Genomic DNA, 92,368 nt, shown 5'->3' with positions numbered 1-92,368 from the left:
AGATCGCCGGGGGTCCGGACGTCCCCCCCTCGCCTTGCTGAGGAAATGGGGGGGGAAAGGTTTCTGGGTCCTGCCTTTTTGCAACCGGGAGGGGAAGGGGGGGGGGGGGGGGGGGGCCCCCCCCCCCCCCCCACCCCGGTCAGGGGATCATCTGCTCCGGGAGGTCAGGACCGGCTCTGGAAACGGGTCCGCAGCCGCGGCGAGAAGCGCACCGCCGCGACGCCCAGGGCGGCGAGCAGAGCGGCCACGCCCGCGATCAGGCCGATACCGCCCGCACCGGTGCTGGCCAGACCGCCGCCGCCGGTGGTCTGCGTCGAGTTGTCGTTGCCGGAACCCGCGGTCGAGCCGTCGTCGTCACCGGTGCCGCCCGTGACGCCGTCGGCGGAGCCGGACGGGCTGGGCGACGGTGAGGCCGACGCCGACGGGTCGCTCTCGACCTTCTCGACGACCTCGACGGTGAAGGTCGCGGACGCGCCGCCGGTGCCGACCGTCGCGACGACCGTGTACGTGCCGAGTTCCGTGCCGGCGACCAGCTCGCGCGACGTGGCCTTGCCCTCGGCGTCGGCCGTCGCCTGGACGCCGTCGGCCTTGCCCTCGAACTTGGGGCGGTTCGAACTGGTGCTCTGGACGAGGTAGTTCACCTTCGCGCCGGCGGCCGGCTTGCCCTCGTCGGTCACCAGGACCTGGAGCGCCTCGGCGAAGGGCTCGCCGGGCTCGGCCTGCTGCTTGTCACCGCCGGCGACCTTCACCTCGTTCGCCAGGTTCTTGACGTGCACGGTGAACGTCGTGGAGAGGCCACCCGGCGCCGTCGCCCGGACGGTGAAGTCGCCCTTCTTGCTGCTGCTGATGTAGATGACCGGCGTCTCCACGCGGCCCTGGGCGTCGCTCGCCAGCACGACGGACGTGGTGTTCTCACGCTCGCCGAAGTTCAGGCCCAGCTTCTGCGGGTCGTCGATCGCGAGCTTCACCGAGACGCCCTCGACCGGCTTGCCGTCCTTGTCCCGGACCACCGCGGCCATCGGCGGGACCTCGTAACCCGGCTCGACGGACTGCTCCGGGGCGGAGGCCGGGCTCAGCTCGGCGGGCGCGACGGCACCCTTCCACTGGATCACCACGCGGCCGTTGCCGCCGATGAGGTTGGCGCCGCCCTCGGCGATCCCCTCGGTCTCCGGCTCCCACCCCTTCGACCAGAACGGGTCGTCCTTCGCGGGCGCCGTGTAGCGGTCGCCGCCCAACACCCGCGCGTCGGTCACCCGGTCCGGGTTCGCGTAGCTGGTGCCGCCTCCGCCGCTGCCGCTGCCCTTGCCGGTCGGGTCGTCCGTGCCCGCGCCACCGCCGCCGCCCGCGTAACCGGCACCGCCGCCGCCACCGCCGGAGCTGCCCTTGCCGCCGGCACCGCCGCGGCCGCCCGCGGTCGCGTCGGCCCCCGCCGCGCCGTTGCCGGTCGCCGCGCCACCGGTGTTCTTGTCGGCGCCCTTGCCGCCGAAGGTCGACTCGGAGCCGTCCTGGCCCTTCTCGCCGCCCGCGGCACCGCCGGAACCGTGGCCCATCGAGATGCCGCCGGCGCCGCCTCCGCCGCCGGCGATCACCAGCGCGTCGCCGCCGCTGGTGCGGATGGCGCTGCTGTTGCCGCCGGGCTCGGCCCAGCCGCCCCCGCCGGCGCCGCCCCGCGCGTCGCCGAACGCCTTGCCGACGTAGTACCCGCCGACCGCGACGGACAGCGTCTCGCCGGGCGTGACCTTCAGCGAGCCCGCGGCGTATCCGCCCGCGCCGCCGGTCGCCATGCTGCTGCCCCAGCCGCCCTGCCCCCAGGCCCGCACGTCCAGCGAGTTCACGCCGGACGGGACCTGGAAGCTCTCCTTGTCACCGGTGAAGTCGTACAGTCGGCAGCCCGTGAAGCCCGCCGTCGGCACGCACGCCGAGCCGGCCACCGCTGAGGCGGCGGTCGCGGTGGGCGCCGAGGCCCAGCCGCCCGCGCCCAGTGTGACTAAGGCCAGGGCAGCGGCGCCGCGTCTGAGTCGGACACGGCGCAGGCCGGCGAAATCGCGAATCATCAACCACTCCATAGCTCGAAACCAGCTCCCCCCATGGGAGTTCCACAGATATGACGGTTCGGTGGAGGAAAGGTTGTACGCGTGAGGCGGAAGTGACCTGCCGTGCCCATTGCCCGGACATACCTCTATGACTAGCCTGTGTTCGTCATGCCGATCGTCTGTTGAAATTTCGAACACAGACACTGAGACCACAAGGGAGGGGGCCGGTCGTGGGACGCCTGGTACCTGCGGTGACCCGAGCTCTCGACATTCTCGAGCTCTTTCTCGACGGGGACGGGACACTCTCCGCCCCCGACATAGTGCGCAGGCTGCAGCTGCCGCGCACCACCGTCCACGAGCTGGTCACCACGCTCGCCGCCCGGTCTTACATCGTCCAGGTGCCAGGACAGCCCGGACGCTACCGGCTCGGCGTACGGCCGTACCAGCTGGGCAGCCGGTACGCCGAGCAGCTCGACCTCGCCGCCGAGGGCCAGCAGGTGGCCCGCACGGTCGCCGAGACCTGCGACGAGACCGTGCACGTGGCCATCCTGGAGGGCACGGACGTCATCTACATCGCCAAGGTGGACTCCACGCACGCCGTGCGCATGGTCTCCGCGGCGGGCCGGCGACTGCCCGCCCACTGCACCTCCGTCGGGAAGATGCTGCTGGCCTCCCTCCCCGAGCACGAGCTGGCGGCGCGTGTCCCGGAAGACGCCGATCTGGTCGCGATGACGCCCAACAGCATCACCCGGCCGGACGCCCTGCGCGAGGCCCTTGCCGAGATCCGGCAGCGCGGGGTCGCCGTGGAGCGCCGCGAGTCCAACCCGGACGTCTCCTGTGTGGCCGCGCCGGTGCAGGACCGCACCGGCCGGGTCGTCGCCGCGCTGTCCATCTCGGTGCCGATGATCCGCTGGAGCGACGACCGCCGTGTCGAGCTGGAGCAGCTCGCCGCGAAGGGCGCCGCCGAACTGTCCGAGCGGCTCGGCCACCGGAGGATGCCGTGACCTCCGCGTACGAGGTGGCGGTCCGGGCGGAGGCGACCCTCGGCGAGGGCCCGACGTGGGACGCGGCGGCCGGCCGGCTCCTGTGGATCGACATCCTGGGCTCGCGGGTCAACACCTACGACCCGGTCTCCGGCCGGCGTACCTCCCGCACCACCGACCAGCACGTGGGCGCGGCCAAGCCGCGCGCGGGCGGCGGCCTCGTCCTCAACCTCCGGGACGGCGTCGGCCTCCTGGACCCCGACGACACGTTCCGCTGGCTGCACCACGAGCCCGTCGCCGGGCGCCGCGCCAACGACGCCGCCGTCGCCGCCGACGGCTCCCTGTGGGCCGGCACCATGCGCTACGACGAGGCACCCGGCGGCGGCACGCTGTCCCGGATCACCGGCGACGGCACGGCTGACGTCGTCCTCGACGACGTGGCGGTGAGCAACGGCACGGGCTGGAGCCCCGACGGCCGGCTGATGTACTACATCGACTCGCCGACCCGCCGCGTCGACGTCTTCGACTTCGCCGACGGACGCCCCCTGAACAGGCGCCCGCTGGTGCAGATCGAGGAGGACGCGGGCTTCCCCGACGGCCTGACGGTCGACGCCGACGGCTGTGTGTGGGTCGCCCTGTGGGACGGCGGGGCGGTACGCCGCTACTCGCCGGCCGGCGAACTGGAGCGCGTCGTCGACCTGCCCACGCCCCGCGTGACGGCCTGCGCGTTCGGCGGCGCCGACCTGACCGACCTGTACATCACGACAGCCCGCGTCGGGCTGTCCGCACCACACCCGGTGGCGGGCTCGCTGCTGGTGGTGCCGGGAGCGGGCAAGGGCCTGGCGCAACCGGCGTTCGCTGGCTGAGCGCTGCTCGGCGCGCGGCTTGCTGGTTCCGGCCGTCCGCGGCTCCGCAGGAAGACGGCCTGCGGCTTGACGGGCGTCACACAAGCCGACCGCCGCGGACCTGCGGGGAGCCTTCAGTGGCCGAGCCGCGCGCGGCTTGGCGGCGTTGGTCGTGCGTCGCCTCGGTGGCGGACGGCCCGTGGTGGCGGGGGCTGGTTCGTGCGGCCGGGTGCCGGGTCTCTCCGGTGCGGGTGTTGGCCGGGTGGCTGAGCCGTGCGGGGTCAGAGAGTGTCGCGGGAGCCCGGCAGCGGTGCCGGGTCTCTCCGGTGCGCCCCGGCGGCCGAGCCGCGCGCGGCTCGGACTGCGTCCCGCGAGCCCGGCCGCCGCGGGATGCCGTGTCTGTCCGTGCGGGAGCCGGTTCGGCGGGCGCACCCCGTGCGGCTCGGCGGCAGCGGCCGTCCGCGGTCTTGGTGGCGGACGGCCCGTGGCTCGGCGGGTGTCACGCCAGGCCGGCGGCCTTTCGCTCCATTTCTGTCAGCGGGGGTCCGTTCAGCGGGGGCTTGAGCGGACCCACTGCCGCCGCCAGCAGCACCGACGGGGACAGCAGCACCGCCGCCCCCCGCTCGAGCGACGTCACGTCGGTCACCCGGCGGGCGATCCGGCCGTTGCCCGTGGCCGTGTACATGAGCCGGTCGACGTACCCGGCCAGGAGCCGGTCCCTGAGCGTGGGGCCGTTCTCCGTGGCGCCCGGGTAGAACACGTCCTGGCCTATGGCGAGGTCCCAGGCCGCGCCGACCGGCCGGACCACCGCCTTCTGGACCCGCCGGGCCAGCCGGGGCGCGCCCCATCCCTGACGCCGTAGCACCTTCCGCAGGATCAGCGCGCTCTGGGCGCCGACCGAAAGGCCGTGACCGTAGAGGGGGTTGAACGCGGCCAGGGCGTCGCCGAGGACGGTGAAGTTCTCGGGCCAGACCGGCATCCGTTCGAAGAAGTGGCGGCGGTTGAGGGTCGTGCGGGTGACCGACACGTCGGTCAGCGGCTCGGCCTGCTCCAGCAGTTCGCCGATCACCGGGTGCCGCAGCTCCTCGCGGGCGAACCGCACGAAGTCGTCGCCGGCGGCGGAGGGTTCGCCGCCCTGGGTGCCGTTCAGGGTGACGATCCACCGGCCGTTCTCGATGGGCAGCAGGAAGCCCGCCCGGCCCGGGACCCCTTCCCGGAGGTCGGGCTGCACGTTGATGACCGGGTAGCCGTCCCGGGCCGATTCCGGTGCGAGGTAGAGACGGCTGGCGTACACCAGCCCGGAGTCGACCTCGCGCCGCTCCGCCTCGGGCAGTCCGAGGGCCGTGAGCCACCGGGAGGCCCCGGAGCCGCGGCCCGTGGCGTCGACGACCAGGCCGGCCTCGATGACCCGCTCGCCCTCGTCGCGCCCGCGCACCCGCACGCCGGTGACCGCGGCCGCCGTACCTTCGAGCCCCACCACCTCGGTCCCGCCGAGCAGGTGGATCCGCTCGTCCGCGAGGACCTGGGCGCGGATCGTCGCGTCCAGCAGGTCCCGGCCGGCCAGGATCACGTGGTGGGACTCGGGCCAGCGCCGGAACCAGCCCCGCGTGCCGAGGACGACCATGTCGGTGGTGACCGGCGCCCGGCGCGCCCCGGCCGCCCGGAGCGCGCCGGTGGCCCCCGGCAGCAGTTCCTCCACCGCCCGCACGCCGCCCGACCACAGCATGTGGGCGTGCCGCGCCTGCGGCAGTCCCCTGCGGGGCTCGGGACCTTCGGGCAGTACGTCGCGTTCGACGACGACGACCCGGTCGGCGAACTCCGCCAGTGCGCGTGCCGCGAGCATGCCCGTGTGGGAGCCCCCCAGCACGACGGCGGTTCTGGCGGGGGTGGGTGGTTCAGTCATGCGCGGACACGCTCTCTGCCGGGGCGGCGGCGCGGGTGCGCACCGCCAAGATGTCGTCGGGGCTGCGGAGGGCTTCGGAGACGGCCTGGATCTCCCGCAGCAGATACGTGGTGTCCGGCTCGGAGGGCTGCCCTTCGCCGTCGGCTTCCGGCGCCCCCTCCGGGGGCCGCTCACCCGAGGCGGCGTCCACGATCGTCACGGCGGCGGCGAGGGCCTGTGCCCGGCCGCGCTCGAAGCCGAGGGCGACGGCGGCCTCGTAGGACCGGGCGCGCAGGTCCTCGTCGAGGTGCCGGGCCAGGTGGAGCAGCCCGTCGCGGATGAACGTCTCGCGGCGGATCAGGCGCAGTTCGGCGGTGGCGCGCAGCGTGAAGGGCTCGCGGCCGCCCGTCGCGGTCCGCATCAGCAGGTAGAGGGGCCGCAGGCGCCGGTGGCGTTCCCGCAGCCGCCAGCGCTCCTGGAGGTACTGGCCGGCGTGCGGGACGATGAAGCCGACCGCGACGAGGGTGGCGGCGACGCAGGCGGCCGACGGTGCCACGTTGGTGGACAGCCAGTCCAGGTCGTGACCGGTCCAGCGGGCGATCACGGCGGTGAGCTTGGCCGCGGCGAAGAACAGGTTCGTGGTGAAGCCGACACCCAGCAGTCGCAGCCCCCAGCGCAGCCAGGCGTCGAGGCCGTCGGTGCGGATCCAGTTCCAGACGAGCCGGGCCGTGACCGTGGAGGCGACCGTGTGCGCGGTCAGGTAGAGCACGATCTGCTCGCGCATGAACGGCGTGTTGGCGTAGTAGGTGTCCAGGTCCCGCAGCCGTTCCACGGGCGTGTCCGCGAGCGCGAAGAGCACCCACAGGGTGACGATCACCCCCGCGTAGACGGAGACGACCCACCGGGTGGCGCGGCGGGTGCGGTGCGCACGGTCGGTGAGGCCGTTGCGCCAGGCGATGATCAGCAGCAGCCAGGACGCGCAGAGCGTGGTGAGCAGGGAGTACACCCAGGGCGACGAGATGTTCGGGACGCCGGTGACCCGGTTGGTCCAGGCGATGGTGCCCGGGGCGGCGAACACGAACACCGCGCAGGCGAACAGCAGCAGACCGCCGACGGCACGCAGCAGCGGGTCCCGCCACATCTTGACGATGCTGGGCAGCTTGATCGCCAGGGCGGCGGTCAGGACCGCGGTCGGGAGCCAGAAGGAGATGTGCACCCCGCCGAGGAGACGGGAGGGGTCCAGCGCGAGGGCCGCCGGGCCCGCCACCGCGTGCGGGGACACCGGTGCGAAGGCGGTGATCACCGCGCCGTACCTCCGCGTCCGCGGTAGCCCATGGACCGCTGCACCGGGTCGAGGGGCGGGTTCGGGGACCCTTCGAAGGAGAGCAGGGGCCGGAAGACGGCGGCGAGGCGGTGGCCGAAGTCGTCGGCCTCGGACTCGTCGCGCTGCCGGGAGCCGTCGCGGGCGGCCACGGTCAACGCCACGTCCTTCCAGCCGGGCTGCTCGGCGAGAGCGTGCGCCGCCGCCGTACCGGCCACGTGGTGGTGGGTGTGTTCGGCGGTCATGTGCCACAACTCGTGTCCGAGGATGACCAGTTGCTGCATGGCCTCGGCCCGTTCCTCGACGATGACGAGGTCGAAGTCCGCGAACTCCACCCACAGGCCGGTGACTTCGATCTCGTCGGGGAACCGCTCGAAGCGCAGCTCGACGGGCCGTCCGCCGCGGCGGACGCTCATCTCCTCGCACAGTGCGGCGCACAACTCGCGGACGTCGGACGGGGGACGGGGTCTGGTACGCAGGGCGGTGGCGAGATCGGCCGCCAGAGCCCGCATCGTGGCGCCGCGCCGCGAACGCCGCAGCGCCGCGGCGATCCGGGACGCAGTCCTCCGCGCGCCCGCGATGTCCATCGTGCCCCCTTCTCACCGCCGTTCGGCGGCCCGTCCGAGATTACGCGTCCGGAACTGTCCGCGTCATGCGATCCCGCGACCGTTGTTCAACAAGGAACGATCACTTTCCGAAAGCCTTACCCGCCACTTTTCGATACCGCTCATTTCCGTCCGACCCATTGACGCGCAAGCGCTTCGAACTTACGGTCCCGTTCGAAGTTACGGGCATCATTCGGTATACCGAACACAATGAGGGCGGGGAATGGGACAACCTGGCCTGAATCGCAGGCAACTTCTGGCCGCTGCCGGCGGCCTGACGGTCGCGGGCAGCCTCGGCTTCGCGGCCCTCGGCACCGGCGCGGACGCGCTCGCGTCCAGCGCCCGCACCCGCGTGCGCTACTGGAACCTCTTCAGCGGCGGCGACGGCGCCAACCAGGTCACCATGGTCGACGCCTTCCGCAAGGCGAACCCGGAGACCGCCGTCAAGGCCTCCACACTCACCTGGGGCGGCCCCTACTACACCAAGCTCGCCATGGCCGCCGCCGGCAACCGCGCACCGGAACTCGCCGTCATGCACCAGGGCCGCGTGCCCGGCTTCGCACCCGGTCGCCTCCTGGACCCCTGGGACCTGGACCTGCTCGCCAAGTACGGCGTCCGCCAGGCCGACTTCAACCCGGTGCTGTGGCAACGCGGCGTCATCGACGGCAAGTTGTACGCCCTGCCCCTCGACATCCACGTCCAGCTGAACTTCTACCGCAAGGACGTGTGCGAGAAGGCCGGCCTCCTCGACGCCGACGGCCGGCTGCCCGCCGCCGGCTCCACCGACGAGTGGTTCGACATCCTCAAGGCGGCCAAAGCACGGCTGCGGAACGGACAGCAGACCCTCGGCCTGCACGCCTACGACCAGAACTTCGCCTGGTGGTTCTTCGTCGCCTTCTACCAGCAGCTCGCCGGAACCTACTTCGACGACGACCGCACCGACGTCACCTTCGACACCGACAAGGCCACCGAGGTCCTGGAGTTCCTCCGCAAGCACGTCACCGACGGCTACGTGAACCCCGGTGAGACGGACGCCGAAGCCTTCCTCGGAGGATCCCCGTTCGTGTGGGAGGGCAACTGGTCGGTGCCGTACTTCAACGGCGAGAAGCTGCAGTACGGCGCCCAGCCGCTCCCCCCGGTCTTCGGCGCACCGGCCACGCACGCCGAGTCGCACTCCTTCGTGCTGCCCCACCAGTCCGACCGCGGTGGCGCCGCCAACGAGGCCGCGCACCTGCTCGCCGCCTACATGGTCACCCACGCCACCGCCTGGGCGGCCGGCGGTCACGTCCCCGCCCACCTACCCACCTTCAAGGACCGGGCATACCTCGAACTCGCCCCGCAGGACGAGTACTCCAGGCCCGCCATGGACCACCCGGCCACCGAGCCCCGCGTCTGGTTCGCCGGCTCCACCGGCATCCTCGCCCAGCGCGTCGGCCCGATCATCGCCGCCTCCAGCCTCGGCTCCGCCAGACCGGACACCGCGGCCCGCCGGATGAAGTCGGCCCTGGAGCAGCTGCTCGCGATGAAGAACCCGATGGACGGCCGCACCGCCGCCGAGGAGCTCACGGTCACGGGAGGCGCCGCATGAGCAGCACCACGACCACCCTCGCGCCCGCCCTGCGCCCCCGCACGGCCACCGCCGCCGAGTCCGCCCGGGTGCGCTGGGGCCGCCGCTTCCAGCACGGCGGCTGGTTCGTCGCCCCGTTCCTGATCCTGTACGGCCTCTTCGTCATCGTGCCGGTCGCCCGCGGCCTCTACCTCAGCCTGACCGACGCCAACATCTCCGGCGACCACACCAGCTTCATCGGCCTCGACAACTACCGGGAGGCACTGAAGGACGACCTCGTCTGGTCGTCGCTGTGGCACAGCGTCCAGTTCACCCTGTACGTCGTCCCGGCGATCGTCGTCGTGGCCCTCCTGATGGCGTTGATCGCCCACCACACCGTGCACTTCAGGTGGCTGTGGCGGCTCTGTTTCTTCGCGCCGTTCCTGCTGCCGTCGGCCGTCATCGGCAATCTGTGGTGGTGGCTGTTCCAGCCCGTCAACGGCATGGTCAACCACGTCCTAGGCCTGGAAACCCCCTGGCTCACCCAGAAGTCCACCGCCATGCTCGCCGTGGTCATCGCCACCCTGTGGTGGACGGTCGGCTTCTCGTTCCTCCTCTACCTGGCGGCCCTCCAGGCCATCCCCCACCACCTCTACGAGGCCGCCGAGCTGGACGGGGCGGACGCCTTCCAGCGGCTGGCCCACATCACCGTGCCCAACCTGCGCAACATCACCGGCCTGGTCCTGGCCCTGCAGATCCTCGCCTCACTCCAGGTCTTCGACCAGGCCGTCGTGATGTACCAGTTCGGCCCGGGCCCCGAGGAGTCGACGCGCACCTTCGTCCAGTACACCCTCGAACAGGGCTTCACCAGCTACCGCGTGGGCTACGCCTCCGCGATCTCCTTCATCCTGTTCCTCATCATCGCCGTGGTCGCCCTCGGCCGGATGTGGCTGCTGCGCAACCGCGAGGAGGGCACCTCCCGATGACGACGCCGACGCCTGTCGTACGCAAGCCCAAAAGCACCTGGACACCGGCACAGATCGCCCTGACGATCGTCGCCCTGGTCCTGTCCGCGATCTGGGTCGCCCCGCTCGTGTGGGCCCTGTCGACGTCGCTGAAGACCCCCACCGAGTCGGTGACGTCCCCGCACTGGATCCCGGACGACCTCACGTTCGAGGCCTGGAAGGGCGTCCTCGACGCGGGCAACATCCCCAACTGGTTCGTGAACTCCGTCGTGGTCTCCGTCTGCGTCACGTTCATCGTGCTGCTCACCGCCTCGCTGGCGGCCTACGGCTTCGCCCGCACCGAGTTCCGCGGCAAGCCGGCGTTGATGGCGGTCACGATGGCGGGCCTGATGTTCTCGCCGGCGATCCTCGGCGTGCCGCTCTTCACCACCGTGCAGGCGCTCGGGATGGTCGACACCTACTGGGGCATGATCCTCCCGCAGTGCGCGCCGGCCGCGATGGTCTACATCCTCTACAAGTTCTTCCAGTCGCTGCCCCGCGAACTGGAGGAGGCCGCCTTCATCGACGGCGCGGGCCGCTGGCGGATCTTCTTCACGATCGTCCTCCCCCTGTCGAAGCCCTCCCTCTCGGCGGTGGGGATCTTCACCTTCATCGCCTCGTGGAACAACTTCATCTGGCCCTACATGGTGACCAACAACCCCGACCTGATGACCATGCCGAACGGCATCGCCACCGTGCAGAACGCCTTCGGGATCGTGTGGCCGCAGCTCATGGCCGGCGGCCTGCTCGCGGGCCTGCCGCTGATCGTCGTGTTCGTCTTCTTCCAGAGCCAGATCGTGCGGGGCGTGGCCCACACGGGTCTGGCGGGCCAGTAAGGAGCCCTGGTGCCCAAGCGCTTCAGACTCGCTGCCCTGCTCGCCGCGGCCGTGGTCGCCCTGCTGCCGAACACGGCCCGCGCCGACGTCACGTACCCCGACCCCCAGCGCGTCACGGGGCAGCAGATCATCCACGACCCCACGGTGATCCGCCTCAGGTCCGGCGGCTACGTCGCCTACTCGACCGGCGGTGTGATCGGCGCCCGCGTCTCCGCGGACCGGGTCCACTGGGCCGACGCGGGCAACGCCTTCGCCGAACCGCCGAGCTGGTGGTACGAGTACAACGACACCGGCGACCCGTGGGCCCCCGACATCTCCTACCGGGCGGGCCGGTACTGGCTCTACTACGCGGTCTCCTCCTGGGGCACCAACCACTCCGCGATCGGCGTCGCCACCTCCCCGACCGGCCTCCCCGGGACCTGGACCGACCACGGCAAGGCCTTCATCTCCGAGGCGACCGACACCTGGAACGCCATCGACCCGGCGATCGTCCGGGCGGACGGCCGGTGGTGGATGTCGTTCGGCTCGTACTGGACCGGCATCCGGATGGTCGAGCTGAACCCGAGGACGGGCAAGGCGGTACCGGACACCACGGTTCACCACCTGGCGACGCGCCCGGACGCGCCGTACGCGGTGGAGGGCCCGTACATCGTGAAACACGGCCGCCACTACTACCTCTTCGCTTCCTACGACGCCTGTTGCTCCGGCGTGAACTCGACGTACAAGATCAGGGTGGCCAGATCGACGAAGGTGACGGGCCCGTACGTCGACAGCGCGGGCAAGCCCATGCTGGAGGGCGGCGGCGACCTGCTCCTCGCCGGCCACGGCAGGTACGTGGGCACGGGCGGCCAGTCGGTCTTCCGCGACCGTGGCCAGGACTGGCTGGCGTACCACTACTACGACGCGGAGGACCAGGGCACGCCAAAGCTAGGGCTCAACAAGCTGAACTGGAAAAAGAGCGGCTGGCCAGAGGTCTTTTAGGGGCGCGGGGAACTGCGCGACCAGCCACACACGACCCGCACCCGGCGACGAAACAGAACCACCCCGAAAGGACCCCATGAGCACGACCGCCCGCTTCACCCTCGACCCCGCCTTCACCATCGGCGAAGTGAACCCCCGCCTCTTCGGCTCCTTCGTCGAACACCTCGGCCGCTGCGTCTACACCGGCATCTTCGAACCCGGCCACCCCGCCGCCGACGAGGACGGCATCCGCACCGACGTCCTGGACCTGGTCCGCGAACTCGGCGCGACCGCCATCCGCTACCCCGGCGGCAACTTCGTCTCCGGCTACAAATGGGAGGACTCCGTCGGCCCGGCGGAGGACCGCCCCCGCCGCCTCGACCTGGCCTGGCACTCCACCGAGACGAACCGCTTCGGCCTGTCCGAGTACATCGCCTTCCTCCGCAAGCTCGGCCCGCAGGCGGAGCCCATGATGGCGGTCAACCTCGGCACCCGTGGCGTCGCCGAGGCACTGGAACTCCAGGAGTACGCCAACCACACCTCCGGCACCGCCCTCGCCGAGCAGCGCATCGCCCACGGCGACAAGGACCCCTTCGGCATCAAACTGTGGTGCCTGGGCAACGAGATGGACGGCCCCTGGCAGACCGGCCACAAGACGGCCGAGGAGTACGGCCGGATCGCCGCCGAGACGGCCCGCGCGATGCGCCAGATCGACCCGGGCGTGGAACTGGTCGCCTGCGGCTCCTCCAGCCAGAGCATGCCGACCTTCGCCGAGTGGGAGGCGACGGTCCTCAAGGAGGCGTACGACCTCGTCGACTACATCTCCCTGCACGCCTACTACTGGCCGGAGAACGGCGACGTCGGCTCCTTCCTCGCCTCCGCCGTCGACATGGAGTCCTTCATCGACAACGTGGTCGCGACCGCCGACCACGTGGGCGCGAAGCTCAAGTCGAAGAAGAAGATCAACCTCTCCTTCGACGAGTGGAACGTCTGGTACCTGCCCGAGTGGGAGGAGCACGCGAAGACGTTCCAGCAGGACGACTGGCCCGAGGCCCCGCGCCTGCTGGAGGACAACTACAGCGTGATGGACGCGGTCGTCTTCGGCTCGCTGCTCATCGCCCTCCTCCGGCACGCGGACCGCGTCACCGTCGCCTGCCTCGCCCAGCTCGTCAACGTCATCGCGCCGATCATGACCGAGCCGGGCGGCCCGGCCTGGCGGCAGACGACGTTCTTCCCGTTCGCGCAGGCCGCGAAGTACGGCCGCGGCGAGGTCCTCGACGTCCGCGTCGACTCACCGACGTACGAGACGGAGAAGTACGGCGAGGCCGACCTGCTGCACGCCACCGCCGTCCGCGCGGAGGACGGCACGGTCACCGTCTTCGCGGTCAACCGCAGCCAGTCCGACGCGCTGCCGCTCGAGGTCGCCCTGAGCGGCCTCGACCTGTCCTCGGTCGTGGAGCACAGCGCCCTCGCGGACGCGGACCCGGACGCCCGCAACACCCTCGACGACCCCGAGCGGGTCGCCCCGCACCCGGTGGAGGGCACCGCCCTGACGGACGGCACCCTGACGGCCGTCCTGGAGCCGCTGTCCTGGAACGTGATCCGGCTGGCGTAGCAGCGGCGCAGCAGTCAGGGATCAGCGGCCGGGGGAGTCCACCGGTGCCACCGGCACTCCTCCGGCCGCCACCCCCAACAGGGTCAGCCGCACGTCCCGCAGGCCCGACGGTGTGGTCCCGTCGGACAGGACCGCCAGCGCCAGTGTGTTGGTGCCACGTGTGCGCAAAATCCCGTTCGGCAGGACGAAGGTGTGCTGCGGGCCCACGTCGTTGATGTACTGGCCCATGTTCCAGCCGTTCAGGAAGATCTGGACGCGGTAGGCGCGGGTCGGGTCGTCGTCGAGGGTGAGCCCGATCGAGGCATCGGTCCCGGGGTCGACGGCCAGCCGGAAGGTCTTCCGGTACCAGGTGACGCCCTGTCCGTGGTCGGCGTGCGGCAGGTCCACCGTCCGCCACTCGCCGTCCGCGAACCCGGGCAGGTGCCAGCCCTCCCGCTCCCCGAACAGCCCGCCGGTGTTCATCGGCCCGCGCACGGGGTCGGGTCCGGCCGTGCCCTGCAGCCGCCAGCTCACCTTCGGCTGCGGCGAGGCCCCCTTGAAGGTGACCTCGGTGAGGCCGCGTGCCACCTTGTGCGCGTCGTCCGCCGCGCCGTCCTGGTCGTGCTGCATGCGGCGGACGAGGACGGACAGGACGTGCGTGTCACCGCCACCGCCTCCGTAGCGGAGTTTCCCGGGCAGGGCGAAGGTGGCCGTCTCCGCCCAGCTGCCCTTCCCCACCGTGTCCTCGTCGGGCACCGGCATGCGGTGCGTGCCCAGCGGCGTCCCGTCGAGCCACGCCATCAGCAGGCCCTGGGTGCCCGTGCTGTAGGAGAGGGAGACCGACTCGGCGCCGGATGCGCCGGTGAAGCGCCCCCGGTACCAGACGTCGCCGTAGTGGAAGCCGTAGTCGTCCGCGAAGAGGACGGGCTGCCCCTCGGGCACGGGCGTGATGCTGAACGACGTCTTCTTGTCGGCGACGGGCCAGGCGGAGTCGTCGAAGTCCGGGTCGGATTCCGGGTCCTCCGTCCGCCGTCGCCAGCCCGAGGCCAGCGCGGGCAGCGTCACGGGGCCCACGGCGGGCAGCAGCGGCTCGGCCAGCAGACTGCCGGTGGCGCTGATCCTGGTGCGCAGCGGCCGCTGGTTCCAGGTGACGTGACCGACACCCCGCGGGGCCCACACCTCGAGGCCGGTCGCGCCGTGGGTGTCGCCGGTCAGGTGCACCGTGTCGCCGCGCACGGTCACCTCGCGCACCAGCGGCGGACCGTACACCAGCACCGTGCCCGACGGGGTGTCGAACGGCCACATCCGCCGGGCGTTCGCGTCGTCGGCGAAGAGCAGCAGCATCGGCCGCTCGGACCCGGCGGCCTCGATCCTGACCCGGGTCAGCCCGCCGACGCCGAGCGGCGCGGTCACGCGCAGCAGACCGCGGTCGTAGATCCACGCGCCCTCGGGGTCCAGCCGGGTCGCCTCCACGTCCTGTGGGCTCTCCAGCGCGATCTGCGCCATGTCGCCGTGCCGCCCCGCGAAGAGGGCGATGTCCAGCCGCCCCGCGGTGAGACAGAACATGGGCGGCACGGTGGCGTACTTCAACTTCCGCCGCCCCAGGGCCAGATCGGCGGTCAGCAGCAGCGCGTCCCGGGCCGGGACGGTGAACGGCACCGCGAACCCGGCGTCCGGCATGGTCGAGGAGATGTCCTCGTCGGTGTCGTTGCGCACGACGTAGACATGGGAACCGGTGTCGGGATTGGTGAGGTGGTACACCTTCAGCCGGTCGTCCGTCGCCCTCACCTGCGCCGCCCGGTCCAGCTTCGCGAAATCCGGCACGCGTTGCAGCAGATGCCCCAGCTGGTGCATCGGGGCCAGCTTGGCGGTGGCCCTGCGCCCCTCGTCGATGGCCGCCCCGTAGTCGTACGACGTGTAGACGGCCGGCGCGGGCAGCCAGCCCCAGGAGGTGCCGCCGAAGGTCATGTAGACGTTGGTCAGCGTGATGCCGCCCGCGAGGTCGGTGAGGTGGAAGCGCCGCTCGTAGGCCGCGTCCCGGGTGCGCCGCGCCTCGGCGTACCCCTTGCCCTGGAAGGTGACACCGCCCCACGCGTCGGACCCACCCCCGCCGGACTCGGAAAGGAAGCCGGGCGTCCCGAGGCCGGCCGTGGCCCCGCCCTTGCCGCCGCCGGCGCCGAAATGCCCCTGGTCCGGCGGCACCTGGGCGGGATCGGGATGCTCGTCGAAGCCGTACAGCCAGCGCCCTCTCTCGCCTCCGGTGTCGAACGACCCCGGCAGCCAACGGCCGTTCCTGCCCTTGTCGTTGTGGAACAGGGGGACGTCGATCCCGTCGGCCCGCACCTTCTTGTACAGGTGGGACATGTACTCCCGGCCGATGGGGTCGCCGGCGAAGGAGTCGTACTCGTTCTCGATCTGGTAGAGCAGGACCGTGCCCGTGCCCCGGGTGAACTGGTGCCGGGCGGCGATCGCGTTCACCTCGGTCAGCCACTCGTCGGCGTGCTTCAGGTAGGCCGGGTCGGAGGTGCGGGCCCGGCCCTCGGTCGCCGTGAGCCAGCCGGGGAAGCCGCCGGCGTCGACCTCCGCGCCGATGTACGGGCCCGGGCGCAGGATGACGTACAGGCCGGCCTCGGCGGCCGTGCGCAGGAACAGGCCGAGGTCGCGGACGCCCGTGAAGTCGTACTCGCCGGGCGCGGGGGAGTGGTAGTTCCAGGCGACGTACGCGCTGACCGCGTTGTGGCCGTGCGCGCGCATCTTCTGCAGGACGTCCCGCCACAGCGACGGGCTCGGCAGCCGGAACGGGTGCATCTCGCCCGACCACAACACCAGCCGCCTGCCGTCGACGAGCAGTGAGTACCGGTCGAAGCCGACCGAGTGGCGGCGGCGGTCGGCGGCGGGCGGGCCCGGCGCGGGCCCCGTGGGAACGCTGCGGGACACGCGGGCGTTCGACGTGAAGCCGCCGCTGCCGCTCAGCGCGAGGCCGAGCGCCGTGGTGCCGGCGAGGGCGCTGAAAGTACGTCTGCTGAGCCCCAAGGGAGCGCCTCCTGTAGTGCCTGTGCCGTCCGCGACCGAGGGTGCTGGGTCATTCTGTACGGTCGGACGCCGCACAATTGTCGTATGAGGATCTCTGCGCGGGCGGACTACGCGGTACGGGCGGTGCTGGAGGTCGCCGTACGGCAGGACGGCGGACCGGTGAAGGCGGAGACCGTCGCGGCCGTCCAGGGCATCCCGCACAAGTTCCTGGAGGGCATTCTCGGCGACCTGAGACGCGGCGGCATCGTCGACAGCCGGCGCGGCGGGGGCGGCGGCTACCGGCTGGCCCGCGAGGCCGGGGCGATCACGGTCGCCGACGTCATCCGCGCAGTCGACGGGCCCATCGTGTCGGTGCGCGGCGAACGGCCCACCGGCCTCGCGTACACCGGATCGGCCCAGCCCCTGCTGCCGTTGTGGATCGCGCTGCGGGCCAACGTCCGCAAGATCCTGGAAGGCGTCACCATCGCCGACATCGCGGCGGACGCCCTGCCGGAGCCGGTACAGCGGCTGGCGGCGGAACCGGCCGCCTGGGAGAACCCCTGAGCCTGTGAGGGCTCCTCCTCCGGGTCCCGGGTTCCACCCGGAATGACGACTCCCGGTCACGTCCCGTTCACCGCGGAGCCGGCCGGGGTCCGGTCGGCGTGCCCGCCCGTGGCGGTGTGAACGGGTCGGGGTGAATGGCCGGAGTTCGACCTGTCCATGACATGTCAGGTCTCCCTACGATGCGATCGCCCCGCGTCTCCACAGCAACTGCACAGAGTCTCCACAGCGTTGGAACCCGGAGCCGGGGCCCATCCACCCCCCACCGATCCCATCGAAAGGGAGGGACAGTGACCACTGGCCTGCTCCTGGGTGGCGCGGTCGCCGCGCTCCTCACCGCCGCACTGCCCGCGCAAAGCCCGTCCTCCGGGTTCGAGGACCCGCCCCCGGACAAGATCGTCATCAAGGTCGCCACGGTGAACGGCTCCGGCTGTCCGCAGGGCACGGCCGCGGTGGCCGTCTCCGAGGACAACACCGCCTTCACCGTGACGTACAGCGACTACCTCGCCCAGGCCGGCGGCAACTCGGACCCCACGGCCTTCCGCAAGAACTGCCAGCTCAACCTGCTCGTCCACGTCCCGCAGGGCTTCACGTACGCCGTCGCCAGCGCGGACTACCGCGGCTTCGCCGCACTCCAGTCCGGCGCGAGTGCCGTCCAGAGAGCCTCGTACTACTTCCAGGGGTCCTCGAGCACGGTGTTCAAGAGCCACCCCTTCGCCGGCCCCTACAACGACAACTGGCAGGCCACCGACACCACGGACTGGGCCCAACTGGTCTGGGCGCCCTGCGGAGTCCAGCGCAACTTCAACATCAACACCGAGCTCCGCGTGACGGCCGGCAGCCAGGCGCCGGGCAAGGTCAGCTTCATGACGATGGACTCGACGGACGGGGACATCAGCACGGTCTACCACCTGGCGTGGAAGGAATGCCCGGAGTCCTGACGAGGCACCGCGGTGGCCTCGCGAGCGGCGGGGCCACCGCCGGTCCGTCCATGGCGTGCGGGTGAGTGATTGTCATGAAAATTGTCATGACCACGACATCATCGAGCGAGTCGGTTCTGCCGGACTCCCGCCGGTCGGGTAAAGCGACAATCCGTCAAGTCCTTGCGAGAGCCCGTCCTGCGAGGCGGGGCGAGGTAGCGTGGCGACCTAAAGGGACAAAACGGGTCGAAAGCTTCGAAGGGTTTCGCATGGGAGTACGAATGAGGCTGACCGGACGCGTCGAACAGCGCATCGCCAAGGACTTCCCCGGCCGCGACGGCCGGGTCGTGGAGGAACTCCTCGCCGAACTCGTTCACCACCTCACCGAGCGGGGCGACAGCGAGGACAAGGAACGCATCGCCGCCGCGACCCTCCTGTGCAGCCGGGGCCGCATGGACCGCCTCCTCGACGCCCTGCAGCTGGCCAAGGAGGACTGGCGCGACGTGCTGGTGGGGGCGGGACTGGCGGACGCGGGCTGGCGGGAACGGCTGGAGGCGGACTTCGGGCCGGGGGTGTGAGGAAAGGCCTGCCGCGGCCGTGACCGAGGAGGTGTCGTACCAGGGGAAGCGACGACTGGGGCTGCGCGGACCATTGACGCGCAAGGGGTTCGATTCTACGGTCCGTCCGAGGTTCTGATCGGTGATCGAAATATCGAACGGACCGTATCCCCGCACAAGGAGGCCCCGCGTGAGCCGCACCTCCCGTACCCCCCGCCGAACCGCCCTCCTCGCCGTCCCCGCCGCCGTCCTGCTCGCCCTGATACCGAGCAGCGCGTCCGCCTACCCCGACCCCGGCCGGGTCACCGGCGACATCGTCGTCCACGACCCGACGATGATCCGCACCTCCTCCGGCCGCTACCTGCTCTACGGCACCGGCGGCGGCCTCGACCACAAGAGCTCCACCGACCGGACCGCCTTCGCCGCCGGCGCCGACGCCTTCCTGGCCAAGCCGGGTTGGTGGTCGTCGTACGCCACCGAGGCCTGGGCGCCCGACATCTCGTACCACGGCGGCAAGTACCTGATGTACTACGCCGTCTCGACCTTCGGGTCGAACAGGTCCGCCATCGGACTGGCGACCTCGGCGACCGGGCTGCCCGGCTCCTGGACCGACCAGGGCACCGTCTACACCTCCACCACCTCCAGCGACTACAACGCCATCGACCCGAACCTCTTCGTGGACACCGACGGCACGTGGTGGCTGTCCTTCGGCAGTTGGTGGACCGGCCTGAAGATGATCCAGATCGACCCCGCGACCGGCAAGCAGCTCGCCGGGAACACCACGCGCCACTCGATCGCCTCCCGCCCCACCGGGACCAAGGCCGTCGAGGCCCCGTCCGTCGTCAAGCGGGGGAGCCACTACTACCTCTTCGCCTCGTACGACACGTGCTGCGCCGGCACCGGCTCGACGTACAAGGTCAAGGTCGGCCGCGCCACGAGCGTCACCGGGCCGTACCACGACAAGAACGGCGTCCCGATGACGAACAACGGCGGGACGCCGGTGCTGGAGACCCACGGGAGCGTGATCGGCCCCGGCGGGCAGTCGATCATGAACGACTCCGACGGGGACCTGATCGTCTACCACTACTACGACGGCAACGACAACGGCACGCCCAAGCTGGGCGTCAACCTGCTGAACTGGAGCTCCGGATGGCCCGTCGCATACTGACCCTGCTGGCAGCGCTGCTGCTGGCTCTCTCGCTCGGGCAGTCGTCCGCGAGCGCGGCCTCGTTCACCAACGCGATCAAGACGCAGAAGGGCGCCGACCCCTGGATCTCGTTCCACCAGGGCAACTACTACATGGTGACGACCAGTTGGACCGACGTCATCACCGTGCGCAAGTCCGCCACCCTCGCCGGCCTGGCCACCGCGCCCAGTGTCCAGGTGTGGAAGGGCGACGCCGCCTCCCCGGGCTTCAACACCTGGGCGCCCGAGATGCACTTCCTCAACGGCCGCTGGTACCTGTACTACGTGGCCGGACAGAACGTGTCGGACTACAACCCGACCCAGCGCACGCATGTGCTGGAGAGCGCGGGCTCCGATCCCATGGGTCCGTACACCTACAAGAACCAGCTCAACTCCGCCTGGATGCTGGACCCGACGGTCGCCACCGTCAACGGGCAGCTGTACCTGTTCGGCAGCGCGAGCGGAGGAGGCACCCAGAACCTCGTCGCGGCGCGGATGTCCAACCCGTACACCCTCGCCACCGGCTTCTCCACCATCTCCACGCCGACCAACTCCTGGGAGAGGTCCGGCGCCGCGGTGAACGAGGGGCCGGAGATCCTCCAACGCGGCGGCAGCACCTTCCTCATCTACTCGGCGAGCGGCTGCTGGACCCCCGACTACAAGCTCGGCCAGCTCACCCTCACCGGCTCCGATCCGCTGTCCGCGTCCTCGTGGACGAAGAAGTCCACGCCGGTGTTCCAGCGCAACGACGCGAACGGCGTCTACGGTCCCGGTCACCACGGCCACTTCAAGTCCCCTGACGGCACCGAGGACTGGATCGTCTACCACGCCAACGACGCCGCCTCCGAGGGCTGCGACAACGGGCGTACGGCGCGGGCCCAGAAGCTCACCTGGAACTCCGACGGCACGCCGAACCTCGGTACGCCGGTCAGGCTCGGGGCGAGCCTGACCGGCCCGTCCGGTGAGCCGTCCGCCGCCTCGACGACGTACACCATCAGCAACCGCAACAGCGGCAAGTGCCTCGACGTCGCGGCAAGTTCGTCGGCCGACGGCGCCAACGTCCAGCAGTACACGTGCGGCGGCGGGAACAACCAGAGGTGGCGGATCGAGGACCAGGGCGACGACACCAGCCGGCTCGTCAACGTGGCCACCGGCAAGGTCCTCGACACCGCCGACTGCTCGTCCGCCGACGGTGCCGACCTGCGGCAGTGGTCCTGGCTCGACAACACCTGCCAGCGGTTCCGGTTCCTGGCCACCGACAGCGGCTACGTCCGCATCGTGAACCAGGCCACCGGCAAGGTCGCCGACGTCGCGAACTGCTCCACCGCGGACGCCGCCGACGTACGTCAGTGGTCGTGGCTGAACAACGCCTGCCAGCAGTGGAGGCTGAACCCGGTTTGAGGCAGCCCCCAGAGACGGTTTCTCGCCCCCGCCGCCCCTTCCCTTTCCCGTCCTTCCGGGGCTCCGCCCCGGACCCCGCTCCTCAAACGCCGGAGGGGCTGAATTTCAGCCCCTCCGGCGTTTGAGGACGAGGCCCTTCGGGCCGAAGCGGGGGTCTGGGGGCGCAGCCCCCAGGGACGGGACGGGAAGGGAAGGGGCGGCGGGGGCGAGACCAGTCACGAACCTGCGGCGTCCAGGCGTCTCAGCCGGCCTGGCCCATGCCCGCCGCGTTCGGCCAGCGCTGGGCACCCGGCCAGCCGGTCGCCGGAGCCGTCGACAGGTCCTGCACGCCGGCCGGGGCGGTCATGCCGCGGACCTGGGCCGCGGTGAGGCCGCCGCGGGCGGGGACACCCGGCGGGGTCTGGCCGGTCATCGCGGCGACGGCGGGCATCGGAGCGGCCATGGGGGCCGGAGCCGGCGCCTGCATCGGGTTCGGGGGCTGCATCGGGTTCGGGGCCTGCGACGGCACCGGAGCCGGGGCCGGGTAGCCGACCGGCTGTGGGGCCGCCTGGGCCACCGCCGGCATCGGCATCCCGGTCCCGAACGGCTGGGCCGGCTGGGCCGGCTGTGGGGTCTGGGCCGCGGCGGGCATCGGCATGCCGGCGCCGATGGACGGGGCGGCCTGGGGCCCCGGGGCGGCGGCCATGGCCTGAGCGGCGAGGCCCTGCATGCCGGAGCCGTTGGTGGCGCCGACCAACCGGTCGACTGCCGCCGTACCCGAGCTGTAGCTGGTCCCTGTAGCCAGCTCGGGCACGGCGGCTCCCCTCCTGGTCCCGTAGAGCACCTGTTCCAGGCCGGACACCAGGCGACGCACGTCCACCTGGGGGCGCACCACGAGTCGCAGGAAGCGACTTGAGGAGCCGATCTTGTTGCCGCACTCGCGGACGAGGATCCGGTGCTCGGTGAGCATCCGGTCCCGGACCACGGTGCCTTCGGCGCCCACGGGCAGGCGTACGAAGAGGAAGTTGCCCTGTGACGGGTAGACCGTCAGTCCGGGCAGGGACGCGAGCTGGCCGGCCATGTCCAGGCGGTCGCGGCGGACCTGCTGGAGGCTCTGCGCGTACTCGGCACCGTGCTGCTTGAGGATGAACACCACGTGCTCGGCGAAGGAGTTGAGGTTCCACTTGGGCAGCATCGAGCGGACGCGGCCGGCGAGGGACGGGTTGGCGACCAGGTAGCCGAACCGTATGCCGTGCAGGCCGAAGTTCTTGCCGAGGCTGCGCAGCACGATCACGTTGGGCCGCAGCATCGCCTCCTGGACGACGCTCGGCTCGACCTCCGCGTCCGCGAACTCCAGGAACGACTCGTCGATGATGACCAGGTCCAGGTCCGCCATCGCGTCCATGAACTGCACGATGGCGTGCTTGTGCAGGAAGCCGCCGTCGGGGTTGTTCGGGTTGCAGATCACGGCCACCCGGGTGCCGCGCGCCCGGATGAACTCGGCGTACTGCGCGAGGTCCAGGGCGAAGCCGCTGGACTCCTGGAGCGGGAACATGTCGACCCGCTTGCCGGTCTCCATCGGCTGGTCGGTCCAGCGGCCGAAGGTGGGGACGGGGATGGCGAGGGACTCCCGCACCAGCAGGTGGTCGATCCAGGTGATGAGTTCGGTCGAGCCGTTGCCCATCGCCACGCACTGCGGGGGGAGCTGGAGCAGGCTGCACAGCTCGGCCGTGATGGTGTCGGCGCTGCTCGGGTAGTACGTGATGATGTCCCGCAGCCGCCCTGCCATCTCCTCGAACATGGCAGGCGTGGGGAAGTACGGGTTGCAGGGGATGCAGAAGTCGACCGGACCGGCTCCTTCGCCGCCCTCCCGCGTGAGCGCCGCCATCGACGGGCTGTGCGCCGCGGTGCTGCGGAACAGCGAGGTGACGTTGTCAGCCAAAGGGAGCCTCCGTATGGGGCGGGCCCGGTGGGGACGACTGGGCCCGTCGTCATTGGGTGGCCCGCGCGGGGGAGCGCGGGCCGCCCTTACATACGGAGGCTCGGGTGGTGCTGTTCAACCGCTGAGAAACGGGTAGGAACTTGTGCGCCACCTGTGCGGAACGGTTACGCGTGGAACGAGTGCACCGTCGTCGACCGGTACGTCTGCCCAGGTCGGAGCACCGTCGAGGGGAACGACGGCTGGTTCGGCGAGTTGGGGAAGTGCTGCGTCTCCAGGCAGAGGGCGTCCCCCTGGCGGTAGATGCCGCCGCCCGTGCCGACGAGGGTGCCGTCGAGGAAGTTGCCCGAGTAGAACTGCAGTCCCGGCTCGGTCGTCGCGATCTTCATGGTCCGTCCGGAGGACGGGTCCCTCAACGTCGCGACGTGCTCCGGCTCGCCCGTGATCCCCTTGTCGAGGACGTAGTTGTGGTCGATGCCCTTGGCGTACAGCAGCTGTTGGTGGGCGGCCCGGAGGTCCTGGCCGACCGTCTTGGTGCGGCGAAAGTCGAAGGGGGTGCCGGCGACGTCCGCCGGCTCGCCGGTGGGGATCAGCCCCGGGTCGACCGGCGTGTAGCGGGAGGCCGCGATCTCCAGCTCGTGGTCGTGGGCGGTGCCGCTGTTCTCGCCGGCCAGGTTCCAGTAGACGTGGCTGGTGAGGTTCACGACGGTGGCCCTGTCGGTGGTGGCCTCGTAGTCGATGCGCCAGTCGCCCTGCCCGGTGAGGGTGTACGTCACCTTCGTCGTGAGCGTGCCGGGGTGGCCCATCTCGCCGTCGGCGCTCGTGCGGTACAGGTACAGGCCGACGTCGGAGCCCTCGGTGAACGGCTCGACGTCCCACACCTGCTTGTCGAAGCCCTGGGCGCCGCCGTGCAGGCTGTTGACGCCGTCGTTGACGTCCACCTGGTGGCTCGTGCCGTCCAGGGTGAACCGGCCCTCGGCGATGCGGTTGCCGTAACGGCCGATCAGCGCGCCGAAGTACGGGCTCTGGGCGACGTAGTCCTCGAGGGTGCGAAAGCCGAGGGAGACGTTGGCGTACCGGCCCTCGCGGTCCGGGATCTCCAGGGACTGGACGACGCCACCCCAGGACAGGACCTTCAGGAGGGTGCCGCCGTTCTCCAGTGCCCAGCTGTGGACCTCGGTGCCGTCGGCGAGCGTGCCGAAGTGCGATTTCACAGGCTTCCTCCTGCCTCCCGTGGAAAGGGGCCCCGCCTTCCGGCGGGGCCCCTTCACGTGCCGACGCGGTGGGTTACGAACCGACCTTGCGCTTGTTCCACACGTCGAAGCCGACCGCCGCCAGCAGGACCAGGCCCTTGATGACCTGCTGCCAGTCGGTGCCGATGCCGACCAGGTTCATGCCGTTGTTCAGCACGCCCAGGACCACACCGCCGATGATCGCGCCGAGGACGGTACCGACACCGCCGCTCATCGACGCGCCGCCGATGTACGCGGCCGCGATCGCCTCGAGCTCGAAGTTGAGGCCGGCCTTGGGCGAGGCCGCGTTGAAGCGGGCGGCGAAGACCAGACCCGCCAGGGCCGCGAGCATGCCCATGTTCAGGAAGAGCAGGAAGGTGACCTTCTTGTCCTTCACGCCCGACAGCTTGGCCGCGGGCAGGTTGCCGCCGATCGCGTAGATGTGGCGGCCGATGATCGCGTTGCGCATGACGTAGCCGAAGCCGACGACCAGCACACCGAGGATCAGCAGCACGATCGGGGCGCCCTTGTAGCTGGCGAGCAGCATCGTGACGGTGAGCACGGCGGCCACCAGCGCGACGAGCTTGAGCGCGAAGAGCTTGGCGGGCGGCACCTCGAGGGCGAACTCCTGCTGCCGCTTGCGGTCGCGGAGCTCCTGGAGCACCACGAACACGATCACGGCGAGGCCGAGCAGCAGGGTGAGGTTGTGGTAGTTGGTGTCCGGGCCGACCTCGGGCAGGAAGCTGTTGGCGACCTTCTGCAGGCCCTCCGGGAACGGGCCGATCGTCTGGCCCTCGAGGAAGATCTCCGTGAGCCCGCGGAAGGTCAGCATGCCCGCCAGCGTCACGATGAACGACGGGATGCCGAGATACGCGATGAAGAACCCTTGTGCGGCGCCGGCCGCACCTCCGATGGCCAGGCACATCACCAGGGCGATGGGCCAGGAGATGTCGTGGTTGACCATCAGCACGGCTCCCACCGCGCCCACGAACGCCGTCAGCGAGCCGACCGACAGGTCGATGTGTCCGGCGATGATGATGAGCATCATGCCGATCGCGAGGATCAGGATGTAGCTGTTCTGCAGCACCAGGTTGGATACGTTGCGCGGCAGCAGCAGGTCACCGTTGGTCCACACGGCGAACAGCACCACGATCAGACCGAGGGCGAACAGCATGCCGTACTGCCGCATGTTGCGGCGCATGCCGTCCAGCATCATCTGCAGCAGGCTGTCACCGGTCGCCGAACCGCCCTTGCCGGGCGGCGCGGGGGCCGGCGTCTTGGCGGTCACGTCCGTGCTCATCGGGTTACCTCTTTGTCCTTTGTCATCTGGCGCATCAGTGCTTCCTGCGAGGCCTCGGCCCGCGAGAACTCACCGGTCAGCCGCCCCGCGGCCATCGTGTAGATGCGGTCACACATGCCCAGCAGCTCCGGCAGCTCGGAGGAGATGAAGACGACCGCCTTGCCCTGGGCCGCCAGCTGGTCGATGACCGTGTAGATCTCGTACTTGGCACCGACGTCGATGCCGCGCGTCGGCTCGTCCAGGATCAGCACCTCCGGACCCGCGAAGATCCACTTGCTGAGGACGACCTTCTGCTGGTTGCCGCCGGACAGCTTGCCCACCGGCTCGAAGACGGTCGGCGCCTTGATGTTCATGGACTTGCGGAAGCCCTCGGCGACCTGCCGTTCCTCGTGCTCGTCGACGACACCGCGCTTGGCGACCTTCCCCAGGGCGCTGAGCGAGATGTTCCGGTTGATGTTGTCGATGAGGTTGAGGCCGTAGTGCTTGCGGTCCTCGGTGACGTACGCGATGCCGTGCTTGACCGCCTCGGAGACGGTCTTCGTACGGATCTCCTTGCCGTCCCTGAGGACCGTGCCGCCCGCGTACCGGCCGTAGGCGCGGCCGAAGACGCTCATCGCGAGTTCGGTGCGGCCGGCGCCCATCAGGCCCGCGATACCGACGATCTCACCCCGCCGCACGGACAGGGACACGTCGTCGACCACCTTGCGCTGCTGGTCGATCGGGTGGTGCACGGTCCAGTCCCGGATCTCCAGGGCGGGCGAGGCGCCCTCCTCCGGCTCGTGCGGCGTCCGCTCCGGGAAGCGGTTCTCCAGGTCGCGGCCGACCATCCCGCTGATGATCCGGTCCTCGGTCGTCTCCGCGGCCTTCACGTCGAGCGTCTCGATGGTGCGCCCGTCCCGCAGGATGGTCACCGAGTCGGCGACCTTGCGGATCTCGTTCAGCTTGTGGGAGATGATGATCGAGGTGATGCCCTGCTTCTTCAACTCCAGGATGAGATCCAGGAGTTTGCCGCTGTCCTCGTCGTTCAGAGCCGCGGTCGGCTCGTCGAGGATGAGCAGCTTCACCTTCTTCGACAGCGCCTTGGCGATCTCCACGAGCTGCTGCTTGCCCACGCCGATGTCGGCGACGCGGGTCTCCGGGTGGTCGCCGAGACCGACCCGGCGCAGCAGTTCGCTGGCGTGCCTGAGGGTGTCGTTCCAGTTGATGAACCCGCGCGAGGCGTGCTCATTGCCGAGGAAGATGTTCTCCGCGAGGGAGAGGTAGGGCACCAGGGCCAGCTCCTGGTGAATGATCACGATGCCGTGATGCTCACTGGCCCGGATGTCCTTGAACTCGCAGACGTCACCCTCGAAGAGGATCTCGCCCTCGTACGTGCCGTGCGGGTGGACGCCGGAGAGGACCTTCATCAAGGTCGACTTGCCGGCGCCGTTCTCCCCGCAGATGGCGTGGACCTCGCCCTGCTGGACGGTCAGTGTGACGTCCGACAGCGCTTTTACGCCGGGAAAGGTCTTGACGATCGAGCGCATTTCCAGGACGGGTCCCGCCATGGTCGTGCCTTCCAATCACTAGGGGGTGGCGGTTACTTCAGGTCGCTTTCCTTGATGTAGCCGGAGTCGACGACGACCGTCTGGTAGTTGGCCTTGTCGACGGCGACCGGCTCCAGCAGGTAGGCCGGGACGACCTTCGAGCCGTTGTCGTACGTCTTGGTGTCGTTGGTCTCGGGCTTCTTGTCGTTCAGCAGCGCGTCGACCATGTTCGAGGACACCTTGGCGAGCTCGCGGGTGTCCTTGTACACGGTCATCGACTGCTGGTCGGCGATGATCGACTTCACCGAGGCGACCTCGGCGTCCTGGCCGGTGACGACCGGCAGCGGCTTGCTCTTGGAGCCGTAGTCGTCCGACTTCAGCGCGGAGAGGATGCCGATGGAGATGCCGTCGTAGGGCGAGAGGACCGCGTCGACCCGCTCGCTCTTGTAGGCCGAGGTCAGGATGTCGTCCATGCGCTTCTGGGCGACTCCGCCGTCCCAGCGCAGGGTGCTGACCTGGGTCAGCTTGGTCTGGCCGGAGCGGACGACGAGCTGCTTCTTGTCGATGTAGGGCTGCAGGACGTTCATCGCGCCCTGGAAGAAGTACCGGGTGTTGTTGTCGTCGTTCGAGCCGGCGAAGAGCTCGATGTTGAACGGGCCCTTCTTGCTGCCGTCCTTCAGGCCGAGCTTCTCCACGATGTAGTTGCCCTGGAGCTCGCCGACCTTCTCGTTGTCGAAGGAGGCGTAGTAGTCGACGTTCTCGGTGCCGAGGATCAGGCGGTCGTAGGAGACGACCGGGATGTCGGCGTCCTTGGCCTGCTGGAGCACGTTGTTCATCGACTTGTTGTCGATCGCCGCGATGATCAGCGCCTTGACGCCCTGCGTGATCAGGTTCTCGACCTGAGAGACCTGCTGGTCCGGGTCGTCCTCGCCGTAGACCAGCTTGGTCTTGTAGCCCTTGGACTCCAGGTCGGCGACGACGTTCTTGCCGTCGGCGATCCAGCGCTCGGAGGACTTGGTGGGCATGGCGATACCGATGGTGGCGCCCTTGGAGCTGTCCGAGGCCTCCTCGCTGCCGCCCTCGCTGCTCTGGCCGCAGGCGGACAGGGTGAGGGCGAGGGAGGCGGCTCCGGCTACGGCGGCCAGTGCGGCTCGACGAGTACGCATGATCATCATCCTTGATGTGTGGGGCTGGCTCGGTCTGGCGTTGCGGGGCCGCTGCGTGGCACGAGTGCGAGGTGAGACCGAGAAGAGGGTGTGTGGGATTGTGTGCGGCTGCGTCGTCTTTTGTGAAGGGGCGTTGTCCGGAACGTTATGAGGGAGTTTCGAACCGACGCAGATCACCGGGCAGACGCGTACCGAGCGGAGCCATGTCGTCACCCACTCCGTGCCGCGCCAGGAGGTCCAGGGCGAGCCGGCCGCGGCGCACTCTCTCCCGGGCGGTGTTCAGGGTCAGATCACGCATGTGGTGCCCGTACGGGTAGATCCCCGGGGCCTTGGACAGGCCGAACTTCAGGTACAGCGGCGCGCCGCGCCGGATCAGCTCGGCGACCTCGTACATCCGCACATAGCCGCCGAGATCGTCGGGGGCCTCGATGTACATGTCCATGGGGGCGGCCGAGATCCGCCGGATCTCGGTGAGGTGGTCCAGCGTCAGGTCGCTGGGCACGTTGATCGAGTCACCGCCCAGGTTCTCGTACACGGCGTACGCGGCCGGGTTCACGGGCCCGATCAGCGCGGACACCTTGAGCGTGGTGTCGGCCGGGATGATCCCGGCGCGGCGCGCCCGGTGCAGCGTCCACAGCACGCCCTCGTCGGCGACGAGGAGGCACTTGACGCCCAGCTCCGTCGCGCGGACGGCGTCCTCGACGCACCCGGCGACCGCGTCGTGGCCGCGGGCCCGCAGGCCGCCGCCGCGCGAGTCGGTACGGGTCGAGCCGCCGATGTCCCAGGTGCCGCGCGGGCCCGTGAACAGGCAGAGCTCGATGTCGTTCTCGCCCGTCGCGTCGACCATCTCGGTGATCTCGTCGTCGGTCAGCATCCACACGCCACTGCCCTGGCTGATCCGGTGGATCGGCACGTCGAGGCGCGAGGCTTCCTTCAGGACGACGGCCAGCGCTTCGGGACCCTCGCACGAGGGGATCTCGGTGCGCCAGCGGCCGCCACCGGGGAAGGTGTGCGGTGATGCGTCGGCGGGGTCGAGGGCGGGCGCGCCCAGGCCGAGAGCGGTGAGCGCCTGCTCACCGGGCCTGCGGGCTGCCGTGGCGGAAGCGTCGGTCGTCACAAGCTGTCCTTTGTGTTCGATATGTCGGACGAGGTTCGCGGCTCAAGTCGTGGGGGGCAATTGGTGTACGCCGGTACGAGGGCCGTCAGGTCGCCTCCGTACCGGCGTACGTCTCAGGGGCGGAGCAGCACCTTGCCCACCTTCGGGTCGCCGGACCCCACCAGCTCGATGGCCTCCTGGAACCCGTCGAGCGGCAGCTCGTGCGTGACCAGCGGCAGCGGATCGAGCAGCCCGGCCCCGAACACCCGCACCGTGTGCGCCCAGGCGTCCGGCGGTGCCCCGAAGACGGTGTGCACCTCCAGCTGCCGTACGACCAGGTCGGTCGGGTCCAGGCCCTCGGCGCCCGGCGCCGGGATGCCCGTCAGGACCAGCCGCCCGCCCCGCCTGAGCAGGGAGGCGGCGGTGCCCGCGGCGGACGCGGACCCGGCGGTCTCGATGACGACGTCGAAGTCGTCGGGGAGCTCCTGGTCCTTCGTACGGAAGTCGGTGGCCCCGAACCGCCGGGACAGCGTCTCGCGGTCGTTCCGCGTGCCGACGACCAGCAGCTCCGCCGGGGAGCCCGCCTTCAGGAACTGAACGGCGAACATGCCGAGGGTGCCGGTGCCGACGACGGCGACCCGCTCCCCGGGCAGCGCGTTCGCCTTGATCGCGGCGGCCGCGATGCACGCGGCCGGCTCCAGCAGGGCCGCCGCCGTCAGGTCGGCGTCGTCCGGCAGGACGTGCAGCAACCGGGCGGGCAGGGTGAGGGTGGTGGCCATCGCCCCGGGCTGGGTGAACCCGGTCTCCTCGTACCCCGCCGTGCACAGCGTGGTCTCGCCCGCGTGACAGCGGTCGCAGACCTGGCAGTTGCGGAAGCCCTCCCCCACGACCTTGCGGCCGACGAGGGACTCGGGCACGCCCGCGCCCACCCGCTCGACCGTCCCGGACCACTCGTGGCCGGGCGTCAGCGGGTAGCGGACGTACCCCTCGGGCCGGTTGCCCTGGTACACCTCACGGTCGCTGCCGCAGATGCCGACGGCGTGCACGCGCACCAGCGCCTCACCGGCGCCGGGCTCGCGGGGCGTGTGCCCGGCGAGCCGGTGCTCGCCCGGTGCCTCGACGACGACGGCCGTGCTCACTTGGCGCCCTTCGGCTTGCGCTGCTCCCAGCCCTCGGCCCACAGGTCGAACCGAGCCTGCTGCTGCGGGAACTCGGCGGCGGCGTCGACGTCCAGCTCGACACCCAGACCGGGAGCGTCGGAGAGGTGGAAGTACCCGTCGATCACCTCGGGCGCGCCCTTCACGACCTTCTTGATCTCCGCGTCCGCGAAGTCGTTGAAGTGCTCGAGGATCTTGAAGTTCGGGGAGGTGAAGCCGACCTGGAGGGAGGCGGCGGTGAGGACCGGGCCGCCCACGTTGTGCGGGGCGACCAGCACGTAGTGCGTCTCGGCGGTCGCGGCCAGCTTCCGGGTCTCCCAGATGCCGCCGATGTGACCGACGTCCGGCTGGATGATGTCGACGGCCTGGCTCTCGAAGAGCTCCCGGAACTCGATGCGATCGTGAATCCGCTCACCCGTGGCGACCGGGATGTCCACCTTGGCCGCGACCTTCTCCAGCGCCTTGAGGTTCTCCGGCGGTACGGGCTCCTCCAGCCACGCGGGCTTGAAGGGCGCGAGGTCCTTCGCCAGCCGGATGGCGGTGGCGGGGGAGAAGCGGCCGTGCATCTCCAGCATCAGCTCGGCGTCCGGCCCGATGGCGTCGCGCACGGCCTCGATGAGGGAGACGGCGTACAGGCTCTGCTGGTGGTCGAGCTCGAAGTGCCCGGTGCCGAAGGGGTCGATCTTGAGCGCCTTGTAGCCGCGCTCCATGACTCCCTTGGCGGCCTTGTGGTAGGCCTCGGGCGTCCGCTCGGTGGTGTACCAGCCGTTGGCGTACGCCTTGACCTTGTCGGTCACCTTGCCGCCCAGCAGCTGCCACACCGGCACGCCGAGGGCCTTGCCCTTGATGTCCCAGCAGGCCATCTCGATGACGGCGATGCCGGACATCACGATCTCGCCGGCCCGACCGTAGTCGCCGTACTTCATACGGCGGGTCAGGTCTTCCGTGGCGAACGGGTCGGAGCCCAGAATGTGATTGGCCTCGGCCTCTCGCAGATAGCCGATCAGCGCGTCGGTGTGCCCCAGCATCCGGGTCTCGCCGACTCCCGTGATGCCCTCGTCGGTGTGGACCAGGACGTATGTCAGGTTGCGCCACGGCGTCCCGACCACGTGTGTGCTGATTCCGGTGATGCGCACGGCAGTAGCCCCTTGCTGCGTCTTGTGTCTGTCTGCTTCGTCGGCTCACTTGGCGTGTGTTCGAAATTTCGTCACACGTTCGAAATGCTGGCGTGACAGTAAGGATGGTGCGAGGGCAGTGTCAATGGGTCGAGCGGGTAACGGTTTCGACACTGCTTTCGACAGGGCTGTCGGCGGCGGTTTCGACGCGATGGGGCGGGAAGGCGCCGCGTTGCCCGGAAGCCGCAGGTTGACTGGAAAAAGATGGGTCCTGGCGCGAATTTCTCTCCGGAACGAATAGTTCCCTACACAACTTTCACAGCTGTGACTATGAACGTCAGCTGAGAGGAACTTAACCTTCCCGCGACATGGACTACTGCCTCCCGTGCCGACGGCACCTCAACGGCGCCCTCGCCTGCCCTGGATGCGGCACCCCGGCCGAACCCCACCCCGCGCACGCGCCACAGCCACCTGCGCCGGCCCAGGCCGGCCTGGCACCGGGCGGGTCGTACCAGGGCTACGCGACGGGCGGAACGTACGGCGGAGGCTACACGGACGAGACCGCGGCGTACGGGGACGGACAGGCCCCCGCGGCGGCGTACGGGGACGGACAGGCCCCCGCCGTGTACGGAGGCGGACAGGCGCCTTCGGCGTACGGGGACAGCCGCGGGGCCGCTTCGTACGGGGGCGCACCCGAGCCCGTCTCGTACGGAGACGGCCACGGAAGCGCCTCCTACGGCGCCGACGAGCGTGCGAGCGGCGACGACGCCGAGCGGGACGGCAGCGACGGCGACGGCGACGACGGTGACACCGGCGCCACGGCGGCGGAGCCGTCCGGCGGCCGGGCGGCCCGTCGGCGCGCGCGGGGGCGTGGCCGTGGCCGGGGTGCCGAGGCGCCCGACGACACCGAGGACCACGGCGACCATCATGATCCCGAGGACCCCGAAGGCGTCGAGGACGATGACGAGGCGGACGGCGGTCCCGCGGGCGGTGCGAGTCGCCGCGACCGCAAAGCCGCCGCGCACCGGCGTCGCCGGCGCCGGACCCTGCTGATCGCCGCGGGCTTCGTCCTGGCGGCAGCCGGACTGAGCCTGGCGGAACTGGGCATGGACGCGCCGGGCTCCGGCCCCAAGCCCGCGGTGGCCGGCGGCGAGTCTCCGGAGGGCGGGGCGTCGCCGGAGGCCGACGGGACGGGGCGGCCGTCGGCCGGCGCGGCGGATGCGGGAGCGGACGCGTCGGACTCGGCCTCGCCGGACGCGTCGGCCTCTCCCTCGGCCTCGAAGTCCGCGAAGGACGACAAGGCGAAGCAGGACGAGGACGACAAGGAGGCCCAGTCCGCGGCGACGGGCTCGGGCCCGGACCCGTCCCCCACCGCGGACCCCACGCCCCCGGCGCAGTCTCCGACCCCGACGGCCGACCCGACGACGTCGGAGCCGGCCGCGGAACCGTCGCCGTCGGAGACGTGCGACCGGTTCCTGTGGTGGTGCAGCTGAGCAACCGGCGAACACCGCGCCGGGAGCCTTCAGCCGCCCTCTAGCAATCCTGCTCCAACATCTGCTGGAGCAAATTCCGCAAAGCCAGCCGCTGCTCGTCCGACAGCCCTGCCAGCGGCTCCCGGGCGAAGCGCAGCCCCTCCCGCAGCTCCCGGGCCACCCGGCGCCCCTCCTCCGTCGTGGCGGCCACCTTCACCCTGCGGTCCGCGGGATCAGGCCGGCGTTCCACCAGGCCCCGTGACTCCAGCCGGTCGACGATCCCGGTGACGTTCGACGGCTCACACTTCAGTTTCTGGGCCAGTTTCCGCATGGGCAGCGGCCCCAGGGACAGCAGACTCAGCAGTCGGGCCTGCGCGCCGGTCAGGGCGTGTCCGGCGGCCGCGTCCTCGAAGTCCGCGTAGAAGCGCGCCACGACGTCACCGATGAGTTCGACGACTTCCAGGGTGAGGGCGTCGGGTCGGCGGGTCTTCTCGGGTGTGGCCATGGGATCCAGGGTACCCGGTTACTTGACATCCTGAAATATTCAGGAGCATGGTTGTTTCAGGTACTGAAGTATTTTGAGGAAGGCCCGGTTTCCATGTCCGACACCCGCACTCCGCCCGCCACCAGCCGCGAATGGCGTCTGCTCAGCCGCCCCGTCGGCTGGCCCGAGCCCGAGGACTTCGAGCTGGCCGAGGCGGAGATCCGGCAGCCCGGCCCCGGCCAGGTACTCGTGCGCAACGCGTACCTCTCGGTCGACCCGTACATGCGCGGCCGGATGAGTGCCGCCAAGTCCTACGTGGCCCCCTTCGAGCTGGGCAAGGCCATGCAGGGCGGCGCGGTCGGCGAGGTCGTCGCCTCGCAGGCCGAGGGCATCGCCGTCGGCGACCACGTGCTGCACTTCGGCGGCTGGCGCGAGTACGCCACCTTCGACGCCCAGCAGGCGGTCAAGGTGGACCCCGAGGCCGCCCCGCTCTCCACGTACCTCGGCGTCCTCGGCATGACCGGCCTCACCGCCTACGCCGGCCTGCTGCGCACCGCCGCCTTCAAGGAGGGCGACGCGGTCTTCGTGTCCGGCGCGGCCGGCGCGGTCGGCAGCCAGGTCGGCCAGATCGCCAAGCTCAAGGGCGCCTCCCGGGTCATCGGCTCGGCCGGCTCCGACGAGAAGGTCAAACTCCTCGTCGAGGAGTACGGCTTCGACGCGGCCTTCAACTACAAGAGCGGCCCGGTCGCCCAGCAGCTGCGCGAGGCGGCCCCGGACGGGATCGACGTCTACTTCGACAACGTCGGCGGCGACCACCTGGAGGCGGCCATCGGCTCCCTCAACCGCGACGGCCGGATCGCCGTCTGCGGAATGATCTCGGTGTACAACAACACCGAGCCCGCTCCCGGCCCGAAGAACCTGGCCCGCCTCATCCAGACCCGAGGCCGCATCGAGGGCTTCCTGGTCGGCGACCACTACGACCTCCAGCCGCAGTTCGTCCAGGAGGTCGGCCCCTGGGTCGCCTCGGGCGCGCTCAAGTACCGCGAGACGGTCGTCGAGGGCATCGAGAACAACCTGGAGGCCTTCCTCGGCGTCCTGCGGGGCGACAACACCGGGAAGATGATCGTCAAGCTCTGACCTGGCAGGGCACGTCTTCGGGACGTTCGTCCACGGGTCCACCTGCCACGGTGGAACTGTGGGGCGACTTCACGCCTGCGGCTCGTGCCCCTGCTCGCAGGCGGCGAACGGCGCCATCACCGTGACGCTCGCCCAGCCTGTTCGTCACTCACGACGACGGAGGCCGCACCCCTGGACGTGGGGTGCGGCCTCCGTCTTTACCTGCTGTCCGCGGCGAGCGCCGCGTTGTGCACCGCCCGCACCAACCGCTCGTTCTCCGGCGCCGCCCCGCCGGGGAACGCCATCCGGCGACGGGTGTAACCGTAGGCGAGCCCGCCGCGCGGGTCCGCGAAGGCCTGCGAACCGCCCGCGCCGCTGTGCCCGAAGGACCCGGCGCCCAGGAACGGGTGCCAGACGTCCGCCGTCGCCTGGAAGCCGAGCCCGTACGACTTGTGCGCCCGGGCCACCAGGTCGTACCCGGTCGAGTGGATCTGCCCCACCTCGGCGACGGTGTCCGGCTTCAGCAGCGGCGGCCGCCCGGCCACCTCGCTGATCGCCGCCGCGTACATCCCGGCGAGCCCGCGAGCGGAGGCCACCCCGCCCGCCGACGCCGGTCCCTTCGCGCGTACAACACGGGAGTTGGCGTAGTCCACCAGGTCACCCGAGTCCGGGACGTGCTGGTTGAACGCGATCGAGGAGAGCGTGTGCGGGCCGGTCGCCACCGAGTCCAGCAGCGCCTGTTGCGTCGCCGTCGGGCCCATCGGCCGCACGGACCGGTAGCGGGGCTCCAGCGCCTCGGGCAGCCCCAGGAAGAAGTCGAGGCCGTACGGGGCGCGGATCCGCTCCTCGTACACGTCCTGGAGCGTACGGCCGGTGGCGCGGCGGACGACCTCGCCGGTGAGCGCGCCGATGACGAGGGCGTGGTAGCCGAAGGCCGTGCCCGGCCGCCAGAACGGCCGCTGGTCCGCGAGCCGTTCGGCGAGCGCCCGGTCGTCGGCCAGCTCCTGCGGGCTGAATCCGGCGTCGAGGCCGACCAGGCCCGCCCGGTGGGCGATCAGATCGCGCAGGGTGAGCCCGCCCTTGCCCTCGGCGCCGAACTCCGGCCAGTAGTACGTCACCTTGCGGTCCAGTTCGAGCGTGCCGTCCTGCACGAGGAGCGCGACCACGAGGTGCGCGGCGCCCTTGGTCGACGAGAACACGCCGTAGAGGGATCCGGCGTCGGCGCCGTCCCCCGCCCACAGGTCGACGACTTGGCGGCCCTGCACGTACGCGCACAACTGCCCTTCGTAGTCCGGCAGTTCGCCCGCCACGAAGGCGGCGAACTCCTCGCGTACCGCCTCGAATCCGTCCGCGACCGTGCCGTGGATCTCCTGTGTCATCCGCTCTCCTCACCTGTACCGCCACGCGCGTGCGCCGCTGTGAACAGCGCCCGTGCGACCTGCGCGAATTCCCCCTTCGGATGGTCCCGGAAGAGGGGTTCGGTGCCGAACAGAACGGCCCCCGAGCTGCTGACGACCGAGGCCTGTCCGGCCGCCTGTGCGGGACCGCCGGAGCCGTCCTCCAGCGCCCGCCAGTGTCCGGAGACGAGCGGGTTCCCGGTCCCGTACGTCTGCTCCACCCGGACCTCCGGCCCGAGGTCGGTGAACCAGACGGGCGCGTACACGAACCCGTGGTCCGGCGCACCGGCGGTCACCTGCCCCGAATTCACCACCCGAACCACGCCGTTGGCGTCCCCGTTGCCGTCGCCGTCCCCGTCGACCGGCTCGGGTGGGTGTGCGGGCTGAGCAGAAGTGAGCCCGCCGTGGTGACGGCGAGGGCCGTGATCAGAACAGGTCTCGCAGGAACGGTTCTCGTGGTGCGCACGCGTACCTCCTGAGGGGCTTCCTGAGATCGGTACGGCGTGGTGTACCTGTTCGACTCAACCGCAACAAGGGGCAGTTCGCGGCGCGGGTGCCCGGGATGGCGCGGCACCGGGTGAGGTGGGCCGGCGAGTGAGCCGGCGACCGCCCGATAGAGTTCGCCCATGCGCGATCTCGGGGCGGGATTCAAGTACCTCCTGGAGGGCCAACGTTGGGTGGCCCGGCACGGCAGGCAGTTCGGCTTCGGCCTCCTCCCGGGCCTGATCACCCTCGTCCTCTACGCGGCGGTCCTCGTCGCCCTCGCGCTGTGGGGGGAGGACTTCGTCGCGTGGGCGACCCCGTTCGCCGACGACTGGACGAGCCCCTGGGCGGGCCTCTTCCGCGGCTTCCTCACCGCGGTGCTGTTCGCCCTCGCCCTTCTCCTCTCCGTCGTCACCTTCACCGCGGTCACCCTCCTGATCGGCCAGCCCTTCTACGAGAACCTCTCCGAGAAGGTCGACCGGGACGTCTCGCCCGACGGCACCGCCCCCGAGTCCGGCCTCCCGCTCTGGACCGAGCTGTGGATCTCGGCCCGCGACAGCCTCCGCATCCTCGTGCGCGCCCTGCTCTGGGGGATCCTGCTCTTCGCGCTCGGCTTCGTCCCGGTCGTCGGCCAGACGGTCGTCCCGGTGATCGGCTTCCTCGTCACCGGTTTCTTCCTCACCCAGGAACTCACCTCCGTCGCCCTGCAGCGCCGCCGCGTCGAACTCCGCGACCGCCTCGCCCTCCTCCGCTCCCGCAGGACGCTGATCTGGGGCTTCGGCACCCCGCTGGCCGTGTCCTTCCTCATCCCCTTCGTCGCGGTCTTCCTGATGCCGGGCGCGGTGGCGGGCGCGACGCTCATGGCCAGGGCGCTCCTGGGCGAGGAGACGAACGACCCAGCCCGTCCGGCGCTGACGGACAAGGCCCTCCGGGCCGACTAGCGGGGGCCGAACACACCCCTCCCCGGCCCGCCTACGAACCCGACGCCCCCTCCACCGCCACCCGCACGATCCCCGTCACCTGCGCGATGATGTCCACCCGGTTCCGCACGAACTCCGCATCCGTCACCACCCCGCTCGCCGGATCCGTGTTCCCCGCGCCGAACTGCAGCACAGGCGTGTGCACATGCCCGCCCGGCAGCACCTCGCGCAACCCCAGCCGGTCCCGCAACAGCGTGGCCCGGTACGCGATCTCGTTGGACAGGTAGTTCCCGCCGCCCCCGGCCCGCGCGGTCGACCCGGACGTCGGCCCGTCCGCCCGCACGACGGCCTCGGTGCCACCCGCCGGGATCTCGGTCACGCTCGTGTTGTCGTACACGGGGAACCGCCCGGTCTGCGCGGCCACGATCTTCCCGTACGGCAGGGTCGTCGTCGTCCACTGCGGTTGCGAGGCCGGATCGGCGACCGGGACGGTCTCGGTGCGGCCGATGGTGTCGTTGTCCGGGAAGCCGCCCCGCCAGGCCCCGTTGGTCCGCTCGATGTCGAACCGGCCCACCCGCCCCTGGCTCACGGTGGCGAAGAGATCCACCCGCCTCAGATACGGCCGCAGCGTCCGCTCCACCGTCCCCGCCGTGAAGTCCTGCCAGCGCACCGGGAAGACGACGGTCTCGACCCGCGCCGGCCCGTCCGCGGTCTCGATGACCGTGCCGTCGAGCGCGAGCGCGGTCGCCCCCGACGGGTTGGAGATCCGGATGTCCCGGTCCAGCGTGAACGGGTCGAAGCCGGTGACGAGAACCCGCTTGATCCCCTTGCCCTGCGGATACCGCACGGCGGTCTGACCGCGCGAGGTCCGCTCCAGCTCACCCAGCAGAGCCGCGCGCCGGCCGTCCGCCAACCCGAACCCCGGCTCCCAGGTGCGCACCTCCCGCGTCATCGCCAGCCGGGCCCAGTACAACGGCCGGTCGTCGTCCCGGCTGAGGTCCCCGCCCGCCGGCCCCCGCCCCTGCGCCCGCCGGACGGCCCGCCGCCACAGCGCGGACCCCTCCCGGACGACGATCCGCCGCGCCTCGGCATAGGAGCGGGCCGCACCGAGTTCCCGGGCGAACTGTCCGGTCAGGGCGTCGAATCCGGACCGCCGGAGGATCTCCTGCGGCACCGCCCGGTCGAGCCGCTGCTCCTCGACGGTGGGCGTGAGGACCGCCTCGGCGGCGGACGCCTGCGTGGGGGCCGCCAGGCCGGCCACCAGGGCCAGTCCGAGCACGCCGATCCGAACACGTATGGAGTTCACGGGAGTTCAGTTCCTTCCGTCGCGGTGGGGCGCGTGGGGTGCGAACGGCCGCAGTATCGCGTGACGGAAGTGGTCTACGCCATGGGGCGTGACTCAGGAGGGCGCCATCATGAGGGCGCCATCAGCAGGGTGAGCACGAGCAGCGGAACCACCTGGAACACCGCGGCCCCACGCAGCCGGGCCAGCCACAGCACCACACCGACGACCGCCACCACCCCGCAGACCGTGCCCAGTTCGGCCGACGGCGGTTCGTACGGCTCGTCGTTGACGCCCGCCGCCCACCCGGTCATGCCGACCGCCAGCCACCCGTAGCCCACGGCGGCGATGTTGACGGGCAGCAGAGCGAGTACCGCGATGATGTTTCTCCCCCTCATAGGGCTCATCGTCGTCCGGGAGAGGGGGTGAGCGCCTGAGTACGCGTACCTAGGAGGCCTCGCCGAGCATCGCGAGGAAGTCCCGGAACGCCCCCGGCATGTCGACCGACTCCGGGTCCAGCAGCCACTGGTACTGCAGGCCGTCCATCACCGCGACCAGCAGCGGGGCCGTGCGCTCCGGTGTGAGTCCGTTCGGCAGCCGGTCGCCGTACTCGGCGCGCAGGATCTGCGCCATGCTCGCCCGCACCTGCGCGTAGCGCTCGGTGAAGTAGCCGCGCGCCGGATGCCCTTCGGTCACGCTCTCGCCGAGCAGCGCCGAGAAGGTCTGGACGATGCCGGGCCGCATCGCGTTGTACTCGACGAGCGAGGCCAGCAGGTCCAGCCGCAACCGCCGGGCCGGCACGGCGTCCCAGCGGTCCCGCTCCTCCAGCACGGCGACCAGCAGCGCGTCCTTCGTCGGGAAGTAGTGCAGCAGCCCCTGCTGGGTCAGCCCCACCCGCTCGGCCACCGCCGCGAGGCTCGCGCCCCGGTAGCCGCGCTCGGCGATCACCTCCAGCGCGGCCGTGACGATGGCGGCCCGCCGCTCCTCGCTCCTGACTCTGGCGCCCATGCCGTCACCGTACGACACCCGACCCAGGCATATATAACGGCAGAATAACGAAACCTACCACTCTACAGGTGGGCGAGGCAGGATGAGAGGACCGCACGGACTTCAACGAGGAGGCACCGCCATGGCGGGAACCCCGACATCCCCGGACCTGGAGGCGGCCGTGGAGGCGGCCCTGAGCCGGCTCGACCTGGACGCCAAGGCCCGGCTGCTGGCCGGCCAGGACGCATGGTCCCTGCCCGCCCTGCCGGAGATCGGCCTGCAGTCCCTCGTCATGTCGGACGGCCCCATCGGCGTCCGCGGCGTGCGCTGGACCGCCGACGACCCGTCCATCGCGCTGCCCTCCCCGACCGCGCTGGCCGCCACCTGGGACCCGGAGCTCGCCCGCCGCGCCGGCGTCCTGCTCGCCCAGGAGGCCCGCCGCAAGGGCGTCCACGTCCTGCTCGCCCCCACGGTCAACCTGCACCGCTCCCCGCTCGGCGGCCGCCACTTCGAGGCGTACAGCGAGGACCCGTACCTCACGGGCCTGATCGGCTCCGGCTACGTGGCCGGGGTCCAGTCCGGCGGCGTCGGCACCACCGTCAAGCACTTCGTCGCCAACGACGCCGAGACCGACCGCTTCACGGTGAACAACCTGCTCAGCGAGCGCACCCTGCGCGAGCTGTACCTCGCCCCCTTCGAGGCGATCGTCGCGAACGCCCACCCCTGGGGCATCATGACCGCCTACAACTCGGTCAACGGCACGACGATGACCGAGCACCACCACCTAGTGAACGAGATCCTGCGCGGCGAATGGGGCTTCGACGGCTTCAACGTCTCCGACTGGACCGCCGCCCGCTCCACCACCGCCGCCATCAGCGGCGGCCTGGACGTGGCCATGCCGGGCCCGCACACCGTCTACGGCGACGCGCTCGCCCAGGCCGTACGCGACGGCGAGGTGGACGAGGCCAAGGTCGACGGCGCCATCCGCAACGTCCTGCGGCTCGCCGCCCGCGTCGGCATCCTGGAGGGCGCCGAGCCGGCCGTCACCGAACTGCCCGGCACCGTCGACGGCGAGGCCCTGGCCCGCGAGATCGCCCACCGCTCCTTCGTCCTGGTGCGCAACGAGAACCAGGCACTTCCGCTGAAGCCGGGGACGGTCGCCCTCATCGGTGCCGCCGCCCGCGACGCCCGCGTCCTCGGCGGCGGCTCCGCCACCGTCTTCCCGGCACGGATCGTCTCCCCGCTCGACGGCCTCACCGCCGCCCTTTCCGAAGGCGCCCTCACCTACGCCGTCGGCGCCGACCCGAACACCGAACTCGCCGTCGCGGAGAAGGGCTTCGAGCTGCGGGCCGTCTGCCGCGACGCCGACGGCCAGGTCATCGGCACCGCCTCCGCGCCGAACGGCCAGCTCCAGTGGATGGGCGATGACCTTCCCGAGGGCGTCACGCACGACCGTCTCCACACCGTCAAGCTGACCGGCATCTTCACCCCGCGCGACAGCGGCGCCCACACCTTCGGCATCAAGGGCCTCGGCGCCTTCACCCTGCGCGTCGACGGCACCACCTACTACGACGACGTCCAACGCCCCGCCAATGACGACCCGTTCCTCACCTTCTTCGGCGCCCCCGAGCCCCGCGCGCGGGTCGAACTCACCGCGGGCCGCCCGGTCGAGGTCTCCCTCACCCACGTCGTCCAGCTGCCCGACGGCCTCCCGATGAAGGTCCTCTCCTTCGCCCTCGCCCACCAGGAACCGCAGCGCGACCCCGACGAGCTGATCGCCGAGGCGGTCGAGGCCGCCCGCGCCGCCGACACCGCCGTCGTCGTGGTCGCCACCACCGAACGCGTCGAGTCCGAGGGCTTCGACCGCACCGACCTCACCCTCCCCGGCCGCCAGGACGACCTGGTCCGCGCGGTCGCCGCCGCCAACCCGAACACGGTCGTGGTCGTCAACGCCGGTTCCCCGGTCGAACTGCCCTGGCGCGACGAGGTGGCCGCCGTCCTGCTGAGCTGGTTCCCCGGCCAGGAGGGCGGCGACGCCCTCGCCGACGTGCTGACCGGCGTCCACGAACCCGGCGGGCGCCTCCCCAGCACCTGGGGCAGCCTCGCCGACGCCCCGGTCACCCAGGTCGTCCCGGACCACGGCGAGATCCCGTACAGCGAGGGCGTCTTCATCGGCTACCCGGCCTGGGAGAAGCAGGGCCGCACCCCCGCGTACCCCTTCGGCCACGGCCTCGGCTACACCGACTGGACCTACGAGTCGGTCGAGGTGCGGGGCACCACCGTCCGGGTCCGCCTGCGCAACTCGGGCACCCGCCCCGGCCGCGAGGTCGTCCAGGTCTACCTGGCCCCCGGCGATCCCGACGCCGGGCGCCCGGCCCGCAGGCTGGCCGGCTTCGCCGGGGTGGCCGCCGCCGCGGGCGAGACCGTCGAGGCCACCGTGGAGATCCCGCGCCGCGCCTTCGAGGTCTGGGACGACGAGGAGGGGTCCTGGTCGTTTGTGAAGGGTTCGTACGAGATCCAGGTGAGCCGCTCGATCTCGGACCGCCGGCTCACCGCGACGATTAACGTCTGATCCGGGACAGGTTTCCCCACGACCAGCCCCGGCCCGGGTCCTGACCCCTGGGCCGGGGCTCATGACGTCCAACGCGCGAAGAGAACGTCCGACGGCGGAACGTCTAACGGACCGAGAACCCGTACACCGTCTCCGACCGGTACACCTCGCCCGGCCGCAGCACCGTGCCCGGGAACTCCGGGCGGTTGGGGGAGTCCGGGAAGTGCTGGGTCTCCAGCGCGATGCCGTCGCCGGGGGCGAAGGGCTCGCCGAGGTGGTCCGCGGTGTACAGCTGGAGGCCGGGCTCGGTGGTCGCCACGGTGAGGACCCGGCCGGACGCGAGCTCGTGCAGCTCGGCGACCTCGACAGGCGTCCGCGTCAGGCCCTTGTCGAGCACGAAGTTGTGGTCGTACCCGGATCCGACCTTCCGCGCCTCCCGGAAGTCGAAGCGCGTGTCCGCCACCTCCTCCAGGACCCCGGTCGGGATCAGGTCCGCGTCCACCGGGGTGAACCGGGAGGCGGCGATCCGCAGTTCGTGCCCGCCCGCGTTCCCCGACCCGCCGAGGTTGAAGTAGCTGTGGTTGGTCAGGTTCACGATGGTCGGCGCGTCGGTGACCGCCTCGTACGCGATCAGCAGCGCACCGGACTCCTCCAGCGTGTACGTCGCCGAGACCTCCACGCGCCCCGGGAAGCCCTCCTCGCCGTGAGCGGCGACCCGGCTCAGCCGCACGCCGTGCTCGACCGGCGCCACGTCCCACACCCGCTTGTCGAAGCCGCGCTCGCCGCCGTGCAGGGAGTTGGGCGGGTTGTTGCGCGCGAGCGCGTACGTCCGGCCGTCCAGCGGGAAGCGGCCGCCCGCGATCCGGTTCGCGTACCGCCCGACCAGGGCGCCCAAGTAGGGGTCCGGGTGGGTGACATAGCCGTCGAGATCCCCGAACCCCAGCACCACGTTCCCGGCGCGCCCCTCCCGGTCCGGGACCTCCACCGACTGCACGATCCCGCCGTACGACAGGACCCGCACGCGCACCCCCGCCCGCTCCAGGGTCCAGCGCTGAACAGGAGTGCCGTCGGAAAGTGTTCCGAAGAGTTCGTTCATGTTCGGAACCCTAAGTCACGAACCGGGCGTCACGCCTTCTTGCCCGTCACCGTGCGAAAGGCGATTTCCGCGAGCCGCGCCTGGCCGTTCACGCTCGGGTGGAACCAGTCCCACTGGCTCAGCTGGGCGGTGCCGAAGCGGAAGGCGTAGACCGCGCCCCCGTCGAAGCGACAGTGGCGGTCCTCCGCGCAGACCTCCTCCAGCACCTCGTTGTAGTCCTCCACCCGCTGCTGCACGGTGTTGCGCCGCTCGGTCGCCGTCGCGTCCAGGGCGTCCGGATCGGCCAGCATCGACGGGCACAGGCCCAGCTTCCACACCTGCTTGCCCGTCGGGCTGGTACGGCCCTCGGACCACAACCGCTTCAGGTTCGGCACGCTCGCCACGTACACCTGCGCCTTGGGGGAAGCCTTGCGCAGCGTGTTCATCGCGTCCTCGAAGTCGGCGCGGAAGCCGGCCACGGACGTCATCGCCGAGGTGCTGGACCGGCAGGCGTCGTTCGCCCCCACCATCACCGCCACCAGCCCGGGCTTCCTCGTCGCCGCCTGAGCCATCTGACCGGGCAGGTCCGCCATCCGCGCTCCGGTCACGGCGTAGTTCCAACTCCGCTCGGCCGCCTTCGCCTTCCCCAGCAGCCGTACGGCGAGACTGTCGACCTTGGCGCTGCTGCCCGTCGCCCACGACACCTCGGGGCAGTCCGACAGCACCGAGCACGCGTCGAAACCGCGGGTGATGGAGTCCCCGACGGCGGCGACCGACGCCGGGCTGCTGTCCCAGGCCGGCGTCGGCTTCGGGGACGGCTTCGCCTTCTGCGCCCCGGTGCCGCTCGGCCCCGGCGAGTTGCCACCGACGGCGTCACAGCCGGTGACGCCCAGGACGGCCGCGGCCAGGACGGCGAGAACGGCGCGCGAGCGTTGTCCCTGCTTCCGCATCCGGTGGTGATCCCCTCGATCGTCGGGTGCTGCGTGGTCGGGTGATGACATGAAACGTGGAAAAGGTCGTCCGTCCATAACAACGCGCGGGAGTTCCCGGCGGCCGCCACGCAACGCTTCGCACCCGAACCAGCGTCCTGCCGGGTGAATGGCGGGGGTTTCACGGCACTGGGACCGACGGTACGTCACACTCCTTGCGCCGCCGCACGGTAGCCTCGCCATCAACGTGGCTGCCCGGCCACTGCCGTCCGCCAGTTCGCAAGATGTCCCGCTCTGCCCGGAGGTCCCGGTGACGACACGTGGAGTTCTGTACGTGCACTCCGCGCCGCGCGCGCTGTGCCCGCACGTCGAGTGGGCCGTCGCCGGGGTGCTCGGCACACGCGTCAACCTCGACTGGATCCGGCAGCCCGCCGCGCCCGGCACCTGGCGCTCGGAGTTCTCCTGGCAGGCCCAGGCCGGCACCGCCTCCAAGCTGGCCTCCGCGCTGAGAGGCTGGCACCTCCTGCGCTTCGAGGTCACCGCCGAGCCCTGCGCCACCGCCGAGGGCGAGCGCTACAGCTGCACCCCCGGCCTCGGCATCTTCCACGCCGTGACCGGCATCCACGGCGACATCCTCATCCCCGAGGACCGGCTGAGGGCTGCTCTCGTCCGTTCCCAGCGGGGAGAGACGGACTTGGAGGCGGAACTGTCCAAGCTCCTGGGCAAGCCGTGGGACGACGAGCTGGAGCCGTTCAGGTACGCGGGCGAGGGCGCGCCGGTCCGCTGGCTCCACCAGGTGGTGTGAGGCTTCCAGGGGCGCACACCAAAACGGCGAGTGGCCCGACCCCGACCGGGGTTCGGGCCACTCGCCGTTCACGGCAGAGATCAGACCGTACGGAACGCCAGCACCACGTTGTGCCCGCCGAAGCCGAACGAGTCGTTCAGCGCGGCGATACGGCCCTCGACCGGCAGCTTCCGGGCCTCGTTGCGCACGATGTCGGCGTTGGCCTCGGCCTCCGGGTCGAGGTTCTCGACGTTGATGGTCGGCGGGGCGATCCGGTGGTACAGGGCGAGAACCGTCGCCACCGACTCCACACCGCCGGCGCCACCCAGCAGGTGACCGGTCATCGACTTGGTTGCGGAGACCGCCATGTGGTCGGCGTCGTCGCCGAACACCTTGCGCAGCGCCTTCAGCTCGGCCACGTCACCGGCCGGCGTCGAGGTGGCATGCGCGTTGACGTGCATGATCTCGGCCGGATCCAGGTCGGTGCGCTCCAGCAGGTTCTGCAGGGCGTGCGAGATGCCACGCCCCTCCGGCTCCGGCTGCACGATGTCGTGACCGTCGGCGGAGATGCCCTGGCCGACCGCCTCGGCGTACACCCGCGCACCGCGCTTGGCGGCGTGCTCGGCGGACTCCAGGACGATCACGCCGGCGCCCTCGCCCATGACGAAGCCGTCGCGGCCGGTGTCGTAGGGACGCGAGGCGCCCTCGGGGTCGTCGTTGTTCTTGGACATCGCCATCATGTTGCCGAACGCGGCGATGGGCAGCGGGTGGATCGCCGCCTCCGTGCCACCCGCGACGACGACGTCGGCACGGCCGGTACGGATCATCTCGATGGCGTAGCCGATGGCCTCGGCGCCCGACGCGCACGCGGAGACCGGCGTGTGCACGCCCGCACGGGCGCCCACGAGCAGGCCCACGTTGGCGGAGGGGCTGTTCGGCATCAGCATGGGGACGGTGTGCGGGGAGACGCGGCGGACGCCCTTCTCCTTCAGCACGTCGTACTGGTCGAGCAGGGTCGTCACGCCGCCGATGCCGGAGGCGATGACGGCACCGAGCCGGTCGGGGTCGACGGCACTGTCGTCACCCGCCGTCGCGGTGAAACCTGCGTCCGCCCACGCCTCCTTGGCGGCGATCAGCGCGAACTGCGCCGATCGGTCCAGTCGGCGGGCCTGTGGCCGCGGGATGACCTCGGTCGGCTCCACGGCGATCTGAGCGGCGATGCGGACCGCCTGTTCGGCGGCCCACTCCTGCTCCAGGGGCTTGACGCCGGACCTGCCGGCGACCAGGCCCTCCCAGGTAGAGGCTGCGTCGCCACCCAGCGGTGTGGTTGCGCCGATACCGGTGACGACCACGGTGCGATTGGTCGAGCTCACGGGAATTCTTTCTCCAACGGATACGAGGATTCAGCGGCGCCACCGCCGGGTGGCGGGGCCAGGCTCCGGGCCTAGAGGATCAGGCCTGGTTCTTGAGGATGTAGTTGGTCGCGTCGCCGACCGTCTTGAGGTTCTTGACGTCCTCGTCGGGGATCTTGACGTCGAAGCGCTCCTCGGCGGCGACGACGACCTCGACCATGGACAGCGAGTCGACGTCCAGGTCGTCGGTGAAGGACTTGTCCAGCTGGACGTCCTCAACCGGGATGCCGGCGATCTCGTTCACGATGTCGGCGAGACCGGCGACGATCTCTTCCTGAGTGGCGGCCATGTCAGGCGCTCCTTCGTAGTAATCAGAGGGTGTGGCATCCACCGCGTGAGCGGCAGGTGGTGCGTTTCCCGTACCGGACCGCATGATCCGGTACGGAGTGCCTAGGGGAGGGTAACGACCGTCGCGGCGTACACGAGACCCGCCCCGAATCCGATGACGAGCGCGGTGTCGCCGCTCTTCGCCTCGCCGGTCGCCAGAAGCCGCTCCATCGCGAGCGGGATCGAGGCGGCCGAGGTGTTGCCGGTGGTGCGTACGTCACGCGCGACCATGACGTGCTCCGGCAGCTTGAGAGTCTTCACCATCGAGTCGATGATCCGCTCGTTGGCCTGGTGCGGAATGAAGACGTCCAGGTCGTCCGAGCTGATCCCGGCCGCGTCCAGCGCCTGCTGGGCGACCTTCGCCATCTCGAACACGGCCCAGCGGAACACCGCCTGGCCCTCCTGGGTGATCGCCGGGAACTTGGCGACCTCGCCGTCGCGGTAGTCCGTCCACGGCACGGTCTGCTTGATGGTGTCGGACTTGTCGCCCTCCGAGCCCCAGACGGTCGGGCCCATCGCGGGCTCCGCCGAGGGACCCACCACGACCGCACCCGCGCCGTCCCCGAACAGGAAGGCCGTGGCCCGGTCCTCCAGGTCGGTCAGGTCGGACAGCCGCTCCACACCGATGACGAGGACGTACTCCGCCGAGCCCTCGACGACCATGCCCTTGGCGAGGGTGAGGCCGTAGCCGAAGCCCGCGCAGCCCGCCGAGATGTCGAACGCGGCGGCCTTGTCGGTGCCGAGCTTGTCGGCGATCTCGGTGGCGACGGCCGGCGTCTGCTTGAAGTGCGAGACGGTCGAGACGACCACGGCCCCGATCTGCTCGACGGAGATCCCGGCGTCGGCGATCGCCTTGCCGGACGCCTCGATCGACATGGCGGCGACGGTCTCCTCGTCGTTCGCCCAGTGCCGGGTCTCGATGCCGGAGCGCGAGCGGATCCACTCGTCGGAGGAGTCGATCGTCTCGAGGATCACCTCGTTCGGCACGACCCGGGTGGGACGGTAGCCGCCCACACCGAGGATCCGCGCGTACGGGGCGCCCTTGCTGGGCTTGATCTTCGACATGCTCTCCAGGCTCCTTGTCAGGCGCCCGCCGCGTCAGCGGCAGGTGTGGCTGTCTCGGCGATGAGCGCGCGAGCGGCGTCGAGGTCGTCGGGGGTCTTCAGAGCCAGCGTCTTCACGCCGGGCAGCGCACGCTTGGCGAGCCCGGTCAGTGTGCCGCCGGGGCACACCTCGATGAGGGCGGTCACGCCGAGCGCCTTGAAGGTTTCCATGCACAGGTCCCAGCGGACCGGGTTGGCGACCTGGCCGACCAGGCGCGCGACGATCTCGGCGCCCGTGTCGACGGCCTTGCCGTCCTTGTTGGAGACGTAGACGATCTTCGGGTCGGCGGGCGTCAGGGCCTCGGCGGCCTTCGCCAGCGCGTCGACCGCGGGGGCCATGTGGTGCGTGTGGAAGGCGCCTGCCACCTTGAGCGGGACGACCTTGCGGACGCCCTCGGGCTTGTCGTCGTTGAGCACCGCGAGCTGCTCCAGCGTGCCCGCGGCCACGATCTGGCCCGCGCCGTTGACGTTCGCCGGGGTCAGACCGAGCTTCTCCAGGTGCGCGACGCTCACCTCGGGGTCGCCGCCGAGCAGCGCCGACATCCCGGTCTCGGTGACGGCGGCGGCCTCGGCCATCGCCAGGCCCCGCCTGCGTACGAGGGTCAGCGCGGCGGTGTCGTCCAGGACACCCGCGAAGGCGGCGGCGGTGATCTCGCCGACGCTGTGTCCCGCGACGGCGCCCGGCGACACGTCACCGAGTGCCGCGGCGGACAGGATTCCGGCCGCCACGAGGAGCGGCTGGGCGACGGCCGTGTCCCGGATCTCGTCCGCGTCGGCCTGCGTGCCGTAACGGGCGAGGTCCAGTCCGATGACGTCGGACCACGCGGCGACGCGGTCCGCGGCACCGGGGAGTTCGAGCCAGGGGGTCAGGAAGCCGGGCGTCTGGGCGCCCTGGCCGGGAGCGACGAGTACGAGCACTCTCACACTCTCTCTTGTGGACGGCCACTGCCGCCCGTGGGGACAAGGACGAAGAACACGAGGGGGTTTTGTAGACCCCCGACAAAAGGCTAGGTCTGAAGATCCCCGTCGGCCAGACGCCCCAGGATCAGCGCGATCCGCAGCGTGAACGCCGACCGTACATCGGAAGGCGACCAGCCGGTGACGTCAGTCACACGTCGGAGCCGGTAGCGCACGGTGTTGGGGTGGACGAAGAGCATGCGGGCGGCGCCTTCGAGACTGCTCGCCTGTTCGAGATAGACCGCGAGCGTTTCGAGCAGCGCCGAGCCGGCCTCCTCCAGTGGTCTGTAGATCTCCTCCACCAACTGATCACGGGCCGCGGGGTCCCCGGCCATCGCGCGCTCCGGAAGCAGGTCGTCCGCCAGCACCGGCCGCGGGGCGTCCTGCCAGGCAGAACACGCTTTGAGGCCGGCCGCGGCGGCCTGCGCGGAGCGGGTCGCGGCCAGCAGATCCGGTACGACGGGCCCCGCCACCACCGGCCCGGCGGCGAACGGTCCGATCAGCGACTTGGCGACGGCGAGCGGGTTGTCGCTGCCGCCCGCGATGACCACGAGCCGGGCTCCGAGCACCCCCGTAAGAACCTGGAGCTTGGCGTGTCGGGCGGCCCGCCGGATGGCCTCGACGGTCAGTTCGCTGTCACCGTCGGGAGCCGTCCCCAGCACCACGCACACATGCTCGGGGGAGTTCCAGCCGAGGGCGGCGGCCCGGCTGACGGCGCCCTCGTCGGCCTCCCCGCTGAGCACGGCGTTCACGACGAGCGACTCCAGGCGCGCGTCCCAGGCACCGCGTGCCTCGGCGGCCTGGGCGTAGACCTGGGCGGTGGCGAAGGCGATCTCGCGGGCGTACACGAGCAGCGCCTCGCGCAGCACGTTCTCGTCCCCGGGAGCCGCCACCTCGTCGATGGCCGACTCCATGACCTCGATCGTGGTGCGCACCATCTCGACGGTCTGCCGCAGGGTGATGGCCCTGGTCAACTCGCGGGGGGCGGTACCGAAGACGTCGGTGGAGATGGCCTGCGGGGCGTCGGGGTGCCGGAACCACTCGGTGAAGGCGGCGATACCGGCCTGGGCGACGAGCCCGATCCAGGAACGGTTCTCCGGGGGCATCACCCGGTACCACGACAGCGTCTCGTCCATGCGCTGGATGGCCTGCGCGGCGAGACGCCCGGACGACTTCTCCAGCCGCTTCAGGGTCGCGGGGTGCGGGTGGGCGTCGGGCGCGGCGGGATCGCCGGCGTGGGTTTCGGGTTCGGGCACGGGACAAGACTGCCTTATCCGGACGGGAGTACGCGTCCCCGGGTGCCGGGTGAGGACTACGGTGGTGTGCGTGATGGACGTACGGCGTGCCACGGAGCGCTACCGAGGCGGTGACCCGGAGGCCGGAATCGAGTCGCTCCACGCCTTCTCCTTCGGCCCGCACTACGACCCCGGCAACCTCCGCTTCGGCGCGCTGATCGCCTGCAACGAGGAGCGGCTCGCCCCCGGTGCCGGCTTCGACGAGCACCCGCACAGCCACACCGAGATCGTCACCTGGGTGGTCGAGGGCGAACTGACCCACCGCGACTCCACGGGCCACGAGACGGTCGTACGCGCCGGTGACGTCCAGCACCTGAGCTCGGCGGCGGGCGTCCGGCACGTCGAGCGCAACGACGGTCCGGACCCCGTGACCTTCGTCCAGATGTGGCTGGCCCCGCTGGAGCCGGGCGGCGACCCGTCGTACGAGATCGTCCACGGCATCGCGGACTCCACGCCGTACGCCGTCCCCGAGGCGGGCGCGATGCTCCATGTACGGCGCCTGGGGGCGGGGGAGCGGACGGCGGTGCCGGACGCGACGTGCGCGTACGTGCATGTCGTACGCGGTGAAGTGAGCCTGGACGGCGAGGAGTTGGGGCCGGGCGACGCGGCACGGATCACGGACGCGAAGGATCTGGAGGCGGTGGGGGTGACGGGGGCGGAGCTGCTGATCTGGGAGCTGCCAGGCTGACCGGCCTACGTGCCGCCACTGGGGGCTCCGCCCCCAGACCCCCGGACCTATGCCCACCCACCACCCGACTCGGTTTCTTGAAAGGCTGACCTCTCATCCGACCGAGTCGGGTGGTGGGTGGGCGAAGGCCGGGGGTTCCAGGGGGGGCGGAGCCCCCTGGGGACGGGACGGGAAGGGGCGGCGGGGGCGAAAGAGGCTCAGCCCCGCAGCTCCGCCAGCACCGCGTCCGTGAACACCGGCCACGCCTCGACGGCCCAGGGCCCGAACGCACGGTCGGTCAGGGCCACGCAGGCCACCCCCGCGTCCGGGTCGGTCCACAGGAACGTACCCGACTGGCCGAAGTGACCGAAGGTCCGCGGCGAGGACGAAGCGCCCGTCCAGTGCGGCGACTTGCCGTCACGGATCTCGAAGCCCAGCCCCCAGTCGTTCGGGTTCCGGTGGCCGTACCCCGGCAGCACGCCCTTGGTGCCCGGGTACTGGACCGTCATCGCCTCGGCGACCGTGCGGGGGTCCAGCAGCCGCGGCGCCTGGACCTCCGCCGCGAACCGCGCGAGGTCGTCCACGGTGGAGACGCCGTCCTTGGCCGGGGAGCCGTCCAGAGTCGTCGAGACCATCCCCAGCGGCTCCAGCACCGCCTGCCGCAGGTACTCGGCGAACGGGATCTCCGTCGCCTTGGCGATGTGGTCCCCGAGCTGTTCGAACCCGGCGTTGGAGTACAGCCGCCGCTCCCCGGGCGGGGCGGTCACCCGGTGCTCGTCGAAGGCCAGCCCCGAGGTGTGCGCGAGCAGATGACGGACCGTGGCCCCGGGCGGCCCGGCCGGCTCGTCGATCTCGATCGCCCCCTCCTCGTACGCGACGAGGGCTGCGTACGCGGCGAGCGGCTTGGTGACCGAGGCCAGCGGGAACCGCCGCCCGACCGGGCCGTGGGCACCGAGGAGAGTCCCGTCGGCGCGTACGACGGCCGCCGCGGCGGCGGAAACCGGCCAGTTCTCGATCAGGGCAAGGCTCTGCAAGTACATGCCGTCGAGCCTAAGCCGCTCAGAGCGTCAGCCCCATCGCGGGGTCCGGCTTGCGGACGAAGCCGAGTGCGGCGTACAGCGGCTCGGCCTCCGCGGACGCGGTCAGCAGGACCTGGCCGGCGCCCCGCTCACGGAACCAGGCGAGGAGTTCCTCCATGCACGCGCGCGCGTACCCGCGGCGGCGGGCGTCCGGATCGGTGGCGACGCTGAAGACGTACCCGCCGATCCCGCGCGGGTTGCCCGCCTTGCCGATCCGGTAGTCGAGGGTCCCGGCCACCAGCGCCGCCAGCGCGCCCGGCCGCTCGGGATGGTCGACGACGAAGGCCGCGAAGTCCCCGTCGGGCTCGGCCAGCCGGGCCCGCAGCGCCGGCAGGCCCTCCCCGTGCCATTCGGTGTCCCCGGCGTCCGGCCCGGACAGCGAATCGAGCATCACCTGGCGCAGACGCAGAACTTCCCCCGCGTCCTCGGTCGTGGCACGACGTACGAGACTCATGCCCGCACGCTAGCCAGTCGGCCTGGGGAACGTCCTGCCGATTTCTTACCGGTACCGCTTGCTTGGAGTGCACTCCAAGGACCTAGCGTTGCGGTCATGACGGTGATGGAAACCACGGGTACCAGGACCGACAGCTGTGCCGCCCCGGAGCACCGGACCGGTCGACGTCAGGACGGCCGGGACAGCTACACGATCAGCGAGGTCGTCGCGATCACCGGCCTGACCGCGCACACCCTGCGCTGGTACGAGCGCATCGGCCTGATGCCGCACATCGACCGCTCGCACACCGGCCAGCGCCGCTACTGCAACCGCGACCTGGACTGGCTCGACCTCGTCGGCAAGCTCCGGCTGACCGGCATGCCGGTGGCGGACATGGTCCGCTACGCGGAACTGGTCCGCGAGGGCGACCACACCTACACCGACCGCTTCGAGCTGCTGAAGGAGACCCGCGAGGACGTCCTCGCCCGGATCGCGGAACTCCAGGACACGCTCGCGGTCCTCGACCGGAAGATCAATTTCTACGCGGACGCCGGGCGGGCCCTGGCGTCGGAGAGGTCCTGATGACGGACGGCAAGATCCCCGCGGCACGGCTCGGCGACGACGGCCCCGAGGTCGGCGTACAGGGTCTCGGCTGCATGGGCATGAGTTTCGCGTACGGCCCCACGGACGCCGGCGAGTCGCGGGCCACGCTGGAACGCGCCCTGGAACTCGGCGTCACCCTGTACGACACGGCGGACGCGTACGGCGCGGGGGAGAACGAGAGGTTCCTCTCCCCCTTCTTCAAGGCACACCGCGACGAGGTGGTCATCGCCACCAAGTTCGCCCTGGCGATCCCCCCGGACGACCCGACCCGGCGCATCATCCGCAACGACCGGCCCTACATCCGCCAGGCCGTCGAGTCGAGCCTGGAGCGCCTGGACGTCGACGTGATCGACCTCTACTACATGCACCGGCGCGATGTGAACGTGCCGATCGAGGACACCGTCGCCGCCATGGCCGAGCTGGTGCGCGAGGGCAAGGTCAAGCACCTCGGCCTGAGCGAGGTCACGGCCGCCGAGCTGCGCGCCGCGCAGGCCGTCCACCCGATCGCCGCCGTGCAGTCGGAGTGGTCCCTGTTCAGCCGGGACATCGAGGCGAGCGTGGTACCGGCGGCCCGTGAGCTGGGCGTGGCCCTGGTGCCGTACTCCCCGCTCGGCCGCGGCTTCCTCACCGGCTCCTTCGCCAACGCCGACAAGGACCTCACCGCCGACGACTTCCGCCGCCAGCAGCCCCGCTTCACCGGCGAGAACGCCGCCGCCAACGTGGCCCTGCTGGAGCCGGTCCGCACCCTGGCCGAGGCCCACGGGGTGTCGCCGGGTCGGATAGCCCTGGCCTGGGTCCAGCAGCAGGCGTCGGTGCACGGCCTCCCGGTGATCCCGATCCCGGGCACGCGCAAGGTGAGCCGGATCGAGGAGAACACGGCGGCGACGAGGATCGAGCTGACGAAGGACGAGCTGGCGCTCCTGGAGCCGATCGCGGCGAAGGTCGCCGGAGACCGCTACGCGGACATGACGTTCACCTCTGCCGGCAGGGAGTAGAGCAACGCCCTGAGGGGCGCGGGGAACTGCAGGCCGGCCACATCCGGCCCGCACCCGACAACGACCCCTCAGAGCTCGGCCAGCAACTCGGCCTTCTTCACCGAGAACTCCTCGTCCGTCACCAGCCCCGCCTCATGCAGTTCCCCGAGGTGCCGGATCCGCTCGGCGATGTCGGCAGGATCCCGGCGCGACATGGCCGCCGTCGGGACCGCCGGCACCGCGGAGCGGTTCCGGACCGCCGCCAGGACCGCCGCGGCGAACGGCAACGACTCGTGGACGGGCCCGTATCCGAGCCCGAACACCACGGCGGCGGGATCCTGGTCGGCCGGCAGCGGCGAAACCTCCCCGCGCAGCAACCGCAGATGCCCCTCGAACACCTCCGGCGACCGCCACTGAACCCCGGTCAGCTCGGACACCGGGAAACTCTGGTCGCCGGCCTTCCACTTCGCCGACGACGCCCCGGTCCAGAACCACCGGAAGTGCACGGTCCGGCCGTCGAAGGACGCCTTCCCGTCGTACGCCTTGAACTGCAGCGGTACTTCGGGCGCCGGCACCAGGAACCTGTCGGCCGGTCCCGCGTCCTGCTTCAGCTGCGCACGCAGCTCGTCGGCGTAGTACTCGGCGAGCGTCTCCTTCTCGGCGGGCAGCACCAGCCGGTACGGATCGCACCCCTCCTTGAGCTGCCCCTCGGCCGCCTCCATCAACGGATCGGCGCCGGGGCGGGGTTCGGCGCGCAGGACCACCGTCCCGCGTTTGCCGGGCGTGAGCGTCACCCCGGCGAGCGCGTCGAGAGGGACACGTCGTTCCCCCAGCGCCTGGAAGAGCTTGGGTGTTCGCATCCCCCGTTCGTAGCGGATGAGCATGGAGTCGGACTCGAACTCCCAGACGGCATGAAATCCGGCCAGTACGTCACCCATGCGGCTCATCGTATGCGGCACGAGCTCCTTCGTCCCCTCCCCGTACAAACCGCGATTCCTTCTTCTCTACGCGCGTCCGGCAGACGCCGTCGCGGACAAACCCGTCCGGCAGGCTTCGGTATCGCCCGCGCAGTGCACCGAGCGGTATGCGCCAATGCCGATCTCGGCGAAGTTCAGCAGGCTCTCCGTGCCCGGCTCGAAATAGCCGCTGTGCCCGTCAGCGCCCCGCGCCGACAGCACGCGGGCACCGAACGCGGCGGACATCGGGTCCGCCCCGTGGCCGAGCCCTCCGACCTCCAGGTAGGGCACGTCCTGCACCCAGTCCTCGGCGTCCCGCATCGCCCACACCTGGGCGGAGGTGCCGAGCTGGGACGCCTTCGCGACCCGCATCCCGGGGCTGCCGGCCACCGCTATGTCGGCCACCCGGTCCGGCAGAGTGTGCGCGGCGAGGCCGCACAGCACGGAGCCGTAGCTGTGGCAGAACAGGGAGACGGGGGTGCCGCCGGGCAGGGCGCGCACCAGCGCGTTCAGCCGGATCGCGCCGCCCGCCGCGCGCATCGCGGTGGCCGAGTCGATACCGAGCCCGCTGGGCGAGGTGTAGTCGGCCCAGGCGATGACGGCCGTGCGCGTCGACGGGCTCGCCGCTCGCTCGGCCCGGTACAGGGCCGTGGCCATGCCGACCGGCGCGGAGTACTGGCGGGAGGTGCGCTGGAAGGTGAGCAGGTCGGTGTCGACGCCGGGGACGACGACCGAGACCCGCTCCGCCGTGTCCAGATCGCCGAAGACCTCGGCGACCCGGCCGGAGCCGTCGGGGTTGAAGGCGAGGATGTGGCGGCTCTTGCTCATCAGCGAGACGTAGCGGTGCATGCGCCGCCCGGCTTCCCGCTGCCCGTCCGGGGTGAGCCGTACGTCGTGCATGCGGGTGAGCTCGACCTTGCGGGCCTGCCCGAGCGCGATGCGGTTGGCGCGGTAGCGCAGCTCCACGGGAGCGCCGTTCATGTTGCCCACGGCGAGCGGATAGCGCCGGGCGAGGCCGGTGCGCTGCTGCGGGGTGAGCGAGGCGAAGAACCGGGCGAGACGGTGGGGGGACGTCTCCTGCGGGTCCGGGAGCCGGTGCCCGGCGACGCGGCCGTGTTCCCACTCCGAGAGCGAGGTCTGCAGCGCGGTGGAGCTTCGCTGGCTGCGCAGTGCGGTCCAGCCGGTGGTGGCCAGCATCACGAACACCACGGCCAGCGCGAGCAGTGCGCGCCAGACGTTCAGTTGCGGAGAGGTGTCGAAGGAAGTCACTGAAAGGACACACTAGGAGAACGACTGGGTCTCGCGTTAACCAAGTGGCGTGAATCACGTTTGGACAAAGAGGGCACTTCGGGTCATAGTGTGGGCGCCTTCAGGCCGTTCGCCAATTTCCGGCCAGTGCGGGTCCGACCTGCGCGAGATGGGCGACCGTCAGCGCGCGCATCGCCTCGAGGCTGAAGTCCTCGCCCGCGCTCCACTGACGCTCCGTCAGCCGCATCACGCCGCTGAAGACGGCCACCGTCAGCCGGGGGCGCGGGTCGGTGTCCACGTCGAGGCCCTCGCGCTCGGCGAGCACCCGTGCGACGGTCTCCTCGGCCTCCGCGGAGCGACGCAGATGGGCGGCGAGCAGGACGGGCGTCGACTCGATCACCCGGCACATGCGCAAGTGCAGCTCCACCGGTACGACGGCCTCGACGATCTCGTTGAGGCTGTCCCAGCCCTCCAGGACCGCCTGCCGCAGCGCCTCCATCGGAGCCTCGTGCGCGGGACGCTCGCGCACCGACTCGACGAAGCGCTCCACCGTCGTCTCCTGCACCGCGAGCGCGGCCTCCTCCTTGTTCGCGAAGTAGCGGAAGAAGGTGCGCTGCGAGACGTCGACCGCCGCGGTGATGTCGTCGACCGTCGTCTGCTCGTAGCCGCGGCCGGTGAACAGTTCGTGGGCGGCCCGGATCAGCGCGTCGCGGGTGCGCTGCTTCTTGCGCTCGCGCAGGCCCGGCCGTGACGCCGTGGTCATGGGCCACTCCTTGTGGATGACAATCACTGTCCTGACAGTTACCGACTTGTGAATTGGTTTGTCAATTGTCAGTGACTGTCATTAGCCTCGCACGCATGACTAGTCAGACCACCATCGACGCGACGGGGCCGGGGGACAAGGCGCCAACACCCCCGTCGGACCGGTCGCCTGCCAGCGGGCTGCGCGGCCACCCCTGGTTCACCCTCATAACCGTGGCCGTCGGGGTCATGATGGTGGCCCTGGACGGCACCATCGTGGCCATCGCCAACCCGGCCATCCAGTCGGACCTGAAGGCGAGCTTCGCCGACGTCCAGTGGATCACCAACGGCTACTTCCTCGCCCTCGCGGTCTGCCTGATCACCGCGGGCAAGCTCGGTGACCGCTTCGGCCACCGGCAGACCTTCCTGATCGGCGTGGTCGGCTTCGCCGCCGCCTCGGGCGCGATCGGCATGTCCGACAGCATCGCGCTGGTCATCACCTTCCGGGTCCTGCAGGGCCTGTTCGGCGCCCTGCTGATGCCGGCCGCGCTCGGCCTGCTGCGCGCGACCTTCCCGGCCGAGAAGCTCAACATGGCCATCGGCATCTGGGGCATGGTCATCGGCGCCTCCACCGCGGGCGGCCCGATCCTCGGCGGCGTCCTGGTCGAGCACGTCAACTGGCAGTCGGTGTTCTTCATCAACGTGCCGGTCGGCATCCTCGCCGTCGCCCTCGGCGTGGTGATGCTGGTCGACCACCGTGCCGAGAACGCGCCGCGCTCCTTCGACATCCTGGGCATCGCCCTGCTGTCGGCGGCCATGTTCTGCCTGGTGTGGGCGCTCATCAAGGCCCCGGAATGGGGCTGGGGTTCCGGCACGACCTGGGCCTTCCTCCTCGCCGCCGTCGTCGGCTTCGCGGTCTTCGCCTTCTGGGAGACGAAGGTCAAGGAGCCGCTGATCCCGCTGGCGCTGTTCCGCTCGGTCCCGCTGTCGGCGGGTGTCGTCCTCATGGTCCTCATGGCGATCGCCTTCATGGGCGGCCTGTTCTTCGTCACCTTCTATCTGCAGAACGTGCACGGTATGGGTCCGGTCGACGCGGGTCTGCACCTGCTTCCGCTCACCGGGATGATGATCGTCGGCTCCCCGCTGGCGGGCGCGATGATCACCAAGCTGGGCCCGCGCGTGCCGCTGGCCGGCGGTATGGCCGCCGTGGCGATCGCCATGTTCGGGATGTCCACGCTGCAGACGGACACCGGCAGCGCCGTCATGTCCCTCTGGTTCGCCCTGCTGGGCCTCGGACTCGCGCCCGTCATGGTCGGCGCCACCGAGGTCATCGTCGGCAACGCCCCGATGGAGCTCTCCGGGGTCGCCGGCGGACTCCAGCAGGCGGCGATGCAGATCGGCGGCAGCCTCGGTACGGCCGTCCTCGGCGCCGTGATGGCCTCCAAGGTGGACAGCGACCTCGCGGGCAACTGGAAGGACGCGGGGCTCCCCGAGCTCACGCCGGCCCAGCTCGACCAAGCCGCGGAAGCGGTCCAGGTCGGTGTCCCCCCGGTCGCCAAGGGCACGCCGGAGGCGATCGCCACGAAGATCGCCGACGTGGCGCACGACACCTTCATCTCCGGCATGAGCCTGGCGTCCCTGGTCGCCGCCGGAGTCGCGGTCGTCGCCGTCCTGGTCGCACTGCTCACCAAGCGCGGTCAGAACGCGGAGGCGGGCGCGGGCGTCGGGCACATCTGACAACCCGGCGAGTAATAGCCGGAGTTCACCTATCAGGGTGACAACGCTAAAGATCCCTCGCACCCGGTACGCGCCGCGGGCCACAGTGGGTCTGGCCCTCTGTACGGCATGTTCCCCAGGCAAGTTCGGGACGTTCGTACGACGAATGAGGGCGACCGGATCTGCGGCGCGCTGCCGGAGGGGGGCGGCGCGCCGCAAGGCCGGAGAACGCGGCTGCGTAACTCGATCGTGTGATCTTCGGCTTGCAAGGTGTGGTGTTGTGCCGGGAGCGGGTTAGCGTTGCCGAGCGATTTGGGACGCCGGGTGCGGTGCCAGCGTGCGGAGCCTCTGTTTCACCGGAGTGATGGTGCAGGGCTTCTCCGTCGCCTTTGGCCGCTTTTGCGTGTCGGGTCGTGAGGGACTCTGCCCTTCCGGGGCCGGAGCATGGACGGGATTCATGTTGCCGCCCGGTTGCGAAAGCGGACGACCAGTGCGCCCAAGACCGTTCGGGGCGTGCCGACGTGCGGCTCACTCCCGCTCGGGCCAAGGAACGGTTCTGGGAGTTGATGACCTACTCCCGTGTATGAGGCCGTACGTGGCCACGATGGGGTTGGGTGCAGCGACACCCCGCAGCGCCGGAGTGTCGCTGCGCCCGACCGCATACCGACGCGAGTCAACGCGTAACCGACCGCTCCCGCAACGCCGTCACCTCGGCCCGCAGCGCCCGCACCTCGTCGGTCAGTAACCGGATCGCCTCCGTCTGCCGCCGCTCCTCCACGTCGTCCTTCTCGAACCGCGCGATGAACCACGCGGCGATGTTCGCGGTCACCACACCCAGCAGCGCGATCCCGGACAGCATCAGCCCCACGGCGATCACCCGGCCCAGACCGGTGGTCGGCGCGTGATCCCCGTAGCCGACGGTCGTCATCGTCGTGAACGACCACCACACCGCGTCACCCAGTGTCCTGATGTTCCCGTCCGCGGACTCCCGTTCCACCGACAGCACGGCCAGCGACCCGAACATCAGCAGCCCGACCACCGCCCCCGCGACATACGTCGTCAGCCGGATCTGTGAGGCCATCCGCGCCCGCCGCTGCACCAGCAGCAGGGTCGACACCAGCCGCAGCAGCCGCAGCGGCTGGAGCAGCGGCAGCACCACCGCACACAGGTCCAGCCAGTGCCTGCCGACGAACCGCCGGCGATCCTCGGCGAGGAACAGCCGCACCAGGTAGTCGACGGCGAAGGCCCCCCAGACCACCCACTCGACGACCGTGCACGCGTCGGTCAGCGACCGGCTCGCCGGACTGACCACTATGGGCACGGCGTAGGCGAGGGCGAACAGCACCGCGAGCGCCAGGAGGGGTCGTTGGGTGCGCCGTTCCCACCGCACCTGTGCCGGTTGTTCCTTCATGAGCGCATCGTAAGGAAGCGGTGAGGGCGGTGGGGACACGGCCCCACCGCCCTTCGGTCATGCCCGCCGCGCGGCGTTACGCGTCGCCGCCCGCCGCCCCCGGGTCCGCCGCCGAGACGTCGAGGAGCTGGTACCGGTCGATCGCCTGCTTCAGCGCCGACCGGTCGACCTTGCCCTCCTTGGCCAGCTCGGTCAGCACGCCCACCACGATCGACTGCGCGTCGATGTGGAAGTGCCGGCGGGCCGCCCCGCGGGTGTCGGCGAAGCCGAAGCCGTCGGCGCCCAGCGACTGGTACGTCCCCGGCACCCACCGCGCGATCTGGTCCGGAACCGACCGCATCCAGTCGGACACGGCCACGAACGGCCCCTCCGCACCGGACAGCTTCCGCGTCACGTACGGCACCCGCTGCTCCTCCTCGGGATGCAGCAGGTTGTGCTCCTCGCACCGCACGGCCTCGCGCCGCAGCTCGTTCCAGGAAGTCGCCGACCAGACGTCGGCCTTCACGTTCCACTCCTCGGCGAGGATCTTCTGTGCCTCGACCGCCCAGGGCACGGCCACACCGGACGCCATGATCTGCGCCGGGATGGATCCCGCGGTGCCCGCCGCGAAGCGGTGGATGCCCTTGACGATGCCCTCGACGTCCACGTTCTCGGGCTCGGCCGGGTGCTGGATCGGCTCGTTGTAGACGGTGAGGTAGTAGAAGACGTCCTCGCTGTCCGGGCCGTACATCCGGCGCAGCCCGTCCTGCACGATGTGCGCGATCTCGAAGCCGTAGGCCGGGTCGTACGCCACACAGCCCGGGTTGGTCGAGGCGAGCAGCTGTGAGTGGCCGTCCGCGTGCTGGAGGCCCTCACCGGTCAGGGTCGTACGGCCGGCGGTCGCGCCCAGGACGAAACCGCGTGCCAGCTGGTCGGCCATCTGCCAGAACTGGTCGCCGGTGCGCTGGAAGCCGAACATCGAGTAGAAGACGTACACCGGGATGAGCGGCTCGCCGTGCGTGGCGTACGACGAACCCGCGGCGATCAGCGAGGCGGTGCAGCCCGCCTCGGAGATGCCGTCGTGCAGCATCTGCCCGGTCGGCGACTCCTTGTACGCGAGGAGCAGGTCCCGGTCCACGGCCTCGTACTGCTGGCCGAGCGGGTTGTAGATCTTCGCGCTCGGGAAGAACGAGTCCATGCCGAAGGTGCGGTACTCGTCCGGCGCGATCAGCACGAACCGCTTGCCGATCTCCTTGTCCCGCATGAGATCCTTGAGGAGCCGGACGAAGGCCATGGTCGTCGCGATGGACTGCTGGCCCGAGCCCTTCTTCACGCTCGCGTACGTCTTGTCGTCCGGCAGTGCGAGCGGCTTCGAGCGTACGACGCGGGTCGGGACGTAACCGCCGAGCGAGTTGCGGCGGTCGTGCATGTACTGGATCTCCTCCGAGTCCCGGCCCGGGTGGAAGTAGGGCGGCGGGCCCGACTCCAGCTCCTTGTCGGAGATCGGCAGGTGCAGCCGGTCGCGGAAGCCCTTGAGGTCGGCGACCGTCAGCTTCTTCATCTGGTGCGTGGCGTTGCGGCCCTCGAAGTTCGGGCCCAGCGTCCAGCCCTTGATCGTCTTGGCGAGGATCACGGTCGGCTGGCCCTTGTGCTCCACGGCCGCCTTGTACGCGGCGAAGATCTTCCGGTGGTCGTGACCGCCGCGGCCCAGGTGCAGGATCTGGTCGTCGGTCATGCCCTCGACCATCGCGCGCAGCCGGTGGTCGTCCCCGAAGAAGTGGTCGCGGATGTACGAGCCGGTCTCGGTGGCGTACGTCTGGAACTGCCCGTCCGGCGTGGTGTTCATCTTGTTGACCAGCACGCCGTCGCGGTCCTGCGCCAGCAGCGGGTCCCAGGTCCGGTCCCACACCAGCTTGATGACGTTCCAGCCGGCGCCCCGGAAGATCGACTCCAGCTCCTGGATGATCTTGCCGTTGCCGCGCACCGGGCCGTCGAGCCGCTGGAGGTTGCAGTTGACGACGAAGGTGAGGTTGTCCAGGCCCTCGCGGGCGGCGATGGACAGCTGGCCGAGCGACTCGGGCTCGTCCATCTCGCCGTCCCCGAGGAACGCCCAGACGTGCGACTTCGAGGTGTCCGCGATCTCGCGCGCGTGCAGATAGCGGTTCATCCGGGCCTGGTAGATCGCGCCGATCGGGCCGAGGCCCATCGACACGGTCGGGAACTCCCAGAAGTCCGGCATCAGCCGCGGATGCGGGTAGCTGGACAGGCCGTACGGCGCCTTCGACTTCTCCTGGCGGAACGCGTCCAGGTTCTGGTCGCTCAGGCGGTCCAGCAGGAACGCGCGGGCGTAGATGCCCGGTGAGGCGTGGCCCTGGAAGAAGACCTGGTCGCCGCCGTCGCCCTCGTCCTTGCCGCGGAAGAAGTGGTTGAAGCCGACGTCGTAGAGCGAGGCCGAGGAGGCGAAGGTGGCGATGTGGCCGCCGACGCCGATGCCGGGCCGCTGGGCGCGCGAGACCATGACCGCGGCGTTCCACCGGGTCGCGTTCAGGATCCGGCGCTCGATCTCCTCGTTGCCCGGGAAGAAGGGCTCCGCCCTGGTGGGGATGGTGTTGACGTAGTCCGTGCTGCGCATCTCCGGCACGGCCACGCGCTTCTCACGGGCGCGCTCGATGAGCCGGAGCATCAGGTAGCGGGCCCGCTCCCGGCCGCGCTCGTCCACGGCGGCGTCGAGGGAGTCGAGCCACTCCTGGGTCTCCTCGGGGTCGAAGTCAGGAACCTGACTCGGAAGGCCGCCAATGATGATCGGATTGCGATCGGATCCGGAAGCCACGCTGTTCCTTACCTGTCAGAGGGCTGCTTTGCGAGGGTTTTCTCGGGGTTTTCGTGTGCCTGCACCGATCCCCATCGTGTACCTCGGCGTCGCAAACGTCATCTCTACTGTGAGGTAATCAAGGCTTGGTCCGTACGGGCGCCCCCCGACGTGGTTCCCAAACGCACAAACAGGGCAGAAAGGTGTGGGCTGCGTCACTCAGGCTCGGGGCGGTGTGCCGTAGGTTGCGGCGACACGGCCGGTATCGTCACCGTTTCGGCGGTCTGAACGGCCGGGTACTTGCGCGATTCGCCCCGCCCGTGTGGACTACGGCCAATGCTTCGCGCACGCGCGTGGCTGAGACTCCCCCAAGCCCTTGAGGGGCTCGGGGGGACCCCCATCCAAGAACATGATCAGGAGGCAACCCGTGAGCGCGACCGCGGACCACGCGGAGGAGCGGACGAACCCTGCCGTCAGGCTGGGGTTCCAGCCCGAGCAGGTGGTCCAGGAGATCGGCTACGACGACGACGTAGACCAGGAACTCCGCGAGGCCATTGAGGAAGTCATCGGCACAGACCTCGTGGACGAGGAATACGACGACGTCGCCGACGCCGTTGTGCTGTGGTTCCGCGACGAGGACGGCGACCTGACCGATGTGCTGGTGGATGCCATCACGTACATCGAAGAGGGCGGTTCGATCCTGCTGCTGACCCCGAAGACCGGCCGGGACGGCTACGTGGAGCCGAGCGACATCTCTGAAGCCGCGACCACGGCAGGGCTGTCCGCGTCCAAGAGCGTCAGCGTCGGCAAGGACTGGAGTGGCAGCCGGCTGGTGACGCCGAAGGCCGCCAAGTCCAAGAAGTAGCCCGCAGCGCCGGACGGGCTGGAGAGCGCTCGGCAGTGGCCGAGACCCCCCAGCCCGTCCGAAGGCCCTCGGTGATCGCTGAGTAGGGTGTTCTCACCCGAACAGCCCACGAAGGGACATCCGAGGCGATGGCGATCCAGGTCGGCGACAAGGCCCCCGACTTCGAGCTCAGGGACAACCACGGTGCGACCGTGAAGCTGTCCGACTTCCACGGCAGCAAGAACGTCGTACTGCTCTTCTACCCCTTCGCCTTCACCGGCGTGTGCACCGGTGAGCTGTGCGAGCTGCGCGACCATCTGCCGCAGTTCGCCGACCGCGACACCCAGCTGCTCGCCGTCTCGAACGACTCCATCCACACCCTGCGCGTCTTCGCCGAGCAGGAGGGCCTGGAGTACCCGCTGCTCAGCGACTTCTGGCCGCACGGCGAGGTCTCCCGCGCGTACGGCGTCTTCGCCGAGGACAAGGGCTGCGCGGTGCGCGGCACCTTCGTCATCGACAAGGAGGGCCTCGTGCGCTGGACCGTCGTCAACGCCCTGCCGGACGCGCGTGACCTGAACGAGTACGTCAAGGCGCTCGACACCCTGTGATTCTTCGGTTCCAAGCCATGCGTGGTGCGGGAACCCGTTACTAGGATCGACTCGTTGATCCGACATCGAACGCACGGCGGGGCTCCCCGCCCCTGGACACCAATGGAGGACTCGTGGGAGTCAGCCTCAGCAAGGGCGGCAACGTATCTCTGAGCAAGGAGGCTCCGGGCCTGACCGCGGTCATCATCGGTCTCGGGTGGGACATCCGCACCACCACCGGCACCGACTTCGACCTGGATGCCAGCGCACTGCTGCTGGACTCCTCCGGCAAGGTCTCCAGCGACGCGAACTTCATCTTCTTCAACAACCTCAAGAGCCCGGACGGCTCGGTCGAGCACACCGGTGACAACCTCACCGGTGAGGGCGAGGGCGACGACGAGCAGATCAAGGTCAACCTCGCCGGCGTCCCGGCCGACGTCGAAAAGATCACCTTCCCGGTGTCGATCTACGACGCCGAGAACCGCCAGCAGTCCTTCGGCCAGGTGCGCAACGCGTTCATCCGCGTGGTGAACCAGGCCGGCGGCGCCGAGATCGCGAGGTACGACCTCTCGGAGGACGCCTCCACGGAGACCGCCATGGTCTTCGGCGAGCTCTACCGCCACGGCGCGGAGTGGAAGTTCCGCGCCATCGGCCAGGGCTACGCCTCGGGCCTGCGCGGCATCGCGCAGGACTTCGGCGTCAACGTCTGACCGGCCCTCGGGCCTCACCGTCCGGCGCCGCACGGTTTGCGTGCGGCGCCGGACGTGCAGGACAAGCAGAGAAGACTCTCGGGGAGGGACAGGATCATGGGCGTCACGCTCGCCAAGGGAGGCAATGTCTCCCTGTCCAAGGCCGCACCCAACCTCACCCAGGTGATGGTCGGGCTCGGCTGGGACGCGCGCTCCACCACCGGCGCGCCCTTCGACCTCGACGCCAGTGCGCTGATGTGCAACAACGGGCGAGTGCTGGGGGACGAGTGGTTCATCTTCTACAACCAGCTCAAGAGCCCGGAGGGCTCGGTCGAGCACACCGGTGACAACCTCACCGGTGAGGGCGAGGGCGACGACGAGTCGCTGCTGATCGACCTCTCCAAGGTGCCCGCCAACGTCGACAAGATCGTCTTCCCGGTCTCGATTCACGACGCCGACAACCGCGGCCAGACCTTCGGTCAGGTCAGCAACGCCTTCATCCGGGTGGTCAACCAGGCGGACGGCCAGGAACTCGCCCGCTACGACCTCTCCGAGGACGCCTCCACCGAGACCGCGATGATCTTCGGTGAGGTCTATCGCCACCAGGGCGAATGGAAGTTCAGGGCGGTGGGGCAGGGGTACGCGTCGGGGCTGCGGGGCATCGCTCTAGACTTCGGAGTCAATGTTTCGTAAAGCCGAGTACGGCGCAATAGAAATCCGTACTTACAGGATTGGGTAGCCAGTGGTTCTGAAAACCTTCGGCTGGTCGTTCGCGGTCACCGCGCTCGGCCTCGTCGCGGCGGTCTTCTACGGGGGGTGGACCGGCTTCGGCGTCGTGGCGATCCTCTCCGTCCTCGAGATCTCGCTGTCCTTCGACAACGCAGTGGTCAACGCCGGAATCCTGAAGAAGATGTCTGCCTTCTGGCAGAAGATCTTCCTCACCATCGGCGTGCTCATCGCCGTGTTCGGCATGCGACTGGTCTTTCCCGTCGTCATCGTCGCCGTCAGCGCCTCGATGGGCCCGATCGAGGCCGTCGACCTCGCCCTCACCGACAAGGACCGCTACGAACAGCTGGTGACCGACGCTCACCCGTCGATCGCCGCCTTCGGTGGCATGTTCCTGCTGATGATCTTCCTCGACTTCATCTTCGAGGACCGGGACATCAAGTGGCTGGGCTGGCTCGAGCGGCCGCTCGCCAAGCTCGGCAAAATCGACATGCTCTCGGTCTGCATCGCCCTGATCGTGCTGCTGATCTCCGCGATGACCTTCGCGACACATGCCCACCAGCACGGCGGCACCCACGTCGACAAGGCGGAGACGGTCCTCCTCTCCGGCGTCGGGGGCCTCATCACCTACATGATCGTCGGCGGTCTCTCCGGCTTCTTCGAGAACAGGCTCGAAGAGCAGGAGGAGCGTGAGCACGAGGAGGAGGAAGCCGCCGAACGCCAGGGCCAGCCCCGCTCGGCGGTCGTCATGGCCGGCAAGGCCGCGTTCTTCATGTTCCTCTACCTCGAGGTCCTGGACGCGTCCTTCTCCTTCGACGGCGTGATCGGTGCCTTCGCCATCACCAACGACATCGTCCTGATGGCGCTGGGTCTGGGCATCGGCGCGATGTACGTCCGGTCGCTGACCGTGTACCTCGTCCGCCAGGGCACCCTCGACGAGTACGTCTACCTGGAGCACGGCGCGCACTACGCGATCGGCGCCCTCGCCGCGATCCTCCTGATCACCATCCAGTACCAGATCAGCGAGCTCATCACCGGTTCGGTCGGTGTGCTCCTGATCGGCTGGTCCTTCCTGTCCTCCGTGCGCCGCAACAGGGCACTGGCAGCGGCAGAGGGAAAAGCGGGCTCGGACGACAAGACTGAGGTGTCGTCCGGGGTGTGACACCCCTCGGGGTGAGGAACGCTCTGTGCGGGGCGGCGACGAGGCGACTCCTCGGCGCCGCCCCGCCGGTCTTTGACGTGAAGGTGGGGGCGGGAATGGGTTTCTTCGACGGGCTCCGGCGCGGGCGCGAGTCCGACTTCGACTCGGGCAACGCGGCGACCAACTCCATCGAGCTGACCAAACGGCACACCCAGGTCTCCCTCACCAAGCAGGGCGCCGCCACCGGGCACCTGCGGGTCAACCTGGCCTGGCGGATGCGGACGTCCGACTTCGGCGGCTCGCAGCGGGAGAGTCTGCTGCGGCACCCCTTCCAGGCGCTCAAGCCGCCGGAGGTCCTCGGACACAGCCAGAGCATGGTCAACGTCGACCTCGACCTGGGATGCCTGTACGAGCTCCAGGACGGCACCAAGGGGGTCGTACAGCCGCTCGGGGGCTACCTCGGGGACGTCAACGGGCCGCCGTACGTGAAGCTCAGCGGGGACGACCGGTTCGGGTCGGCGTCCGGGGAGACGATGTACGTCAACCTCGACCACCGGGACGCGATCAAGCGGTTGCTGGTGTTCGTGTACATCTACGACCAGACGCCGGCCTTCGACCGCACCCACGCGATCGTCACGCTGTATCCGAGCAACGGGCCGCGGATCGAGATAGGCCTCGACGAGCGGCATCCCCAGGCCCGGTCGTGTGCGGTCGTCATGATCGAGAACGTCAAGGGGGAACTGCTCGTCCGGCGTGAGGTGAAGTTCGTCTACGGGTTCCAGGCGGAGCTGGACCGGTTGTACGGCTGGGGACTGCAGTGGGGGCGGGGGTACAAGGCCAAGGCCGAACGCTGACCGGCCCGGGCCCCCGGGGCGTCGCCGCTAGCGTCCGACGAACTGGGGGCCCTGGGGCGGCAGCCTGAACTCCTGGGCACCGACCGCCGCCGTCACCGGCTGCGGGTAGCCGTAGGCCGGCTGGACCGTGGGGGCCGGCTGCTGCGGGTAGCCGTAGGCCGGCTGGGCCGGGACGACCGTGGGCTGTTCCGGGGGAAGGGGCTGGGAGGAGGTCTCCGGCGGTACCTGCGTCACGGGCTCGTCCGCGGGGTGCTGCTCCTCCGACTCGTCCACCGCGATGCCGAAGTCGGTGGCCAGGCCCTGGAGGCCGTTGGAGTAGCCCTCGCCCAGGGCGCGGAACTTCCAGCCCTCGCCGCGGCGGTACAGCTCGCCGCAGATCAGGGCGGTCTCCTGGCCCGTCTCCGGCTTGATGTCGAAGTGGGCCAGCGGCTCGCCCTCGGGAAGGGTGGCGTCGTACAGCAGGATGCGCAGGCCCTGTACGCGGTCGAAGGTGACGTCGTCCGCGGACGCGACCAGAAGAATCCGGCTGACATCGGACTCGACACCGGTCAGATCTGTCTGGATCGTGTCCGTGGGCCCCTCGGCGACACGTTTCTTGCCGAGCAGCCAGACCTTGCCCGAGGGATGACGGGGCTGGTTGTAGAAGACGAAGTCCTCGTCGGATCGCACACGACCGTCAGGGCCGAGGAGTAGCGCCGAGGCGTCGACGACCGGGACCCCCTGGCCGGGCGCCCAGCGCAGTACAGCACGTACCGTTGTGGCTTCGAGCGGGACGTTCGACCCCTTCAGCATCGCGTGCGTCATGCGGTCATCCTGCCCTCTCGGTCCTGGTCACGACAACGCGGGGTCGCAGATCCATATGTTTGGCTGTGCGTGTCCGCGTTACCTGAAGTTCATGCCCTGCGGGAACCTGTGACATGGATCCCTACGTACTATTACCGGCCACCTGTGGACAGCCGCAGGAGCCGATCAGCATCCACGGGGGAGTTCTATGCGTCATTTCGGGCACATCGCCCCTGAGGTGCGTCAGCGCCTCTTCCACCTGGAGCCCTGCGAGTTCACCGCGGACTCCTCTGCCCGGCTCCTCGCCGTGGCCCTGGGCGCCACGCTCTACAGTCCGGCCACCCGGCCGCGGCTCGCCGACGACATCGTCAAGCAGACCGGACGCGGCGTGGTCTCGATGGTGCTGTGCCTGGAGGACTCGATCGGCGACGACGAGGTCGTGGACGCCGAGGAGAACCTCGTACGACAGTTCACGGACCTCGCCGGACGCGAGGGCATGGACCCGCCGCTGCTGTTCATCCGGGTCCGCACCCCCGAGCAGATCCCCGACCTCGTACGACGTCTGGGCCCCGCCGCGCGGCTGCTGTCCGGGTTCGTGATGCCGAAGTTCACCGAAGAGCGCGGAATCCCCTTCATGGAGGCGCTGGCGAGCGCCGAGACGGCGAGCGGGCGGCGGCTCTTCGCGATGCCCGTGCTGGAGTCGCCCGAGCTGCTGTACCGGGAGTCGCGGGTGGACACCCTGGAGGGCATCTCCCGAGCGGTCGACAAGTACCGCGAGCGCGTCCTGGCCCTGCGCCTGGGCGTCACCGACTTCTGCTCCTCGTACGGCCTGCGCCGGGCGCCCGACATGACCGCCTACGACGTCCAGGTCGTCGCCTCCGTGATCGCCGACGTGGTGAACATGATGGGCCGCGCCGACGGCACCGGGTTCACGGTGACCGGGCCGGTGTGGGAGTACTTCCGCGTCCAGGAGCGCATGTTCAAGCCGCAGCTGCGCCGCAGCCCCTTCCTGGAGGGCCAGGCGGAGGAACTGCGCGAAGCGCTCATCGAGCACGCCATGGACGGCCTGCTGCGCGAGATCACCCTCGACCAGGCCAACGGCCTGCAGGGCAAGACCTGCATCCACCCCTCCCACGTACTGCCCGTCCACGCACTCTCCGTGGTCAGCCACGAGGAGTTCAGTGACGCCCAGGACATCCTGCGGCCCGAGCGGGACGGCGGCGGTGTGCTGAAGTCGGCGTACACGAACAAAATGAATGAAGTGAAGCCGCACCGCGCCTGGGCCGAGCGGACCCTGCTGCGTGCCGAGGTGTTCGGTGTGGCGAACGAGGACATCGGCTTCGTGGAGCTGCTCGCGGCCGGAATCCCCGAGTGAGACCGCTGAACAACAAGGGACGCATGAATCACGCAGCGAACAACGCCGTCTGGTCCGGCAGCTGGGTCGCCGAGCGACTCGGTGTCGAACTGGTGGGCGACGACGAGCTGACCGGTCTGCTGGGGCTGGCACTGCGCCGCAACCCCAAGCGGGCCCACCTGCTCGTGTCGAACGTGCTCGGCAAGCACGTCCCGCAGTCGCCGTCCGTCGTCTACGGCCACGGCTTCGCCCTCGGCCGCCGGGTCCGCGGCCTCCTCGGCACCGAGGAGGCCGGCCGGGCCGTCGTCCTGGGCTACGCGGAGACCGCCACCGGCCTCGGCCACTGTGTCGCCGACGGTGTGGGCCTCGCCCCGTACCTGCACTCCACCCGCCGCCCGGTCCAGGGCCTCGCCCCGGCCGGCGGCTTCGAGGAGGCCCACTCGCACGCCACGTCCCACCTGCTGCTGCCCCAGGACCCCGCGCTGCTGGCCGGGGACGGGCCGCTGGTCCTGGTCGACGACGAGTTCTCCACCGGGAACACGGTCCTCAACACCATCCGTGACCTGCACGAGCGCTACCCGCGCGGGCGGTACGTGGTGGTCGCCCTCGTCGACATGCGCTCACCTGCCGACGCCGGCCGCCTGGACGTCTTCGCCCGGGAGATCGGCGCCCGGGTGGATCTGGTGACGGCCGCCTCGGGGACCGTACGGCTGCCGGACGGCGTGCTGGAGAAAGGGCAGGAGCTGGTCGCCCGACACGAGGCGGCGGCGCCCGAGGCCACGGCGCCCGAGGAGGCGTCGTCCGGCCGGATCACCCGGGTGGACCTGTGCTGGCCCCGTGACCTGCCGGACGGCGGGCGGCACGGCTTCACGCCGCAGCACCGAATACGCCTGGAGGGCGCGATGCCCGCCATGGCCGCCCGGCTCGCCGAGGCGCTGCCCGCGCGGGCCCGGCGGGTGCTCGTCCTCGGCTTCGAGGAGCTGATGTACGCCCCGCTGCGGCTGGCCCGCGAGCTGGAGCAGATTCACGACACCGTCGGCGCCGAGGTCCGCTACTCCACCACCACCCGCTCACCCGTCCTCGCCGTCGACGATCCCGGCTACGCGATCCGCAGCCGCCTCGTCTTCCCCGCCCACGACGACCCGGCCGACGGCCCCGGCGAGCGCTACGCCTACAACGTGGCGGGCGGCGGCTTCGACACCGTCGTCGCCGTCGTCGACTCGGCCGCCGACACCCCGGCACTGCACGCGCCCGGCGGACTGCTGGACCGGCTGGCCGCCCACACCCCGCACGTCGTCCTCGCGGTCGTGCCCGCGTACGTGCCCGAGCCGCAGTACGCCGCCCGCACCCCTGGAGAAAGATCCACCATGCTGCCCGAGCCCCTCCGCGGCCCCGCCTTCTCCTCGTACCCGCCCGAGGAGGTCGGCTGGCTGCTCCAGGACCTCTCGGACGTCACCCTGGAGGCGCCGACCGAGGAGCGCGAGGAGGCCATCCAGAGCGGCGGCGCGCACTACGCCGAGTCGCTGCCGGTGGAGTACCAGCCGAGCGAGCAGTACCAGGAGCTCTTCCACACGGCGCTGGACGCCTCGGCGGGGCGGCTGGCCCTGGCGGTGGGCGCGGTCACCGAACTCGTCCTCGCCGAACGCTCGCCCCGGCCGGTGCTGGTCTCGCTGGCACGCGCGGGCACGCCGATCGGTGTGCTGATGCGCCGCTGGGCCCAGTTCCGGCACGGCCTCGACCTGCCGCACTACGCCGTCTCCATCGTGCGCGGCCGCGGCATCGACGCCAACGCGCTGCGCTGGCTGGCCGCCCACCACGACCCGCGTGACGTCGTCTTCGTCGACGGCTGGACCGGCAAGGGCGCCATCACCCGCGAACTCGCCGACGCCGTCAAGGAGTTCGAGGCAGCGGGCGGTGCGCCCGGCTTCGACCCGGAGATCGCGGTGCTCGCAGACCCGGGCTCATGCGTGCGGACGTACGGCACCCGCGAGGACTTCCTCATACCGTCCGCGTGCCTCAACTCCACGGTGTCGGGCCTGATTTCGCGTACGGTCCTGCGCGCCGACCTGGTCGGCCCGAACGACTTCCACGGCGCGAAGTTCTACCGCGAACTCGCCGGCGCCGACGTGTCGGTGGCCTTCCTGGACGCGGTCGCCGCCCGCTTCCCCGAGGTCGTGGACGCCGTCGACGCACAGGCCAAGGAGCTGCTGTCCGGCGACCGCGCCCCGACCTGGGAGGGCTGGGCGGCCGTCGAGCGCATCAGCGAGGAGTACGGCATCCACGACGTGAACCTCGTCAAGCCCGGCGTCGGCGAGACCACCCGGGTGCTGCTGCGCCGGGTGCCCTGGAAGATCCTCGCGCGGGCAGGGGCGGGCGCCGACCTCGACCATGTGCGTCTGCTGGCCGAACAGAGAGGTGTCCCGGTGGAAGAGGTCGCCGAACTCCCGTACACCTGCGTGGGGTTGATCCACCCCAAGTACACGCGGGGCGCGACGGGCGCCGACGGCAGGGCGGTGACGGTCTGATGCCGGTGCTGGTGGCCAGTGACCTCGACCGTACGCTCATCTACTCCGCCGCGGCCCTCGCTCTGACGATGCCGGACGCGCGGGCGCCCCGGCTGCTGTGCGTCGAGGTGCACGAGAGCAAGCCGCTGACCTACATGACGGAGACGTCGGCCGCGCTGCTCGCCGAGCTCGGGGACGCGGCGGTCTTCGTGCCGACGACGACCCGGACCCGCAAGCAGTACCAGCGCATCAACCTCCCCGGCCCCGCCCCGACCTACGCGATCTGCGCGAACGGCGGGCACCTGCTGGTGGACGGCGTCTCCGACCCGGACTGGCACGCACGCGTGACGGCCCGCCTGGCCGACGAGTGCGCACCGCTCGACGAGGTGCGCGAGCACCTGATGACCACGGCCGACCCGCTCTGGGTGCGCAAGCACCGGATCGCCGAGGACCTGTTCGCCTACATGGTCGTCGAGCGCGAGCTGCTCCCCGAGGAGTGGGTGAAGGAACTCGCCGTCTGGGCGGAGAACCGCGGCTGGACGGTCTCACTGCAGGGCCGCAAGATCTACGCCGTCCCGAAGCCGCTCACCAAGAGCGCTGCCATGCGGGAGGTCGCCCGCCGCACCGGCGCCGAACTCACCCTCGCCGCCGGAGACTCCCTCCTCGACGCCGACCTCCTGCTGGCGGCGGACCGGGGCTGGCGCCCGGGCCACGGCGAGCTGGCCGACGCCGACTGGAGCGCCCCGATGATCAGCGCACTGCCGGAGCGGGGCGTGCTGGCGGGGGAGCGGATCCTGCGGGAGTTCCTGCGGGAGGCGCGGCAGGGGGCCGGGTGAGGGCTTGAGCGGGTGTGTGTGGGTGCGGCTGGAGGGCCTTGAGGCCTACGGGTCGGCGCTCACGCCCCGCACCCGCCTGCGGCGGCCCGACGCCGACTGCTGCGGCAGCCGTGCGCCGATGAGCGCGGTCGGCCGCGGCGGCCGACCGCCGTGGATCAGGCGCTGATCCCCGGTGGGGGTACGCGTTCCTGGGGGCTCCGCCCCCAGACCCCCGGCCTGTGCCCACCCTCCCCCACGCTCGGCTGCGCTCGCGCGGGGGACCCCCATCCCGACTCGGTCGGACACGCCGACGAGCGTGATCGGCCGACGAAGGCGACTGGCCGCGGCAGCCGTACGCCGATGAACGCGGTCAGCCGCAGCAGCCGCCGCCGCAGCAGCCGCCCCCGCCACCGCCGCCCGACCGGGGGGCCTGGGCGGGTGCGGAGGCCGAGCCGCCGACCGCCACCGTGGACAGGAGCTTGACCGTGTCGTCGTGGCCCGCGGGGCAGTCGGCGGGGGCGGAGGACTCCGCCATCGGGCGGCTCAGTTCGAACGTGTCGCCGCAGGTCCGGCAGCGGTACTCATAGCGAGGCATGCGCACAGGTTAACCGGCGTCCGCCCGGTGCCGTAGGGGCGAGTCAGTGCCCGGACCCGCGCTCGTCCCGGATCTGGCCCACGACCCGTGCCACCGCCTGGCGGACCGCCTCCGTCTCCGTGAGGAAGTGCCAGTAGTCCGGGTGACGGCCCTCCAGGGTGCCGATCGCGCGGTCGAGGCGGGCGACCGCCTCGTCCAGAGGGCGGGCGTGGCGCGGATCGGGAGTGTTGCGGCCGGCCATCGCGAGGCGCTGGGCGTCCCGGATGGCGAAGCGGGTGCGGTCGATCTCCCGCCGCGGGTCCTTCTGCACCTCGTTCAGCCGGCGCAGCCGGTCCCCGGCGGCGGAGACGGACTCGTCTGTGGTGTTCAGCAGCGCCCGGACCGTCGACAGCAGGGCGGTCGCGTCCGGCCAGCGCTGTTCGTCGCGGGCGGCGCGGGCCTCGCGCAGCTTCAGCTCGGCCTGCGCCACGTTCTCCGCGGCCTGGTCCGGCACGTGCTGGAGGTCCTGCCAGCAGTCGGCAACGAAGCGGCGCCGCAGCTCGCTCAGGACGGGCTCGACCTGCTCGGCGCGGGTGGTGAGGGCCTGGGCGCGGGTGCGCAGGGAGACCAGCCGGTGGTCGATCTCGGCGGCCCGCTCCGGCAGCCGCTCGGCCTCCACCCGGACGGACTCGGCCTCCCGCGCCACGCGCTCGGCCCGCTCCAGCGTCTGGGGCACACCATGCGCTCCGGCGCCCTGGTTCAACTTGGTCAGCTCGGGTCCGAGGGCGGCGAGCCGGGCGGCCAGGTCGTCCGCCTTCAGCCCTGATCCCCGTACCGCGTCGAGCGCGTTCGACGCCGCCAGCAGTCCCTGCCGGGCCCGCTCGACGGCGGGAGCGAGACGGGCCAGCTGCGTCTCGGCCTTGCCGAGCAGCGGCCCGAGCCCGGCGGTGAACCGGTCCAGCTCCTGCCTGACCCGGCCCAGTTCGTCCTTGGCCCGGGCGAGTTCGGTGCGGGCCTGCGCGGCGGCCGAGGCCTCCAGGTCGTCGCGGTCCAGGTCGTGCGCGTCGACGGCGTTGATGTACTGGAAGCTGGCCTCGTCGATGCGGGTGCTGATCGCCTGGAAGTCGGCGACCGCGCGCCGGGCGGCGGGGGAGTCGTCGACGGCCGTGATGGTCTCTATCGAGATCCGCAGATCGCGCTGGGCGGTGTCCAGGTCGTAGAAGGCGGCCGCGGCGGCGTCCTTCGCGGACTGCGCCTCGGCCCGCTGGCTCTCCGCGCGCCCGCCGAACCAGCGCCGGGTGCCGCTGCCCCCGCCGCTCGCGAAGGCGGTGGGCAGCGCGAGCGCGATCACGAGGGGCAGTCCGAGCAGGGCGAGGGTGTCCCGCAGTGCGTGACGCACAGAATGGTGTGCGTGCGGCACCAACGGCGAGTACGGCTGCGAAGGTGTCGCCGTCACATCCCTCTCCCGTGCTGTGTTCGACCTTGCCCGCTGTCATTCTCCCACCGGTTAAGGACGAACACACGGGCCGGTCAGTTCGCCGTACGGACCGTTACTTTGCCGTCGCCCGTCCGCGCGGACACCACGTGGGAGCTGGAGGCGTCCCGGGGCACCGAAATGTCCTCGGCGCCGTCGCCCGTCTCGGCCGTCACCCGGTACGTGGCGTCGGGCAGCGTGATCGTCACGGATCCGTCGCCGGCGCGGGACTCCACGAGGTCCGGTACGGCGCCCAGTTCGAGGCGGACCGAGCCGTCGCCGGTCCGGGTGCGCACCTGGCGCGAGGAGACCTCGGCGCGGACCGAACCGTCGCCGGTGCGCAGCTCCAGCGGGCCGCTGGAGTCGGTGACGTGCACGGAACCGTCCCCGGTACGGATGTTCAGCGCGTCCTCGAAGCCCCTCGCGCGCACGCTGCCGTCGCCGTCCACGACGTTCACCGCGATCCCGCGCGGCACCTCGATCCGGTGCTTGGCCGCGCAGTCGGCGACCACGCCGGTGCACTTGAGCCGCAGCTTCAGCCGGTCGTCGCTCATGGACCAGGTCACCTCGGGGTCCTTGCCCATGGCGACCGTGCCCTGGAACCAGCGGGTGACGTCGACCGTGCCCGCCTTGTGCGCGTCGGCGGCGACGATCTCCAGCGCGGAGTCGTCGGAGTCGATCGTGAGCGTCTGGCCCCGCAGGGCGAAGGACCGGTGGTCGGGGTCCTTGTCGTCCGCGGCGGCGGCACCGCACGCGGTGGCACCGGCGACGAGAGCCGCGACCACACCGGCTACGGCGACGGCACGGACGGGAACGGTACGGGTCATGACGATCTCCCCCTGGGACAAGCGGCGAAGCTCCTGCTAGGACGCTCTTCGACCGTACGGATCCCGGGCTCGCGCGGGCATCCGGGCCGCTCCCGGATCGCGGGTGGGGATAACCCCCCGGCCGGCCTCGGGGGCGGCCCGGTTGTCGCCCTGGCTGTCGGCGCGGATGCCGACCGGGGTGTCGGCCCGCAGGTCGGCCGGGGATACGGGTTTGCGGGGCAGTGCCCCGGGCAATGTAGGCTGTCGACTCGTCTCGGGTGCGTAGCTCAGGGGTAGAGCGCCTGCCTTACAAGCAGGATGTCGGCGGTTCGAAACCGTCCGCGCCCACACCACGAGAAGACCCCGGCCGATCACGGCCGGGGTCTTCGTGGTTCAGGAACCCTCTTTCTCCGGCGTCTCGTGCGCGTGCTTCAGCTTCATCCGCGCGTCCACCTGCTCCGGCGCCGCGATCTCCGCCCAGAAGCGGTGGCAGCTCACGAAGACCGCCAGTTCGTGCTCGCGCCGACGCAGCTTCTCCACCGCGGCCTGTTCGTCGGCCGTCCAGCCGGGGGAGGCGGGGCGCTCCACCTTGCGCCAGCCGCCCGCGTCACTGAATCCGTCCAGGGGCTCGACCGACCAGGGAAGCCGTTTGAGCAGGGCCGACAGCTCGGCCCGGACCTGATGCAGCTCCTCCTGACCGGCGAGGAGGTCACTCGGAAAGTCATAGGTCGTTGCCACGGCACAATGCTACGCCTGTTCGATTTTGGGTGGCGAGTTTCTTCGGGTGGTTCATGCGAACGGGTGTGCTCGCGTCGCCCGGATCGCCGTGGCACGGTGGTGCCATGACCATCGAGGTGCGCCCGGCTTCGGTCTTCGAGGACGTCCGCGGTCTCCTCGGCCCGAAGTCACCCGGGGCCAACGTCTGTTGGTGCCTGAGCTACCGGATCCCCTCCAGGCTCAACAACGAGCTGCGCGGGCCCGCCCGCGGTGAGTACGTCGCCGAGCTGTGCCGTGCGGGACCCCCGCCGGGGGTGCTCGCCTACGACGGTGACGAGCCGGTCGGCTGGGCGGCCGTGGCGCCGCGCTCGGACACCTCCTTCGCGCACAGCCGCAAGATCCCGCACGTCGACGACCTGCCGGTGTGGTCCCTGTGGTGCGTCCGGGTACGCCCCGGACACCGGAGGAAGGGGATCTCCCACTCCCTCATCGCCGGCGCGGTCGCCTTCGCCCGCGCCCACGGCGCGCCGGCGGTCGAGGCGTACCCCCTCGACAACGGGGACTCCAGGGTCGACCTGACGATGGCGTACGCCGGCATCCGGAAGAACTTCGAGCGCGCCGGGTTCGTCCACGCCGCCGACACCACCTCCGTGCTGGCCGGTCATCCCCGGGTCCTGATGCGGTTCGACCTGCGCTGAACCGGCCGACGCACAGGCCCGCCAGGCCCCGAAACCCGTCGCACGCCGCTCAGCCGGCGGGCAGGTCGGCCAGCCAGGCGGTGAGGTGGCGGTTGACCTCCTCGGGGCGTTCCTGCTGGATCCAGTGACCGCAGCCGTCGAGGAGGTGGGAGGAGCGCAGGCCGGGAAGAGTGGCGGGGAAGGCCTCGATCGCGTCCGCCAGCCAGGTCGTCGAGGCGTCCAGGGTGCCGCCGAGGAACAGGGACGGCTGAGGGACGGGGGCGCCGCCGAGGTCGGCGAGGTCCTTCCAGTCGTGGTCCATCGCACGGTAGCGGTTCAGGGCGCCGGTCAGGCCGGTGCGCTCGAACTCCCCCGCGTAGACGTCGAGTTCCCCCGAGCCGAGCCAGGCCGGCAGGCGGTCGGCCGGGAAGCGCTCGCGGAGGGTTCCCCCAGGGCTCACGAAGTGCGGGTCGGGGGCGCCGGGAGCGGGCATGGTGTCCGCCGAGAGGGCGGCGTAGAAACCGGCCAGCCAGCCGCGTACGTCCGGCTCTATCTCGCGCTCGGCCCGGCCCGGCTCCTGGAAGTAGGAGACGTAGAACTCATCCACGCCGCCACCCGCTCGGGCGAAGACCTCGCTCGGCCTCGGGCCGCCGGGCGGCGTGTACGGCACGCTCAGCAGGCCGACCGCGCGGAACACGTCGGGCCGCAGCAGCGCGCAGTGCGCGGCGACGGTCGCACCCCAGTCGTGTCCGACGACCACCGCGGACCGCTCGCCGAGCGCCTCGACCACGGCCGCGCTGTCCGCCACCAGGTCGCGCATCCCGTACGCCTCCACCGCGTCCGGCCTCGACGAACGTCCGTATCCGCGCACGTCCACGGCGACCGCGCGGTAGCCGGCGGCGGCCAGGGCCGGCAGCTGGTGACGCCACGAGTACCAGGACTCCGGGAAGCCGTGCAGCAGCAGCACCAGCGGTCCCTCGCCCAGCACCGCCGCGTGGCTGCGGCCGGCGGGGGAGGGGAGCAGGTGGTGGGTGACGTCCTCGAGATGGGGGGCCTGCTGCGGCATGCGTCCTCCGTACGTGCGTCGGGTGCGGCGGCACGCCCTCGGGCGGCCGCGCCGCGGCTCGTACGTCGATCCTGCGGTCCGGCGGCGGCCGGGCGCGAGGACTGTTGCCGGTTCGGCAAAACGGCACCGGTACGGAGGTGGACGAGGAACGTCACCGGGGCGGCGAGGACCGGCGCCCCGGTGCGTCGCTCAGCCCGTGGCGGCGTACACGAACAGGTTGTACTTCCAGCCGTCCTCCCGCTTCAGGGCGAGGGCCGCCGACCCGTTCACCAGGACCGGGGCGATGCCGGGGCTGGTCGGGGGGTCCTCGCCCGTGCGGGCGTCGAGGGCGACCGGGCCGTTCTCCGTCTCGCCGTAGACCCGGCCGTGCCAGGCCGCGCTGACCTCGGCGGTCTCCTCCACCAGGGCCGTCAGCTCCTCGCGGTACTTGGTGCGGACGTCGCCCAGCGGGAGCCCGTGACGGGTCGTCAGCAGCGCGAACGGTGCCAGGAACGACATCTTCGCCCACAGGACCGCCGACTCGTCGGGCAGTACGCGGGTGGTCGGACCGGCGGCCGTGAGGGCCTCCGCCGGCGCGTCCAGGCGCTCGCGGGGGACGCCGTCGCCGGTGAGGCGACCTCGGCGAAGGGACTGCCGTGCTCGATCACGCCCGGTGCCACCCGCGTCGACTCCACGCGGATGACGGCGGGGGCCACGCGGTCCGGGCGGTAGCGGGTGCGAAGGGCAGCGGGGTGTTCCACACCGTTCAGCAGCGGTACGACCAGACCGTCGCCCAGGACCGCGGGCGGGACGCGGTCGAGGGCGGCGCCGAGGCTCGTGTGCTTGACGGCGACCACGCAGACGTCGACCGGCTCGCGCAGGGTCGTGTCCGCCTCCACGCGGGCGGTGAAGTCGCCGAACCTCTCGCTGTGGACACGGATGCCGGCCGTGCGGAGCGTGTCGGCGGTCTCCTCGCCGGCCAGGCAGACCACGCGGTGGCCGGCGCGGGACAGGAGCGCGGCGAGGAGGCCGCCGGTGCCGCCGGGACCGAGTACGGCCACGGTCAGTTCGTCGTACGCCATGATGCCGGGTTCCTCTCCACGGTCGGCCCCGGGATGGTGGCCGCCTCGCAGTGATCATCGCAGGCGGGGCTCGGCGGTGGCCGTCGTCCGGGGAAATCCGGGCAAGGCCCGGCGGTATTCCCCGGCAGGGGCGAGACTGGAAGCATGTGCCGCAGTATCAAGACGCTTCGTCCACCCGTCCTGCCCGAGGAGGCGACGGAGGAGGACATCCGGGCCGCAGCCCTGCAGTACGTCCGCAAGGTCTCCGGCTTCCGGGCCCCCGCCGCGCACAACCGTGAGGTGTTCGACCGGGCCGTCGACGCGATCGCCGAGGCCACGGCGGAACTGTTGGCCGACCTCGAGGTACGGGGCTCCGCCGCGCAGCGGGCCGGATAGAACGGGCTGGGATCTGCCGGGTCCGCCGGGTGCCGGTGACGGCACCGGGCGGGGATGGGCCGCGCGGTCCCGCGCCGACGGGGCTCCGCCGGTGTGGTGGCGGCATGGGCCGCTGCGGGCGGCCCGGGGCCGGCGGTGTGGGCATCCGCGGATCGCGGGCGTCGCCTGCCCGCCGCTTCGTCGCCTCGGCCTCCGCCGATTCGGGTCGCCCGTTTCGTCTGCCTGCGGCTTATCGGCGAGCGGCGATGTCGAGGGCACGTGACTGTCGGGCTAGCAGCGTGGGGGCCCCGGTCGGCACCCGCGGAGTGGCGGCGTCGGCGGCTCGTCGGGCTCAGCTGACTGGGGTGACCCTGGGGGCGTCCGCGGACCTGAGGACCGGACGCCTGGGATGGCCCCGTGGGTATCCGCGGACCTGCGGCCCCGAACGCATGACGCCGGCCACGGACCCGGACCGGCGACTCCAACGCCTCCTGCGCACGACCCTGCACCATTTTGACGCAGGCGCCGTCAGCCCGCCCGCAGCCGCCCTCCTGGCCACTGGGATGGCCCCGTGAGTGTCCGCGGATCGGCGGGCGCGGGCCCCGCCCTTATGGGCCTTTGCCCGGGTCGAGGCACCGGGCCCCGGCGCTACGGTGCCTCCGCCGGGGCCGGTCGGCGTCTCATCACGTATGCCGCTCCCGCTCCCGCCCCGAACAGCGCCAGGACCGAGACTCCCGTCGCGAGCCAGGTCGTGCCCAGCCACTGGGCGCCGAAGTAGCCGAGGGCGACGCTGTAGGCGGCCCAGGAGAGGCCCGCGAGGGCGGACCAGGGGAGGAAGTCGCGGGCGCGGTGGTGGGCGGCGCCGGCGCCGAGGGAGACGACCGAGCGGCCGGCGGGGGCGAATCGGGCGAGGACGACCAGGATGCCGCCACCGCGGGCGAGGGCCGCGCCGAGACGTTCCTGCGCGGTGGTCAGCCGGGGGGAGCGGGCGATCGCGCGGTCCAGGCGGGCCCCGCCGCGCCAGGCCAGGCGGTACGCGACCAGGTCGCCCAGCACGGACGCGGTCGCGGCGCAGAGGATGAGGGCCAGGATGTCGGGAACCTCGTGCGCCGGGACCTGGCCGGTCGCCGCGCCGGTGCCGGCGGCAGCCGCCGTGGCGGCCGCGATGACGAGGACGCCGCTCGGCAGGACCGGCACGAACACGTCCAGCAGGACGGATGCGCCGATCACCGCGTAGATCCATGGGCTGCCGGTCAGCAGCCCCACACTCTCCATGCTTTCCAGCACCGCGAACTCCCCGTGGTCCCCCGTGGCCAGACCGTGCCGCGATGTCGCGGGGGAGCGGCAGGGGCGGCCTCAACAGCCATACAGCGTACGCGTCGGGTCCGACAGGAGATTCACGGGGGGCTCGTGGGTTCGGCACCGCATGTTCACCCGGCTGACACGCGACGGGGCCCGTCCCGCGTGAGCCGCGCGGGACGGGCCCCGTCGTTCGCGGGGTGGCCGAGGATCAGACCGCCACCGGCGTCTGCTTCGTGTCGGACCGGTCCGCCGCCGCGGAGCGGCCGGCGAACAGCCGGTCCAGGCCGAAGGCGCCGGACCCGGTGAAGACCAGCAGCAGGAAGGCCCAGCAGAACATCGCCGCACCCTCGCCGCTGTTCTCCATCGGCCACAGGCCGTTCGGCTGGTGCACCTTGAAGTAGGCGTAGGCCATCGCGCCCGAGGAGATGAACGCGGCGGCCCGCGTGCCCAGGCCGAGCAGCACGAGCGAGCCGCCGACCAACTCGATCACGGCCGCGTACCAGTTGGGCCAGGCGCCGGTCTCGACCGTGCCGCCGCTGCCGTCGGCGCCGCCGAGGACGCCGAAGAGCGAGGAGGCGCCGTGGCAGGCGAAGAGCAGGCCTACGACGATGCGGAACAGGCCGAGCGCGTACGGCTGGGCTCTGTTGAGACGTGCGGTCATGTGGGGGTTGCTCCTTCGGTCGGGCCGGTCCGCGGGGCGGACCGGTCGGGGGACAGAACCGAGTGAGTGACCCAGGCTAGGGGTGCCTAATCGATGCTTGCAAGTTCAACATTTGGCCATTGGTTTACTTCCGCTTGCCCTGCCTTTTCGGTCCCAGCTGCACGTAGAGCCGCTCTCGCCACTGCATCCGCATCCGAAAGCGTGACCGAATCCACACCCGGACGGGCCCCCGCCGCGGTCACCCAGTGCACGCCCTCCGTGGGCACGCCGAATGCCAACCGCCTTGGGTGGACCCGCGCTTGACGGTCAATCAGGTGGTACGGCCGCCGCGTCACGTCGAGTCCGCCCGTTTCGTAGCCGTCCACGGTGTGTGGCCGGCACTGACCGGTTTTCAGCAGCCGGGCGAGCAGGTCGTCGGCCGTGCGCCGCAGATCCGGTTCCGGCAGCCGCGCCTCTATGAGAGTGGTCACGCGTACGGCGGACCCCGGCACCTCGGGGGAGTGCGCCAGCCACGCCCCCTCCTGCTCGCGGACCTCCAGCCGCGGACCGAGCACCTCCACCACGCCCGCCTCCACCAGCGCGGCCAGCTCCTCGACACGGCGCCGGGGCGGGCCGATGGACAGGAAGGCGTTGAGCGGGGTGTACCAGCGGTCCAGGTGGTCCCGGCGGGACGTGCCCGCGAGTCCGCCGTGGTCGACGATCTGCCGCAGCTCGTTGCGCAGGTCACGCAGCACGTCCTGGGCGGCCTTCAACGGGCCGGACACGTTGCCGAGGGCGGCCTGGCCGGCGTCCTCGCGGAGGTGGGCGAGCAGCCAGTCCCGCCAGGCGCGGGGATCGGGGAAGGCGCGTCCCGCGTACGGGCGGGACATCCGGTCCCAGGACCAGCGGTCGGCCCGTGCCACCCCGAACTCGTCCAGTACGGCCGCCTCTTGCGGGCTGCCGTGCGCGGCCGCCAGGAAGCGCTCCCTGAACTCCGGGTCGCGCAGCAGGGCTTCGTAGTAGACCGTCTCCACCTCCTTGGCCACCAGCGGCCATATCTCCGTGAGGAAGTCCGGCGAGTCGCCGGAGTCGGCGCGCTCGCGGAAGCGGGCGATCACCTCGTCGGTGAGGACGAACGGGAGGTGACGGCCGTAGGGGCCCTTCGCGTTGTCGCCCCGGGCCTGGTACGGGATGCCGCGCCGCGAACCGGCGTACAGGCGCGGCTCCCGGCCGGAGGGCAGGTACCGCAGCCCGCGACGGCCGCGTACGAAGCGTCCGCCGCGGCCGGTCGTCAACAGGGCCGTGTGATCGAAGAAGTTGAGACCCAGACCGCGCAACAGCACCGGCTCACCGGGGGAGACGCGGGACAGGTCGACGTCGGCGGGGTTGGCGGGCGGCAGGTGGCACAGGCCGTGCAGTTCGGCGTACGCGGTGAGCCGCCGTACGGCCGTGTCCGCGACCACCGGCAGATGACCCTGCGCCAGGACGACGGCGGACAGGCCGGACAGGGTGCGGCCGTCGTCGAGGGTGAGGCACTGGAGGCCGTCGCGGGCGTCGTCGAGCCGTACCGCCCGTGCCGCGTGCGTCTCCACCCGTACCCCGGGCGGCGCCTCGCGCACCGCCCGTGCGAACACCCACTCCAGGTAACGGCCGTACCGGGCCCGGGTCGGGTACTCGTCGGGCCCGAGCGCACCGCCCGCCCACTCGTACAGGCTCGGTCCCGGCCGGATCGGGCCCGCGCAGTCCACGCTGTCGTCGGTGAACAGGGTCACCTGCGAGGCCACGGTGTTCATCAGCAGCTCCGGCGACTGCGCGGTCCGCCAGACGCGGCCGGGGCCGGGTGGCGCCGGATCGACGACGTGGACCGTCAGCCGGGCGCCCGGCGGGAGGAGTTCCGGCGCCGAGGCGCACAGGCGTTCCAGCACGCTGGTCCCGCGCGGTCCGGCGCCGACCAGGGCGACGGAGACGGGCACGTGGTCCTCGGTCGGTGCGGGCAAGAGGGGGACTCCCGGGCGTGTGGGGCGCGTGGTGGCGACCGCTGGAAGCGGACGGTCCGCCTCATCATGCCGTCGGGTGCCGGGGGAGCCGAGCCCAGGGTGCACGGACTGTGGGACGCATCACGAGCATCACGGGCCACGGGTGCAGGAAACGCCGGTAAGGGGTTGATTACCGGGCGAGTTCGGACTCCGTGACGGTCTCCAGCCGCGGCCTGGCGCCCCGCACCTCCCGTGCCTGCTCCAGCCGCAGCCGGGCCGAACGGCCGCGCAGCGTCAGGGTCATGAGCTGGTTGCCGAACCAAGGGCCGCCCTTCTTGCGCCAGCTGACCGGCGGGAGGGGCGAGCGGACGTGCCAGGCGAAGCGGCGGCCGAGGGCGCGGGCCAGGGAGCTCCAGCCGAAGCGGAAGCCGAGCCTTATCGACAGGGGGATGGAGTTGTGGACGGGGGAGCAGGTCAGCTGGAGGACGCGGGCGTGGGGTGACCGCGCCCCGGAACGCCACTTCGGCTCGGCCACGTACGCGTGGTGCACGTCGCCGGACAGGACGAGGATCGTCGCCGGCGCCTGGGGTCCCGAACCGGCCTCGGCGATCAGCTCCGCCAGCGCGGCGAAGGACTCCGGGAAGGCCGCCCAGTGCTCCAGGTCGGCCTTGCGCCGCAGGTCCTCCCCGAAGCGGGCCCAGCGGGCACCTTTCTCGCCCCGGCACAACGCCGCGTTCCACACCTCGGCGTCGTGCACCAGCTGCGGCAGCAGCCAGGGCAGGGAGGTGCCGATGAGGAGGTGGTCGTACGACCCCGGTGTGTCCAGTGTCTGTTCGCGCACCCACGCGGCCTCGCCCGGGTCGAGCATCGAGCGCTGCTCCTCGTCGAGGACCCGGGCCGCCCGGCTGTCCACCATCAGCAGGCGGACGCGGCCGAAGTCGCGGCGGTAGCTCCAGCGCACCGAGGGGGAGTCGGTGTCGGCCCGGGCGGCGAGGGCGCGCAGCACGTCGGTGCCGTCGGGCGTGTCGCGCACGGCCGCGTACACCGGATCGGCGGCCAGTTCGTCCGGCGTCATGTTCCCCAGGTGCTGGTACACCCAGTACGACATCAGGCCGCTCATCAGCCGCTCCTGCCACCAGCCCGTGGCCCGCATGTCCTCGAGCCAGGAGGCGGAGGTGTTCCAGTCGTCGATGACGTCGTGGTCGTCGAAGATCATGCAGCTGGGCACGGTCGACAGCAGCCAGCGCACCTCGGGGTCGAGCCAGGACTCGTAGTAGAGGCGGGTGTACTCCTCGTAGTCCGCGACCTCGTTGCCCGGCGGGTCGCTCAGGTCGCGGCGGGCGGCCAGCCAGCGGCGGGTCGCGTCCGTGGTCTCGTCGGCGTAGACCTGGTCGCCCAACAGCAGCAGCACGTCCGGACGTTCGCCCTCGGGTTCGCCCACCATCCGGGCCGCGAGGGTGTCCAGGGCGTCGGGGCCGACCGGGTCTTTCTCGCCGGTCGGGGGCGAGGCCCAGCGGCAGGAGCCGAAGGCGACCCGGACGTCGTCGTCCTCCATGGTGGTGCGGATGACCGAGGGCGGGAACGGGGAGTCGGGCAACGGCCACACGCGCGTGCCGTCGAGGAACACCTCGTACGCCCGCGTCGTGCCCGGCGTCAGGCCGGTCACCGGGACCAGGGCGTAGTGGTGCCCCTCGATCTGGAACGTGGGGGCCTCGCCCCCGCCGCCCTCAGCGCAGCGCACCTCCGCGGTGCACGGACGGCTTGCCTCGACCCAGACGGTCGCGGACGAGCCGTCGGCATACCTCAGCAGTGGCCCCAGGCGCAGTCCCGCCACGTGATCACCCTCCTCCGTCGTCCCGTACGGTACGGAACGACGGAGGGGAACGGGGAGATTCCGCGGGTCACGGTTTGTCGTTCCTTGTGGATCTTTCAGGATCGCGGGATCAGCAGCTCGACAGGTAGCTGGTGAGCGCGCTCTTCTCGGCCGAGTCGACGGAGAGGCCGTAGTAGTACTTCACCTGGACCCAGGCGCGGGCGTAGGTGCAGCGGTACGAGGTGACCGAGGGCATCCAGGTGGCCGGGTCCTGGTCGCTCTTCGACTGGTTCACGTTGTCGGTGACGGCGATCAGCTGCGGGCGGGTCAGGTCGTTGGCGAAGTTCTGGCGCTTGGTGCTGGTCCAGCCGTCGGCGCCGGAGTCCCAGGCCTCGGCCAGCGGCACGAGGTGGTCGATGTCCAGGTCGGAGGCGACGGTCCAGGTGGCACCGTCGTAGGGGGAGTACCAGCTGCCGCTGGTGGAGGCGCAGGCGGAGTCGGTGACGACGTTCGAGCCGTCGCGCTTGAGGACCGTCTCGCGGGTGTTGCAGCTCCCGCTGATGGTGATCCAGTGGTTGAACAGGTCGCGGCTGTAGCCGGTACGGTCCTCCGTCGCCACGGTGAGCGAGGCGAGGTAGGTGCGGGCGGTGGTGGCGCTGACCGGGGTGGGGAGGGCGGCGGAGGCGGTCGGGCTGTTGAAGAGCGCGACCGAGGCTATGAGTCCGGTGAGCGCCGTGAGTATGCTGACGCGTCGACGCGCGTAGAACTTCGACATGCGAACTCCCAGGGGATGCGGGGGCATTGGAGTGCGAGCGAGGGAATGCTCGCGGCGCCGTGTTGCGGGGGAATGAGCGTCGGGTAAGAAGCTAATGACGTGTGCATGACACGTCTATGCCCGCGACGGGACTTTCGGCCCGGGAGTCGGTTCATGGGTCACGTACTATGGACGGCGCAGAAGGGGAGTAGCTCTTCGCCGGACCGTCGACATACTGCTCAGCTCGTCTGAGCCGGCGCCCGGAGGCGGATCCTTCGCGATCGGCCAGCGAGACCTTCGGCAAGCAGTGCACGCCCGTGCCACACGGCACGGGCGACCAGTGCGCTGCCGTGCCGAGGTGTCGCAGGAGCGGTCGTCACTCTCGGTGGGGCAGCCCGACCGATTGAGGACCCTTGATCAGCTTCACCGTGACGGCGCTCGTCTTCGGCGTCGTCTTCCTCGCCGAGCTGCCGGACAAGACCGCGCTCGCCGGACTCGTCCTCGGCACCCGCTACCGGGCCTCGTACGTCTTCGCGGGCGTCGCCGCCGCCTTCACGCTCCATGTCGCGCTCGCCGTCGCGGCCGGCAGCGTGCTGACACTCCTGCCGCAGCAGATCGTGCAGGCGCTGACCGGGGTGCTCTTCCTCGGCGGCGCCGCCGTACTGCTGCTGAAGAAGGACGAGGACGAAGCGGAGGTCCGCAGGCCGGAGAACCAGTCCTTCTGGAAGGTCTCCGGCGCGGGCTTCATGCTCATCCTGGTCGCCGAGTTCGGTGACCTCACGCAGATCATGACGGCGAACCTCGCGGCCCGTTACGACGATCCGCTCTCCGTCGGCCTTGGTGCGGTGCTCGCGCTGTGGGCGGTCGCCGGACTCGGCATCGTCGGCGGAAAGGCCCTGATGAAGCGGGTTCCGCTGCGGCTGATCACCAAGGTCGCGGCGCTGTTGATGCTCGGGCTCGGACTGTGGTCCCTGGGGGAGGCCGTGGCCGGCTGAACCGGCCGGGCGAGCTGAACGGCGGGTGAATCATTTCGGGAGACGGTGGCGGGAGCCGGTTCTGTTTTGTACCGTAGAGGAACAAAGTGGCTCCCGCCCGTTTTCCCTGACCGGCGGGCGGGGTCACCTTGTCCCCCGGGGACCACCCGACGCCCCGCCCGCCCCGCGTCCTTGGAGCTGCCGATGACGGCCACCGCCGTGCTCACCGCCCGCGCCCTGCTGCTGGACATGGACGGCACCCTGGTCAATTCCGACGCCGTGGTCGAACGCATCTGGCGGCGCTGGGCCGACCGGCACGGGCTGGACTCGGACGAGGTCATGCAGGTCGTCCACGGCCGCCAGGGGCACGCCTCGATGGCGCTGCTGCTGCCCGGCCGCCCCATGGAGCAGAACCACGCCGACAACGCGCGGATGCTCGCCGAGGAGACCGCCGACATGGACGGCGTGGTCGCGATCCCGGGCGCCGCCCCGTTCCTCACGGCACTCCACGGCCTTCCGCACGCCCTGGTCACCTCCGCGGACGTCGCCCTGTCCACCGCGCGCATGGCCGCCGCGGGACTCGGCCTGCCCGACGTCCGGATCACCGCCGAGTCCGTCGGCGCGAGCAAGCCCGACCCCGAGGGCTTCCTCAAGGGCGCCGCCGAACTGGGCGTCGCCCCGGCCGACTGCGTCGTCTTCGAGGACTCCGGCGCCGGGATCCAGGCCGGCCGCGCGGCCGGGATGCGGGTCGTCGGCGTGGGGTCGCGGGCCGGCCTCCACGACCCGGACGCGCTGGTGCGGGACCTGACACAGGTACGGGTGGAGGCCGTGGCGGACGGGACGATCAGGCTGTACGTCGGCTGAGACCGGCCCCGGTGTCCCGGGTGCGGCGGGTGTCCCGGGTACGGCGTGGGAGGCGGGCGGTTGCTGTCGGGCTATCGGGTCGCGGGGGCGGCGGGTGCCGCGGGGTCGGCGGGTGCGCCTGGTGCGGTGTCGAGGCGGGCGGTTGCTGTCGGGCTGATGGGGTCGCGGAGGCGGCGGGTGCCGCGGGGCCGGCGGGTGCGCCTGGTGCGGTGTCGAGGCGGGCGGTTGCTGTCGGGCTGATCGGGTCGCGGAGGCGGCGGGTGCCGCGGGGTCGGAGGGTGCGCCTGGTGCGGTGTCGAGGTGGTCAGGCCGCCGTCGGGGCGATGGGGCCGCGGGGGTCCGACGGGGTTCCGTGCACCGCCGGCGGGCGGGGCGATCGCGTCCCACTGCCCGAGCGAGGCCGGGCACGGGGGGCACCGGCGACCATGCGGCCGGGCCCTTCGGGCGGCCCGTGCCGAACCCCGCGTCCGCGGCCCGAGCCGCCGGGCGGGCCTACGGCTCCGTCGTCTCCGACTCCAGCTCGGCGCGGGTCTCCTCGTCGTACACGCCGAGGGTGTCCGTGCCGACGCCGCGGGACCACTGGTAGTTGCGCAGCGCGTTCTCGACCTTGTCGGTGAAGTTCCCGTCGATCTCGTCGTTGTAGAGGTACAGCTGGCGCAGACGCTGCTGGAGCTCGGTGACCTCGGGGCCCCGGTCGCCCCGGCTCAGGACCGGTTCGTCGGCCCGCCCCTCGTCCGCCCCGTCGGCGGAGCCTGCGCCCGCGGCCTCGCTGCTCGTCGGGGACCGGGTCGGCTCGGCCGACCGGGACGGGCTCGGTGCGGCGCTGGACGCGGCTGCCGACGGTGACGCGGTGGGCGACGGGCTCGCACTGACGGACGCGGACGGGGAGGCGGACGTCGGCGGCGCCGATGTGGGCGGCGCGGACGGCGACACGGACGCCGCGCTCGCCGAGGCGTCCGGTACGGCCGCCCGTACGTCCTGCGGCGGTGCGCCGTCCCGCGACGGCGTCTCGTACGAGAACAGCCCGCTCGCGATCCCGGCCGCCGCCACGACCGAGACGACGGCCGCGCCGACGCCCAGCAGCACGGTACGGCGACGACGGCGCCCCGGCCTCTCGTCACCGTGGCCGGGCGAGGCGGGCCCCGGGCCGTCGGCCCCCTCGAACAGGTGCGGGTCGGCGGGGACGGGAGCGGTGGCCGGGGGTGCCGAGGGAGCCGGGAGCGCGGCGGTGGCGTCCACGGCGGGCAGCACGACGGTGGCGTCACCGTCGGGCGAGGCGACGGGCCGGGCGGCTGGGGTGGCCGTCGGGTCCACCGCGGGGCCGACCGCACGCAGCGTCATGGTCGCCCCTGCCGGGGGCGCGTCCGGCATGTTCGGCGCGGCGGTCGCCTGCTCGTCCGACCGCCCGGCCGCCGCCCCCTCGGCCGCGGCCCCGTCGAGCTCGACGTACGGCCGTATCCGCAGCGGGTCGAAGTCCTCCGCCGCGGCCGCCTCCGCCGAACGGGCGTCGCGCAGGGCGTCGGACGCCCGCTGGGTGCAGGCGCAGGACGGGGTGTTGTCGGCGCCCCGGGGGGCACCGCATTCCGGGCACAGATGGCCCGTTGGCTCGTCCACGTGTTCGTCCCTCCCCTCGCACGTCTCCCCTCGCGAACTCCAGAGATTATCCAGACCTCCTCCACACCGTTGGCCACGAGCCCCCGGAAGAAAGGCTTCCGGACAGGACTCAACAGGCCATAAATGGTCACACCGACCACGATGGGAGTGGGAACGAGACGGCGGGAGGTCTTCATGGCCGGGGACGCGCACGTGACGACGGAGCAGGGGCGGGACGCACGCGACGAACACGTGTCCGGCAACGTCCTCGTCTCGATCGGAGCCCTGCTCCTCGGGATGCTGCTGGCGGCTCTCGACCAGACGATCGTGTCGACGGCGCTGCCGACGATCGTCAGCGAACTCGGCGGCATGGACCACCTCTCCTGGGTGGTCACCGCCTACCTGCTGGCCTCGACCGCGGCGACCCCGCTGTGGGGGAAGCTCGGCGACCAGTACGGCCGGAAACGGCTGTTCCAGATCGCGATCGTGATCTTCCTGGTCGGCTCGGGACTGTGCGGCGCTGCGCAGGACATGACGCAGCTCATCGCGTTCCGCGCGCTCCAGGGACTCGGCGGCGGCGGGCTGATGGTGCTGTCGATGGCGATCGTCGGCGACCTCGTCCCACCGCGCGAACGCGGCCGCTACCAAGGGCTGTTCGGTGCAGTCTTCGGGGCCACCAGCGTGCTGGGCCCGCTGCTCGGCGGGCTGTTCACCGAGCACCTGAGCTGGCGCTGGGTGTTCTACGTCAACCTGCCGATCGGTGTCGTCGCGCTCGCCGTGATCGCGACGGTGCTGCGCATCCCGCGCAAGTCCACGCGGCACGTCATCGACTACCTCGGTACGTTCCTCATCGCGGCCGTCGCCACCTGCCTGGTGCTGGTGGCGTCCCTGGGCGGAACGACGTGGGACTGGGGCTCGCCGCAGATCGTGGGACTCGCGGTCCTGGGCGTCGTCCTCGCCGTCGCGTTCGTGGCCGCCGAGCGGCGGGCCGCCGAACCCGTCCTGCCCCTCAAGCTCTTCCGCATCCGCACCTTCACCCTCTCCGCGCTCATCAGCTTCATCGTCGGTTTCGCGATGTTCGGCGCGATGACCTATCTGCCGACGTTCCTCCAGGTCGTCCAGGGCGTCAGCCCGACCATGTCCGGCGTGCACATGCTGCCCATGGTGCTCGGACTGCTGCTGTCCTCGACCCTCTCCGGACAGATCGTCAGCCGCACCGGCCGCTGGAAGGTGTTCCCGGTCGCGGGCACCGGCATCACCGCCCTCGGCCTGCTCCTCCTCCACCAGCTGGACGAGAACAGCTCGACGGGCGTGATGAGCGGCTTCTTCTTCGTCTTCGGCCTTGGCCTCGGCCTGGTCATGCAGGTCCTGGTCCTGATCGTGCAGAACGCCGTCTCGTACGAGGACCTGGGCGTCGCCACCTCCGGCGCGACCTTCTTCCGCTCCATCGGGGCCTCCTTCGGCGTCGCCATCTTCGGCACGGTCTTCGCGAGCCGCCTCGGCGACAAACTCACCGACGCCTTCGCTGGCACCCAGCTGCCGCCCGGCGTCTCCGTGGGCGGGCTGGAGGCCGACCCGCGGGGCATCGCCGCCCTGCCGGCCGACCTGCGCCCGCCGGCCCTGCACGCGTACGCCTCGTCCATCACCGACGTCTTCCTGTACGCCGCTCCCGTCGCCCTCGTCGGCTTCGTCCTGGCCTGGTTCCTGAAGGAGGACCGGCTGCGCGGCTCGGTCACGGCGCCGGACGTCACGGAGACGCTCGCCAGCAACCCGGTGGAGCGGTCGTCGTACGACGAGGTCTGCCGTGCGCTGTCCGTGCTCGGCACCCGGGAGGGCCGGCGGGAGATCTACCGGGAGATCACCGCGAAGGCGGGGTACGACCTGCTCCCCGCGGCGAGCTGGCTGCTGTTGCGGATCAGGAAGTACGGCAGTCAGGAACCGGGTGTGCTGGCCGAGCGCACCACCGTCCCGCTGACCGTCGTCATCGAGGCGTCCCGTCAGGTCGAGGAGCGCCGCCTCGCCCTCCGCCGGGGCCTCGACCTCATGCTGACCGGCGAGGGCCACGAGGTCGCCGACCGGCTCGCCCAGGCCCGCGAGGAGTCTCTCGCCGACCTCCTCGGCGACTGGTGGGGCCCGGACCGGCCGACGGACCTGGTCCAGCTGGTCAAGGAGCTGAACGGCGAGCTGTGCGGCTCGGAGGCGGAACGCCCGCACAACGGGCGCCCGGTGAAGCGGCTCGACTGAGGCGCTCGCGGAACCCGTGCTCGGTGTACTCGCCGGCGTTGTGGGGCCCGCTCCTAGGACCTGTCCGGCCGGTCATGCCGCAGACGCGGGGTGTGGCACGCGCATCTGCCGCGTTGTCGTCGGTTGCCGACTCCCCCACTCTCGACTTCGCTCGAGCGGGGGCACCCCCATCGCGTCGACGCCCTCCTCCGCCTTGCAGCTGCACGCACCACACCCCGCTCACCGGCACTGATGTCG

General features: G+C 71.0%; 78 protein-coding genes, 1 tRNA gene and 3 pseudogenes. 36 read left to right on the top strand and 46 right to left on the bottom strand.

Annotated elements, in window-relative coordinates; translation table 11 throughout:
• Nucleotides 1–164: 164 nt before the first annotated feature.
• Nucleotides 165–2,054 carry a hypothetical protein gene (locus tag ACZ5XS_RS27755; protein WP_468655735.1) on the bottom strand — a complete coding sequence of 630 codons (1,890 nt, stop codon included), beginning with the start codon at nt 2,052–2,054 and terminating at the stop codon, nt 165–167.
• 209 nt (nt 2,055–2,263) lie between these two features.
• Between ACZ5XS_RS27755 and ACZ5XS_RS27750 the strand changes: the two genes are divergently transcribed.
• Together ACZ5XS_RS27750 and ACZ5XS_RS27745 are read left to right on the top strand one after the other, a co-directional pair.
• Entirely contained in the window at nt 2,264–3,037 is a 774-nt protein-coding gene (locus tag ACZ5XS_RS27750; protein ID WP_468655733.1) for an IclR family transcriptional regulator, read from the top strand.
• Nucleotides 3,034–3,882: an SMP-30/gluconolactonase/LRE family protein gene (locus ACZ5XS_RS27745; RefSeq protein WP_468655731.1), complete on the top strand. Its 849-nt coding sequence runs from the start codon at nt 3,034–3,036 to the stop codon at nt 3,880–3,882. The genes ACZ5XS_RS27750 and ACZ5XS_RS27745 overlap by 4 nt, the downstream gene beginning before the upstream one ends.
• Nucleotides 3,883–4,360: 478 nt before the next feature.
• Here the strand turns inward: ACZ5XS_RS27745 and ACZ5XS_RS27740 are convergent, their stop codons facing one another.
• The 3 genes from ACZ5XS_RS27740 to ACZ5XS_RS27730 are packed head-to-tail and all read right to left on the bottom strand — an operon-like array spanning nt 4,361 to nt 7,651.
• Nucleotides 4,361–5,764, bottom strand: coding sequence for an NAD(P)/FAD-dependent oxidoreductase (locus ACZ5XS_RS27740; protein ID WP_468655729.1), 1,404 nt, complete (start codon nt 5,762–5,764; stop codon nt 4,361–4,363).
• Nucleotides 5,757–7,010, bottom strand: a complete 1,254-nt coding sequence (locus ACZ5XS_RS27735; RefSeq protein WP_468655825.1) for an MAB_1171c family putative transporter — start codon at nt 7,008–7,010, stop codon at nt 5,757–5,759. The genes ACZ5XS_RS27740 and ACZ5XS_RS27735 overlap by 8 nt, the downstream gene beginning before the upstream one ends.
• A gap of 32 nt (nt 7,011–7,042) precedes the next feature.
• A complete protein-coding gene (locus ACZ5XS_RS27730) occupies nt 7,043–7,651 on the bottom strand; it encodes a toxin-antitoxin system, toxin component family protein (RefSeq protein WP_468655727.1) in 609 nt (202 codons plus the stop codon).
• Between the two features lie 241 nt (nt 7,652–7,892).
• Here ACZ5XS_RS27730 and ACZ5XS_RS27725 point away from each other — a divergent pair, with 241 nt between their 5' ends.
• The 5 genes from ACZ5XS_RS27725 to arfA all read left to right on the top strand — a co-directional run bounded on the left by ACZ5XS_RS27725 (nt 7,893) and on the right by arfA (nt 13,630).
• Nucleotides 7,893–9,257, top strand: coding sequence for an extracellular solute-binding protein (locus ACZ5XS_RS27725; protein ID WP_468655725.1), 1,365 nt, complete (start codon nt 7,893–7,895; stop codon nt 9,255–9,257).
• Nucleotides 9,254–10,201, top strand: coding sequence for a carbohydrate ABC transporter permease (locus ACZ5XS_RS27720; RefSeq protein WP_468655723.1), 948 nt, complete (start codon nt 9,254–9,256; stop codon nt 10,199–10,201). Before ACZ5XS_RS27725 ends, ACZ5XS_RS27720 begins: the two co-directional genes overlap by 4 nt.
• The gene (locus ACZ5XS_RS27715) at nt 10,198–11,055 is read left to right on the top strand and encodes a carbohydrate ABC transporter permease (protein ID WP_468655721.1); all 858 of its coding nucleotides are present in this window, start codon (nt 10,198–10,200) and stop codon (nt 11,053–11,055) included. The genes ACZ5XS_RS27720 and ACZ5XS_RS27715 overlap by 4 nt, the downstream gene beginning before the upstream one ends.
• 9 nt (nt 11,056–11,064) lie before the next feature.
• Nucleotides 11,065–12,036: an arabinan endo-1,5-alpha-L-arabinosidase gene (locus ACZ5XS_RS27710; RefSeq protein ID WP_468655719.1), complete on the top strand. Its 972-nt coding sequence runs from the start codon at nt 11,065–11,067 to the stop codon at nt 12,034–12,036.
• A gap of 76 nt (nt 12,037–12,112) precedes the next feature.
• Nucleotides 12,113–13,630, top strand: a complete 1,518-nt coding sequence (gene arfA, locus ACZ5XS_RS27705) for an arabinosylfuranosidase ArfA (protein WP_468655717.1) — start codon at nt 12,113–12,115, stop codon at nt 13,628–13,630.
• Nucleotides 13,631–13,651: 21 nt separating this feature from the next.
• Here arfA and ACZ5XS_RS27700 read toward each other — a convergent pair whose 3' ends face one another.
• Nucleotides 13,652–16,642: a glycoside hydrolase family 35 protein gene (locus tag ACZ5XS_RS27700; RefSeq protein ID WP_468655715.1), complete on the bottom strand. Its 2,991-nt coding sequence runs from the start codon at nt 16,640–16,642 to the stop codon at nt 13,652–13,654.
• An 84-nt stretch (nt 16,643–16,726) separates the two neighbouring features.
• Here ACZ5XS_RS27700 and ACZ5XS_RS27695 point away from each other — a divergent pair, with 84 nt between their 5' ends.
• The 5 genes from ACZ5XS_RS27695 to ACZ5XS_RS27675 all read left to right on the top strand — a co-directional run bounded on the left by ACZ5XS_RS27695 (nt 16,727) and on the right by ACZ5XS_RS27675 (nt 21,245).
• Entirely contained in the window at nt 16,727–17,185 is a 459-nt protein-coding gene (locus ACZ5XS_RS27695) for an RrF2 family transcriptional regulator (protein ID WP_217240521.1), read from the top strand.
• Between the two features lie 287 nt (nt 17,186–17,472).
• Nucleotides 17,473–18,123 (top strand): DUF4360 domain-containing protein, encoded by a 651-nt coding sequence (locus ACZ5XS_RS27690; protein ID WP_468655713.1) that lies wholly within the window; start codon nt 17,473–17,475, stop codon nt 18,121–18,123.
• Between the two features lie 260 nt (nt 18,124–18,383).
• Nucleotides 18,384–18,680: a hypothetical protein gene (locus tag ACZ5XS_RS27685; protein ID WP_217240687.1), complete on the top strand. Its 297-nt coding sequence runs from the start codon at nt 18,384–18,386 to the stop codon at nt 18,678–18,680.
• Nucleotides 18,681–18,849: 169 nt separating this feature from the next.
• The gene (locus ACZ5XS_RS27680; RefSeq protein ID WP_468655710.1) at nt 18,850–19,827 is read left to right on the top strand and encodes an arabinan endo-1,5-alpha-L-arabinosidase; all 978 of its coding nucleotides are present in this window, start codon (nt 18,850–18,852) and stop codon (nt 19,825–19,827) included.
• Nucleotides 19,809–21,245, top strand: coding sequence for a family 43 glycosylhydrolase (locus tag ACZ5XS_RS27675; protein WP_468655708.1), 1,437 nt, complete (start codon nt 19,809–19,811; stop codon nt 21,243–21,245). Before ACZ5XS_RS27680 ends, ACZ5XS_RS27675 begins: the two co-directional genes overlap by 19 nt.
• Nucleotides 21,246–21,486: 241 nt before the next feature.
• Here the strand turns inward: ACZ5XS_RS27675 and ACZ5XS_RS27670 are convergent, their stop codons facing one another.
• The 8 genes and pseudogenes from ACZ5XS_RS27670 to ACZ5XS_RS27635 form a co-directional block, all read right to left on the bottom strand.
• Nucleotides 21,487–23,166, bottom strand: a complete 1,680-nt coding sequence (locus ACZ5XS_RS27670; protein ID WP_468655706.1) for a pyridoxal phosphate-dependent aminotransferase — start codon at nt 23,164–23,166, stop codon at nt 21,487–21,489.
• 164 nt (nt 23,167–23,330) lie between these two features.
• Nucleotides 23,331–24,401 (bottom strand): annotated as a pseudogene (locus ACZ5XS_RS27665) (aldose epimerase family protein); the annotation flags it as partial.
• 49 nt (nt 24,402–24,450) lie between these two features.
• On the bottom strand, nt 24,451–25,695 hold the full coding sequence (gene mmsB / locus ACZ5XS_RS27660; RefSeq protein WP_468655704.1) for a multiple monosaccharide ABC transporter permease: 1,245 nt from the start codon (nt 25,693–25,695) through the stop codon (nt 24,451–24,453).
• Nucleotides 25,692–27,242, bottom strand: coding sequence for a multiple monosaccharide ABC transporter ATP-binding protein (gene mmsA, locus ACZ5XS_RS27655; protein ID WP_468655702.1), 1,551 nt, complete (start codon nt 27,240–27,242; stop codon nt 25,692–25,694). Before mmsA ends, mmsB begins: the two co-directional genes overlap by 4 nt.
• A 32-nt stretch (nt 27,243–27,274) precedes the next feature.
• A complete protein-coding gene (gene chvE / locus ACZ5XS_RS27650) occupies nt 27,275–28,387 on the bottom strand; it encodes a multiple monosaccharide ABC transporter substrate-binding protein (RefSeq protein WP_468655700.1) in 1,113 nt (370 codons plus the stop codon).
• Between the two features lie 145 nt (nt 28,388–28,532).
• Entirely contained in the window at nt 28,533–29,504 is a 972-nt protein-coding gene (locus ACZ5XS_RS27645; RefSeq protein WP_468655698.1) for a glycosyltransferase family protein, read from the bottom strand.
• Between the two features lie 113 nt (nt 29,505–29,617).
• Nucleotides 29,618–30,622: a zinc-dependent alcohol dehydrogenase gene (locus ACZ5XS_RS27640; RefSeq protein ID WP_468655696.1), complete on the bottom strand. Its 1,005-nt coding sequence runs from the start codon at nt 30,620–30,622 to the stop codon at nt 29,618–29,620.
• Nucleotides 30,619–31,776, bottom strand: coding sequence for a mandelate racemase/muconate lactonizing enzyme family protein (locus ACZ5XS_RS27635; RefSeq protein ID WP_468655694.1), 1,158 nt, complete (start codon nt 31,774–31,776; stop codon nt 30,619–30,621). Before ACZ5XS_RS27635 ends, ACZ5XS_RS27640 begins: the two co-directional genes overlap by 4 nt.
• 347 nt (nt 31,777–32,123) lie before the next feature.
• Between ACZ5XS_RS27635 and ACZ5XS_RS27630 the strand changes: the two genes are divergently transcribed.
• Nucleotides 32,124–33,248 carry an SCO2400 family protein gene (locus ACZ5XS_RS27630; RefSeq protein WP_468655692.1) on the top strand — a complete coding sequence of 375 codons (1,125 nt, stop codon included), beginning with the start codon at nt 32,124–32,126 and terminating at the stop codon, nt 33,246–33,248.
• Between the two features lie 40 nt (nt 33,249–33,288).
• Here the strand turns inward: ACZ5XS_RS27630 and ACZ5XS_RS27625 are convergent, their stop codons facing one another.
• Nucleotides 33,289–33,732 carry a MarR family winged helix-turn-helix transcriptional regulator gene (locus ACZ5XS_RS27625; RefSeq protein WP_468655690.1) on the bottom strand — a complete coding sequence of 148 codons (444 nt, stop codon included), beginning with the start codon at nt 33,730–33,732 and terminating at the stop codon, nt 33,289–33,291.
• Between the two features lie 93 nt (nt 33,733–33,825).
• On the opposite strand from ACZ5XS_RS27625, the gene ACZ5XS_RS27620 reads away from it, so the two are divergent.
• A complete protein-coding gene (locus tag ACZ5XS_RS27620) occupies nt 33,826–34,848 on the top strand; it encodes an NADP-dependent oxidoreductase (RefSeq protein ID WP_468655688.1) in 1,023 nt (340 codons plus the stop codon).
• Between the two features lie 197 nt (nt 34,849–35,045).
• Here the strand turns inward: ACZ5XS_RS27620 and ACZ5XS_RS27615 are convergent, their stop codons facing one another.
• Nucleotides 35,046–36,206: a serine hydrolase domain-containing protein gene (locus tag ACZ5XS_RS27615; RefSeq protein WP_468655686.1), complete on the bottom strand. Its 1,161-nt coding sequence runs from the start codon at nt 36,204–36,206 to the stop codon at nt 35,046–35,048.
• A pseudogene (locus ACZ5XS_RS27610) lies at nt 36,203–36,571 on the bottom strand (M14 family zinc carboxypeptidase); the annotation flags it as partial. The pseudogene ACZ5XS_RS27610 and the gene ACZ5XS_RS27615, both read right to left, overlap by 4 nt.
• Before the next feature lie 279 nt (nt 36,572–36,850).
• On the opposite strand from ACZ5XS_RS27610, the gene ACZ5XS_RS27605 reads away from it, so the two are divergent.
• Nucleotides 36,851–37,648 carry an EI24 domain-containing protein gene (locus ACZ5XS_RS27605; protein ID WP_468655684.1) on the top strand — a complete coding sequence of 266 codons (798 nt, stop codon included), beginning with the start codon at nt 36,851–36,853 and terminating at the stop codon, nt 37,646–37,648.
• 31 nt (nt 37,649–37,679) lie between these two features.
• On the opposite strand, the gene ACZ5XS_RS27600 is transcribed toward ACZ5XS_RS27605, so the two are convergent.
• The 3 genes from ACZ5XS_RS27600 to ACZ5XS_RS27590 all read right to left on the bottom strand — a co-directional run bounded on the left by ACZ5XS_RS27600 (nt 37,680) and on the right by ACZ5XS_RS27590 (nt 39,935).
• Nucleotides 37,680–38,933, bottom strand: a complete 1,254-nt coding sequence (locus ACZ5XS_RS27600) for a pyroglutamyl-peptidase I (protein WP_468655682.1) — start codon at nt 38,931–38,933, stop codon at nt 37,680–37,682.
• A gap of 107 nt (nt 38,934–39,040) precedes the next feature.
• Nucleotides 39,041–39,307 (bottom strand): hypothetical protein, encoded by a 267-nt coding sequence (locus ACZ5XS_RS27595; protein WP_468655680.1) that lies wholly within the window; start codon nt 39,305–39,307, stop codon nt 39,041–39,043.
• 49 nt (nt 39,308–39,356) lie between these two features.
• On the bottom strand, nt 39,357–39,935 hold the full coding sequence (locus tag ACZ5XS_RS27590) for a TetR/AcrR family transcriptional regulator (RefSeq protein ID WP_217240540.1): 579 nt from the start codon (nt 39,933–39,935) through the stop codon (nt 39,357–39,359).
• Nucleotides 39,936–40,038: 103 nt separating this feature from the next.
• Here ACZ5XS_RS27590 and ACZ5XS_RS27585 point away from each other — a divergent pair, with 103 nt between their 5' ends.
• Complete coding sequence (locus ACZ5XS_RS27585) at nt 40,039–42,468, top strand: beta-glucosidase H (protein ID WP_468655677.1); 2,430 nt, start codon at nt 40,039–40,041, stop codon at nt 42,466–42,468.
• A gap of 103 nt (nt 42,469–42,571) precedes the next feature.
• Here ACZ5XS_RS27585 and ACZ5XS_RS27580 read toward each other — a convergent pair whose 3' ends face one another.
• Nucleotides 42,572–43,543, bottom strand: a complete 972-nt coding sequence (locus ACZ5XS_RS27580; protein ID WP_468655675.1) for an aldose epimerase family protein — start codon at nt 43,541–43,543, stop codon at nt 42,572–42,574.
• Nucleotides 43,544–43,572: 29 nt separating this feature from the next.
• The gene (locus ACZ5XS_RS27575; protein ID WP_468655674.1) at nt 43,573–44,472 is read right to left on the bottom strand and encodes an SGNH/GDSL hydrolase family protein; all 900 of its coding nucleotides are present in this window, start codon (nt 44,470–44,472) and stop codon (nt 43,573–43,575) included.
• A gap of 289 nt (nt 44,473–44,761) precedes the next feature.
• On the opposite strand from ACZ5XS_RS27575, the gene ACZ5XS_RS27570 reads away from it, so the two are divergent.
• Entirely contained in the window at nt 44,762–45,256 is a 495-nt protein-coding gene (locus ACZ5XS_RS27570; protein ID WP_468655672.1) for a DUF3145 domain-containing protein, read from the top strand.
• A gap of 80 nt (nt 45,257–45,336) precedes the next feature.
• Here ACZ5XS_RS27570 and fabF read toward each other — a convergent pair whose 3' ends face one another.
• From fabF to ACZ5XS_RS27545, 5 genes are all read right to left on the bottom strand, one after another.
• Nucleotides 45,337–46,608 carry a beta-ketoacyl-ACP synthase II gene (fabF, locus tag ACZ5XS_RS27565; RefSeq protein ID WP_468655670.1) on the bottom strand — a complete coding sequence of 424 codons (1,272 nt, stop codon included), beginning with the start codon at nt 46,606–46,608 and terminating at the stop codon, nt 45,337–45,339.
• A 79-nt stretch (nt 46,609–46,687) separates the two neighbouring features.
• Nucleotides 46,688–46,936 carry an acyl carrier protein gene (locus ACZ5XS_RS27560; protein WP_351909107.1) on the bottom strand — a complete coding sequence of 83 codons (249 nt, stop codon included), beginning with the start codon at nt 46,934–46,936 and terminating at the stop codon, nt 46,688–46,690.
• Nucleotides 46,937–47,037: 101 nt separating this feature from the next.
• Complete coding sequence (locus tag ACZ5XS_RS27555) at nt 47,038–48,039, bottom strand: ketoacyl-ACP synthase III (protein WP_217240546.1); 1,002 nt, start codon at nt 48,037–48,039, stop codon at nt 47,038–47,040.
• 17 nt (nt 48,040–48,056) lie between these two features.
• Complete coding sequence (locus ACZ5XS_RS27550; RefSeq protein ID WP_468655667.1) at nt 48,057–48,995, bottom strand: ACP S-malonyltransferase; 939 nt, start codon at nt 48,993–48,995, stop codon at nt 48,057–48,059.
• An 89-nt stretch (nt 48,996–49,084) separates the two neighbouring features.
• Complete coding sequence (locus ACZ5XS_RS27545) at nt 49,085–50,290, bottom strand: PucR family transcriptional regulator (protein WP_468655665.1); 1,206 nt, start codon at nt 50,288–50,290, stop codon at nt 49,085–49,087.
• Nucleotides 50,291–50,363: 73 nt separating this feature from the next.
• Between ACZ5XS_RS27545 and ACZ5XS_RS27540 the strand changes: the two genes are divergently transcribed.
• A complete protein-coding gene (locus tag ACZ5XS_RS27540) occupies nt 50,364–51,017 on the top strand; it encodes a pirin family protein (RefSeq protein WP_468655823.1) in 654 nt (217 codons plus the stop codon).
• 197 nt (nt 51,018–51,214) lie between these two features.
• Here the strand turns inward: ACZ5XS_RS27540 and ACZ5XS_RS27535 are convergent, their stop codons facing one another.
• Together ACZ5XS_RS27535 and ACZ5XS_RS27530 are read right to left on the bottom strand one after the other, a co-directional pair.
• Nucleotides 51,215–52,036, bottom strand: coding sequence for a serine hydrolase domain-containing protein (locus ACZ5XS_RS27535; protein ID WP_468655663.1), 822 nt, complete (start codon nt 52,034–52,036; stop codon nt 51,215–51,217).
• Nucleotides 52,037–52,055: 19 nt separating this feature from the next.
• On the bottom strand, nt 52,056–52,529 hold the full coding sequence (locus ACZ5XS_RS27530) for a GNAT family N-acetyltransferase (RefSeq protein WP_468655661.1): 474 nt from the start codon (nt 52,527–52,529) through the stop codon (nt 52,056–52,058).
• Nucleotides 52,530–52,625: 96 nt separating this feature from the next.
• On the opposite strand from ACZ5XS_RS27530, the gene ACZ5XS_RS27525 reads away from it, so the two are divergent.
• Entirely contained in the window at nt 52,626–53,090 is a 465-nt protein-coding gene (locus tag ACZ5XS_RS27525) for a MerR family transcriptional regulator (protein ID WP_468655659.1), read from the top strand.
• Entirely contained in the window at nt 53,090–54,106 is a 1,017-nt protein-coding gene (locus ACZ5XS_RS27520; RefSeq protein WP_468655657.1) for an aldo/keto reductase, read from the top strand. The genes ACZ5XS_RS27525 and ACZ5XS_RS27520 overlap by 1 nt, the downstream gene beginning before the upstream one ends.
• Nucleotides 54,107–54,174: 68 nt before the next feature.
• On the opposite strand, the gene ACZ5XS_RS27515 is transcribed toward ACZ5XS_RS27520, so the two are convergent.
• The 3 genes from ACZ5XS_RS27515 to ACZ5XS_RS27505 form a co-directional block, all read right to left on the bottom strand.
• Nucleotides 54,175–55,032, bottom strand: coding sequence for a DUF4429 domain-containing protein (locus ACZ5XS_RS27515; RefSeq protein ID WP_468655821.1), 858 nt, complete (start codon nt 55,030–55,032; stop codon nt 54,175–54,177).
• Nucleotides 55,033–55,089: 57 nt separating this feature from the next.
• A complete protein-coding gene (locus ACZ5XS_RS27510; RefSeq protein WP_468655655.1) occupies nt 55,090–56,310 on the bottom strand; it encodes an alpha/beta hydrolase in 1,221 nt (406 codons plus the stop codon).
• Between the two features lie 100 nt (nt 56,311–56,410).
• Nucleotides 56,411–57,052, bottom strand: a complete 642-nt coding sequence (locus ACZ5XS_RS27505; protein WP_468655653.1) for a TetR family transcriptional regulator — start codon at nt 57,050–57,052, stop codon at nt 56,411–56,413.
• A gap of 95 nt (nt 57,053–57,147) precedes the next feature.
• Here ACZ5XS_RS27505 and ACZ5XS_RS27500 point away from each other — a divergent pair, with 95 nt between their 5' ends.
• The gene (locus ACZ5XS_RS27500; protein ID WP_468655651.1) at nt 57,148–58,767 is read left to right on the top strand and encodes an MFS transporter; all 1,620 of its coding nucleotides are present in this window, start codon (nt 57,148–57,150) and stop codon (nt 58,765–58,767) included.
• A 652-nt stretch (nt 58,768–59,419) separates the two neighbouring features.
• Here the strand turns inward: ACZ5XS_RS27500 and ACZ5XS_RS27495 are convergent.
• Together ACZ5XS_RS27495 and aceE are read right to left on the bottom strand one after the other, a co-directional pair.
• The gene (locus ACZ5XS_RS27495; RefSeq protein ID WP_468655649.1) at nt 59,420–60,157 is read right to left on the bottom strand and encodes a potassium channel family protein; all 738 of its coding nucleotides are present in this window, start codon (nt 60,155–60,157) and stop codon (nt 59,420–59,422) included.
• A gap of 76 nt (nt 60,158–60,233) precedes the next feature.
• Nucleotides 60,234–62,966 carry a pyruvate dehydrogenase (acetyl-transferring), homodimeric type gene (aceE, locus tag ACZ5XS_RS27490; protein ID WP_468655647.1) on the bottom strand — a complete coding sequence of 911 codons (2,733 nt, stop codon included), beginning with the start codon at nt 62,964–62,966 and terminating at the stop codon, nt 60,234–60,236.
• A gap of 406 nt (nt 62,967–63,372) precedes the next feature.
• On the opposite strand from aceE, the gene ACZ5XS_RS27485 reads away from it, so the two are divergent.
• From ACZ5XS_RS27485 to ACZ5XS_RS27460, 6 genes are all read left to right on the top strand, one after another.
• Complete coding sequence (locus tag ACZ5XS_RS27485; protein ID WP_217240558.1) at nt 63,373–63,810, top strand: DUF3052 domain-containing protein; 438 nt, start codon at nt 63,373–63,375, stop codon at nt 63,808–63,810.
• Between the two features lie 128 nt (nt 63,811–63,938).
• Complete coding sequence (locus ACZ5XS_RS27480; RefSeq protein ID WP_468655645.1) at nt 63,939–64,397, top strand: peroxiredoxin; 459 nt, start codon at nt 63,939–63,941, stop codon at nt 64,395–64,397.
• Between the two features lie 113 nt (nt 64,398–64,510).
• A complete protein-coding gene (locus tag ACZ5XS_RS27475; RefSeq protein WP_217240560.1) occupies nt 64,511–65,086 on the top strand; it encodes a TerD family protein in 576 nt (191 codons plus the stop codon).
• A 96-nt stretch (nt 65,087–65,182) separates the two neighbouring features.
• The gene (locus ACZ5XS_RS27470) at nt 65,183–65,758 is read left to right on the top strand and encodes a TerD family protein (protein ID WP_217240561.1); all 576 of its coding nucleotides are present in this window, start codon (nt 65,183–65,185) and stop codon (nt 65,756–65,758) included.
• 49 nt (nt 65,759–65,807) lie between these two features.
• Nucleotides 65,808–66,953, top strand: coding sequence for a DUF475 domain-containing protein (locus tag ACZ5XS_RS27465; protein ID WP_468655642.1), 1,146 nt, complete (start codon nt 65,808–65,810; stop codon nt 66,951–66,953).
• Between the two features lie 95 nt (nt 66,954–67,048).
• On the top strand, nt 67,049–67,786 hold the full coding sequence (locus ACZ5XS_RS27460; protein WP_217240563.1) for a TerD family protein: 738 nt from the start codon (nt 67,049–67,051) through the stop codon (nt 67,784–67,786).
• A 27-nt stretch (nt 67,787–67,813) separates the two neighbouring features.
• Here the strand turns inward: ACZ5XS_RS27460 and ACZ5XS_RS27455 are convergent, their stop codons facing one another.
• Nucleotides 67,814–68,590 carry a TerD family protein gene (locus ACZ5XS_RS27455; RefSeq protein WP_468655640.1) on the bottom strand — a complete coding sequence of 259 codons (777 nt, stop codon included), beginning with the start codon at nt 68,588–68,590 and terminating at the stop codon, nt 67,814–67,816.
• Between the two features lie 187 nt (nt 68,591–68,777).
• Here ACZ5XS_RS27455 and ACZ5XS_RS27450 point away from each other — a divergent pair, with 187 nt between their 5' ends.
• From ACZ5XS_RS27450 to ACZ5XS_RS27440, 3 genes are read left to right on the top strand one after another with little or no spacing between them, the layout of a single operon-like run.
• Nucleotides 68,778–69,944 (top strand): HpcH/HpaI aldolase/citrate lyase family protein, encoded by a 1,167-nt coding sequence (locus ACZ5XS_RS27450; protein ID WP_468655638.1) that lies wholly within the window; start codon nt 68,778–68,780, stop codon nt 69,942–69,944.
• Nucleotides 69,945–69,967: 23 nt separating this feature from the next.
• Entirely contained in the window at nt 69,968–72,448 is a 2,481-nt protein-coding gene (locus ACZ5XS_RS27445) for a phosphoribosyltransferase (RefSeq protein WP_468655636.1), read from the top strand.
• Nucleotides 72,448–73,263, top strand: coding sequence for an HAD family hydrolase (locus ACZ5XS_RS27440; protein WP_468655634.1), 816 nt, complete (start codon nt 72,448–72,450; stop codon nt 73,261–73,263). The genes ACZ5XS_RS27445 and ACZ5XS_RS27440 overlap by 1 nt, the downstream gene beginning before the upstream one ends.
• A 349-nt stretch (nt 73,264–73,612) precedes the next feature.
• Here ACZ5XS_RS27440 and ACZ5XS_RS27435 read toward each other — a convergent pair whose 3' ends face one another.
• The 3 genes from ACZ5XS_RS27435 to ACZ5XS_RS27425 all read right to left on the bottom strand — a co-directional run bounded on the left by ACZ5XS_RS27435 (nt 73,613) and on the right by ACZ5XS_RS27425 (nt 76,117).
• Nucleotides 73,613–73,837 (bottom strand): FmdB family zinc ribbon protein, encoded by a 225-nt coding sequence (locus ACZ5XS_RS27435; RefSeq protein ID WP_217240568.1) that lies wholly within the window; start codon nt 73,835–73,837, stop codon nt 73,613–73,615.
• A 43-nt stretch (nt 73,838–73,880) separates the two neighbouring features.
• A complete protein-coding gene (locus tag ACZ5XS_RS27430) occupies nt 73,881–75,272 on the bottom strand; it encodes a hypothetical protein (RefSeq protein ID WP_468655632.1) in 1,392 nt (463 codons plus the stop codon).
• A 74-nt stretch (nt 75,273–75,346) separates the two neighbouring features.
• The gene (locus tag ACZ5XS_RS27425) at nt 75,347–76,117 is read right to left on the bottom strand and encodes a DUF4097 family beta strand repeat-containing protein (RefSeq protein ID WP_468655630.1); all 771 of its coding nucleotides are present in this window, start codon (nt 76,115–76,117) and stop codon (nt 75,347–75,349) included.
• Between the two features lie 255 nt (nt 76,118–76,372).
• On the opposite strand from ACZ5XS_RS27425, the gene ACZ5XS_RS27420 reads away from it, so the two are divergent.
• Nucleotides 76,373–76,444: transfer RNA gene (locus tag ACZ5XS_RS27420), tRNA-Val, on the top strand.
• Nucleotides 76,445–76,489: 45 nt separating this feature from the next.
• Here ACZ5XS_RS27420 and ACZ5XS_RS27415 read toward each other — a convergent pair.
• Nucleotides 76,490–76,834: a hypothetical protein gene (locus tag ACZ5XS_RS27415; RefSeq protein WP_468655628.1), complete on the bottom strand. Its 345-nt coding sequence runs from the start codon at nt 76,832–76,834 to the stop codon at nt 76,490–76,492.
• Between the two features lie 104 nt (nt 76,835–76,938).
• On the opposite strand from ACZ5XS_RS27415, the gene ACZ5XS_RS27410 reads away from it, so the two are divergent.
• Nucleotides 76,939–77,511 carry a GNAT family N-acetyltransferase gene (locus ACZ5XS_RS27410; RefSeq protein ID WP_468655626.1) on the top strand — a complete coding sequence of 191 codons (573 nt, stop codon included), beginning with the start codon at nt 76,939–76,941 and terminating at the stop codon, nt 77,509–77,511.
• Between the two features lie 49 nt (nt 77,512–77,560).
• Here the strand turns inward: ACZ5XS_RS27410 and ACZ5XS_RS27405 are convergent, their stop codons facing one another.
• Together ACZ5XS_RS27405 and ACZ5XS_RS27400 are read right to left on the bottom strand one after the other, a co-directional pair.
• Nucleotides 77,561–78,556, bottom strand: coding sequence for an alpha/beta fold hydrolase (locus ACZ5XS_RS27405; RefSeq protein ID WP_468655624.1), 996 nt, complete (start codon nt 78,554–78,556; stop codon nt 77,561–77,563).
• 363 nt (nt 78,557–78,919) lie between these two features.
• Nucleotides 78,920–79,617 (bottom strand): annotated as a pseudogene (locus ACZ5XS_RS27400) (ketopantoate reductase family protein); the annotation flags it as partial.
• Between the two features lie 144 nt (nt 79,618–79,761).
• Between ACZ5XS_RS27400 and ACZ5XS_RS27395 the strand changes: the two are divergent.
• Complete coding sequence (locus ACZ5XS_RS27395) at nt 79,762–79,992, top strand: DUF2277 domain-containing protein (protein WP_217240575.1); 231 nt, start codon at nt 79,762–79,764, stop codon at nt 79,990–79,992.
• Between the two features lie 627 nt (nt 79,993–80,619).
• Here ACZ5XS_RS27395 and ACZ5XS_RS27390 read toward each other — a convergent pair.
• The 5 genes from ACZ5XS_RS27390 to ACZ5XS_RS27370 form a co-directional block, all read right to left on the bottom strand.
• Nucleotides 80,620–81,246, bottom strand: coding sequence for a DedA family protein (locus tag ACZ5XS_RS27390; protein WP_217240690.1), 627 nt, complete (start codon nt 81,244–81,246; stop codon nt 80,620–80,622).
• A 235-nt stretch (nt 81,247–81,481) separates the two neighbouring features.
• Nucleotides 81,482–81,934 (bottom strand): DoxX family protein, encoded by a 453-nt coding sequence (locus tag ACZ5XS_RS27385; RefSeq protein WP_468655622.1) that lies wholly within the window; start codon nt 81,932–81,934, stop codon nt 81,482–81,484.
• An 86-nt stretch (nt 81,935–82,020) separates the two neighbouring features.
• Nucleotides 82,021–83,910: an FAD/NAD(P)-binding protein gene (locus ACZ5XS_RS27380; protein WP_468655620.1), complete on the bottom strand. Its 1,890-nt coding sequence runs from the start codon at nt 83,908–83,910 to the stop codon at nt 82,021–82,023.
• A gap of 169 nt (nt 83,911–84,079) precedes the next feature.
• Nucleotides 84,080–85,723, bottom strand: a complete 1,644-nt coding sequence (locus ACZ5XS_RS27375) for an alkaline phosphatase D family protein (protein WP_468655618.1) — start codon at nt 85,721–85,723, stop codon at nt 84,080–84,082.
• Nucleotides 85,724–85,832: 109 nt separating this feature from the next.
• Nucleotides 85,833–86,477 (bottom strand): HNH endonuclease family protein, encoded by a 645-nt coding sequence (locus ACZ5XS_RS27370; RefSeq protein ID WP_468655616.1) that lies wholly within the window; start codon nt 86,475–86,477, stop codon nt 85,833–85,835.
• 392 nt (nt 86,478–86,869) lie between these two features.
• Between ACZ5XS_RS27370 and ACZ5XS_RS27365 the strand changes: the two genes are divergently transcribed.
• Entirely contained in the window at nt 86,870–87,451 is a 582-nt protein-coding gene (locus ACZ5XS_RS27365) for a TMEM165/GDT1 family protein (protein ID WP_468655614.1), read from the top strand.
• A 183-nt stretch (nt 87,452–87,634) separates the two neighbouring features.
• The gene (locus ACZ5XS_RS27360) at nt 87,635–88,294 is read left to right on the top strand and encodes an HAD family hydrolase (RefSeq protein WP_468655612.1); all 660 of its coding nucleotides are present in this window, start codon (nt 87,635–87,637) and stop codon (nt 88,292–88,294) included.
• A 492-nt stretch (nt 88,295–88,786) separates the two neighbouring features.
• Here ACZ5XS_RS27360 and ACZ5XS_RS27355 read toward each other — a convergent pair whose 3' ends face one another.
• Nucleotides 88,787–89,908 carry a peptidoglycan-binding domain-containing protein gene (locus tag ACZ5XS_RS27355; protein WP_468655610.1) on the bottom strand — a complete coding sequence of 374 codons (1,122 nt, stop codon included), beginning with the start codon at nt 89,906–89,908 and terminating at the stop codon, nt 88,787–88,789.
• A gap of 174 nt (nt 89,909–90,082) precedes the next feature.
• Here ACZ5XS_RS27355 and ACZ5XS_RS27350 point away from each other — a divergent pair, with 174 nt between their 5' ends.
• Nucleotides 90,083–92,131, top strand: coding sequence for a DHA2 family efflux MFS transporter permease subunit (locus ACZ5XS_RS27350; protein ID WP_468655608.1), 2,049 nt, complete (start codon nt 90,083–90,085; stop codon nt 92,129–92,131).
• The last annotated feature ends 237 nt before the right edge of the window (nt 92,132–92,368 follow it).

Source organism: Streptomyces sp. NPDC033131 (assembly GCF_055578365.1).
Note: the sequence above shows the minus strand (reverse complement) of the source record. Positions and strands in the feature narration are given on the sequence as shown.

Coding starts and splice junctions, on each gene's coding strand:
- ACZ5XS_RS27755 (WP_468655735.1), bottom strand. CDS start 2,054: ATGATTCGCGATTTCGCCGGCCTGCGCCGTGTCCGACTCAGACGCGGC.
- ACZ5XS_RS27740 (WP_468655729.1), bottom strand. CDS start 5,764: ATGACTGAACCACCCACCCCCGCCAGAACCGCCGTCGTGCTGGGGGGC.
- ACZ5XS_RS27730 (WP_468655727.1), bottom strand. CDS start 7,651: ATGGACATCGCGGGCGCGCGGAGGACTGCGTCCCGGATCGCCGCGGCG.
- ACZ5XS_RS27725 (WP_468655725.1), top strand. CDS start 7,893: ATGGGACAACCTGGCCTGAATCGCAGGCAACTTCTGGCCGCTGCCGGC.
- ACZ5XS_RS27720 (WP_468655723.1), top strand. CDS start 9,254: ATGAGCAGCACCACGACCACCCTCGCGCCCGCCCTGCGCCCCCGCACG.
- ACZ5XS_RS27715 (WP_468655721.1), top strand. CDS start 10,198: ATGACGACGCCGACGCCTGTCGTACGCAAGCCCAAAAGCACCTGGACA.
- arfA (WP_468655717.1), top strand. CDS start 12,113: ATGAGCACGACCGCCCGCTTCACCCTCGACCCCGCCTTCACCATCGGC.
- ACZ5XS_RS27695 (WP_217240521.1), top strand. CDS start 16,727: ATGAGGATCTCTGCGCGGGCGGACTACGCGGTACGGGCGGTGCTGGAG.
- ACZ5XS_RS27685 (WP_217240687.1), top strand. CDS start 18,384: ATGAGGCTGACCGGACGCGTCGAACAGCGCATCGCCAAGGACTTCCCC.
- ACZ5XS_RS27675 (WP_468655708.1), top strand. CDS start 19,809: ATGGCCCGTCGCATACTGACCCTGCTGGCAGCGCTGCTGCTGGCTCTC.
- mmsB (WP_468655704.1), bottom strand. CDS start 25,695: ATGAGCACGGACGTGACCGCCAAGACGCCGGCCCCCGCGCCGCCCGGC.
- mmsA (WP_468655702.1), bottom strand. CDS start 27,242: ATGGCGGGACCCGTCCTGGAAATGCGCTCGATCGTCAAGACCTTTCCC.
- chvE (WP_468655700.1), bottom strand. CDS start 28,387: ATGCGTACTCGTCGAGCCGCACTGGCCGCCGTAGCCGGAGCCGCCTCC.
- ACZ5XS_RS27630 (WP_468655692.1), top strand. CDS start 32,124: ATGGACTACTGCCTCCCGTGCCGACGGCACCTCAACGGCGCCCTCGCC.
- ACZ5XS_RS27625 (WP_468655690.1), bottom strand. CDS start 33,732: ATGGCCACACCCGAGAAGACCCGCCGACCCGACGCCCTCACCCTGGAA.
- ACZ5XS_RS27620 (WP_468655688.1), top strand. CDS start 33,826: ATGTCCGACACCCGCACTCCGCCCGCCACCAGCCGCGAATGGCGTCTG.
- ACZ5XS_RS27615 (WP_468655686.1), bottom strand. CDS start 36,206: ATGACACAGGAGATCCACGGCACGGTCGCGGACGGATTCGAGGCGGTA.
- ACZ5XS_RS27605 (WP_468655684.1), top strand. CDS start 36,851: ATGCGCGATCTCGGGGCGGGATTCAAGTACCTCCTGGAGGGCCAACGT.
- ACZ5XS_RS27595 (WP_468655680.1), bottom strand. CDS start 39,307: ATGAGGGGGAGAAACATCATCGCGGTACTCGCTCTGCTGCCCGTCAAC.
- ACZ5XS_RS27585 (WP_468655677.1), top strand. CDS start 40,039: ATGGCGGGAACCCCGACATCCCCGGACCTGGAGGCGGCCGTGGAGGCG.
- ACZ5XS_RS27580 (WP_468655675.1), bottom strand. CDS start 43,543: ATGAACGAACTCTTCGGAACACTTTCCGACGGCACTCCTGTTCAGCGC.
- ACZ5XS_RS27575 (WP_468655674.1), bottom strand. CDS start 44,472: ATGCGGAAGCAGGGACAACGCTCGCGCGCCGTTCTCGCCGTCCTGGCC.
- ACZ5XS_RS27560 (WP_351909107.1), bottom strand. CDS start 46,936: ATGGCCGCCACTCAGGAAGAGATCGTCGCCGGTCTCGCCGACATCGTG.
- ACZ5XS_RS27555 (WP_217240546.1), bottom strand. CDS start 48,039: ATGTCGAAGATCAAGCCCAGCAAGGGCGCCCCGTACGCGCGGATCCTC.
- ACZ5XS_RS27540 (WP_468655823.1), top strand. CDS start 50,364: ATGGACGTACGGCGTGCCACGGAGCGCTACCGAGGCGGTGACCCGGAG.
- ACZ5XS_RS27535 (WP_468655663.1), bottom strand. CDS start 52,036: ATGTACTTGCAGAGCCTTGCCCTGATCGAGAACTGGCCGGTTTCCGCC.
- ACZ5XS_RS27530 (WP_468655661.1), bottom strand. CDS start 52,529: ATGAGTCTCGTACGTCGTGCCACGACCGAGGACGCGGGGGAAGTTCTG.
- ACZ5XS_RS27525 (WP_468655659.1), top strand. CDS start 52,626: ATGACGGTGATGGAAACCACGGGTACCAGGACCGACAGCTGTGCCGCC.
- ACZ5XS_RS27520 (WP_468655657.1), top strand. CDS start 53,090: ATGACGGACGGCAAGATCCCCGCGGCACGGCTCGGCGACGACGGCCCC.
- ACZ5XS_RS27515 (WP_468655821.1), bottom strand. CDS start 55,032: ATGAGCCGCATGGGTGACGTACTGGCCGGATTTCATGCCGTCTGGGAG.
- ACZ5XS_RS27505 (WP_468655653.1), bottom strand. CDS start 57,052: ATGACCACGGCGTCACGGCCGGGCCTGCGCGAGCGCAAGAAGCAGCGC.
- ACZ5XS_RS27500 (WP_468655651.1), top strand. CDS start 57,148: ATGACTAGTCAGACCACCATCGACGCGACGGGGCCGGGGGACAAGGCG.
- ACZ5XS_RS27495 (WP_468655649.1), bottom strand. CDS start 60,157: ATGAAGGAACAACCGGCACAGGTGCGGTGGGAACGGCGCACCCAACGA.
- ACZ5XS_RS27480 (WP_468655645.1), top strand. CDS start 63,939: ATGGCGATCCAGGTCGGCGACAAGGCCCCCGACTTCGAGCTCAGGGAC.
- ACZ5XS_RS27470 (WP_217240561.1), top strand. CDS start 65,183: ATGGGCGTCACGCTCGCCAAGGGAGGCAATGTCTCCCTGTCCAAGGCC.
- ACZ5XS_RS27460 (WP_217240563.1), top strand. CDS start 67,049: ATGGGTTTCTTCGACGGGCTCCGGCGCGGGCGCGAGTCCGACTTCGAC.
- ACZ5XS_RS27455 (WP_468655640.1), bottom strand. CDS start 68,590: ATGACGCACGCGATGCTGAAGGGGTCGAACGTCCCGCTCGAAGCCACA.
- ACZ5XS_RS27450 (WP_468655638.1), top strand. CDS start 68,778: ATGCGTCATTTCGGGCACATCGCCCCTGAGGTGCGTCAGCGCCTCTTC.
- ACZ5XS_RS27445 (WP_468655636.1), top strand. CDS start 69,968: ATGAATCACGCAGCGAACAACGCCGTCTGGTCCGGCAGCTGGGTCGCC.
- ACZ5XS_RS27440 (WP_468655634.1), top strand. CDS start 72,448: ATGCCGGTGCTGGTGGCCAGTGACCTCGACCGTACGCTCATCTACTCC.
- ACZ5XS_RS27435 (WP_217240568.1), bottom strand. CDS start 73,837: ATGCCTCGCTATGAGTACCGCTGCCGGACCTGCGGCGACACGTTCGAA.
- ACZ5XS_RS27425 (WP_468655630.1), bottom strand. CDS start 76,117: ATGACCCGTACCGTTCCCGTCCGTGCCGTCGCCGTAGCCGGTGTGGTC.
- ACZ5XS_RS27410 (WP_468655626.1), top strand. CDS start 76,939: ATGACCATCGAGGTGCGCCCGGCTTCGGTCTTCGAGGACGTCCGCGGT.
- ACZ5XS_RS27405 (WP_468655624.1), bottom strand. CDS start 78,556: ATGCCGCAGCAGGCCCCCCATCTCGAGGACGTCACCCACCACCTGCTC.
- ACZ5XS_RS27395 (WP_217240575.1), top strand. CDS start 79,762: ATGTGCCGCAGTATCAAGACGCTTCGTCCACCCGTCCTGCCCGAGGAG.
- ACZ5XS_RS27390 (WP_217240690.1), bottom strand. CDS start 81,246: ATGGAGAGTGTGGGGCTGCTGACCGGCAGCCCATGGATCTACGCGGTG.
- ACZ5XS_RS27385 (WP_468655622.1), bottom strand. CDS start 81,934: ATGACCGCACGTCTCAACAGAGCCCAGCCGTACGCGCTCGGCCTGTTC.
- ACZ5XS_RS27370 (WP_468655616.1), bottom strand. CDS start 86,477: ATGTCGAAGTTCTACGCGCGTCGACGCGTCAGCATACTCACGGCGCTC.
- ACZ5XS_RS27360 (WP_468655612.1), top strand. CDS start 87,635: ATGACGGCCACCGCCGTGCTCACCGCCCGCGCCCTGCTGCTGGACATG.
- ACZ5XS_RS27350 (WP_468655608.1), top strand. CDS start 90,083: ATGGCCGGGGACGCGCACGTGACGACGGAGCAGGGGCGGGACGCACGC.